Source organism: Streptomyces ferrugineus (assembly GCF_015160855.1).
Lineage (GTDB): Bacteria > Actinomycetota > Actinomycetes > Streptomycetales > Streptomycetaceae > Streptomyces > Streptomyces ferrugineus.
On the sequence record NZ_CP063373.1, the window covers coordinates 7244742 to 7360084 of the forward strand.

Sequence of the window (115343 nt, forward strand, 5' to 3'; positions counted from 1 at the left end):
TCACCGCCGGCGACGGGCTGTACGTGTACGACATGAACCGCGTCCAGCGCACCACCGTCGACAGCGCCGCGGTGGGCCGCGTCGGCAAGGGCTGGTCGGCCCACGGCTACCGCTTCGTGCTGCCGGCCGTCGGCTCGTACCGGCTGGCCGGCGGGAGTGCCGCTCCCCGCGTCGGGGGCATCTCCCTCGACCGCAGCACGGCGCCCGACAGCCTGGTCGCGAGCGAGTGGACGGCCGCCGACAGCGACCGGCCCGCCCGCCTGTGGCGCTACGACTTCGACAGGGACCCGGCCCGCCCCGGCCTGCTGGCCACGGGCGCCACCGGGGTCGCGCCCGTGGTCGAGGCGTACGAGACGGAGGCCTCCGGCATCCGGGGCGTCCTGTCGCACCGGGCGGGCGGCACGGACCGCGCCGACTGGTACGTGGGCCGTGCCCCGGGCAGCACCGACCGGCAGGGCAGCCTGTGGCGCCAGGACACCGACGGCGCCGAGGCGACCCGCTGCGGCGAACAGAACGCCCCCAGGTGCTGGGGCACCCGGGTCGGCCCCCTGTCGTACTGGGAGGCGACCGGTGAGGTCTGGTCGCAGTCGGGCCGGACGCTGTTCGCCCTGCCGTTGGGTTCGATCGATGCGGCGCTCGGCTGAGCGCTGGGACGCGATCGACAGATCGGCCATCCGGATGGTTCCCTGACCGACATGCCCAACATCGTCGTAACCACCTGGTCGCTGGAACAGACCGCACCCACCGACCTCCTCCCAGCGCAAGCCCCGCAGGGCGACGTGACGATCGTCCGCTCCGAGGTGCCCTCGCCCGAGTTCAGCCGCTTCCTGTACACCTCGGTGGGCGGGGACGTCCACTGGACCGACCTGCTCGGCTGGACATACGCGCAGTGGCGGGAGCATCTGGAGCGGCCGGGCGTGGAGACCTGGGTGGCGTACGACCGGGGCACCCCCGCGGGATACGTGGAGCTGGAGCCGCAGGACGACGGGGTCGTGGAGATCCTCCACTTCGGGCTGCTCCCGGCCTTCCGGGGGCGGCGGATCGGCGGGCACCTGCTGTCGTACGGCACCGCCCGCGCCTGGGATCTCGCGGAGCGCTGGCCGGGGCTGGCCCAGACGAAGCGGGTGTGGCTGCACACCTGCAGCAAGGATGGCGAGCACGCGATGGCCAACTACCAGCGCCGTGGCTTCCAGCTCTTCGACACCAAGGTCGAGGAAGAAGCGGAGGCGCCCGCATCGGGCCCCTGGCCTGGGGCCTATCCGGCCTGACCTGCGGGAACAAGCCTCCTGGCGGGCTCTGTGACCCACGACACCCTTGTCTCACTCTCCGGGACAAGGGTGTCCGCATGATGGACGAAGCTGGACTGTGTCCAGATCGCCGTGACACGCTTCCGTCATGTCTGGAACTGGAATTGCCTTGGTGAGTCGGCGGCACGTCGACCTCGGCCGCATGTCCAGCGCCATCTGTCCGGCGCGCTGACCGTCCCGCAGCGCCCGACATCTCCCCCTTTCTGCTTCATTTCCCGCGCAACGACGCGCACTTATGCCCATGCGCCCGTATGCGCAGGTCAGAGCCGCTTTCCGCCTGTCCCGAAGGACGTATCCACCATGGCCGCCACCCCGCAGAAGCCTGCCGCCGCGACTCCCCGCCGCAAGGTGAGCCGTCACCGCGGTGAGGGTCAGTGGGCCGCGGGGCACTTCACCCCGCTCAACGGCAACGAACAGTTCAAGAAGGACGATGACGGTCTCAATGTGCGGACACGCATTGAGACGATCTACTCCAAGCGCGGCTTCGACTCCATCGACCCCAACGATCTTCGCGGCCGGATGCGCTGGTGGGGGCTCTACACCCAGCGCAAGCCCGGGATCGACGGCGGCAAGACCGCCATCCTGGAGCCGGAGGAGCTGGACGACTCCTACTTCATGCTGCGGGTGCGCATCGACGGCGGCCGGCTGACCACGCGGCAGCTGAGGGTGATCGGCGAGATCTCGCAGGAGTTCGCGCGCGGCACCGCCGACATCACCGACCGGCAGAACGTCCAGTACCACTGGATCCGGATCGAGGACGTGCCGGAGATCTGGGAGCGGTTGGAGGCCGTCGGCCTGTCCACCACCGAGGCCTGCGGTGACACGCCCCGCGTCGTCCTCGGCTCGCCGGTCGCCGGGATCGCCGCGGACGAGATCATCGACGGCACCCCGGCCATCGAGGAGATCCAGCGCCGGATCGTCGGCAACAAGGCCTTCTCCAACCTGCCCCGCAAGTTCAAGTCCGCGATCTCCGGCTCGCCGCTCCTGGACGTGGCGCACGAGATCAACGACGTCGCGTTCGTCGGCGTGAACCACCCCGAGCACGGCCCCGGCTTCGACCTGTGGGTCGGCGGCGGCCTGTCCACGAACCCCAAGATCGGCGTCCGACTCGGCACCTGGGTGCCACTGGACGAGGTCCCGGACGTCTACGAGGGCGTCATCTCGATCTTCCGCGACTACGGCTACCGCCGTCTTCGCACCCGCGCCCGCCTGAAGTTCCTCGTCGCCGACTGGGGCGCGGAGAAGTTCCGGCAGGTCCTCGAGGACGAGTACCTGGGACGCAAGCTCCTCGACGGCCCCGCGCCGGCCCAGCCCGTGGAGCGCTGGCGCGACCACGTGGGTGTGCACCGGCAGCAGGACGGCCGCTTCTACGTCGGGTTCGCCCCGCGCGTCGGCCGTGTGGACGGCACCACCCTGACGAAGATCGCCGAGCTGGCGGAGGCGCACGGCTCGGGCCGCGTCCGTACCACCGTCGAGCAGAAGATGATCATCCTCGACGTCGAGGAAGCGCAGGTCGAGTCCCTGTCCGAGGCCCTGGAGGCCCTGGACCTGACCACGAAGCCCTCCCCCTTCCGGCGCGGCACCATGGCCTGCACCGGCATCGAGTACTGCAAGCTCGCCATCGTCGAGACCAAGGCACGCGGCTCCCAGCTGATCGACGAGCTGGAGCGCCGTATCCCCGACTTCGACGAGCCGATCACCATCAACATCAACGGCTGCCCGAACGCCTGCGCCCGTATCCAGGTGGCGGACATCGGTCTCAAGGGCCAGCTGGTCCTCAACGACCAGGGCGAGCAGGTCGAGGGCTTCCAGGTGCACCTGGGCGGCGCGCTCGGTCTGGAGGCCGGGTTCGGGCGCAAGGTGCGTGGTCTGAAGGTCACCTCCGAGGAGCTGCCCGACTACGTCGAGCGCGTTCTGAAGCGGTTCCAGGCCGAGCGCGAGGACGGCGAGCGGTTCGCCACCTGGGCGGCGCGCGCATCCGAGGAGGCCCTCTCATGAGCGAGCGGGCCGCCCCCTTCTACTGCCCCTACTGCGGCGACGAGGACCTCCGGCCGAGCGAGCAGGGTCATGGCGCATGGGAATGCGCGGCATGCAACCGCGCATTCCAGTTGAAGTTCCTCGGGCTGCTCGCCCGGGGTCTTCAGCCCAACGACGCACGGGGAGACGGGATATGACCGCGATTCAGGAAGAGCGCACGACCGAGGATCTCAAGGCGCTCGCCGAGCAGGCGGGCCGTGACCTGGAGGACGCCTCCGCGCTGGAGATCCTCCAGTGGGCGGTCGACACCTTCGGCAAGCGCTTCTGCGTGACCTCGTCGATGGAGGACGCGGTGGTCGCCCACCTCGCCTCCCGCGCGATGCCCGGCGTCGACGTCGTGTTCCTGGACACCGGCTACCACTTCGAGGAGACCATCGGCACCCGCGACGCGGTCGAGGCGGTGATGGACGTCAACGTCATCACGCTGACCCCGCTCCAGACGGTCGCCGAGCAGGACGCCCAGTACGGCCCCAGGCTGCACGACCGCGACCCCGACCTGTGCTGCAGGCTGCGCAAGGTCGAGCCGCTGGAACGCGGACTCAAGAGCTATGTGGCCTGGGCGACCGGCCTGCGCCGCGACGAGTCCCCGACCCGGGCGAACACCCCGGTCGTCGGCTGGGACGAGAAGCGGCAGAAGGTGAAGATCTCCCCGATCGCCCGCTGGACCCAGGACGACGTGGACGCCTACGTCGCCGAGCACGGCGTACTGACCAACCCGCTCCTGATGGACGGCTACGCCTCCGTCGGCTGCGCCCCCTGCACCCGCCGCGTCCTCGAGGGCGAGGACGCGCGCGCCGGCCGCTGGGCCGGCCGCGCCAAGACCGAGTGCGGGCTGCACGGCTGACATGAACGATTCCTCTGCGACCTTGGAGAACCACGTGACGAGCGGAGCCACCGTCTGGCTCACGGGTCTGCCGAGCGCCGGCAAGACCACCATCGCCTACGAGCTGGCCGACCGGCTCCGCGACGAGGGCCACCGCGTCGAGGTGCTCGACGGCGACGAGATCCGCGAGTTCATCTCGGCGGGCCTCGGCTTCAGCCGCGAGGACCGGCACACCAATGTGCAGCGCATCGGCTTCCTGGCCGAACTGCTCGCCCGCAACGGCGTCAAGGCGCTCGTCCCGGTGATCGCGCCCTACTCCGACAGCCGTGACGCGGTCCGCAAGCGTCACCAGGAGAGCGGGGCGCCGTACCTGGAGATCCACGTGGCCACGCCGGTCGAGGTGTGCTCCGTCCGCGATGTGAAGGGTCTGTACGCCAAGCAGGCCGCGGGCGAGCTGACCGGACTGACCGGGGTCGACGACCCGTACGAGGCCCCCGAGTCGCCCGATCTTCGGATCGAGTCCCAGAACCAGACCGTGCAGGAGTCCGCGGCGTCCGTGTACGCCCTGCTCACCGAAAGGGGACTGGCATGACGACCGTCGCCGCGCTGGAGGAGGGCACGGACTCCCCGTACGCCCTCTCGCACCTGGACGCGCTGGAGTCCGAGGCGGTGCACATCTTCCGTGAGGTGGCGGGCGAGTTCGAGCGGCCGGTGATCCTGTTCTCCGGCGGCAAGGACTCCATCGTCATGCTGCACCTCGCGCTGAAGGCGTTCGCCCCCGCGGCGATCCCCTTCTCGCTGCTGCACGTGGACACCGGGCACAACTTCCCCGAGGTCATCGAGTACCGGGACCGCACGGTCGACAAGCACGGCCTGCGGCTGCATGTCGCCTCCGTGCAGGACTACATCGACCGCGGGGTGCTCAAGGAGCGCCCGGACGGCACCCGTAACCCGCTGCAGACGCTGCCGCTGACCGAGAAGATCCAGAGCGAGAAGTTCGACGCGGTCTTCGGCGGCGGTCGGCGCGACGAGGAGAAGGCGCGGGCCAAGGAGCGGGTGTTCAGCCTGCGGGACGAGTTCTCCCAGTGGGACCCGCGCCGGCAGCGGCCCGAGCTGTGGAACCTGTACAACGGCCGGCACGCGCCCGGGGAGCACGTGCGTGTCTTCCCGCTGTCCAACTGGACCGAGCTGGACGTGTGGCAGTACATCGACCGCGAGGACATCGAGCTGCCGCAGATCTACTTCGCGCACGAGCGCGAGGTGTTCAAGCGCAGCGGCATGTGGCTGACCGCCGGTGAGTGGGGCGGCCCGAAGGACGGCGAGACCGTGGAGAAGCGGCTCGTGCGCTACCGGACCGTCGGCGACATGTCCTGCACCGGTGCCGTGGACTCGGACGCCGTGACGCTGGATCAGGTCATCACCGAGATCGCCGCGTCCCGGCTCACCGAGCGCGGCGCCACCCGCGCCGACGACAAGCTCTCCGAGGCCGCGATGGAAGACCGCAAGCGCGAGGGGTACTTCTAAGCATGAGCACGACCACGACCGAGGAGCTCTCGGCCACCACCCTGCTGCGGTTCGCCACCGCCGGCTCCGTCGACGACGGCAAGTCCACCCTGGTGGGCCGGCTGCTGCACGACTCCAAGTCGGTCCTCGCCGACCAGCTGGAGGCCGTGGAGCGCGCGTCGGCCTCGCGCGGGCAGGACGCCCCGGACCTCGCGCTGCTGACCGACGGTCTGCGGGCCGAGCGGGAGCAGGGCATCACGATCGACGTGGCCTACCGCTACTTCGCCACGCCCCGGCGCCGGTTCATCCTCGCCGACACCCCGGGCCATGTGCAGTACACCCGCAACATGGTCACCGGCGCCTCGACGGCCGAACTGACGGTGATCCTGGTCGACGCCCGCAACGGCGTCGTCGAGCAGACCCGCCGGCACGCCGCGATCGCCGCGCTGCTGCGGGTGCCGCACGTCGTCCTGGCCGTGAACAAGATGGACCTGGTGGACTACCAGGAGTCCGTCTTCGCCGCGATCGCCGAGGAGTTCACGGCCTACGCGCTCGAACTGGGCGTCCCGGAGATCACCGCGATCCCGATCTCGGCGCTGGCCGGCGACAACGTGGTGGACCCGTCCGCCAACATGGACTGGTACGGCGGCCCGACCTTCCTGGAGCACCTGGAGACGGTCCCGGTCAGCCACGACCTGAGCCACTGCCACGCCCGGCTGCCCGTGCAGTACGTGATCCGGCCGCAGACCGCCGAGCACCGGGACTACCGCGGTTACGCCGGCCAGATCGCCGCCGGCTCGTTCCGCGTCGGCGAGTCGGTGACGGTGCTGCCCTCGGGCCGTACCTCGACGATCTCCGGCATCGACCTGCTGGGCGAGCCGGTCGACATCGCCTGGACCACCCAGTCGGTGACCCTCCTGCTCGAGGACGACATCGACATCTCGCGCGGTGACCTGATCGTGCCGACCAAGGACGCGCCCGCGACCACGCAGGACATCGAGGCCACGGTCTGCCATGTCGCCGACGCCCCGCTGACCGTCGGCCACCGCGTGCTGCTCAAGCACGGCACCCGCACGGTCAAGGCGATCGTCAAGGACATCCCGTCCCGGCTCACGCTCGACGACCTGTCCCTGCACCCGCACCCGGGGCAGCTCGTCGCCAACGACATCGGCCGGGTGAAGGTGCGCACCGCCGAGCCGCTGCCGGTCGACTCCTACGCCGACTCGCGCCGCACCGGATCGTTCATCCTGATCGACCCCAGCGACGGCACCACGCTCACCGCGGGCATGGTCGGCGAGTCGTTCGCCTCGCCGGAGCCGGTCAAGGACGAGGCCGAGGACGACGGGTGGGACTTCTGACATGAGGCCCCACGACATCTACTCCACGTTCGCCAAGGAGGGCGGCCGCGTCGGCAGCGGCGCCCTCGGCAGCGGGCAGGGCGGAGTGGCGCGATGTGTGCGCTGACCCACCCTTCGTCCATCTGCCGTTCCCCCGGCCGCGCCTGAACAGGGCGTGAGTGCCGGGCCACCGAGAGGAACCCTCCCGTGCCTGCCACCCCCGCCCCGCGACGGCTGCTCGCCGCCCTGGCCGCGCTGCCGCTGCTGGCCCTCGCGGCCTGCGGCTACGGCTCCCAGGCGGTGGAGAACAAGGAGCAGGCCATCGCGGGGGCGGCCAAGGTCGACGGCCTGGACTCGGTGAAGATCGGCTACTTCGGGAACATCACCCACGCCACCGCGCTGGTCGGCCGGCACGAAAAGCTGTTCCAGAAGGAGCTGGGGGGCACGCTGGCGAAGTACGCCACGTTCAACGCCGGTCCGTCGGCGATCGAGGCGCTCAACTCCGGGTCCGTCGACATCGCCTGGATCGGGCCCTCGCCCGCGGTCAACGGCTACACCAAGGCCGGTGGCGACAATCTGCGGATCATCTCCGGTTCGGCGTCGGGCGGCGTGAAGCTGGTCGTGAACCCGGAGAAGATCAAGTCCCTGAAGGACGTCAAGGGCAAGAGGATCGCCACGCCGCAGCTCGGCAACACCCAGGACGTGGCGTTCCTCAACTGGGTCGCCGGGCAGGGCTGGAAGGTCGACGCGGAGAGCGGCAAGGGGGATGTCTCCGTCGTCCGCACCGACAACAAGATCACCCCGGACGCCTACAGGTCCGGTTCGATCGACGGCGCCTGGGTGCCCGAGCCGACCGCGTCGAAGCTGGTCGCCGAGGGCGCGAAGGTACTGCTCGACGAGGCCGACCTGTGGCCGGACAAGAAGTTCGTGATCACGAACGTCGTGGTGTCGCAGAGCTTCCTCAAGGAGCACCCGCAGGCCGTGGAGGCCGTGCTGCGCGCCTCGGTGAAGACCAACCAGTGGATCGAGGCCCACCCGGAGCAGGCGAAGGCCGCGGCGAACGCGCAGCTCAAGGCCGACACCGGCAAGCCGCTGCCCGCCGATGTCATCGACCCGGCCTGGACGTCGGTCCAGGTCACCGACGACCCGCTGGCGGCCACGCTGCGCACCGAGGCCGAGCACGCCGTGCAGGTCGGGCTGCTGCAGCAGCCCGACCTCAAGGGCATCTACGACCTGACCCCGCTGAACAAGGTCCTCAAGGCCGAGGGCGAACCCGCGGTCGACGACGCCCACCTCGGCGTCGAATAAGCCCCGTTCCCACAGTTCTCAGGAGGTGACGACCATGGCAACCGCCCTCGCCAAGGCCGCGGACACGGACGTGTCCGCCGCGCACGCCGCCCGCATCGACCACGTGTCGAAGTCCTTCACCGGCCCCGCCGGCAAGCAGCTCGTCCTCGACGACATCACCCTCGACGTCGCACCCGGCGAGTTCGTCACCCTCCTGGGAGCCTCCGGCTGCGGCAAGTCCACCCTGCTGAACCTGGTGGCCGGCCTCGACCGGCCCAGCACCGGCACCATCACCACCGACGGCCGCCCGGCCCTGATGTTCCAGGAACACGCCCTGTTCCCCTGGCTGACCGCCGGCAAGAACATCGAACTCGCCCTCAAACTGCGCGGCATCGCCAAGACCGAACGCCGCGAGCGGGCCGAGGAACTCCTCGAACTGGTCCGCCTCAAGGGCGCCCACGGCAAGCGGGTGCACGAACTGTCCGGCGGCATGCGCCAGCGCGTGGCCATGGCCCGCGCCCTGGCCCAGGACAGCAAGCTGCTGCTGATGGACGAACCCTTCGCCGCACTCGACGCCATCACCCGGGACGTGCTGCACGACGAACTCACCCGCATCTGGCGCGAGACCCAGCTGTCGGTGCTGTTCGTCACCCACAACGTCCGCGAAGCCGTCCGCCTGGCCCAGCGCGTGGTACTGCTGTCCTCCCGGCCCGGCCGGGTGGCCCGCCAGTGGACGGTCGCCATCCCCCAGCCCCGCCGCATCGAGGACGCCGACGTGGCGGAACTGTCCCGGGAGATCACCGAAGAACTGCGTGGGGAGATCCGCCGCCATGGCCAGCACTGACACCACCGCCAAGGACGCAGGCGATCTCGACGGACTCGAAGCGGGCCTGGACGCCCTGGAGACCGTCCACACCAGCCGCACGCCGCTGCGCAGCACGCTGACCCAGAAGATCCTGCCGCCGGCCGTCGCCGTCGCCCTGGTCGTGGGCCTGTGGCAGCTCCTGGTGTCGACCGGGGCGGCCGGCGACCCGACCAAGCTGCCCGCGCCGTCCGACGTGTGGGGCGAACTGCGCGCGTCCTGGCTGCAGGGCACCCTGCACGAGTACATCTGGACCTCCGTCTCCCGCGGCCTGCTCGGCTTCCTGCTCGCCCTGGCCATCGGCACCCCCCTGGGCCTGCTCGTGGCCCGCGTGAAACTCGTACGCGCGGCCATCGGACCGATCCTGTCCGGCCTGCAGTCCCTGCCCTCGGTCGCCTGGGTACCCCCCGCCGTCATCTGGCTGGGCCTGAACGACCGCATGATGTTCGCCGTGATCCTGCTCGGCGCCGTCCCCTCCATCGCCAACGGACTGGTCTCCGGCGTCGACCAGGTACCACCCCTGTTCCTGCGCGCCGGCCGCACCCTCGGCGCCACCGGCCTGAAGGGCACCTGGCACATCGTGATGCCCGCCGCACTGCCCGGCTACCTGGGCGGCCTGAAACAGGGCTGGGCCTTCTCCTGGCGCTCACTCATGGCAGCCGAGATCATCGCCTCCTCCCCCGACCTCGGCGTCGGCCTCGGACAGCTGCTGGAGAACGGCCGCAACACCAGCAGCATGTCCATGGTGTTCTTCGCCATCATGCTCATCCTGATCGTCGGCATCGCCATCGACCTGCTGATCTTCAGCCCGCTGGAACGGCGGGTACTGCGCAGCCGCGGTCTGCTGGCAAGGAGCTGAGGTCCTGTGATCACCCAGCCGGTTCTTCTCGTCATCGCCCACGGCAGCCGCGACCCTCGGCATGCCGCGACGGTGCACGCCCTCGTACGGCGGGTCCGGTCGCTGCGCCCGGACGTGCGGGTGGAGACCGGCTTCCTGGACTTCAACGTCCCGTCCGTGCAGGGAGTCCTGGAGTCGCTGGCCGCACAGGGCGTCCAGGACGTCGTGGCGCTCCCCCTGCTGCTGACCCGCGCCTTCCACGCGAAGGCCGACATCCCGGCGGTCCTGCGGGACGCCCCGCCGCAACTGCGGATCCGGCAGGCGGAGGTGCTGGGCCCGTCGCCGCTGCTGCTGTCGGCCCTGGAACGCCGGCTGTACGAGGCGGGCCTGACGCCCGCCGACAAGTCCTCGACCGGGGTCGTGCTGGCCTCGGCGGGGTCCACCGACCCGGAGGCGATCGCAGTGATCGCAGAAATCGCGCGGGAGTGGCGGCACACCGGTTGGTGCGCCGTGCGGCCTGCGTTCGCCTCCGCCGGCTCTCCCGCGGGGTTCCCCCGTACCGAGGACGCGGTGCGCGAGCTGCGGGCACTCGGCTGCCAACGGGTGGCCGTGGCGCCGTACGTCCTGGCTCCCGGCTTCCTCCCGGACCGCATCGCGCGGGGCGCGGCCGAGGCGGACGTGCTGGCGGACGTGCTGGGGCCGGCGCCCGAGGTGGCACGGGTGCTGCTGGAGCGCTACGACGCAGCGCGGGTGCCGGTGCTGGCGGCGGTCGGGGCCTGAGGGCCCGCCCGCGCCGCGCCCGGTGTCACACGTCGAGGACGCGGGCGATCTCCTGGACCAGGGCCAGGCTGCCGCTGCCCGCCGGCACACCGGTGCCGATGGCCTCCAGAGCGAAGCGGATACGCCCTCGGTTGGCGGGCAGGCCGTCCTGTGCGGCATGGCCCAGCTCGGTGTGGATGATCTCCCCCTGTGGAACGAGCGCCGGGTTCTCGAAGCTCAGCCTCTCGACGAGCCGCTCCGCGAGGATCAGCATCGCCGCGGGGTCGGCGCCGTCCTGGCCCGACCCGTTGTTGTCGGGGCTGTTGTAGCCGCTCACTGTCCCGCCTCCTGTGACACCGCCGTCCTGGCGCCGATCACCCTAGAGACAACGACCGCCTTTTGTCCTGCGGTTGGGTCCACAGGCCGCGAGATCAACCCCGTGTGTTGACAACCGCCCCCTCGGCCAGTCGCACCAGCTCCCCCACCGGCATCGACCCCGCCGCCCGGCGCTCGCGCGCGAAGGTGCCGGCGAGGTGCTGGAGCAGCTCGTTCAGCGGGGTCGGTACGCCGTGCAGCCGGCCCAGCAGGGCGATCTCGCCGTTGAGGTAGTCGGCCTCGATGGTGCCGGTGCCACGGGTCAGGGACTGCCAGGAGGAGCCGCCGCCGCGCGGGGCGCCGTCGAGGGGGACGAGGGTGACCTTGTCGCCCCGTACCCCCCGCTGTTCCTCGGCGCTCGTGTACGGGATCCGGGCGGCGTCCAGCACGGCCGCGCCCTCGGCCCGCACCCGCCGGAACAGCTCGGCGGCCTCCTCGCTGTCGACGGGGCCGGTCACCGCCTCCAGGGCGTTGCCGAGGTTGGCCAGCAGCTTGGCGTACTGCCAGCGCGCCACGTCCGCCACGACCGGCGCCTCGAAGTGCGACTTCTCCAGGTCGGCGGCGATGAGACGGGCGGTCTCGTCGGTGCCGTGCGGATAGCGGCCGAGGTGCAGGATCCCGGTGAGCGGGCGGCCGGCGGCGGAGACTACGCCGGGTTCGACGTACGTGGACGGCAGCCAGACGCAGACGCCGTAGACCTGCCGGAAGAGCCGCAGGGCGAGGCGCTGGCCCTCGACCCCGTTCTGCGCGCAGACCAGCGGGAGCCGCTCGGCGGCCGTACCGCCACCCGCCACCGGGGCGGGACCCCAGGTCTGCAGCGCGGCCACGCTGTCCTGTGTCTTCACGGCGAGGACGAGGACGTCGTCGGGCCGCAGCTCGCCGAGGGCGGCCGGGCCGTCGACGGCCGGCAGCCGGTGGGTCAGCTCGCCCTCCGGCACCCTGAGCCGCAGGCCGTGGTCCCGTAGGGCATCGAGATGGGCGCCCCGGGCGACCAGCACGACCTCGTGTCCGGAGCCCGCGAGCCGGCCGCCGATGACGCCGCCGACCGCTCCGGCGCCGATGATGACGTAGCGCACGGTCACTCCCCCTCAGGGGTGAACGGGGTCCCCTGATGGAAGTACATCTGCCAGCCGTCGTCGGTACGTCGCCACAGTGAACTGCGGTGTGCGTGCCTGCCGTTGTACACCGTGTCGAAGGTGAGGTGCAGGCGGTTCACGGTCGACGCCTTGTCCCAGCGCCGTCCCGACGCCCCGAACTCGTGGAACTCGGGGTGCAGCAGCGACCCGAGCAGTTCGGGCGAGCGGCGCACCTCGGGGTCGAGCAGCCTCAGTTCGCCCTCGATGGCGGCCTTCACGGCGGGTTCGTGCTCAGTCACCGGTCATCTCCACGAGTTTCACGACGGTGTTCCAGTTGCGGCTGGTGGCGATCAAACCCTTGTTGAGCCGGGGGCGCGAGAGGATTTCGGCGAGCTTGGAGCGGCCCAGGCCGTTCGGGGCGTACAGGTACAGCGCCCGGTCGCCGAGCCGGAACTCCTCCGGCAGGTACGTGTCCTGGTCGATCTCCGCGAAGCGCTCGGCGTCGACCGGGGCGGAGAAGTAGGTGACATGGAGTTGCTTGGGCTCCAACTCGGCTGCGGGGAAGGGGCAGTCGTCGGCGATCGCCTCAAGGTAGGCGTGGTCGCGCACGATGACGTCCACGGCGAAGCCGAACTGCTTCTCGATCGCCGACGCCAGCTCCGCGGCGAGGGACTCCTCGTCGCCGTGGTCGGCGGTGAAGACGGCCTGGCCGCTCTGGAGGTAGGTGCGCACGCCGTCGTGGCCGAGGCCGCTCATCAGGGTGCGCAGCTCGGCCATCGGGAGCTTTCTGCTGCCGCCCACGTTGATTCCGCGCAGCAGTGCCGCATACGTCGTCGTCATCCGGCCACCTTAGAGCGCGCCTGTGACAACGGTCCGGCCGTCGTGCCCCGTGGGGGTGGGCACGACGGCCGGACCCGTAAGTTACTTACCGGTCAGCATGAAGCACAAGCTCTTCCGCTCGATCCGCAGCTCACGGCCCTGACCCCGGCCCCCGATCCGGCCGGATAGATGTAGGGGACCGCTGTCCTCCCCAGTGGGGAGGGCCCGGGGGCCGAAGGGAGGAGTTCCGGCCGCCGCACTTCACCGGGCAGCACGACGAGACGGCTTTATCCGGCCCATACCTTCGAAACGAAAGGTGACGGCAGGGGGCCGGCACCGCAATACAAGGGGGCAAGCCCGTCATGGGGAACGGAGATTCGCGGGTCCGGGGCCTCGCCGCCCGGGCCGGCGGCTGGAGCGCCCGGCATCGATGGGCCGCCGTCGGCATCTGGGTGCTGTTCGTCGTCCTGGCGATGGGACTCGGTTCGGCGGCGGGCCGGGTCGACGTCAAGGACAGTGATCAGCTCAAGGGCGAGACGCACACCGCGGCCAAGATCATCGAGGATGCCGGGATCGAGGAGCCCGCCAGTGAGACCGTCCTGATCCAGGCCAGGGACGGCTCGCTCAAGGCCACCGACAACGCGTTCCGGTCCGCCGTCACCGCGGTCGTCGACGCCGTCGAGGGCACCGGCGAGGTTACGGACGTGACATCGCCGTACGACACGCAGACGATCTCCAAGGACGGCCGCAGCGCGCTGGTGCAGTTCGACATGCGCGGTGACTCCGACACCGCGGGTGAGCGCGTGGAGCCGGTGCTGAAGGCCGTCGAGAACGTCCAGAAGGACCATGAGTCGCTGCGGATCGAGGAGATCGGCGGCGCGAGCATGATGAAGACGTTCGACGACGCGTTCGGGGACGACTTCCAGAAGGCCGAGTACTCCGCGGTGCCGGTGGCCCTCGGCATTCTGCTGATCGCCTTCGGCGCGCTGGTGGCGGCCCTGCTGCCGGTGCTGCTGGCGATCACCGCGATCATGGCGACGATGGGCCTGATGGGCGTCGTCAGCCATGTCATGCCGATGAGCGACACCGCGAGCTCGGTGATGCTGCTGGTCGGCCTCGCCGTCGGCGTCGACTACTGCCTGTTCTATCTGCGTCGGGAGCGCGAGGAGCGCCAGGCCGGGCGCGACCCGCAGACCGCGCTGCGGGTCGCCGCCGCCACCAGTGGCCGCGCGATCATCGTCTCCGGTGTCACGGTGTGCGTGGCGATGGCGGGCATGCTGTTCACCGGTCTCGCCGAGTTCGAGGCGATGGGCCTCGCGTCGCTGATGGTTGTGGCGGTCGCCATGGTCGGGTCGGTGACGGTGCTGCCGGCGCTGCTGTCGCTGCTGGGCGAGCGGGTCGAGAAGGGCAAGATCCCGTTCCTGCACCCGGAGAGCAGGCTGCGCCGCAAGCGGGGCGCCGCCGCAAACCGCGAGAGCCGGTTCTGGACGGCCGTGCTCAAGGGCGTGCTCGCGCGGCCGGTGATCTCGGTCGTGGTCGCGGCCGGTGCGCTGCTGGCCATCGCGGCTCCCGCGCTCGGCATGAAGACCGAGCAGCTCACGCTGGACAAGGAGTTCGGCGACTCGCTGCCCATCGTGCAGACGTACAACCGGCTCAACGAGGCCTTCCCGGGCGGTTCCGAACCGGCCGAGGTGGTCGTCAGGGCGAACGACATCAACGCTCCCGAGGTGAAGTCCGCGCTCGCCGACTTCCGTGAGCGGGCGGTCAGTTCGGGCGCCTCGCGCGGCCCGGTCGAGATCAAGCTGCACGACGAGCAGAACATCGCCTTCGTGTACGTCCCGCTGGTCGGCGGCTCCGACCTCGACAAGGCGGGCACGAGCCTGGACAAGCTGCGCGACGACGTGCGCCCGGCCACGCTGGGCAAGGTGGACGGCGTCGAGGCGCCGATCACCGGGCAGGTCGCCGGCTCCAAGGACTTCAACGACCAGCTCGCCGGCGCCGTCGTGCCGATCTTCGCCTTCGTGGTGGTCTTCGCCTTCGGGCTGATGCTGCTGTCGTTCCGCTCGCTGACGATCGCCATCACGTCGATCGTGCTGAACCTGCTGTCGGTGGGCGCGGCGTACGGCATCCTCGTCGCCGTCTTCCAGCACGGCTGGGGCGCGTCCCTGGTGGGCGCGGAGGGCGTCGGCGCCATCATCACCTGGCTGCCGCTGTTCCTCTTCGTGATCCTGTTCGGCCTGTCGATGGACTACCACGTGTTCGTGGTGTCCCGGATCCGCGAGGCGCGGCTGAAGGGCCGTACGACGAACGACGCGATCCAGCACGGTGTGGTCACCACGGCCGGTGTCGTCACCAGCGCCGCGGTCATCATGGTCGCCGTGTTCGCGATCTTCGGCACGCTGTCCATGCAGTCCATGAAGCAGATGGGTGTCGGCCTCGCGGCCGCGGTCCTCATCGACGCCACGATCATCCGGGGCGTGCTGCTCCCGGCGGTCATGGCCCTGCTGGGCGAGCGCAACTGGTACCTGCCGAAGTGGCTGCACCGCCTGCCCGACCTGACGCACGACGAGGCGCCGGAGGCGGTGACACGGGGGGCCGCCCGGGACAACGAGGGCGAGCGGGTGCCCGTCTGACCCGACCCGTGGTCGCTGAGGGCCCGTTGGTTCCGGGGGGAACCAACGGGCCCTCCGCATGCCCTCATGCCCTCATGCCCTGGCGGCCCTGAGCTCGGCCTCGACGAGGTCGGCCGCTCGCCGGGTGCCGCCCTCCCCGGCCATCCCGGCCTGGATGTCCTTCAGGCGCGCGGCGACCTCGGGGTCGTCGACGAGGGCGAGGGCCGTCTCGCGCAGCGTCTCGGCGGTGGCCTCCTCCGTGGCCAGGTGCCGGGCGACGCCGAGGGCCTGGAGCATGTCGGCGTTGCCGAACTGGTCCGCGGCCTGCGGTACGGCGATCATCGGGGTGGCCGTGGCCAGGCCCTCCTGGCTGCCGCCGGCGCCCGCGTGGGTGACGAACAGGTCGGCCTGCTTGAGGATCGCCAACTGCGGGACCCAGGAACGCACTTCGACGTCGGCGGGTACGTCGCCCAGATCGGCGGGGTCGACATGCCTGCCGATCTGGAGCACCAGGTGCCAGCCGGGCAGGTCGCCGAAGGCGCGCACGCACTCCCGGTAGAAGGCCGGCTGCTTGGTGAACGCCGATCCGAGGGAGACGAGCACGACCTTCTCGGCGTCCGCCGGCCGCTGCCAGTCGCCCTCACCCGTGCGGTCGGCCTGGCAGGCGCCGACGAACGAGTGGACGGACTCGTCCACCCGGTCGGCGTTCGGCTGGAGCGCCTTCGGGATCAGGACGAGGGAGCGGTCGGGCCGGCCGACGAACGGGTCCGGGTGCTGGGTGATGCCGTTCTCCGCCAGCCAGGCATGGAAGCGCTCGTAGTAGGCCCGGCCGCGCTCGGTCTTCTTCGGCTCCTCCCACATCGGCTCGGCGACCTCCTGCTCGTACCCCTCCCAGGCGACCATGCACGGCGAGAGGGAGATCGCGGGCACCCCCCAGCGGTGGGCGAGGACGCGGGCCGGGTACGAGGCGATGTCGTGCAGGACGAGGTCCGGCTCGTCCCCCTGGTACGCCTCGGTCAGCTGCGGGAGGGCCTGGACGGCGTCGGCCAGGAACGGCTCCACGTTGTCCAGCAGGGTGCTCCCCCAGGCCTCCGGGTCGGCGTCGGGACCCGGCAGTGTGGAGTTCCAGAGCTTCGGCTCCGCACCGGCGGCGGCGACCTTCTCCGCGAAGGCCGGCGGGATCGCGTACGTGACCCGGTGCCCGCGTGCCACGAGCTCGCGGATCACTTCGAGGCTGGGGTTCACGTGACCGTGGGCGGCGATGGAGAACATGGCGATGTGAGCTGGGGTCGTCATGACATCGAAGCTAACCGAGACGATACGTCTCGTGCAACTCATTTCAGGTCACCCTCACGACCTCAGCGCCTCGTGCAGCCTCAGCCACGCCCCCGGCGGCACCTCGCCGACGAGGGCCCTCGCGTCCAGCCGGGCCGCCCGGAACGCCGCGTCGACCCGCCGCCTCCCGTGGGCCCGGCACAGCGACGCGTGCAGCGAGCCGCCCACGCCGGAGAAGCCCAGCGCGACGAGCTGCCGCCAGCTCTCGTACGCGCCGGCGTCCAGCAGCGGGGTGCGGCGCCGCTCGATCCGCACGATCCCGGCGTCCACCCGCGGCACCGGCCGGAAGCTGTCGCGCCCGACCCGGCCGGCCAGCCGCCATTCGTGGCGGGGCCAGGTCAGGACCGTCAGCCGGGTCCAGCTGCCGTAGTCGCCCGTGCGCTTGCGGGCGTACTCGAGCTGGGTGAGGAGCGTGGCGTCGGTGAGGGCCGGGGCCCGCAGACACCAGTCGACGATGGCGGCGGTGCGGGAGAAGGGCACGTTGCCGGCGACGGAGAACGGCGTGCGCGGGGGTCGTGCGGCGAGGAAGTCACCGGCGGCCACCCGGACGTGGGGCAGGCCGGAGAAGCGGGCGCGCAGCCCGGGGACGAGCCGGGGATCGATCTCGTACGCGATCAGCTCGCGGCAGCGCGGAGCGAGCCTCTGCGTCAACGCGCCTTTGCCCGCGCCGACTTCGAGGAGCAGGGGGTGGTGTCGCCGGTTCGGTACGGCGAGCCGGGCGAAGCGTTCCGCGGCGGCTCGGTCGGCGAGGAAGTTCTGGGAGAGCGCGCGGGATACGCGGGTGGGGCGGGCCATGGCCTGCGGTCCTTGTCTTCCGTGGAGTGGGAGAGGGCAGACGAAGGCCCTGACCGGAAGACAGGAGAGAGAAGGAGGAGGAGCGGACTCGCGCGCAGTCAGCGGGCGGCGTGGCTCCCCGGGCCGGTCAGGGCTCCGGGGCCGCGGCGCATCCGTACGGAGTGCGCGTAGCCCCGGCCGTGACCGGTGTTGCAGATCGCGTTGTTCGCTGCCACGGACGCCACGTTAGGCGTGCCGGGTGACGCGGACAACCGAGTTACGTCAGCGCTGATAGCGGGCCAGCACCAGGTTCCCGTCCTCCTCCAGGCGCTCGCGCAGTTCGTCGAGGCCGATGGCGCCGCTGTAGTACTCCTGGAGGGCGGGTGTGGCGACCTTGTCCTTCCACTCCGGGTAGCCGCGCACCGACTGCGCGGGCGCCGAGCGCAGGTGTTCGGCGAGGGCGGTGCCGGTGGCCCAGTCGTTCTCGGTGGTGTGCAGGGCCGGGTCCTTCAGCGCCTGGGTTCCGGTGGGCAGCATCCAGTCGCCCAGCGCCAGCCGCACCATGTTCTCGGGCCGGAGCAGGAAGTCGATGAACTCGGCCGCCTCCCGCTGGTGCGGGCTGTCCTCGGCGATGGACAGGGTCTGCGGGCTGACGCCCTGGGTGAGCCCGTCGGCGCCCGCCGGGGCCGGCAGCACCTGCCAGTCGAAGCCCTTCGGCGCCTGCTGCACGATCTGCTGGCGGTAGGAGAAGCCGAGCGGGACCATCGCGTACCGGCCGCCGAAGAAGCCGGGCAGGGTGTCGGAACCGCCGCTGCCGAGGGTCGTGGGCGAGGCGCTGCGATCGGTGTTGGCCTGGTCGTGGACGGTGCGCGGCATGACCTCGTCGGCGGCCTCGAAACGGATGGTGACCTTGTCGTCGGCGCCCCGGTGGAAGAGCTGTCCGCCGGACGACAGCGACAGGTTGAGGGTGGCGGAGACGGGCTCCTTGAGCGGCCAGGCGACGCCGTACCTGCCGTCCCCGCTGAGCTGTGCGGTGATGCTTCTGAACTCGGGCCAGCTCCATGGGCGTTCGGGGGTCGGGATGCGTACGCCGGCCTCCTTGAGCCACTTCGCGTTGGCGACGATCACCCGTGGCTCCTGGAGGAACGGCACACCGTAGATCCCGCCCCCGAAGGTCGTCGTCTCCCAACTGCGCTGCGGGATGTCGGACTTGAGCCGTTCGGGCAGCAGGCCGGTCAGATCGGCGAGGTAGCCGCCGTACGCGAAGTCCGCGAGGTCGTCGGAGGCGTCATGGATGATGTCCGGGGCCTCGCCGCCCTCGAAGGAGGTGAGCAGCTGGTCGTGGACGCTGTCCCAACTGCCCTGGACGTACTCGACCTCGACGTCCGGATGGGTGGCGTTCCACTCCTTGACCAGTTCCCTGTTGATCTCGACGGACTCCGCCTGCCAGGCCAGGGACTGGAAGCGCAGGGTGATCCGGCCGCCGGCGCCGTCACCGTCGCCGCCGCCGCACCCGGCGAGCAGCAGGACCAGCACCAGGCAGCCCAACAGCACTCTGGTACGCATCAGTTCTTCACCGCCCCGGCGAGCATGCCGCCCGTGATCCGTCGCTGGATGACCGCGAACACCACCAGCGAGGGCAGCGTCGCGAGGAACGCGGCGGCGGCCAGCGGGCCGAGGTCCGCGACGCCCTCCGCGCCGATGAAGTGGGTGAGGACGACCGGCAGCGTCTGCCGCTCCGGGGACTTCAGCAGCACGAGCGCGAAGAAGAACTCGTTCCACGCCGTGACGAACGCGAACAGCCCCGTCGCCGCGATGCCCGGCGCCAGCAGCGGCGCGGTCACCGACACCAGGGTGCGCAGCCGCCCGGCCCCGTCGACCGCCGCCGCCTCCTCCAACTCGGGCGGCACGGCACGGACGTACCCGACGAGCATCCACAGCGCGAACGGCAGCGCCCACACCACGTACACCATGATCAGCCCCGGCATCGAGTTGATCAGCCGCAGGTTCTTCAGCACCAGGAACAGCGGGATGATCACCAGCACGAGGGGGAACGCCTGGCTGACGACGACCCAGCCGGTCGCGGCCCGCGCGAGCCGGGTGCGGTGGCGGGCCATGACGTAGGCCATCGGGGTCGCGAGGAGTACGGCGATCAGGCCGGCGCCGAGCGCGGCGGTCAGGGAGTTGAGGGCGGCGTGCAGCAGGGGCTGCTCGTCGAAGGCCTGGCGGAAGTTGGCGAGGGTGGGGTCCTTCGGGATCCAGGTGGGGTGCAGGCTGCCGAGCTCGCGGGGCGGCTTGAAGGCGGTGGAGATCAGCCAGAGGAAGGGGAGGGCGAGGAAGAGGAGGTAGGCGAGCAGGGCGAGGTACTGCCCGGCGCGGCCGGTCCGGCTGGTCCTCATGCCTGATCACCTCCCCTGAGCCGGCCGGCGAGGAAGACGGCGAGGAGTACCGAGATCACCGCGACCATGAGGCATCCCATCGCCGCCGCGTAGCCGAACTGCCCGTAGCGGAAGGCCTCTTCGTACGCGAAGAGCATGGGCAGCCGGGTGCGGCCGCCGGGACCGCCGCTGGTGAGCACGTAGACCAGGGCGAAGGAGTTGAAGTTCCAGATCAGGTTGAGCGCGGTGATGGACAGGGCGACGGGTCTGAGGGCGGGCCAGGTGACGGTGCGGAAGCGGCGCCAGGCGCCGGCGCCGTCCACCGCCGCCGCCTCGTGCAGTTCGCGCGGGGTGCTCTGCAGGCCGGCGAGCAGGGCGACCGTCGTGGTCGGCATCCCCGCCCAGATACCGACGACGATGACGGCGGGCAGGGCGGTGCCGAGCCCGCTGAGCCAGTCGCGGCCGCCGCCGAGGCCGAGGTCGCGGAGTGTCTCGTTGAGGATGCCGGCGTCGGGGTTGTAGACCAGCCGCCACATGACGCCGACGACGACCTCGGGCATGGCCCACGGCACGATCGCGAGGGCCCGGGCCAGCCAGCGCAGCCGCAGGTCCTGGTTGAGGAGGAGGGCGAGGCCGAGCGCGAGCAGGAACTGCGGCACGGTGACGCCGACCGCCCAGACCAGGCCGATCCGGAACGACTCCCAGAACAGCGTGTCGTGCAGCAGATCCCGGAAGTTGAGGCCGCCGATCCACTGGGTGGCCCGGGTGCGCCCGGACTGGGCGTCGGTGAAGGACAGCAGGATGCCGTAGAGCAGTGGTCCGACGCTCAGGATCAGGATGGGGATCAGCGCGGGGAGCACCAGGAACCAGGCGCCGCGATCCAGGACCCGCCGCTGCCCTCGCGTCCCGGGCGCGGCTCTCACCGGCCGCTGCGCCTCGGTCACCGATGTCACGGGATCCCCCTTTGCCGCGGCCGCCCTCGGACGAGCCCCGTCATGGTCGTGAAGGCGCCGTACCCCGTCAAGGCCGCGCGCACGCGGTCCGACCTGTGCAAATGCGAGACTGGGCACGGATGGCGGGAATCCGACGCCATCCGTGCAGGCGTACGACCGGACGGAGGCGGACGATGGACGAGGCACGGGCGCGGGACGTACTGGCCGCGGCGGAGGTGCTGCCCGGCACAGCGCGGGACGCGCGGCTGCTCGCCCTCGGTGAGAACGCGGTGTTCGCCCTCGGTGACCTGGTCGTCAAGGTGGGCCGCGACGCCGAACTCCTCGACCGGGCGCGGCGCGAACTGGACGTGGCGGTGTGGCTGGAGGAGACGGGCGTGCCGGCGGTACGGGCCGCCGAGCCGAAGGCACTGCTGGTGGAGAGGCACCCGGTGACCGTGTGGCACCGGCTGCCGGATCCGGTACGGCCCGCCGAGCCACGGGATTTGGCCGAACTGCTGCGGGTCGTGCACGCCCTGCCCGCCCCCTCCTTCGAACTGCCGCCGCGTGAGTTGCTGGGCGGGGTGGAGCGCTGGCTGCGCCTTGCGGGCGACGCGATCGATCCGGCGGACGCCGCGTATCTGCGGGAGCGGCGGGACGGTTTCGCCACCGCGGCGGCCGGGCTGACGCCCCGTCTGACGCCGGGCCCGATCCATGGGGACGCCCTGCCGCGCAATGTGCATGTGGGCCCGGACGGCCCGGTGCTGGTCGACCTGGAGACGTTCTCGGCCGATCTGCGCGAGCACGACCTGGTGGTCATGGCCCTCTCCCGGGACCGGTACGGACTGCCCGCGGCGGCTTACGAATCGTTCGTCGAGGCGTACGGCTGGGATGTACGGGAGTGGGAGGGGTGCGCGGTGCTGCGCGGCGCGCGGGAGACGGCGAGCTGCGCCTGGGTGGCCCAGCACGCGCCGGGCAATCCGAAGGCCCGGGACGAGTTCGAGCGGCGGGTGGCTTCGCTGCGGCAGGGGGATGCGACGGTGCGGTGGCATCCGTTCTGAGGTGGTATCCGTTCTGAGCGGAGTGACGCTCGTTCGGGATCAGCCGGCCGCCTGCGGCGGTTCTCTCTGGATGTCGCGCGCGGCGCGGCGTAGTTCGCTCAGGACGGTGCGCACCGCGGACCTGGCCGTGCGCTCCGGGCGGTACAGGGCGTCGATGTGGCGTCGCGCCTGGACGCCGCTCAGCGGGCGCAGGACGAGGGCGGGGTGCGGGCGTACCGTCCAGCGCGGCATCAGGGCGATGCCGCCGCCGGCCGCCACGACCTCGGCCACCACCGCGAACTCGTTGATGCGATGGGCCAGATCGAGGCGGCGGCCGGCGGCTGCGGCGATGGCTTCGACGACCGCGAGGACCGGGAAGCCGTCGTGCACGGTGATCCACGGCTCGTCGGCCACGTCGCGCGGGGTGACACGGCGTTGGGCGGCCAGGGGATGGCTGGCGGGCATCGCCACGTCCAGTGGCTCGCGCAGCAGTGTCGTCGCGGCCACCGTGTGCGGCCACGGCGAGGCGTGGTCGAGGCGGTGGGCGAGGACGATGTCGTACTCGCGGGTGAGTCGGGGGAAGTCCTCCTGGGGCACGTCCTCGTCGGCGAGCCTCGGCACCGGTCTGCCCGGTCCGGCCAGCGCGCCGACGAGCAGCGGGAAGAACGCGGCGCCCGCGCTGTGGAACGCCGCCACCGACACCTCCCCGTCCGGCCGCTCGACGAACTCCTCGACGGCGTGCCGGGCGCGTGCCAGCGCCGTCTCCACCTCGACGGCCGCGCCCGCCAGCGCCTGCCCGGCGTCGGTGAGCACCAGGCGCCGGCCCCGACGCTCGGTGAGCGGCACCGGGATCGCCCGCTGCAGCAGCCGTAGCTGCTGGGAGATGGCCGACGGCGTCACCAGCAGTGCCTCGGCGACCGCCGTGACACTGCCCAGTTCGCCGAGCTCCCGCAGGATCCGCAGCTGCCGTTCGTCCATCGCCCCAGTGTAGGGATGATGTAGCTCCGCTAAATGATCGTTTTAGAAGGTGGTACTGGGCTTCAGGGTCACCTTCGGTACACCGTAGGGGCGTGTCCGACGTCCGCCGTACCGATGCGGTACTCCTCCTTGTCGCGATCGTCTGGGGCTCCAGCTATCTGTCCGCCCAGACGGCCACCGCCGCGCTCCCCGTCCTGCTCGTGCTGTTCGCCCGCTACGCCCTGTCCGCCGTCGCCTGTCTCGGCCTGGTCGCCTCCCGGCGGCGCGGGCCGCGCGGTTCGCGCCGGTGGACGCGCGCCGAGCTGCGGGCCGGGGTGCCCCTGGGCCTGACGCAGGCCGCGGTCCTGGTCGTGGAGACGTACGGCGTCGCGCACACCACCGCCGCCAACGCCGGCCTCATCATCAGCCTGACCATCGTCCTCACCCCGCTCCTCGACCGCGGCGGCCGCCGCGGCGCACTGCCTCTGTCGTTCTTCGCCGCGACCGGTGTCTGCGTCCTGGCCGTGGCGCTGCTCATGTCCGGCAACGGCTTCCACGCGCCCCGTCTCGGCGATCTGCTGATGCTCGGTGCCGCGCTGGTCCGGGCCGTGCATGTCGCGCTGGTCGGCCGCTTCACCGCCGGGCGGGCGATCCGCCCGCTGCATCTGACGACCGTGCAGACCCTCGTGGGCACGGCCCTGTTCCTGCCGATGGCGGCCCAGGACCTGCCCACCCTGGTCCGCGCGGACCCCGCGATCTGGGCCCAGCTCGTCCATCTCGCCCTGTTCTGCAGCGTGTTCGCCTTCCTCGCGCAGACCTGGGCCGTACAGCGCACCTCGGCCAGCCGGGCCAGCCTGCTGCTGGGCACCGAGCCGGTGTGGGCGGTCGCGGTGGGCGTGGCCCTCGGCGGCGAGCACCTCACCGCGCTCACCGGCCTCGGGGCGGCCCTGATGGTCGCCGGCACCTACTGGGGGCAGGCGGTCGAGCGTGCGCACCGAAGCACACCGGAACTCCGGCTCCCCTCGGCCCGGACCTCGGGCCACTCCCCCGGAACGCACCTCGACAAGGACTCCGCATGCCCGAGCACACCCACCACGACCTCCCCCACCACGACACTTACGAGCACCTGATCTCCCTGCTCGACTCCTCCCACATCGACTACCGCCTCCTCGACCACGAACCCGAGGGCGCCACCGAGGCCGTCTGCGCCCTGCGCGGCCACCCGGCCTCCGAGGCCGCGAAGTGCATCGTGCTGCGGGTCAAGGTGGACCGCCGCACCACCCGTCACGTCCTGGCGGTCGTCCCGGGGGACCGTCGGGTGGACCTGGACGCCGTCCGGGCGCTGTTCGACGCGCGCTACGTCGGCTTCAGCGACCCGGAGACCGCCGAGCGGCTGGCCCGTGCCGTGCCCGGCACCGTCCTGCCGTTCAGCTTCGACCCCGGCCTCGAAGTCGTCGCCGACCCGGACGTCGTCGCCCAGCCGAAGCTGTACTTCAACGCTGCCCGGCTCGACCGCTCGCTCTGCATCTCGGGCGCCGACTACGAGCGGCTCGCCGAGCCGCGCGTCGAGCGCGTCGCGGCGGCGGCCTCGGCAGCGGTGTGACGGAGGGGCCGGCGGCCGTCGGGGCCACATCCCGAGCCAGGGTTGCGGCCCGACGGTGGGGAAGCTCGGAGGCGCTCGAGGACCGACGGCGGCGCGCGGGCCTTAGCGGCGACCGAGAACGAGCTCAGGCTGACCGCCGGCGCCAGCCACCGAAGGCGCGGGGCCGCGCGGGCGCACCCTCGGAAAGGACGCGGCCGTCGCCGGGGGCCTCAGACCGTCTCGCCCGCCGGCTCCCGCAGCGGCCACGTCCCGTCGACCACCGCCGTCGCGTCGCCCTTGCGACGCAGGAAGCTCTGGAAGTCCGCCGCCCACTGCGCGTACCACTCGATCTGGCGGCGGTGCAGCTCCGCCGGGCCGAGCGCCGCGATCTTGGGGTGGCGGTCGGCTATCGCGCCGGCCAGTCGGGCCGCGGCGAGGGCGTCGGCGGAGGCGTCGTGGGCGGAGTCCAGGGCGATGCCGTACTCCCGGCAGACCGCTTCGAGGTTGCGCTTGCCGCGGCGGTAGCGGTCGGCCCAGCGGTCGATGGTGTACGGGTCGATGACGGGGGCGGGGTCGATGCCGCCCAGGCGGTCGCGCAGGGACGGCAGTCCGTACCGCCGCAGTTCGGCGGAGAGCAGGCTCAGGTCGAAGGCCGCGTTGTAGGCGACGACCGGCACACCCGTCTTCCAGTAGGTGGCCAGTACGTCCGCGATGGCGTCCGCCACCTGGTCGGCCGGGCGGCCCTCGGCGGCCGCGCGCTCATTGCTGATGCCGTGGACCGCGACCGCGTCGGCCGGGATCTCCACGCCCGGATCCGCCAGCCACTCCTTGTGCCCTATGGGCTGCCCGTCCCTGACCTCGATCACGGCCCCGGTGACGATGCGCGCCTCGCGCGGATCCGTACCGGTCGTCTCCAGGTCGAAGCCGATCAGCAGCTCACGGTGCCAGCCCATGGGCGGTCCCCCTTCTTGGTGGTGCGTTCCCCCAGTGGTCTCCACCTTCCCATGTGCCACTGACAATCAGAGGACCGCATTCCGCTTCCGTGTCGGGACGGCACCGCGTCGGCCGGACAGTTCAGGACACTGGCCGCGAATCCGCCCACATCAGTTCGAACTCCTCGCGGTACGTGGGGAAGAGCCCGCTCTCGTCGATCTCGTCCGACTTGACCACCCTGCTGCCGTTGCGCAGCACCAGCACCGGCGCCTCCAGCCCGCGCGTCCGCCGCAGATAGCTCTGTACGACCGCGATGCCGTCGGAGCCGTCGCCGTCCACGAGGTACGCCGTGAAGCGGGGCGTCTCGTCGAAGACCTGGATCTCGAAGGCGCCCGGGTCGCGCAGCCGGGAGCGCACCCGGCGCATGTGCAGGATGTTCATCTCGACGGCGCGGCTCAGCTCGCCCCGTTTGAGGCCCAGTTCGCGCTCGCGCCGCTTGACCGCGCTGGAGGCCGGGTTCAGGAACAGCAGCCGCACCCGGCACCCGGACTCGGCGAGGCGCACCAGACGGCGCCCGGAGAAGTTCTGCACAAGCAGGTTGAGGCCGATGCCGATGGCGTCGACCCGGCGGGCGCCGCCGAAGATGTCCTCGGCCGGGAACCGGCGCAGCAGCCGCACCCGGTCGGGGTGCACCGCGACCACGTCGGCGTAGCGGTCGCCGACCAGGTCCTCGACCGCGTCGATGGGCAGCCGGCGCGCCGACGGCACGTCGCCGCTCGAGCCGAGGATCTCCAACAGTCGCGCGGAGGCCCGCTCGGCCTGGTTGAGGACCGCCTCGGACAGGGCCCGGTTGCGCGAGACGACGTTCCGGGTCACCTCCAGCTCGTCCAGGGCGAGTTCCACGTCCCGGCGGTCGTCGACGTAGGGCTCGAAGCACGGCCAGTGCTGCACCATCAGCTCGCGCAGCTGCGGCAGCGTCAGGAAGCTGAGGACGTTGTCGTCGGCCGGGTCCAGCAAGTAGCCCTTGCGGCGGCTGACCTCCCGTACGGCCACCGCGCGCTGCACCCACTCCTGGCCGGCCGGACCGGCGGCCGCGACCACCCAGTCGTCGCCGTGGACGGGTTCGTAGATGGGGCGCAGAACAGCGGCCACGACCGCGCGCAGCCGCTGTTCGACGAGGTTCAGCCAGATGTAGGCCCGGCCAGCCCGCCGGGCGCGCGTACGCACCTCGCGCCAGGCGTCGGTGCCCCAGTCCAGCTCCGGGCCGATGGAGCTGGTCTCCATCGGCCGGGCCAGGGACACCGTGCCGGGTGGGACGTCTGTGGAGTTCCCCTCGTGACCCTCGTCACCAGGGGGCAGCTCCAGCCCTCCCGAGCCCACCCGCGCACCGCCTTCCGCTCCCCCGAGCACTCCCCGTCTCAACGATCAAGGAAGGGTACTCCGGGAGCGGTGGGCGGTGCAGCCGGATGGACAGGGTCGTTTCTCAACCGCGAGGCCGCCAGTGGCCGTTCTGCCAGGCGAGCTCGCTCGGAGTGAGCGGATTCATAGCCGTCACGTCCCGCGGGACGATGGAGAACCCCTGCCAGTGGACCGGCATGGGCTGCTGGTCCTCGTCCCGGGCGATGTGGTGGAAGCCCACGTTCATCCAGGCGATCGGGTGGGTGAGGTTCTGGCCACCGACCCACTTGTCGACGCTCTTGGGGTGGCCGTTGCCGCAACCGGGGTTGTGCGTGGCGAACTTCTCGCACTTCTTGTACTGGGTGAAGTACATGTCGTGCTTGGTGTAGCTGCGGCCCGGGTACTTGGTGCCGACGCCGGGCACGATCTCGTACGAGCGCCGGTGGCCGTCCTTGTTCTTTCCGGTCGCGCTGACCACACGCCACCAGCGGTAGGCCTTGGCGTCGCCGGCGAGTTCCTTGGTGACCTTGGTGCGGGTGGTCTTGATCTTCGCGGCCGGGTCGCCGGCACCGGGCGCGGTCACGGTGGAGTCGTACTGCTCGATCCGGTTCTTGGTGGAGCCGTCCAGGGCGAAGTCGAGGCGCCAGAAGACGTTGTGGCTGTGGCTGGTGGCCTTGGCCCGGTTGCCCTTGCCGATGGGCCAGCCGCGGCCGTCGCCGGCGTCGTAGTCGTCGAACGACAGGCTTCCGGTGGCGCCGACGTTCATGGTGACCGTGCCGTCGTCCTGGAAGCGCCACTCGGTCATGTACTCGTACCAGCCGACCTGGTTGACCGTGTAGACGAGCAGGTCCTTGCTCTGCGCCTGGTAGACCTTGTTGGCCGTGTCGCCCTGCATGCGGTAGGCGTGCCCACGCGCGCGCGTGGTGGTGCACAGGCCCTTGACGTTCTCGTTCTGCGGGTCCCAGGCCTCCGGGACCTTGACGGTCTTGATGGTGCCGCCGGGGCACTCGCCGGGGGCGAGGTTCATCAGGCCCTGGGCGAAGCCGAAGCCCGTCAGGTCGTCGTACTCGACGCTTCCGTCGTCGTACGGGACGTGGATCTGGCCGAGCCTCGCGCTGTTGAGGACCTTGATCGGCTTGGGCTCGCCCTTGGGCTGGTAGGAGATGTCCTCCAGGACCAGCCCGGCCTTGCTGTCGTAGCGCCAGCACATCCGCCAGGTCGTGCCGCCGGTGAGCTTGTGCTCGATGCGGTAGGCCGCGCTGCACTCGGCGGCCGGCGCCGGGGCGGCCTTCGGCTGGGCGGAGGCGGGGCCCGCTCCGGTCGTCGCGCCGGCGGCCAGCGCGGCCACGGACAGACCGACGGCGGCGCCCTTGCGGGCGCGGCTCATTCTGTTGACGCGCATGAAGAAGTGACTCCTTTACAGGAGGTGCAGGTACGTGAGGTGCACGTACGCGAGAGGCAGGTACGTGAAGTGCGAGTTGGAAAAGTGAACCGAGTGCGGCTCAGCGCAGGTCGAGCTTGGCGACCTTGCGGGCGCTCAGGTCGACCACGAAGGACCGGGCGTCGATCCAGGGTCCGTTCTTGACCTTCGGGAACAGCCGTACGCACCGGTGTTCGCCGCACTTGTCGAGTACGGCGGGCTGGGCGCCCGGAGTGGCCCGGTACACGGCGCCGTTGAGCAGGAGTTGGTCCGGAGAGGTCAGCTCCTTGTCCGTGGCGTCCTTGAAGTCCGCCTTCATGCCCGCGCCCAGCGGGTCGGCGATCAGGAGCTCGGCCGCCTCGGCGTACTCGGCGCGGCTCAGCGGCGGCTGGACGCCGTGCTCGGTGGTGGTCTGCTCGACCTTCCCGGTGTCGAGGTTGACGGTCCGGGTGATCAGCGCGTCGGCCTTGTAGTCGTAGAACGTCACCTCGGCCCGGCGCGCCGCGCCCGCCCTGGCCGCCTCGTCGGCCTCCGGCTCGGCGAGGTCGACGCCGATGCGCTGCGGGCCGCGGTCGCCGTCCACGTCCTCGCCGGCGTTGCGCAACTGCGGGTTCGCCGCAAGCTGGGCGGCCCGGTCCATCTCGTCGTCGGTCAGCGGGTCGTCGCCCGCGCCCTTGTCGCCCTCGGTCGGGGCCTGTTCGACGACGCCCGGCGGCACCGCGGCCCCGGCTTCCTGCCCCTGGGCCGCCTGCTGGGCGGACGGATTACCGGCATTCCCTCCCGTGTCGTCGGCCCCCGCCGTCCCCGGCAGGGTGATCCCGACCATGACGGCTGTTCCGGCCACCGCGATGGCCGCACCTGCCACCACCTTGCCCAGATGGCGGTGCACTATCTTGCGCACATCTTCCCCCCTACTCCCCGCATGTCTCCGGGAGTACGTGTCGGGTCCCACTGGTACGCCCCTGGCTGGCATTCAACTGGCATACCTGGGTCTGCACTGGTCGCCGGGTAAGAGGGACGTAAGTCATAGGTGGTTCCATCACTTTCGGGGAGACTCGACGCCAAGGCGCCCCCCGCGGCGCGCTCGAGCTGAAAGAGTCGTGTCCATGCAGGTCTGGCCTGGAGAGGCATATCCACTCGGTGCCACCTACGACGGCGCCGGCACCAATTTCGCGGTCTTCACGGAGGCCGCGGACCGAGTAGAGCTGTGTCTGCTGCACGACGACGGCTCGGAGACGGCGGTGGAACTGCGCGAGAGCGACGCCTTCGTGCGGCACGCGTACCTGCCGGGCGTCATGCCGGGGCAGCGGTACGGCTTCCGGGTGCACGGCCCGTACGCCCCGGAGCGCGGGCTGCGCTGCAACTCCGCGAAGCTGCTGCTCGACCCGTACGCCAAGGCGATCAGCGGCTCGATCCGCTGGGGCGAGGAGGTGTACGGCTACCACTTCGACGAACCCGGCCGGCGCAACGACCTCGACTCGGCGCCGCACACCATGTCGTCGGTCGTGGTCAACCCGTACTTCGACTGGGGCGACGACCGCCGTCCGCGCACCGAGTACCACCACACCGTGATCTACGAGGCCCATGTGAAGGGCCTGACCATGCTGCACCCGGGGCTCCCGGAGGAGCTGCGCGGCACCTACGCCGCCCTCGCGCACCCGGCGGTCATCGAGCACCTCACCGAGCTGGGCGTGACGGCGCTGGAGCTGATGCCGGTGCACCAGTTCGTCAACGACCACCGCCTGGTCGACATGGGCCTGAACAACTACTGGGGCTACAACACGATCGGCTTCTTCTCCCCGCACAACGCCTACGCCTCCTGGGGCGACCGCGGCCAGCAGGTGCTGGAGTTCAAGTCGGCGGTGCGGGCGCTGCACGAGGCCGGCATCGAGGTCATCCTCGACGTGGTCTACAACCACACCGCCGAGGGCAACCACCTGGGCCCCACGCTGTCCTTCAAGGGCCTGGACAACTCGCGGTACTACCGGCTGATGGACGACCGGCGCTACTACATGGACACCACCGGGACCGGGAACTCGCTGCTCATGCGGTCCCCGCACGTCCTGCAACTGATCATGGACTCGCTGCGCTACTGGGTCACCGAGATGCATGTCGACGGCTTCCGCTTCGACCTCGCGGCCACTCTGGCGAGGCAGTTCCACGAGGTGGACCGGCTGTCGTCGTTCTTCGACCTGGTGCAGCAGGACCCGGTGGTCTCCCAGGTGAAGCTGATCGCCGAGCCGTGGGACGTCGGGGAGGGCGGCTACCAGGTGGGCAACTTCCCGCCGCTGTGGACCGAGTGGAACGGCAAGTACCGCGACACCGTGCGGGACCTGTGGCGGGGCGAGCCGCGGGCGCTCGCGGAGTTCGCGGGGCGGCTGACGGGCTCGTCCGACCTGTACCAGGACGACGGTCGGCGCCCGCTGGCCTCCATCAACTTCGTGACCTGCCACGACGGGTTCACACTGCACGACCTGGTGTCGTACAACGACAAGCACAACCACGCCAACGGCGAGGACAACCGCGATGGCGAGAGCCACAACCGGTCCTGGAACTGCGGCGTGGAGGGCGAGAGCGACGATCCGGCCGTCCTGGAGCTGCGCGCCCGCCAGATGCGGAACTTCATCGCCACGCTGATGCTGTCCCAGGGCGTGCCGATGATCAGCCACGGCGACGAGTTCGCGCGCACGCAGCGCGGCAACAACAACGCGTACTGCCAGGACAACGAGCTCGCCTGGGTGAACTGGTCGGCCTCCGAAGAGGACGACAGCGGTCTCGCGGCCTTCACGCGCGCGATGGTGTGGCTGCGCAAGGACCACCCCGTCTTCCGCAGACGCCGCTTCTTCCACGGCCGGCCCGTGGAGGGCACCCACGACGACCTCTCCGACATCGCCTGGTTCACTCCGGAGGGCCGGGAGATGACCCAGCAGGACTGGGACTCGGCGCGGGCGTCGGCGCTGACCGTGTTCCTCAACGGCAACGCGATCTCCGAGCCCGGCATGCGCGGGGAGCGGATCACCGACGACTCGTTCCTGCTGATGTTCAACGCCTCGCCGCGGACGCTGGACTTCGTGGTGCCGGTGAACCACGGCCGGCGCTGGCAGGTCGTGGTCGACACCGCCCACACGGACGGCGTACCGCCGGGTGAGGGCCCGAAGGTGACGGCCGGCGAGCGACTGACACTGCTGGACCGGAGCCTGACGGTGCTGCAACGGCCGGTTTAGGCGGTGCTCGGCCGGGGCGGAGGGGTGTGCGCGTGGCCGGTTCGTCGGGCACGCGCGCGTGGAGGTCGCTTTCGGTGGTGCGTCCGGTGTACGGCTCCGGGCGCGCCGTCAGCGCGACACGAGACCCGCCTCTGGTCCGGCTGTCCGAGGCGCTCGGTGAGGGCGATGATCCCGGCCTGGCCCGGCCTGGCAGGGGCCGAACATGGCGCCCTGGAGGGCGAGGGCGGCTCGGAGGGGGTGGACGGAGCGGGGGATGCGGTGAGGGAGAGGGCTGGCTCGGCCCTCTACCCCCAGCCCACGCCGGACTGTACCGGGCCGTCGCCCCACCCGCGCACCGACCGCACCGCCCCCGTCGCCCCGCCGTCCGATGCAGCGCGAATCCGGTGCCGCACGACGCGACCAGCACCGCCGCCCCGCCCAGCGCGTACCCCGGATGTGCCGTCACGGCCGCCAGGCCGACCGGGGCCGGGCCCAGGACGAAGGAGATCTCGTCCAGGGTGCTCTCGAAGGAGAGCGCGGCGTCCACCGTCGTGTCGCGTGCCTCGGCCCGGCGGGCGAGAGCGACGAGGCGGGCGCGGGCCGTGGGCCCGTTCTGCGGCACCGTCGCCCCGGCGAGGGCCCCGAGCGCGGCCGTAGGCAGCCCCGCGAGCGCCCCGGCCACCAACCCGGCGATCGCCAGGGCGTTGGCGAGGGAGGAGACGAGCACGACGGCCCGCTGGCCGAGCCGGTCGGCGGGCCGGCCCAGCAAGGGGGCCACAGGCCACCTGCCCGAGGGCCGGCGCACCACCGGTCGGCCCGATCACCTCGCGGTAGGCCGCCGACGCGCCACGCCCTGATATGCGCTCCCCCCCGCTTCCGCATCGCTCGAACCCAGGCGCGCGCGTGGGCCCACGTGGCGGGGACGATGACACGAAGGGCGGCAGGGCGGGTACGTAGGTTTCCATGACACCTGAGCGACCTGACCCGATGGTGCCGACCGCCACCTACCGGCTGCAGCTCCAGCCCGCGTTCCCGTTCGGGGCCGCGGCGGCGGCCGTGCCGTACCTGGCCTCGCTCGGCGTCTCGCATCTGCATCTGTCCCCCGTCCTGGAGGCGGTCCCGGGTTCGGGGCACGGTTACGACGTCGTCGACCACGCGCGCGTGCGCGAGGAACTGGGCGGCGAGGAGGGGCTGCGCGCGTTGGCGCGTACCGCGCGGGAGCACGGTCTCGGCCTGGTGGTGGACATCGTCCCGAACCACATGGCCATGGCCCCGCGCCACAATCGCGCCCTGTGGGAGGTGCTGCGCGAGGGCGCCAAGTCGCCGTACGCGCGATGGTTCGACATCGACTGGGAGGCGCAGGGCGGCCAGGTGCTGCTGCCGGTGCTGGGACACCCTCTGGGCGACGAGCTCGACCGGCTGGAGGTGGACGGCGACGTCCTGCGCTACTACGACCATGTGTTCCCGCTGCGCGAGGGCACCGGGGAACTGCCCTTGCCACAGCTGCTGGACGCGCAGTGGTACCGCCCCGTGTGGTGGCGGCTGGCCCGTACGGAGCTCAACTACCGGCGGTTCTTCAGCATCTCGGAGCTGATCGGCGTACGGGTCGAGGACCCGGAGGTGTTCGAGGCCACGCACGCCAAGATCCTCCAGCTGCTCCACGAGGGCGTGATCGACGGGCTGCGCGTCGACCATCCCGACGGCCTCGCCGACCCCGACGGCTATCTCCGCAACCTGCACGAGGCGACCGGCGGACGCTGGACGGTGGTGGAGAAGATCCTGTCGGACGGGGAGCGGCTGCCGGCCTCCTGGCCCGTCGCCGGCACCACCGGCTACGACGCCCTGCGCCATGTCGACGGCCTGTTCACCGACCCGGCCGGGTTCGGGGAACTCCTCGGCCAGTACCGGCGGTTCGCGGCCCCGCAGACGGACCGGGGCGGCGACTGGGACGCGACGGTGCGGCGGGCGGCGTACAAGGTGCTCACGCACGAGCTGGCCACGGAGATCGACCGGCTGACCCGGGCGGCGAGCCGGGTGTGCGCCACCTCCCCGGAGCCCGCGCTGCGCGACCGCGCGCCCTGGGCGCTGCGCATCGCCCTCCAGGAACTCCTCGTCCGGCTGGAGGTCTACCGGCCGTACGCCTCCGAGGACGCGGCCCGGGTGGTCACCGAGGAGGCCGCGGCCGAGGCCCGGCTCGCCTTCGTCGTGCCCGAGGAGGCCGGCGCGGTCGACGTCGTACGCGATCTGGTGCTCGGGCGGGCCGGTGGCGGACCGGCGCTCGGTGAGTTCCGGACGCGGTTCGCGCAGACGGCGTCCGCGCTGCGGGCCAAGTCCGTGGAGGACACGGCGTTCTACCGCTATGTGCCGCTGCTGTCGGCGACCGAGGTGGGCGGGAACCCGGGCAGCCCGGCCGTCTCCGCCGACGGCTTCCACGCGTACTGCGCGCGCGTGCAGCGCGACTGGCCGGTGACCGGGACGGTCGCCTCGACGCACGACACCAAGCGCAGCGCCGACGTGCGGGCCGCGCTCGCCGTGCTCACCGAGTGCCCGGAGCGCTGGGCCGACGTCCTGACCGAGGTGACCCACGACGGCGAGGGCGTACCGGACGCGCAACTGGCGTGGGCCGCCTGGCAGACGGTGTTCGGGCTGGGCGAGACGGATGTCGAGCGGGTTCAGGGGGCGCTGCTGAAGCATGTGCGCGAGGCCGGTCTGTTCACGAGCTGGACCGAGCAGGAGCCGCCGTACGAGGAGGCGGTGGCCGCGTTCGTCGCCGCGGGGCCGTGCGGGGTGCCGGGCGAGCGCGTGACGGCCTTCCGGAGCGCCCTGGAGCCGCACATCCGGGCTAACGTGCTGGGCATGGCCCTGACCCAGCTCACGATGCCGGGCGTGCCGGACGTCTATCAGGGCACGGAGGGGGAGTACCGGGCACTGGTGGACCCGGACAACCGCCGGGCCGTGGCGTTCCCGCACGAGGACCCGGGCGAGAAGGCGGCCTTGACGGAAGCGGCGCTGCGGCTGCGCAGGCGCCGCCCGGAGGTGTTCGGTGACTCGGCGTCGTACGCACCCCTCACCGCCGAGGGTCCCGCGGCCGCCCACTGTGTGGCCTTCGCACGGTCCGGTGCGGTGGTCACCGCCGTGACCCGGCTGTCGCTGCGGCTGGCGGGGGCGGGTGGCTGGCGCGGGACGCTGCTGGCGCTGCCACCGGGGCGGTGGGCGGATGTGCTGGCTCCGGAGCGGGAGTTCAGCGGGCACGCGCGCGTGGAGGAGCTCTTCGCCCGGCTGCCGGTGGCGCTGCTGGAGCGGGTGGGCGGGGAGGAGACGACGTGAGCCGGGAGCGCGCTGTCGACGCGTACGGCTTCGTCGCGCGCCGCGGGGTCGCGCCCGCGCCCGGCTCGGGCCCGCGCGCACTCCGGGGAGTCGGGTACGGCGACCGGCGCGATGTGAGGCGCTATGGCTCCCGGTCACGCCCCGCGCTCCCGGTGGCCGTCCGGGCAGGCCAACGGTGTGCGGCGCCCCGGCGGGACGGCCCACCGCTGCCGCCGGGGCCGACCGCCCGGGCCTGTCGGCGGTGAATGCATCGGGGCGCCCCCGGGAGCCTCCCCCATGAGGTCCTTGACACGTCAACGAGACCGTGCGGTACTGCGGATTGCGACGCCGGGCGGACGTGACGGGGGTGAGTCTCCTGCCGGAGCTGCGCTACCCCACGCTTGCCGAACTGGAGCTGTCCGCCCGCGCACTGGCCGCCCACCGACCCGGTCTGTGCTCGCTGAGACAGGTGGGGGCCTCGCGCGCGGGCAGACCCCTTCACCTGCTGTCCATCGGCCACGCCAGACGCGCCGTGCTGGTGGTCGCGGGCGCGCACTGCAACGAGCCGACGGGCGGCCGCACCCTTCTCGCCGTCGCCGAACGGGTGCTGCGCGACCGGGAGTTGCGAACCGACGTCTCCTGGCACTTCCTGCTGTGCGCGGACCCGGACGGGGCGAGCCTGCACGTCACGCCGGCGCCCCGCAGTCTGCTCGACTACCACCGCGGCTTCTTCCGGCCGGCCGCCTCCGAGCAGCCCGAGTGGGCGCCGGCCACGCTGCCCCCGGGCCGGCTGCCGCCCGAGACCCGCACGCTGACCCGGGTCATCGACGAGCTGCGGCCCTACCTCCAGGTGACCCTGCACGGCACCGACCTGGGCGGCAGTTGGGTGCAGTTGACGAAGGACGTCCCCGGCCTCGCCGAGCCGTTCGCGAAGTCCGCGGCGGAGCTGCACATCCCGGTGGAGACCGGCGCCTCGGACGCGGCGGGCTGGCCCGCGGCCGGACCCGGCGTGCATGTGATGCCGGCGCCGGGCGCGGGCGCGGCGTATCCGAGCATGCCGGACGACGCGCGCAGCAGCACCTGGCACCACGTGCACCGCTACGGCGGGCTGACCGCGGTCGTCGAGGTGCCGATGTGGGCGAGCGACCTGGTGGACGACCCGGCGCCGCATCCGGACCCGGCCGGGGCGATGCGGCGGCTGGGCGGCCGGCTGCTGCGGGACGCGCTGGAGGTGGAGCGGGTGCTGACCGAGACGCTGCCCCGTCTGCACGGTGTCGACGGGCCGCTGCTGCGGTCCGCGAAGTGGGCGCTGGAGCTGGTGCCGGGGCTGGCCGCCGACTGGATGCGCACGCCGCCCGCCGACGACACCATGGCGTACGTCGGCAGCGTGGACGCCTTCGGGCGCCGGCTGCCGCTGCGGGCGGCGGCCATGCTGCTGCGCGTGCTGCAGGAGGCCGACGACCGCGAGGCACCACGTCTCGAACGCCTCGTGGCGACCTGGAGCGACGCCTTCGCCGAGCGCTTCCGCGCCCGCTGGGTGCCTCTGGAGCACCAGGTCGAGCACCAGTCCCGCACGGTCGTCGCGGCGGCGCTGCACGCGCGCGAGGGGGCGGCCTGAGGAGGTCACCGCACGCGCGCGAGCGGGCGGCCCAAGCCGGGTCAGCGCACGCGCGCGTGCCGCCGGTGCCGCGCGCCGTGTCGCGTCAGCGGTCGACCGCGAACACCGCCCCCGTCCGCGCCGCCATCCCGCACCCGTTCGAGAACGTCTCCCGGTACTCGACCGGGTGCCCGTTCCACTCCCCGCGCGCGTGGGCGGTCACCGGCGCGTAGATCATCGGGCAGAAGGCGTCCTTCTGCCGGAGTCGGCTGATGTCGCCGCCCACCCTGTCGAGGTCGGCACAGGCCTCGGCCGCCCTCGCGTGGCCGCGCGGCGGATCGCACAGCAGCAGGGTGCCGGGCGTCCCACCGTGGCGGTCGTCGCCGCGGGTGACGGTGACCAAGAGCCAGTTGCCGGGGTCCTGGGCGGCGGCCGGGGGCATGGCCGCGCCGAGGGCGAGGGCTGCGGCCGTCGCGAGCAGGCCGCCTCGTACCGCTGTGATGCGTCGCGTCATTCCCGGTGTATCGGCACGGCGGCCCCGGTATTCCAGCCCGACTCACCCGAACGGGAGCATGCGGGCGCGTGCCGCCCGGCGAGCTCGAACGCGGCCAGCACCACCCGCGACTGGTACTCGACCTGGCGCGCGACCGGTATCCAGCGCGCCCCGCAGCCGTCGCGGTAGTCGTCGCACCACTGGTCGACGAGCCGGTCCAGCTCCGGCAGCACCCCGGCCGGATCGCACCCGGCGGCGGCCACGAGCTGGTGCAGCAGCCCGGCGGTCCGCAGGGCGAGGCGCCGTCCGGCGATGCGCAGGGCGGCCAGATGGGCGGTGCTGAGCGAGGGAAGGGGATGGGCGCCGACGGGGTCCTCCAGGTCGGGGTCCCAGGTGTCGGCGAGTCCCGGACAGACCAGTAAATAGTCGTCCACCGGGGCGAGCAGCCGGGCCGTCTCGGGTCCGGCGGGAAGGTGCGGCCGCAGCCGCTCCAGCAGGCGTTCCAGCAGGCGGGTGTCGTGGCGCAGGGTGTGGCTCACCCTGCGCAGGACCGTTTCCTCATCGGCGGGCGGCGCCCCGTCCTCCACTGCGGCCACACCCCACATGGGGGCCTCGACGACCGCCGTGACCGTGCCGTGCCGGTGCGGATGGAACCAGGTCGACTCCACGGCCGCCTCGGTGATGGCGGCCGCCAGATCGCCCCGGCGCGGCCGGGGGATGCGGTAGACGGCGGGTCCCAGCTCCGGCCAGTACAGGGTGTCGTAGGGGCCGAGTTCGCGCGGGATGCCGAGGCGGGCGGCGCCTTGTGCGACGCGCTGGGCGAGGCCGGGCAGGTCGTGGGTCAGCTCGACGAAGCCGCCGCCGACGTCGACGCCGTGCAGGGAGCACTGCAGAAAGGGCCGCAGTTCGTCCTGGAGGTCGAGCAGGGCGCGGGTCTCGGGCAGGGTGGCGGCGTCGGCGCCGTCGGGCAGCCATTCGGGCTGTTCCAGGAAGCCGGGGCGGAAGAACTGCCGGAAGTAGGCGCCGAGGTGGTAGGGGCCGCGCAGCCAGCCCTCGTTGCGGCGCAGGCCGTCGGGGTCGAGGCAGAGCAGCAGGTTCCAGGTGGCGTCGGCGCCCTCGTGCAGACGGGGGTCGGCGAGCACCCGTTCGGCCAGTCGCAGTACGGTGCCGCCGCCCACGGGCTCGTTGGCGTGCGGGCCGGCCACGACCAGGGCCTGGCGGCTGCCGTGGCCGACGGACAGCAGCCACAGCGGCGTGCCCTCGCGGGACGTCCCGACGCGGCGCAGCCGGGTGTCACGGGGGCGGCGGGAGACGAGCGCGGCCGCCCGGGCGCCCAGCTCGTCCACGGTCGGGTAGCGGAGGAGTGGCGGCAGGGCACACCTCCACAATGTGGTGCCGTCGGTTCACCTGATGTGCATGGTGTACGCACAGTCAGTCACGAGTTGACGACTACGTCAACACCGCAAAAGGCAAAGGGAATTGCCTTGAGGCGTCACCCGGGGCCCACGCGCGGGTCGGGGTTCGGCTCAGTCCGCGGCGAGCCGGAACGACATCCGGCCGAAGCCGACCTGGTCGCCCTCGCGGACCACTACGGCGCCGATGACGCGTCGGCCGTTCACCGTGGTGCCGTTGGTGGAGCCGAGGTCGCGCAGGACCCACAGGCCGCCCTGGTGGCTGAGCTCGGCGTGCACGCGGGACACCGTCTCGTGGGTGAGCCGCAGCCCGTTGGCGGGGTCACGCCCTATGCGCAGCGGATGCCCGGACGCGGGGTGCGGCAGCAGCAGCTTGGGCAGCCGCTCGGACTGCCATGCCCTGCGCAGCCGTACGGTGAAGCCGGAGACCGCCTCGACGGTGCCGAACACCAGCCGCGACAGCCGGCTATCGGAGGGCAGGTCCGCGGTGAGCACGGCGAGCTCGTCGGCGCGGCGGGCGGCGAGGGCCAGCTCCATGCGGCGTACGAAGGTGTCGTGCGACAGCCGGCCCATGGCGACGCCGTCACGCAGCACCTTCAGCGCCTTGTCGCGCTCCACGTCGGAGAGCCGCGCGGGGTACGTGTTGAACTCGAAAGACGACGTCACGGTGCTGATTGTCGGTCAGTGAACCCCGGGTGTCCAGAAAACGGGGAAACGGCCGTCCCGCGCGCGTGATCCACGGAACCCGCCGCGACACCTGCCGCAAAACGGATGATTCAAAGGCGGATTGATCTCGTTTGAAGCACCATGGACGGGCTACATCACGGTGAGCAGACGAAGGGGAACCGTCCGTGCAGTTCGAGGTGTGGGCACCGCAGGCCGACCGTGTGACGCTCCATTGCGAGGGCGTCACGCGCGCGTTGGAGCGCGATCCCGTTCGCGCGGGATGGTGGTGGGGGGAGGCGGACGCGCGGGACGGGACACGGTACGGCTTCGCGCTGGACGACGGCCCCGTGCGGCCGGATCCGCGCTCGCGCCGGCAGCCGGACGGCCCGGACGGACTGAGCGCGGTCGTCGACCACGGCAGCTACGCGTGGCGTACGAAGTGGGCGGGCAGGCCGCTGCCCGGCGCCGTCCTGTACGAGCTGCACATCGGCACGTACACGCGTGAGGGCACCCTCGACGCGGCCGCCGAGCGGCTCGGGCATCTCGCGGAACTGGGGGTCACGCACGTCGAGTTGATGCCCCTGAACCCCTTCCCCGGGCGGCATGGCTGGGGGTACGAGGGGGTCTCGCTGTGGGCGGTGCACGAGCCGTACGGCGGGCCCGATGCACTGAAACGCTTCGTCGACCGGGCGCACGAACTGGGCCTGGGCGTGGTCCTCGACGTGGTGCACAACCACTTCGGCCCGTCCGGGAACTACCTGCCGCTCTTCGGCCCCTACCTCACGGACACCCATCAGACGCCCTGGGGTGCCGCGGTCAACCTGGACGCGCCCGGCTCGGACGAGGTGCGCGCGTACCTCGTGCAGAGCGCGCTGGCCTGGCTGCGGGACTACCGGATCGACGGGCTGCGCCTGGACGCGGTGCACGCGCTGAAGGACACGCGCGCGTGCCACTTCCTGGAGGAGCTGTCCACGGCCGTCGACGCCCTCTCCGCCGACCTCGGCCGGCCGCTGTCCCTGATCGCCGAGTCGGACCTGAACGACCCCCGGCTCATCACCGCGCGCGAGGAGGGCGGCCTCGGTCTGCACGCGCAGTGGAACGACGACTTCCACCACACCCTGCACACCGCGCTGACCGGCGAGTCCCAGGGCTACTACGCCGACTTCGCGCGCGCCCCCTTGGCGGGCCTCGCCAAGACGCTGACCGGCGGCTACTTCCACGACGGCACGTACTCGAGCTTCCGGGGCCGCGGCCACGGGCGGCCCCTGGACCGTACGCGCGTGGCGGCGCACCGCCTGCTCGGCTACAGCCAGACCCACGACCAGGTCGGCAACCGGGCCCAGGGCGACCGGCTCGCGGCCACCCTCTCCCCCGGCCTGCTGGCCTGCGCGGCGACCCTGACGCTGACCGCGCCCTTCACGCCGATGCTGTTCATGGGCGAGGAGTGGGCGGCGAGCACGCCCTGGCAGTTCTTCACCGACCACACCGATCCGGAGCTGGCCGACGCGGTACGGCGCGGCAGACGGCGGGAGTTCGCGGCGCACGGCTGGGCCGAGGAGGACGTGCCCGACCCGCAGGACCCGGCGACCCGGGAGCGCTCCTGCCTCGACTGGTCGGAGCTCGACGGCGAGCCCCACGCGCGCGTGCTCGCCTGGTACCGGCGGCTGATCGCCCTGCGCCACGAGCAGCCCGACCTGACCGACCCGGACCTCGCCGACACCAAGGTGGCCTTCGACGAGCGGCAGCGCTGGCTCGCGTTCCGCCGGGGCGACGTACGGGTGGCCGTCAACCTCGCCAAGGAGCCGGCGGCGATCCCGCTGGGGCCGCGCAAGGCGGCCGTACTGGCGGCGTGGGAGCCCGTGGAGGCGCCGGGGGCGGACGGGGTGCTGCAGGTGCCCGGGGAGTCGGGTGTGGTGCTGCTGCAGGCGTGAGCGGGAGGGAGGGGACCTGCGGGGAGGTTCTAGAGCTCTTCCTCCCCGCCGTCCTCCCTCAGCTCCGTCACGCGCTCCAGCAGGATCGCCTCCCAGGCGTGCCGGAGCTGTCCCCTGAGCAGCGGGAGGGGAGCCTCGCCCTTGCCGTCTAGACGGTCCGCGAGGTGGACGACCGCGTCGCAGCGGGCCAGCCAGAGGCCGCGCAGGCAGGGCCGGGCGCCGTAGCCGGCGAGGGTGGCGGCGCGGACGGCGGCCGGGGAGCCGACGGTGAGGGCGAGGCCGGCGATGTCCTCCGCCGGGTCGCCGAGGACGGTGTCGGCCCAGCCGAGGATGCCCCGAACCCGGCCGTCGGCACTGACGACCAGGTGGTCGCCGGTGAGGCCGTGGTGGACGAGGACGGCGGTGCCGGGCTGGGCGGCGAGCTGGACGGCGGCCGGCTGGGTGAGCTGGCGCAGCCGGGCGGCGTCGAACTCGTCGGCGTCGGCCAGGCGCGCGGCGGCGCGTTCGGCGGCTCGGCGCAGGGCCTCCAGGGAGCGCGGCGCGGCGCGCGGCACGCCGAATGTCTCGGCCTGCCGCACCGGGACCTCGCGCAGCCCCGTGAGCACCCCGGCCAGATCGGCCTCGCCGACCGCGGAGACGTCGTGCTGGGCGCCTGATCCGCCGGGAACCTTGGTGTCGAGGGTGTAGGTCAGCCCGGGCGCCCACTCGCCGTGGGCGACGCTCGTCGGCAGCGCGACCGGGACGTGCGGGCGGACGAGGTCGCGCAGACGCAGTTCGCGGCGCTGGCGGGCGGCGGCCTCGCGGTCGGGGGCGAGGCGCAGCACATGGCGGGTGCCGACCCACCAGGTGGCGGGTTCGGCGCCCGGGGCGGCGGGGCGGACCTCGGGTCCGGCCGAGTCGTCCACGCCGTCCTTGAGCAGGGAACGGACCAGCCGGCGGACGGTGTCCGCGGTGGGTGTCGGTGCCTGGGTCATGGTCGCGCCGTTGTCGCTCGAGGGTCTACGGGGGCTCCTTGCGCCGGGTCCGGTCGCCGGTCAGTCGACTATGACCAGCTCGCGGGTCGTGTCGTTGAGGCGCCGGCCGCCGTCCTCGGTGACGGTGACGATGTCCTCGATGCGCACTCCGAAGCGGCCGGGCAGATAGACGCCGGGCTCCACGGAGAAACACATGCCGGGCACGAGGGGCTGCTCCTCGCCCTCGATCATGTACGGCGGCTCGTGCGTGGTGACCCCGATGCCGTGCCCGGTGCGGTGGATGAAGTACTCGCCGTATCCGGCGTCCGCGATGACCGCGCGGGCGGCCCGGTCGACCTCCTGGCAGGCGACGCCGGGCCGTACGGCGCTGAATCCCGCCTGCTGGGCCGCGCGGACCAGGTCGTGGACGCGGCGCTCCTCGTCGATGGGTTCGCCGACGTGGACCGTGCGGGAGGTGTCGGAGCCGTAGCCGTCCTTCAGGCCGCCGAAGTCGAGGACGACCATGTCGCCGCGTTCGATCAGCCGGTCGCCCACCTCGTGGTGCGGATTGGCGCCGTTGGGGCCGGAGGCGACGATGGTGAAGTCGACCTGGGAGTGACCGAAGCGGCGCAGCAGGTCGGCGAGGTCGGCGGCGACCTCGGACTCGCGCCGGCCGCCGAAGGGAACCTTCCGGATCTCCTCGAACGTCGCGTCCGCGGCCGCACCCGCGGCCGCCAACAGCTCCAGCTCGGCGGCGTCCTTGACGGCGCGCAGCATGGGCAGGGCGTCGCTGAGGGCGGCGTACGAGGTGCCGGGCAGCGCGCGCTGCAGGGCCAGCAGGTGCAGGGCCCAGGCGTTGTCACTGATGCCGAACCGGCCGAGCGGCTCAGCTTCGAGGAGGGCGGCGGTGGCGGCGTAGGGGTCCTTGCCGTCGGTCCAGTCGCGCAGGGTCAGGCCGGGGGCGCCGGAGGCCTTCGCGGCGTCCGGGGCCTCCAGGGCGGGGACGACGAGGACGGGGTCCCGACCGGGGACGAGGACCAGCAGGGTGAGCCGCTCCGTCTCGGCGGGGGGCGCGTAGCCGGTGAGCCACACCAGGTCGGGGCCGGGTGCCACCAGGAGCCCGGTCAGGCCCGCGTCGGCGGCCGCCCGCGCGGCACGCTCCATACGGGCCCGGTAGTCGTCGGCGGTGAAGGGCGCGGGTGCGGTGCCGGTCATCCGGGCCTCCCTGGGCGCGTGAAGGGACTACGGGCAGCATCCTGCCCGGCCGAAGGGGGCGGCGCGAGCCGATCGGCGGGTCTTTCGGACGACTGCTCCGGCACGGCTCAGCCCTCCAGTGCCATACGGACGCCGAGGAGGAGCAGCACGCCTCCGGAGACCTGTTCCAGGCGCCGGCGCACGCCCGCGCGGGACAGCACGGACTTCAGCCGGCCCACGAACCAGACGTACAGGCCGTAGTAGCCGACCTCGTAGACCGCCCAGAGCGCGGCGAGGCCGACCATGGTCGGCAGGTGCGGGGCGCCCTGCGGCACGAACTGCGGCAGGAAGGACATGGCGAAGACGGCCGCCTTGGGGTTGGCGAGGTTGAGCAGCAGCCCGCCCCGGTAGGAGGCCCAGCCGCTCTTGCGCGTGCCCTCCCAGGTGCCGTCCTCGGCGCCCTTGGCGCGGCGGGCCTGCCGCAGTGCCTGGACGCCGAAGCCGACGAGCACGACCGCGCCGACGACGCGGATCACGTCGTACGCCACCTCGGAGGCCGTCAGCAGCGCGGTCAGGCCGAACGCGGCGACGACTCCCCAGACGAAGACGCCGGTCTCGTTGCCCAGCACCGTCAGGAAGCCGGAGCGCCTGCTCTGCAGCGACTGCTTGATGATCAGCACGGTGCTCGGGCCGGGCGAGGCGGCGACGAGGGTGCAGGCGCCCAGAAAGGCGATGAGGGTGGTGGGCATGGGGCCATCGTGGCCTCGTCGGCCGAACGCCACCAGTGGTTTTCCGGGACGCTGCGCGAGGTGCCGCGCCCGGTGCTCAGGTGACGACGCCCGGGACCACCGTCAGCTGCTGGTAGCCGCCGCTGCGGTGGCGCACCGTCAGGGTGACCTCGCGGCCCGGGCGGGACCCGGCGACGGCGCGGGCGAGGTCGGCGGCGGAGTCGATACGGGTCCTGCCGAACGCGAGGAGCAGGTCGCCCCGGATCAGACCGGCCGTGTACCCCGGCCCGGGGACGTGGACGCCGACGACCAGGGCGCCCGGCCTGTCGGCGTCCACGGCCTCCACGCCGAGGGTCGCGACGACGGCCGGGGGCGGTGTGTGGGTTGGGGCCGGGGACGCCGCAGGTGCCGACGTCTGCGGGCTTCCCGGTGCGCCGTGCACCGTCTGTCGCTGAAGCTCGGCGAGCCGGCTCATGCCGATCACCGTGGCGCCCAGGCCGCCGAGTCCGACCCCGCACAGGATCAGGACCAGCCCGGCCAGCAGGGCGCACCACAGGGTCGTGAGCCGTCGGCCCCGGCGCCGGGGTGCGGCGTGCGGGCGCCGTGCGCCGGGGTCGGACGGGACGCCTTCGCCGGGCCCCTGACCAGGCATGGGCTTGGGTCGCAACGCAGTCTGTTCCATCGGATCGCCTCCGGCTGGTGACTACCCTGCGCACCGGCGCACAACGAGCCACGAACGAGTGAGACTGACCGGTGGACCACTACGGCGCCGATGACGCGTCGGCCGTTCACCGTGCTGTACGGGCCGGTGAACGGGCGGCGCGGGTTTCGGAAACGGCATCCGGAGGCGGGAAGTCCGTTGTCAGTGGTGGCTGTTACGTTCTGTGACATGACCGATCACGCGCTGCGGCTGCTCCGAGAGAACCCGCGTCTGGCCGAACTGACGGCGTTCCCCTTCGGCTTCGACATCGCCCGGGCCGCCCATGGCCATGTCGAGGAGGTCCGCCTGGCCTCGGGCGGACCGCTCGAGGTGGTGGCCGGGGACGACACGGGCGGCACGTACTTCGTGTGCGCGGACGGCTCGGTGCTGTACGCCGACTCGGAGGGCTCGGCCGGGATCATCGGCTCCAGCGTCGACGAGGCGCTGGAGATCAGGATCGGTCTGGCGGAAGTCGAGGACGACGAGGACGACGGCGAGGAGGAGCCCGGTCAGCGGCGTGAACTCGCTCGTGCGCGGGCCGAACTGCGCGCCGCGTTCGGCTTTCCGGAGCGCTCTGCCGCGGAGCTCGAAGCGATGCTCCGGGCCGCGCTCCTGCGCACCGAGCCCGACTTCGTCCTGCTGAACGATCTGGAGCACAACGCCTACCAATTGCTCGACAGCCACCCGCGCCCGCCTCTGTGGGAGCCGGTGCTCGCCAGCGGCCACGCCGACCTCGCCCTGCTGCGGGCCGGCGACCGCACGACGTGGGAGGAACTGGCCGAGGATGCCGTACGGCGCCGACTCGCCCTGCGGGCCGCGCAGTTCGACCGTGCCGAGGGCGATCTGGAGCTGTTGCGGCATCTGCTGCGCCACGAGACGAAGTCCTCGATGACGGACGAACTGCGCCTGGCCGCCGTGCTGGTGGGGTTGCGCGGCGACCCGGAGGACCTGCCCCTGCTGCACGAGGTGCGGGAGACGGACTTCGACACCGCGTGCGGCCTCAGTGAAATACCGGAACCCGGCGCGAGCGCGGAGGAGTTGCTGGAGTGGGCGCGAGGGCTCGACGACTCGCTGTTCGGCACGGACCCCTCGGACGAGCCGGTCAGCACCTGGACCGACCTGGCCCGCGACCAGGGCATGACCGAGCTGGCCCGGGTGACGCTGATCCGCGAACTCGACGAGATCGTCATGGACCGGAGCGGACTGCGCCGCCCCGACGCGCCGCACGCGCTGACCACGGCCCCCTTGGGTGCTCTCGCCCGTGACTTCGAGGAACTCGGCGACCTGCCGCAGGCGCTGCGCGCCCAGCGGCTGTACGCCGCGCTGCAGGAGATGGCGTGGGACCGGGCCTCGGCCATGTACACCCAGGCCGGTCTGGAGCGAGGGGCGGGCCTGCTGTCCGAGGCCGTGAGAAGCCTGGCCGCCGTACGGGACGCCCTGACCACCCCGGGAGACGACTCGCTGCGCCACTGGCAGAACGTGAACCTGGGCCGCTTCATCGCCGAGGAGCACTACCGCCTCACCCGTGCCTTGGCCGACGCGGACCTGGCCGACGAGGCCCGCACGCTCCTGACGGCCGCCGACGCGATACTCGGCGAACTCTCGGAGAACGCCGCGCGGGGCGTCCGGGAGCTCGCCGAGGAGACCGCGGCGCGGGTGCGGGAGGTCAGCTGAGGGCGGGCACGGCGGGCGCCCGGTCCGGCAGGAAGCCGTGGGCGCGGCGGGCCAGGTACCCGGCCTTGTAGCGGTCGACCTTCTGGTGCCAGTTCAGGATGGCCGCCATCCAGTTCTGCAGATCGAGCACATAGTTCCGCATGCCCTCCCTGCCCTCGTCCGTCAGTCCGAAGTCCTCGTACACGATGGGCAGTTCGTGCGCGGCGACATGTTCGAACTGCTGCATGCGCTGGGTCATCAGATCGTGGACCACGTCGAGCGCGGTGGGGTAGTCGACGCCGAAGAAGTTCTGCACGACGAGGATCGCGTTGTGGATCTCGCCCTCGTACTCGATCTCCTTCTGGTACGAGAAGACGTCGTTGAGGAGGCACGCGTAGTCGATGGCGGCGTTCTCCAGTGAGCGGACGGGCCCGCTGCGGTACACCTCCGGGGGTACGGCGGGGCCGTGGCCCATGCGGCACAGGCTGAGGGTGAGGTCGGAGCCGAAGGTGGCGCGGCGCATCTCCAGGTAGTCGACCGGGTCGGGGATGCGGTTCTGGAGCTGGTTGGACAGCTCCCACACCCAGCTCTCGGTCATGACGTCCACCGCGTCCTTCAGGGTGCGCCGCTCCTCCGCGGTCATCGCGGCCGTCGTGCGCGCCCACAGGTCGATCAGGCCGCGTTCCATGCCGTTGACGGGGATCAGTGCCGGCTCGCCGTCGAGGGGCATGCAGTCCGACAGGCGCTGGGTGGTGAGCCGGGCGGCAGCCAGGTCGCGGCGGTGGCCGAAGACGAGGGGGTAGTAGTCGTCGCCGTAGGTGCCCCAGGCGAGCCACTGGGCGCTGAGGTCCAGGGCCTCGGGAGTCGCGTCGGGGTCCAGGCCCGCCGAGCACAGCGCAAGGTCGTAGGCGGCGAGTTTGTCCTCGTCCCAGACGCCCTCCTGGAGCATGCCCATGCGGTGCGTCCACTCGGTCAGGTGCCCCCGGGTGGCGGCGAGGTGCGGGCACAGCTCGACCTCGAAGGGCATGTGGAAGTCGGGGAGCAGGGACGGGCCGACCTTCTGGTACGGCACGTGCGTGTAGGCGCGCAGGCGTTCGGCGCCGGCCGCGGCGAGCAGTGCGCCGACGTCGGCGGCGGAGGTGCCGGCTCCGGAGGGGCCTCGCCAGGGCGTGGTGGGCTCGGCGCGCTCGTTCATGTACCGGCTGGAGCGCATGTGCCACTCGTGGCCGCCGGACTGCCAGTCCTGCAGCCCCTGGGTGTACGCGGCGACCGCCTTGACCTCCGCCGGGGTGAGCCCCTGCTCCAGCGCCACGGCGGGGACTTCGGTGAGGGCGGTGTGCTCGAACTGGTGGAGCCGGGAGGTGAGGACGTCGTTGACGGTGTCGGCGGCCTCCTGGGTGGTGCAGCCGAAGAACTTCTCCAGCACCAGGACGCCGTTGCTGAGTTCGCCCTCGTCCTCGACCTCGCGCTGGTAGGAGAACAGGTCGTTGCGCAGGTGCACGGCGTCGGAGAACGTCTCCATCAGCACCCGGAGCGGCCTGGACTCGGCGACGGACGCGGGGACCTCGGCGGTCGCGTACTCCACGAGGCCCGACGACCAGGGGGCGCCGCCCACCTTGCGGCGCATCTCGATGTACTCGACGGGGTTGGCGACGCGGCCCTCGTTGATGTTGGACAGTTCCCACAGGGACTCGTTGAGGAGATGCTCGGTCGCCACGGCGAAGCGGCGGCGCCAGTCGGCGGACATCGTGGGCACGGTGCGCGTCCACAGGTCGGCGAGGCCCGCCTCGACCGGGTTCTGCGGCTGAGGCATCGGCGTCGACAGGTCCATCGGCATGAACAGCGGCAGCCGGTCGAGATAGGCCTTGCCGCCGGCGCGGTCCTGGGTGCGCTTGAAGGTCTCCAGGAAGTGGTCGTCGAAGAAGAAGACCCACACGTACCAGTCGGTGATCAGGGAGAGGGCGGGGCCGTCGCACTCGGGGTGGGTGTAGGCGCAGAGCAGGCCGTAGTCATGCGCGTCCAGGTCGGCCTGCTCCCAGATCCCGGATCCCTCCAGCATGCCCATCTCGCGCGCCCACTCGGTCGAATGGGCGCGGGCCTCGTCGACATGTGGGTTCAGCCGCGCGGGATACGGCATGTAGAAGTGCGGGAGTTCGAAGGGCTGCTGCGTCATGGCCGGGCCCTACCCCCGGCCCTCGACCGGCATCCGCGGTGCGGGACATGATCACACCATCGCGTGAATGAGGGGTGAATCCGGGAGTTCTCGCGGGGCCTTGTGGCGTTCACCTCTACGCGCGCAGACTCTTTTCGGCTCGGCGTTCCCCTCTCCCCCTCTCCCTCCCGCCCCGGAGTCGCGATGAACCACACCGGATCCCTCTCCCGTCGCACGGCGCTCGCCTCCCTCGCCGGGGCGGCGCTGGCCACGACCGCGGCGTTCCCGGCCTCGGCGACCGAGCGGCACGGCCGCCGGTCCGTCCGGTTCGCCACCTTCAACGCCTCCCTGAACCGGTCCACCCAGGGCGCGCTGATCACCGACCTGTCCACTCCGGACAACGTCCAGGCGCGCAATGTCGCCGAGACCATCCAGCGGGTCGACCCGGACGTCCTGCTGATCAACGAGTTCGACTACGACGAGCGGGGCAGAGCGGTCCGCCTGTTCCTGCGCAACTACCTGGCCGTCGGGCACAACGGAGCCGAGCCGGTGCGCTTCCCGTACCACTTCACCGGCCCGGTGAACACGGGCGTCGCCACCGGCGTGGACCTCGACGGCAGGAACGGGGCGGTCACGACGCCCGGTTCGGACGCGTACGGCCAGGACGCGTACGGCTACGGCTGGTTCCCGGGGCAGTACGGCATGGTCGTGCTGTCGAAGTACCCGATCGACACGCGCGCGGTGCGCACCTTCCAGCGCTTCCTGTGGAAGGACATGCCGGGCCACCTCATGCCGCCGGGCTACTACAGCGACGAAGCCCGCGCGATCCTGCGGCTGTCCTCGAAGAGCCATTGGGACGTGCCGGTGTGCATCGGGCACGACATCGTGCACTTCCTGGTCTCGCATCCGACGCCGCCCACCTTCGACGGCGCCGAGGACCGCAATGGGCGGCGCAACCATGACGAGATCCGGCTGTGGGCCGACTACGTCGGTGGGCGCCGACGTGGCTCGTACCTCTACGACGACAGGGGGCGGCGGGGTGGGCTGCGGGCCGGGGCGCGGTTTGTGATCGCGGGCGACAACAACGCGGATCCGTACGACGGTGACAGCTACGATCACGCGATTCTGCAGTTGCTCGACCATCCGGCGGTCAACGCTCCGGCCGTTCCGCCGGCGAGTGCGGGTGGGGTGGAGGCGGCGAGGATCCAGGGCGGGGCCAATGCCTCGCACCTCGGGGACCCGGCGTACGACACCTCCGACTTCGGCGATACCGCGCCCGGGAATCTGCGGGTCGACTACGTGCTGCCGTCCAAGGGACTGATGCCGGGCGCGAACGGTGTCTTCTGGCCGACGTCCGGGGATCCGCTGTATCGGCTGGTGGGGGGCGGGGCGACGGTGCCGACGTCCGACCATCGGTTGGTGTGGCAGGACGTGTGGGTGGGCTGAGGGGTGGGGTGACGGCATGGGGCGTGCGGTTTCTCGCCCCCGCCGCCCCTACCCGTCCCATCCCCAGGGGCGCCGCCCCTACGACCCCGGGCGCCTCTGGGGGCTGCGCCCCCAGACCCCCGCTCCGGCCCTTAAGGGGCCTTGTCCTCAAACGCCGGACGGGCTGACTGATGCGGGCCGGCGCTGGAAGGTGCGCCCCCCTGCGGGTGGGTGGGGGCTGGGGACGGCGTGACCTTGCCCCCGAACACCGGACGGGCTGAGCGGTACGGGTCGACGTTCCGGGCGGGCTGGTTGATGTCGGCCCGGTCCGTGCTATCTGTTGCGCACCGCCCGTCCCACCTCCGACCTCAGCGCGACGAACTCCGACAGGCCCCGGGTCGTGATCTGGTCCCGGGTGGCGGGGAGTTCTACCGGCAGGTCCAGGACGACCTTGGCACCTGGTCCTGCAGAGAGGACAACGATGCGGTCGCCCAGGTACACGCTCTCGTCGATGTCGTGGGTGACGAAGACGATCGTCGCGCCGTCCGTGCGGTGGACCTCGAGGAGGAGGTCCTCCAGGTCCTCGCGGGTCTGGGCGTCGAGGGAGCCGAAGGGCTCGTCCATGAGGAGCAGGGAGGGGCGGCAGACCAGGGCGCGGGCGATCGCAACACGTTGCTGCATCCCGCCGGAGAGCTGCCAGGGGTGGCGGCGGGCCGTGTCGGTGAGGCCGACGCGGGCCAGGATGCGGTCGGCCTCGGCCCGGCGCTCCGCTCGCGGCAGGCCCCTGCGGCGCAGCGGGAGGGCCACGTTCTCGCGGACCGTGAGCCAGGGGTAGAGGGAGCGGGCGTAGTCCTGGAAGACCACGGCCAGGTTGTCGGGGACGCCCCGTACGGGGGTGTCGTCCAGCGTGATCGTGCCGTCGTACACGGGCAGCAGTCCGGCGATGGTGCGCAGGAGCGTGGACTTGCCGCAGCCGGACGGGCCCACGACACACAGGAGTTGGCCGTCCGGCACGGTGAGGGTGACGTCGTGCAGGACCTGGTGGTCGCCGTAGTGCTGGCCGACCGCGGCTAGGCGGAGCATGGCTGTCCCTGGGCGGAGGTGATAGGGGGCGTACGGGGTGTGGGGGTCATACGGTCGTCGTCCTCTCCTTGCCGACCAGTCGCTTCTCGACCGCCAGCAGGGCCGTGTTGAGGAGGTGGCCGAGGGCGCCCAGCAGGACCAGTGCCGCCCAGACGGTGAGCAGGTCGGAGCGGGACTGGGCGTCGGTGAGCGTGAAGCCGATGCCGTTGGCGCTGCCCGGGAGCAGTTCCGAGAACACCATGAGGATGAGGGAGAGGGACAGGCTCAGGCGCAGGCCGGCGAAGATGCGGGGCAGCGCGGACGGGAGGATCAGGAAGCGGAGCCGTTCGGCGGGAGTGAGGCGCAGGACGGCGGCGACCTCGATCCGCAGGGGGGCGGTGTCGCGGGCGCCCTCGGCCGTGTTGATCAGCACCGGCCAGACGGCGCTGAAGACGATCGACGCGATCTGCATCGGCGTACCGAAGTCGAAGATCACGACGAAGACGGGGACCAGCGCGGGCGGCGGCACGGCGCGGGCGAACTGCAGTACCGGGTCGCACAGGGCGTACACCCGCCGCGAGCGGCCGATGGCGACACCGAGCGCGATCCCGGCGACGGCGGCGATCCCGAACCCCGCGGCCATGCGGCCGAGGCTGGGCAGGATGTCGGCGACGGCCGCCTCGGTGAGGAAGACGTGCCGGGCGGGGCCCGAGAACCAGAGATCGACGGCGTGCCGCGCGATCTCGGCAGGCGGCGGGAAGTACACGCTGCCATGGGCACCGGCGACCAACTGCCATACAGCCACGGCGAGAGCGAGCACGAGCCAGCGGAGCAGAGCGTGGCGTACGACGGCGCGGGTGGGAATGGGTATGGGTATGGAGGTGGGGATGGGGATGGGGATGAAGGCCAGGGTGCGGGGGCGGTGCGTGGCCTGGCCGCTCCGGTTCGCGACAGGCGTTCCTTGGGCGGGGGACTCGTCGGCCGCGTCAGGCCGGTTCATCAGCCCTCCTCACCGCGCCACGCCCCGCCGCCCCGGCGTCCACGGGAACAACCTCCGCTCCCCCCACACCAGCACCCCGTTGATGACCAGCCCGAGAGCCCCCGCCCACACCACCCCCGCCAGCACGTCCCGCGTGCCGTCGGTCGCCAGGCCCGCCTGGGCGATGAAGATGCCCAGGCCCTCGCCGAAGCCGGAGAGGATCTCCGTGGCGACGGCCAGGATGAGGGCGACCGCGGCCGAGATGCGGATGCCGGTCGCGATGAAGGGGGCCGTGCCCGGGAGTTCGACGCGCAGCAGTACGGAGAGGCGGCCGAAGCCGAAGGCGCGGAGGGTGTCCTTGGCCAGGGGATCGGTCTCGCCGAGGCCGTAGACGGTGTTGAAGAGGATCGGCCAGACCGACGCGTACGTCACGAGGGCCACCTTGGTCTCGGTGCCCGAGCCGAGCAGCAGTGAGACCAGGGGGATCAGGGCGACGGACGGCAACGGGCGCAGGAACTCGACGATCGCCCGTACGGCGGCGTCGACGACCGGCACGCTCCCGAGGACCAGGCCGATCGGTACGGCGATGGCGATGGCCAGGCCGAGACCGAGCGCCCAGGCGCGCAGCGTGGCGGCGATGCCGTCCAGGAAGACGGAGTCGCCCGCCAGTTCCGCGGCTCGCGCGAGGACGTCCGACGCGGGCGGAAGATGGCTGCGCCGTACGAACCCGGCGCGGGAGACCGCCTCGCAGGCGCCGACGGCCAGCAGTACTCCCAGAGCTCCCAGTGCGAGTTGTTCCTGGCGGGCCTTCACGTCCGCACGCCGCCGTGTCACTTGACGATCAGCGTCGCGGGGTCGATCGGCTTCTTCAGCATCCCCTGTTTCTTCATGAGGTCGGTGAGCCGGGTGAGCTGCGCGGCGTCCACGGTGGGTGGGAAGACGGGCAGGTCGATCGACTCGGCCTGTTCCTCGGTCACCTTGGTGTACGTCGGCAGCATGCCGCGGACTGCGGACGCGTCCTTCTCGGCGATCTCCACGGCCGCCTTGAGAGCCCGCCGGAACGCGGCCAGGGTCTTGCCGTTGCCGTCCACGTACTTGCTCGTGCTGACGTAGCCGCTCAGCGGGATCGACTCCACCGGCGGGGACGAGCCGTCGATGAGGACCCGGGCCTTCAAGTCGTCCTGAATGGCGTTGTCGTAGGGCTCGACCGCGTGCACGGCGTCGACCTGCCCCTTGTCCAGCGCCGCGCCCATCTGCGGGAAGGGGATCGCCCGGTAGACGGGCCGGTCGACGCCCTGCCTCTCCAGGATCTCGTTGAAGGTGAGCGACTGGACGTTGTTCAGCACGTTGACGGCGAGCTTCTTGCCCGCGAGGTCGGCGATGCTCTTGATGTCCGAGTCCTCGGACACCAGCACATCCATCATGCGCGGCGCCGCCCTGATCGCCTCGGCGACGATCCGGATGTCGAGGGTGCCCTTCTCATGGGCCTGGAGATAGGTCACGTAGTTCGCACTGGCGACCATGTCGATCTGGCCCTTGGCCAGGGCGGGCAGCGCCTGGAGGCTCTGCTGGATCTGCTGGATGCGGACGTCGAGCCCCTCCTTCTCGAACAGGCCCCGGTCCTGCGCGATGTAGAGGGCGGCACAGTCGATCAGGGGCAGGGCCGCCACCCGTACGGTCTCCCGGCCGTCGGCCCCGGACGAGGAGTCCCCGTCGTCGCCGCAGGCCGTGACCGCCACCAGCATGAGGGTGGCGGCGGCCGCAGCGGTCCTCGTTCCCGAGCGCGATTGACGTAACGGCATGCCGCCATGACTAGCAAGAATTTGTCATGATCACCACATACAGCACTGCATCCGGCACGTCCGCACCAGCCCTCAGCGCATCAGCCCGACGCGCCGATCTGTCGGTCTTCACCGATATACGCCACGTTGGTTCACATGACCTCCTCCCCCACCGTTCACGACGCTTCCCCCGTCCCCGATGTCTTCGACCCCCGGCAGTACGCCACCGGCGTGCCCCACGACGCCTACCGCGTCCTGCGCGATCACCATCCCGTGGCCCGGCAGGACGAGCACGAGGTGCTGGGCTGGCCGGCCGGGCCGGGATTCTGGGCGGTGACCCGGCACGCGGACGTCGTGCGGGTGCTCAAGGACTCGGCGACGTACTCCTCGCACATCGGCGCGACCCAGATCCGCGACCCCGACCCGGACGATCTGCCGTTCATCCGCCGCATGATGCTCAATCAGGACCCGCCGGGGCACGGTCGGTTGCGGCGACTGGTCAGCCGGGCCTTCACTCCCGGACGCGTCGACCGTTTCGCCGGGCTCGCGCAGGCGCGGGCGCATACGCTCCTCGCGCACGCCCTGGACGCGGCCCGCGCGCAGGACGGCACCGTGGACCTGGTCACCGCCGTGACCGACGACTACGCCCTGCTCAACCTCGCCGACCTGCTCGGCGTGCCGGAGGCCGACCGCGGGCTGCTGCTGCACTGGACGCAGCGGGTCATCGGCTACCAGGACCCCGACGAGTCCGGTCCCCAGGTGCGGGACGCGGAGGGCCGGCCGGTCAATCCGCGCTCGCCCGCGATGCTGCGGGACATGTTCGACTACGCCCGCCAACTGGCCGCCCACAAGCGGCGCTACCCGGCCGACGACGTGATGACCACTCTCGCCCACGACGCCGAACTCGCCGGCCCGGAGCTGGAGATGTTCTTCTTCCTGCTCACCGTCGCGGGCAACGACACCGTCCGCAGCGCGGCGCCGGGCGGGCTGCTGGCGCTGGCCGAGCACCCGGAGGCGTACGCGTGCCTGCGCGAAGGCCGCGTCCAACTCGACTCCGCCGTCGATGAGTTGCTGCGCTGGCATCCTCCCGTCCTCACCTTCCGCCGCACCGCCGCCGAGGACACGGAGCTGGCCGGGCGGCGTATCCGCGCGGGTGACAAGGTCGTCGTCTTCCACGCCTCCGCCAACCGCGACGAACGCGTCTTCACCGCCCCGGACCGGCTGGACCTGTCCCGCTCGCCCAATCCGCATGTGTCCTTCGGCGACGGCCCGCACGTCTGTCTGGGCGCGCACTTCGCTCGGTTGCAGTTGCGGGTGCTCTACCGGGAGACCTTGCGGATGCTGCCGGCCCTGCGCGCGGCGGGGCCGCCCAAGCGGCTGGTGTCGAACTTCATCAACGGGCTCAAGTCGCTGCCGATGCGGATCACTTGAGCCCGGCCGACGGGGTCACCTGCGCACCTGGATCAGCGCATGCGTCCCGCCGGTCCGCCACTTCTGGTCCTCCGCCGCCACCAGCGCCGCCTCCGTGCCGGCGTCCAGGCCGGTGATCACGTCGGACTTCAGGGTGCGCAGGGCGGCGACCGGGCCGGGGAAGTGCGTGGTGACTTCGGTGAACGGCGTGGTCGCCGGCCAGAGTCGGTCTCCGACGAGGCGGCGGTAGTTGAGATCGCCCTTGACGATGGTCAGGGTGGCGGCGGCCGGCTCCGCGCGGAGGTCGGCGGGCATGGCCGCGTACGGCAGCGGGGCGGCGGCGAAGGGGTGCGCGCGGACGGTGAGGCGGCCGTCCGTCATCGCCGACCAGAGCGTGTGACCGTACCTCGCGGCGGCGCCCGGTGCCGTCGTCAGCCTGCGCAGGGCGTCGAGGACGTCGGCGTGGGTGGCGTCGGAGACGTAGTACGGATACGGCTTGATGTGCAGGACGGCCCGTGCGATGCGCCCCTGGGTGAGGAGGTGGGCGATGAGGAGCAGGTCGGGGACGAGTTCGCGGCCCGCGTTGTCGGCGATCAGGCACAGGGTGGCCGAGCCGGTGGGCGGGAGCAGGGACCAGAGGGTCTCGCTGTCGTCGGCCACCAGGGGCGGGGTGTCCGAGGAGGTCTCGTCGTGTGCGGCGGACAGCCGGAAGCCGAGGTCCGCGCGGTTGCCCCAGAGCGAGCCGTGCAGCAGCGCCCGGTCCTGCTCGGGGACGGGCCGGTCGGTGAGGGCGTCGAGGGCGGACAGCTCCTCGTCCGTCTCCTGGGCGTCGAGTTCGGCCAGCTTGGAGGGGCGGAAGGGGTCGATGCCCTGCCAGGGGCCCGGGGTGAAGTAGCCGACGGCTTGGAGGAGTTGGCGGTAGAAGTAGCTCTCCGACCACAGCCACGGTACGTCGAACCAGGAGCGGCCGGTGTACTTCTCGGCGCCCCACGCCGTCCAGCGGTCCCGGTCGTGCGCGTCGGCGGGGAGCGGCTCGATCACGCCCTCGGTGCAGCTCGCGAGGAGCGCGTCCAGGGCGCGGTGCCGGTCGGGGTCGTACGGGAAGGCCTCCCGCACCTGTCGGATGATCGCGGGATGCCGTTCGGCGAGCACGCTGTGCGGGAACGAGCCGGGTTCGTTCCCGAGGAGCACGGGCGCGGGCGGGGTGTCGGACCTCTCGGGCATGCGCCTCACCGTACCGCCCGTGTCATGCGGCCTTGATCTCCCGCTCCAGCTGTGTCGCGAGCGCGAGATAGCGGGCCCGGCGGGGCACGGGGACCAGGCCGCGGATCATGAGGTGCCACATCTCGGCGACCCTGCGGGGCTGGCGGGCGACGGGTTCGAGGGAGCGGCCGACGACCCGGGTGCCGACGAAGAAGCAGACGAGGGCGTGGGCCGCGGCGTCGGCGTCGACGTCCGGGTGGATGTCGGACTCCTTGGCGGCGCCGTGGAGTTTGCGGGTGGAGATGTCCAGCAGCTCGGTGAAGGGGTGCCGCAGGGGCGGTCGTATCACCACTCCCCCGGTGGCCAGGCGCAGGCCGGCCCGGGTGACCGGGCCCTCGACGGCGAGGCGGGTGATGCCGAACGTCGTGCGTATCAGCGTCTCCAGTGCGGTGTGGCCCCGTGCGTCCATCTCGCTCGCCACCTGCCGGGAGGCTCTGGACTGCAGTTCCATGATCGCCTGCGCCAGGTCCTCCTTCGCGGCGAAGTGGAAGTACAGCGCCCCCTTGGTGACCTGTGCGTGCTCGACGATGTCGCTGAGGCTGGTCGATTCATAGCCGTGACGGTCGAACAGCTCGGCTGCGGCCGTGAGGATCGTGGTGCGGGTCTGTTCCGCGCGTAACTGCCTCGCCATCGGCTGGATCTCCTGAGGACGGGAAAAGAACGGGTCATGCCGTTTGTTTCTTACTCCCTGTACACGATAACTCACCGGGCCACAGTGCCCACCTCGCACTCGAACACCGTCGACTCCCCCTGCCGTCCCACGACTTGTACGTCATACCGGTCGTCGGCGTTCGCGTCCGCCTTGTCGGCCGCCTCTATCCAGGTGGGCAGGTCGAGTTCGGCGTAGCGGTGGAAGACGGCGTGGAAGGAGGCGGGAGTTCGCCCGCCGCTCCCCCGCTGGACGCGTGTCGCCTGACGGGCGGCCTCCAGCAGGAGCATCCCGGGCACATGGTCCAGCGGATGGTCGAAGAAAACAGCATGCGCGGTATCGACTCGGAGCTGCCAGCGTTCGAGGGGCCCGGCCGGGGCCAGGACGACGTCCGCGGGCAGGGCGCGGTCCACGGCGGCGGGCGGCAGGCCGAGCGGAACCGGCCCCGGGGACACGGTGGCTGCGGTGCGGCCACCCCGCAGCCGGCGGTAGACAGCCGCGCTCGTCCAGGTCACACCCAGGTGCGCGGTCGCGACGCGCTCGCCGTCGAGCCATACGTCGGTCTCGTAGCGGAATCCGGCCGGGCGGCCGCCTCGGTGGTCGATGTCGGTGACGGTGATCCGCAGCACCGGTTCAGCGGGGGCCGTGCCGACGGCCAGCAGTTCGGGGCGGGTGGTGAACCGCAGCTCCCTGAGCACGAACTGATGGCCCAGCGGGACTTCGTAGGCGGTGTGCGCGAGAAGCGCTCCGGCCTGACGGACGGTTTCCGCGACGAGCAGGGGTTCGTACGCCGACCGGTCCGGCGACACGTGTAACTGATGAGCGCGCGGCCACTCGGCGAAGACGGTGAACCGGTCGGTGTCGACGCTGGTGACACCAGTGAGAAACGTTTCCGCCAGCGAGGCCCGGTGAACCAGCTGGCGCGGTACGGTGGCCGTCAGGCCGTACGGCGTCTCGGGGGTGTCGGCGAGCGGAGCGGTGGCGAGCCGGCGCGGATCAGACATGTGCCCTCCTTGGGTCCCCCGTATGTGCGTTGACAGACGGCGAGGTGCCCGTGCCGCGAGCGTTAGAGTACGAGCCGACCGGTTTGTTTTCAATGCGGCCTGGGGTCGCCCGGCCCTGCCCGAACCGCTCCGGCGTACGCCGGGCGCGCAGGTTTCGACTCGGCGCGGCCGGAACAACACGGAGGGGCTGTTATGGCGAGGCAGGAGCGCGCCATCAGAACGCGGAGGCTGATCCTGGAGGCCGCGGGCGCGGTCTTCGACGAGCACGGTTACACCGCGACGACCATCTCGATGGTCCTGGAGCGGGCCGATGTGACCAAGGGCGCCCTGTATTTCCACTTCTCCTCGAAGGAATCCCTCGCCCAGGCCGTGCTGGACGAGCAACTCTCCCTGGGAGCCGTGCCGCCGCAGCCGTGCAAGCTGCAGGAGATCGTCGACGTCACCTTCGTGTTCGGGCAGCGGCTGCTGAGCAACTCGCTGCTCAAGGGCAGCGTGCGGCTGGCGGTGGACCAGTGCGCGCCGCCCGGCGTCGACCACTCCGGCCCGTTCCGGCAGTGGGCGGACCATCTGGTCGTCGTTCTCGAACAGGCCCGTGCGCAGGGCGAGTTGCTGCCCACCGTGGAGCCGAGGCAGACGGTGGAGCTGCTGGTCGGCGCCTTCGCCGGCATTCAGCTGATGTCCCGGGCGCTGACCGACCGGGACGATCTGGCGGAGCGGATCTCGGTTCTGTGGGGTCACATCCTGCCGAGCATCGCGGTGCCGGGACTGCTCACCGCCATCGACCGCGGTCCCGACCGGGGGCTGCGCGTGCTGGCCACCATCGACGAGGCGGACGCGGAGCGGGCGGAGCTGGACCTGTCCCGTCGCTGAGTGTGCACGGCGCAGACCGGAGTGTCGGTTTCCAGGGGGTCCAGGGCAGGGCGGGCGCCGAACCGCCGCCCGGCAGTACATGACGGCGGGCCGGCCGATGCCCCATCCGCATCGGCCGGCCCGCCCGCTTGTGGTGCGCGTCCGCTCAGAAGGTCAGCTTCCAGCTGTTGAGCCGACCCGTGTCCTGGGCCGCGACGTCCTGGACACGCAGCTTCCAGGTGCCGTTGGCGACCTCGCCGGAGGCGTTCACCGTGTAGGTGGCGCTGACGTCGTCCGCGGAGTCCGAGGAGCTGGCGGACTTCAGACGGTACGTCGAACCGTCCGGAGCGACGAGGTCGATGACCAGGTCACCGCGCCAGGTGTGGGTGATGTCCACGCCGACCTGGAGGGCCGAGGGGGCGTTGCCGCCGCGGCCGCTGACGGCGATCGGGGACTCGATCGCGGAGCCGTTGTCCGGGATGGAGACCGCGGAGGTGCTGGTGAAGGTGGTGCCCCCCGTGGAGCCGCCCGAGCCGCTCACCGCCTGCACCGTCTTGGCCGCGTCCGCCAGGCCCGCGCCACAGCCGCCCGAGCAGGAGCCGGAGAGAGTACGCGAGTTGGTCTTGATCGCGGACTCGATCTGGGCCGGGGTCAGCGAGGAGTTCGCCGACTTCATCAGCGCGGCGAGGCCCGCGATGTGCGGGGCGGCCATGCTGGTGCCCTGGTAGTGCTTGTAGTTCTCGCCCGACGGGCCCTGGGTGCCGCTGTTCAGCGTGGACAGGATGCCGTTGGCCGTGACGGAGTTCGTCTCCCCGCCCGGAGCGGCGATGTCGACGACCGAGCCGAAGTTGGAGTAGTAGGAGCGGTTCCCCTGGCGGTCGGTGGCCGCCACGCTGATCACGTTGTTGCAGCCGGCCGGCGAGTAGTTGGCCGCGTTGGCGTTGCTGTTGCCCGCCGCGACGACGACCGTGGTGCCGCGGTTGACGGCGGCGTTGATCGCGCTCTGGGTGGCGCTGGTGCAGGAGCCGCCACCGCCGAGGCTCATGTTGATGACCTTGGCGACGTTGGTGTTGGCCGGGACACCGGAGACCGTGCCGCCGGACGCCCAGGTGATGGCGTCGATGATGTCGGAGTCGTAGCCGCCGCACTTGCCGAGCACGCGCACCGGGGAGACCTTCGCGCCGTGCGCGATGCCCGCGACGCCCTTGCTGTTGTCGGTGACGGCGGCGATGGTGCCGGCGACGTGGGTGCCGTGCCAGGAGGAGCCCTGCCCCGTGGCCTGGCCGCACTCGCCCGCGGCGTACCAGTCGCCCGGGTCGGCCGGGTTGCTGTCACGGCCGCCTCCGTCGACGGCGACCGCCGCGTCGGAGATGAAGTCGTAGCCCGCGACGATGTTGGCACCGAGGTCGGAGTGGGTGACGTAGCCGGTGTCGATGACGGCGACGGTCACGCCGCTGCCGGTGGCGACGTCCCAGGCCGCGGGCACGTTCATGCCGGCGGTGGACTCGAACAGGTCCCACTGCTTGCTGTACTCGGTGTCGTTGGGCGTGGCCAGCGGCTTGTTCAGCCGGTCCGGCACGACGTAGGCGACCTGCGGGTCGGCCTGGTACTCGGCGACGACGTCGGCGACGTCCGCCTTGGTGAGCTTCGCGCCCAGGTCGACGAGGGCGGCGCCGGAGCCGAGGCGGCGCTGGAAGTCGACGTTCTCGCCGGCCTTCTCGCCCTTGGCGGCGGCGTCGGCCTCGGCGGCCTTGTTCGACCTGGCCTCGGCGGCGCCGGACTTGTAGCCGACGATGAGGCGCTCGGCCGGGGTGCCGGGGGCGGCCTCGGTCTGCGCCGTCGGGACGGCGGCCTCCTGGGTGGGGGCGTCCTGGGCCACGGCGACCGAGGTGGTGGCGGCCGTGAAGAGCGCGGCGGAGACCGCGGCGACGGATATCAGGTTCCGTCTGAGGGATGTGGAGATACGCAAGGGGAGTGCCTTTCGTGGACCGGCCGTACTCCGGGCAGCGCGGAGCGGCGGACGATTTCGCTTCGTCCTCGAAGCGGCGGGGGGTGTGTCGAAAGTGCGGGGGTGCGAGAGCCGGCCTGGCACGAGCGACGACCCGTTCGGGGTTACCTGTGGGTCGGCTGTGGTCGAACGATAGGCAAAGAAAAGGTCATCGGGATACAGGGGAAACCCTCGATCCGGCTGGAACACCCCCCTCTGTGTCGGGCGGTTGACCGGTAATGACGGTCTCTGCCCGCTTTATCGGGCAGTGAACGCGCCGCGTCCGTCCCCCGTACTGGACGAGGACCGTTCCCGCGCCGGCCGAGGAGACGTTCCGGATGTCCCGGATGCCCTGGAAGAGATCGCATCGCTTCGCCCTGGCGGCCGCCGCCGTCACGCCGTTGCTGCTCACGGTGGGGACGGCGGGTCCGGCGCATGCGCACGGAGCGCCGACGGATCCGACGAGCAGGGTGTACGCGTGCTCCCCCGAGGGCGGCGGCGCTTCGGGGTCGGCGGCGTGCCGGGCCGCCGTCGCGTCGAACGGTGCGCCCTTCACGGCCTGGGACAATCTGCGGATCGCGCAGGTGAACGGCCGGGACCGGCAGGTCGTCCCCGACGGGAAGCTGTGCAGCGGCGGGCTGCCCGCCTACCGGGGCCTCGATCTCGCCCGCGCCGACTGGCCGTCGACCCGGCTGACCCCGGGTGCCCCCCTGACCATGCGGTACGTCTCGACGATCCCGCACACCGGCACCTTCCGGCTCTATCTCACCAAGCCCGGCTACGACCCGACGAAGCCGCTGACCTGGTCCGACCTTCCCGAGAAGCCGTTCGCCGCGGTGACGGACCCGGCGCTGACGGACGGGGCGTACCGGATCCGGGCGAAGCTGCCGTCGGATCGTTCCGGGCGGCATGTGCTGTTCACGATCTGGCAGAACAGCAGCACGCCGGACACGTACTACTCGTGCTCGGACGTGGTGTTCCCGGCAGGCACGAGCGCCGGGAACGCAGGCGGCGGGAGCGCGGCGTCGCCCACCGCGGATCGCGACGGCGACCGTACGGCCGCCGCTCCTTCGCCGACGACCGAGCCGCGCGCGAGCGAGCGGCGCACGGCCGACGCCTCACCCCCGGCCGCCACGCCCGCCGGCGCCGGGACCCCGCGCGCCCAGGGCGACAGCACCCCGGTGGCATCCACCGGGGCCGCGGACACCGGGCCGTCGACGCCGCTGCTGGCGGGCGGCGCCGCCGCGGTGCTGGTGCTCACCGGGGGCGCCGCCCTGGCGCTGCGGTTGCGCCGGAGGTGAACTCCGGTGCGGGGGGCGTCAGTTGACGTAGACCGTCTCGCCGCCGCTGGTCACCGGGGCGTACTTCGCGGTGAAGTAGCCGTTGGCGAAGCAGAGGCCCGAGCCGGAGACCTTGGTGAACTGTGCGCTGCTGAAGTTGATGGTGTTGTCGTCGTTGCTCGCCGTGCCGGACAGGCTGGGCGCCTGGTAGACGCAGTTGATGCTGCCCAGCAGGGTCCGCAGGACCACCGTGGTCTGGATGGTGGAGCCCTCGGCCGGGGTGACGGTGACGGTGCCGTCGGAGGCCACCGCCGCGCTGTAGGGCAGGTTGTTGACCGTGATGCTGGTGACGCCGAGCACGCCGAGCACGTTGGTGGTGCAGCTCGCGGCGTCGAAGGTGTGCGCGGAGACCGACTCCGTCGCGGTCCCGGGCGCGCCGGGGTTGTCCGTCACGGTGGCCGTGAACTGCGACGACGTGCAGGAGATACCGCTCGTCCCGGTCGCGCTGGAGTAGAAGGTGGCGGCGGTGCCGCTCGCCAGCGGCGCGGTGAGGACCTCGCCGGCCGCGACGGCCGTACCGCCGACGGAGCCGGTGGTGAGGACGGTGCCGTCGGCCGCGGACGCGGGGCCGGCCAGGGGGAGGGTGAGGGCGGCGACGGTGCCGGCGAGGGTGAGGAGGGTGCGAGTGCGCATGCGGGTGTACCTCGTCTTTCGTTGCATGGGGTGTGCCCTGAGGGTCTTGGGGCTCAGGGGGCTGTGGAGTGGGGGGTGGGGGTGCTGGAGTGTCTCGAGTCCGTGTGCGCCGTTGCCGACCCGTGACGCCTTCTCCGTACGTCACGGACCGGCAACGGCGGGGTACCGCCGACACGGGCCGAGGGGGGAAGCGACCGTGACGGCGCTGTGGAGTGAACTCGCGGAAATGTGAAGGACATCAGTCCGGGAACGCGGGCAGAGGCCGCGCGGCGGCGGATCCGGCGCCACGGATCCAGGGGGGAGCCAGGGGAAGTTGTAGACCTGAGGGTCAGTCAACGTCAAGGTTTCTCAGGCGAGTTGATACGGCGAATCGGGCTTTCCGAGGTCTCCGGGTACACGCGCCCCACAGGCGGAACACAATCAACACTCTTTTTACACAACTGCCTTGACCCTCGACTGTAACCACCGGTAACTTCCCGGCTTGGCTACTGCGGAGTACGAGAAAGCCCTTGCGGTCTCCGGGAGTCGCAAGGAGGCGTACGCCGTGGGCGCTGTCCGCGCCAGGACAACGTGCCGCTGAAGCCCTACCCGCACTTTCTGCACATGGGAGCAGTTTTATGGCCTTGTCCGAGAACCCGGAAAGCGGTTCCGCGTCCGAAGTGTCCGAAACCCCCGAAGTCCCCGCCAGACGCGGGCGGGTCCGGGCGCGCCGCGCCGCCGTGATGGCGGTGCCGGCCACCCTGGTCGCCGCCACGCTCGCGGTCCTCACCGCCGAGGGCGCGCTGGGCGTTCAGTTCGCCATCTCCGGCATGCCCTTCACGGTCACCGCGAGCGAGCTCAAAGGCGAGGGCTTCGAGCAGTACGGCGGCCTCGACCACATGGCGCCGGGCAGCCCCAACGAGGGCGACACCGGCGGCCAGGTGCTGGTCGTCACCTCCGTGATCAAGAAGGCAACGCTCACGAAGCTGTGTCAGAGCGTCGATCTCGGCGGCACGAACCTGCTCATCACCGCGGGTGGCGGGGAGAAGAAGGTCAGCGCGACCGATCTGACCACCGACTCGACCGAGCTGTCGGGTGACGCGGCGTTCCGCAACATCGAGATCGGCAACGACGCGAGCACCCTGACCAAGGCCGGGGACAACGCGCCCAAGGGACCCATCGGGGTCTTCAGCCAGCAGTCGGACACCGTACGCATCGCCAATCTGCGGCAGACCAACTACGCCACGACGGCCGCGGTGTTCAAGCTTCCCGGTCTGAAGCTCCGCTTCAGCAGCTCGGGTTGCCCGTGAGCGGGCCGACGGGTTTCCGGTCGGCCTTCCGTCGCTGGCGGGCCGACCGGCCGTTCTGGGGCGGGCTGCTGCTCGCCCTGGGCGGGGCATGGATTCTGCTCACCATGATGGCGTCGCTGAAGGTCGTCCTGCACGTCGGCATGCAGGGCGTGGCCGGGTATCTGCTGCCGGGGCTGATGGTGTTGCTGGGTTTGCTGGTGCTGTTCAACCCGGCGCAGCGGCTGTTCTATTCGATCACCGGCGTCCTGATCGCGCTCGGCACCTGGGTCACATCGAATATGGGCGGGTTCTTCCTGGGCCTCTTGCTGGGTGTGGTCGGGAGCTGTCTGACGTTCGGGTGGCTGCCGGATCAGGAGCCCCGGCGCAGCCGACGGCAGCGGAGGAAGGAAGCCGCGGTCGCTCCGTAGGAGTTCTTCACCGGTCTGGACCTTATGGAGCCGGGGCGGGAGCGGGGCCGTCGCGCGCGAACCGAGTTGACCAGGTTTGCGGGCGCAAGCGGTACGGCGGACCTCGTTCCGGTTCGCCGTCCCGCCAGCGGTTCATCACGATGTGGCAGCGACGACTTACGCGGTGTGGTTGCACACTTGACTACCCATGGTCACACGCGATTGGCTCCGCCACAGCGAGAGTTCATCGCGTCGGCGAACTCCCCGTTCGGGTCGGCCGTGCTCTCGTTCGTTCCCGGCTCGGCCGCACAGCGAGGTGCCGCACCCTCATGAAGACTCCACCCCCCTCCCCCGTCCCCACCCGTGTCGCGGCCCTGACGGCCGCCGCCTGTCTGCTGCTGGCCGGCTGCTCCGCCGTCGGCGGTGCCGACGAGGCGTCCGGCGCGGACGCGGCGGGCGGCGCACGGATGAAGGTCGCCCTGATCACCCACGGCGGTGAGGGGGACGCCTTCTGGGAGCTGGTGCGCAAGGGGGCGCAGGTGGCGGCCGCCAAGGACGGCGTCGAGCTGAGCTACGCCGATGACAACGACCCGGCGGGCCAGGCCGGGCTGGTGCGGGACGCGATCCGGCAGAAGGTCGACGGCATCGCGGTGACCCTGGCCAAGCCGGCCGCGATGGCGGGTCCCGTCGCCGAGGCCCGGGCGGCCGGCATACCCGTGGTCGGCCTCAACTCAGGTATAGACGAATGGAAGTCCGCGGGCCTGCTGGAGTACTTCGGCCAGGACGAGAGCGTCGCGGGCCGCGCCGTCGGCGACAAGCTGGACGACCTCAAGGCCAAGCGCGCGCTGTGCGTCATCCACGAGCGCGGCAACGTCGCCCTGGAGGCACGCTGCGCCGGCGTGAAGAAGGCGTTCGACGGCGAGACCGAGAACCTGTACGTGGACGGCACCGACATGGACGCGGTGACCGCGACCGTCGAGGCCCGGCTGGCGCAGGACCGGGGCATCGACGAAGTGGTCACCAACGGCGCGCAGTTCGCGCTGGCCGCGGTGAAGTCGGCCGACCGGGCCCGCTCCAAGGCACGCATCGCGACGTTCGATCTCAACCCGGATCTGGTCAAGGCGGTCCAGGACGGCGACGTGCAGTTCGCCGTGGACCAGCAGCCGTACCTCCAGGGATATCTCGCGGTGGACTCGCTGTGGCTGTACCGCAAGAACGGCAACACCCTCGGCGGCGGCGAGGCACCCGTGCTCACCGGCCCCGCGTTCGTCACGAAGGCGAACATCGCCTCGGTCGCGAAGTACGCGGCCAACGGAACCCGCTGACCGGACAGTTCCCACGCCGGTGTCGCCAAAGATTCGGTCACGTATGACACGTACGCTCACTTGTACGGATAACATCCTGCGCACCCCCTGTGACGTGCCGGACCCGCACACACCCCTGGCGCTCGTCCCGCCGTCCCCTTCCGCCTCCGCGCTGTCCCCGCCCGCCCTCCGCTGATCGCCCTAGGACGACAATGTCTCCACGGACAGGTCCCCGGCGCCGCCTCGGCTCCATCCGTCTCTCCCTGATCCTGCTGGCGCTGGTGCCCAGCGTCACGCTCGCCGCCGTCTGGAGCGTGACGACGATCCAGATGTTCTCGGAGGGTCTGGGGCTGCGCTCGCAGACCGGGCTGAGCAAGTCGACCGGCGCCATGGGCACCGAGGCCACGCTCGCCCTCCAGCGGGAGCGCAGCTTCTCGGCCGTATGGCTCGCCACCCGCCAGGAACCGGCCCGCACCGCGCTGGACGCACAGCGCGCCCAGACCGACAGGGCGGTCGCCAAGCTGCTCTCGCAGTCGGACGAGATCCAGCGGGCCCCCGCCCGGGTCAGGGACCGGATGTACTCGGTCGTCGCGTCGGTGAGCAGCCTGGAGTACTACCGGGCCCAGGTGGACAACCCCACCGACATCCCCGCCGCACAGGCACTGGAGCAGTACACGTCGATCATCGACGACCAGATCCACGCCTTCCAGGAGCTCTCCCAGGTCGACGACGGCGATCTCACCTCGCAGGCCGGTCCGCTGGTCTCCCTGGAGCACGCGGCGGAGCTGATGTCCCAGGAGGACGCGCTGCTGACGCTGGCCTCGCCGGAGCGGAAGATGGACGAGAAGGCGTGGACCGACTTCGCGGAGCTGGTGAACACCCGGCGCTGGCTCGTCGAGGACCAGATCCTCCCCTCGCTTTCCGGGAAGGCGAAGACGGAGACCGAGAAGATCCTGCGCAGCCCCGAGTGGCGGACGCTGGAGCGCGTCGAGGACCGGGTGCTCGCGGCGCGGGCGTCGGCGGGTGCCGGCGGCGACATCGCCGTACCGGACGCGCAGCGGGAGTGGCGGAAGGCGCTGGTCCAGGTCTCGGACGAGTACGGGGTGCTGATCCGGCAGCAGACGGCCGCGCTGCTGCAGCGCAGCGGTGACGAGGCGCGCGCCCTGCTGATCAAGGCCGCGTCGCTGAGCGCGGGCGGTCTGCTCGCGCTGCTGCTGTGCGTCGGGATGTCCTGGCGGATCACCCGCTCGCTGTCCCGGCGGCTGCGCGGACTGCGGGAGGCCACGCTGGGTCTCGCCCAGGAGCGGCTGCCCGACGTGGTGGCCCGGCTGGACCGGGGCGAGACGGTCGACGTGGAGCTGGCCACCCCGCCGCTGGACTACGGGCACGACGAACTCGGTCAGGTGGCCAAGGCGTTCAACACCGCGCAGCGCACCGCCGTGCACACCGCCGTCGAACTCGCCGACACCCGGCGCGGCTTCCAGAAGGTCATCCTGGGCATCGCCCGGCAGAGCCAGAACCTGGTCAACCTCCAGCTCACCAAGCTGGACGCGCTGGAACGCGCACACCAGGACCCCGAGGTGCTCAAGGGCCTGTACGAACTGGACTCCACCGCCAGCCAGCTGCGCCGCTACGAGGAGAACCTCGTCATCATCAGCGGTGAGCGCCCCGGCCGCAGTTGGAGCGAGCCGGTCGCGCTGATCGACATCCTGCGCAGTGCCGTGGGCGAGGTCGCCGAGTACCAGCGGGTGGAGGTGCACACCGAGGAGGAGGTGCACCTGGCGCCGCCCGCGGTGGCCGACGTCATCCATCTGCTGGCCGAGCTCATCGAGAACGCCACGCTGTACTCGCCCGCTCCGGCGCCGGTCGGGGTGCGGGCCGCGATGGTGGCCAAGGGGCTGGCCGTGGAGGTCGAGGACCGCGGTCTCGGCATGTCGGAGGAGGACTACGCCTCGTTCAACGCCCAGTTGTCCGAGCCCCCGCAGTTCGACGTGGTGGCGCTCGCCGACGACCTCAGGCTCGGCATGTTCGTGATCGCCCAGCTCGCCAGGCGGCACGGCATCGCGGTCACGCTGCGCTCCTCGCCGTACGGCGGCACGACGGCGATCGTGCTGATCCCGCACGACGTCGTGGTGCGGGACGTGCCGGCGCCGGAGCGCGACGACGTGGAGCACGCCGGGGCGCCCGAACCGGAGGAGCCGGTACGGGAGTCCCGCCCGGTCGCCCCGGCCCGCAGCGCGCCCGCCACCGAACCGCGCCTGGACGGCCTGTCCCCGCTCCCCCGGCGGGTGCCGCAGACCAGCCTGGCCGCCGAGCTGCGCGAGGAGGCCCAGCCCGCCGAAGAGGACGGCGACACCGACGACTTCACCGCGGAGCGCGCCGCCTCCTCCCTCGCCTGCTTCCAGCGGGGGACGCTCCAGGCCCGCGACGCCGACGACGAGGACCCCGACGCGCCCGAGGCCCCGGACCTGAGGGTCCCGGCCGGTCGGCGGGCGCATGACGACGCCGTCCACGAGGAGCCGCCCACGGCCGCCCCCGCCCCGTCCGCCGCCTCTCCCACGTCCTCCACTCCGCCCGCCGACCGCTCATGAAGGACATCGCCATGACACGCCCCACCCCCGCCACGGACACCCAGCTCGACCAGTTGCTCACCGGACTCGTGGAGCGGGTCGCCGACGTCAACCACGCCGTGGTGCTCTCCGAGGACGGCCTGGTGGTGAGCAAGTCCACCGGGTTCCTGCGCGACGACGCCGAGCGGTTGGCGGCGACCGCGTCCGGACTGATGAGCCTCAGCAAGGGCGTCAGCATGGACTTCCGGGGCGGACCGGTGCGCCAGGCGCTGATCGAGATGGCCAACAGCTATCTGATCCTCACCTCCGCCGGACCCGGCGCCCACCTCGTCGTCCTCACCAATCAGGGCGCGGACGTCGGCGTGGTGGCGTACCAGATGAACATGCTGGTGAAGAAGATCGGCGAGCACCTGTCGGCGGCACCGCGGGCGCATGTCGGCCCTGGCGCGTGAGGTGGGCGGAGACGATTCGGCGGGCCGGCTGGTCCGTCCCTTCACGCTGACCGGGGGACGGACCCGGCCGAGCCGCAGCGACTTCACCCTGATCACCACCGTGACGGCGGTGGACCCGCCGCCGGAGCGGGCACCGCGGCCGCAGCCCGAGCAGCTGCGGATCCTGCGGCGCTGTGCCCGGCCGATCGCCGTGGCGGAGCTCGCGGCCCATCTCGACCTGCCGGTGAGCGTGGTCGCCATCATGCTCTGCGATCTGCTGGAGGCGGGCCTGATCACCGTCCACCCGCCGCACCCCGTCACCCCCCGCACCCCGGACCTGGACCTGTTGCAGAAAGTGAGGGACGGCCTTGGCCGGCTCTGACACCACCGTGGCCGCGGCAGCGCCGCCCGACACGGTCAAGATCCTGATAGCCGGCGGCTTCGGTGTCGGCAAGACCACCATGGTCGGGTCGGTCAGCGAGATCGCCCCGCTGCGCACCGAGGAACCCCTGACCGCCGCGGGCCTCGGCGTCGACGACCTCGACGGCATCGAGCACAAGCGCGCCACGACCGTGGCGTTGGACTTCGGCCGGATCACCATCAGCCGGGAGCTGGTGCTGTACCTGTTCGGTACGCCCGGACAGCAGCGGTTCTGGTTCATGTGGAACGACCTCGCGATCGGCGCGCTCGGCGCCGTCGTCCTGGTCGACGTGCGCCGGCCGGAGTCCAGCTTCGCGGCCATCGACTTCTTCGAGCGCCGGGAGATTCCCTTCGTCGTCGGCGTCAACGGCTTCTACGGCGAACACCCCTACCCGGCCGAGGACATCAGGGACGCCCTCGCGCTGCCGGAGCATGTGCGGGTGCTGCTGTGCGACGCGCGGGAGCGCGAGTCGTGCCGGGATGTGCTGATCGCCCTGATCGACCAGCTCATCGCGGACGCCCGCAAGGCGGGTTGAGGCGGAGCCCGCGCCGGATGGCGGGAATCCGCCAAGGACGGCCATGTGATTGACGCGCCACCCGCGCTCTCCTACTTTCTGGTCGATTCACCGAACTACGTTCGAGATATCGACCCACCATCTCCGCCCCCACCCCCTGGAGAGCCGCATGTCGAACCCCTCGCGCAGACACTTCCTCGGCATGGCCGCGACCGTCCCGCTCGCCGCGACCGGTGCCCTCACCCTCGGCACGGGAACCGCCCACGCCGCCGACTCGGCGTACGCGATGGTCTACTTCACCGAGTCCACCACCATGCTGGAGGCCGACTACAACCTCCATCTGGCCGTCAGCACCGACGGCCTGCGCTGGACGCCGCTCAACCAGAACAACCCCGTCGCCACCCCCACCCTCGGCGCCAAGGGCCTGCGCGACCCGTTCCTGCTGCGCAAGCAGGACGGCACGTTCGTCGTCATCGCGACCGACCTGAGCGGCACCGACTGGACCCGCACCAGCGTCCACATCCACGTCTGGGACTCCGCCGACCTGCGCACCTTCACCGGCTACCGGCTGCTGAAGCTGCACGACATGACCACCACGCACAGCTGGGCGCCGGAGGCCTTCTGGGACGCCTCACGCGGCCAGTACGGCATCCTCTACTCGTCGGTGAACAGCAGCGGCCACAACGTCATCATGGTCAGCTACACGACCGACTTCCGTACGACGACCAGCCCCCAGGTCTTCTTCGACCCCGGCTACGACGTCATCGACGGCAACCTCACCGTCGGCGTGAACGGCGTCAACTACCTGTACTTCAAGCGGAACGGCACCCTGGTCGGCGCCCGCTCGACGAGCCTGGCCCCCGGCAGCTTCACCCCGTTCAGCACGGCGGTGAACCACGGCGGCACCGAGGCGCCCACCGTGGTCAAGTCACTGACCGGCAACACCTGGTACCTCTGGGGAGACACCTACACGCCGAACGGTGTGTTCTACGTCTGGCAGACGAGCAACCTGGCCGCCGGCACCTGGACGGCCCTGGACCAGAGGCTCTACACCCAGCCGCTCAACTCCAAGCACTGCGGCATCCACCCGATCACGTCGACCGAGTACGACAACCTCGTCGCCAGGTGGGGCGCCCCGGCCTGGAACCGGCTCAAGTCCTACAACTACCCGGCGCGCTACGTCCGGCACAGCGGCTTCGCCGGCCGGATCGACGCGTACCCCTTCGACCCGTTCCCCGACTCGCAGTGGAAGCTGGTGCCGGGGCTCGCCGACTCCTCCGGCGTCTCGTTCCAGTCGGTCAACTACCCGGCCCGGTACCTGCGGCACTACAGCTACGCCCTGCGCCTCGACGAGAACGACGGCACGTCGACGTTCGCCGGGGACGCCACCTTCTACCGCACGGCCGGGCTCGCGGACGCCTCCTGGGCCTCGTTCCGCTCGTACAACAACCCGACGCGCTACATCAGGCACTACGACTACGCCCTGCGCATCGATCCGGTCTCCACGACCACCGAGCGCCAGGACGCCACCTTCCAGGTCGGCTACTGAGCGGCAGGTCAGCCCAGACCGGCCGACTTCAGCCAGGCCTTGGCCACGTCGAGCGGGTCCTTGTTCTCCAGCTGGACCTGGGAGTCCAGGTCGAGGAGCGTCTTGGTGTCCAGCTTGGCCGAGACCGCGTTGAGCGCGTCGACGCCCTCCTCGTCGAGGCCGCTCTTGTAGACCAGCGGGGTCACGTTGGCGAAGCCGAACAGGTTCTTCGGGTCCTTCAGGACGACGAAGCCCTCCTTGGCGATGGTCGGGTCGGTGGTGAAGATGTCCGCCGCCTGCACGGTGTTCTTCGTCAGCGCCGCCTGGGTCAGCGGGCCGCCCGCGTCCAGCGCCTTGAACGACTTGAACTTCAGGCCGTACTCGGACTCCAGGCCCTTCAGGCCCTGGTGCCGGGTCTGGAACTCGGGTGAGCCGCCGAGCACCAGGTCCGGGGCGATGTCCTTGAGGTCCTCGAGGCCGGAGTCGGCGGTCAGGCCGTGCTCCTTCGCCGTCTCGGCGTTGATGCTGACGGAGTCCTTGTTCTCGGCCGGCGAGGACTCCAGCAGCGTCAGCTTCGAGTCCAGCTTGCCCTTGACCGCCTCGTTCACGGCGTCGGCCGACTCCTGCCGCGCCTTGGGGTCGAGGTAGGCGAGCAGCGAGCCGTTGTACTCCGGCAGGACGGTGATGGAGCCGTTCCTGAGCAGGCCGTACGTCGTCTCACGGCTGCCGATGTTGGGCTTGTAGGTGACCTTGATGCCCTTGGCCTTGAGGGCCTCGCCGTAGATGTCGGCGAGCAGGATGGACTCGGCGAAGTTGTTCGAGCCGACGACGACGGTGTCGCCGCTCGCCCCGTCCCCGGCGAGCGGGTCGGACTTGTCGTCGGAGGAGGAACATCCCGCCAGCAGCGCCGCCGTGGCGGCGAGCGCGACGGCGGCCGCGCCGGGATGGTTCCTGAGGGACCTGCTGCGTGAAGCGGTGGAAGTCACGGTTCCCGTTCCGGATTCAGGGGGTTGGGAGAACTCTTCCACTGATCCAATCCAGCCGGTTCTCGGTCAGTCAAGAGTGGTCAGGTCACGATTGACTTCAAAAATCGGAAGGTAATGGGCAGTTGTGCCGCGATGTGCAGGCGGGACGGTTGGGGTGCAGGCGGCCGTAACGGATTCTTGACGTACAGTTCCGGTCACGGCGATCGAAGGGCAGTACTGTCCTTGAGCACAGCCGATCTCTATTCAGACAGCATCGGACAACAGCGGTCACGCGGAGGCGACTCGGTGTCCACGAACGAGGAGGGCGCACCTCGCCCCCGTCGGATACGCGGCTTCGCCGAACGCTGGCCCTTCCGGCGCAAGCTCAACCTCCTCGTCGGGGTGCCGCTCGCCCTGGTCGCCGTCCTGCTCGCCTACCTCATCGCCGACCAGACCGCGCAGTCGCGCGACGCGGCCGACGCCGCGCGACTGGTCCGGGAGAGCGCCGAGGTCGCCACGCTCGTCGACCGGCTGGCCGCCGAACACCAGCAGGCCGTCCTGCTCTCCGTACGGCACGAGGCCGCCGACGGCGACGAGCCCCCGACCGCCGCCTACCGCACCGCCCAGTCCAGGGTGGACTCCCAGGTCGACCGGGTGCGCGACGCCTTCGGGGACCGGCTGCCCGAGACCGAGGCGCAGGCGCTCAAGGGCGTCGAGGGCCTGAGCAGCCTGCGTGACACCGTCGAGCAGGGCTATCTGCCCGCCAGCAACATCGACCCGGCCTACACCCACGCCGCCCAGGGTCTGATCGACGGCCTGGGCCTGGACCGCAACCCCGATCTCGCGACCACCTTCACCGGCAACCTGCTCGACTCGCTGCTGCGCGCCGGCGCCGCGCACAGCGCCTTCGAGACCGGTGTGTTCTCCGCCTCGACCGGTGACTCCAACGCGCTCATCGAGTTCATCGGCGCGATCGGCTCCTACGACGAGTACACCCACCAGGCCGAACGCTTCTCCCGGTTCGCCACCGAGGCACAGTCCGCGCAGCTCGACGGGATCAAGTACACCGCCGCACAGGCCGTCATCAGCCGGCAGTACGCCGACCTCCAGATCGACCCCGGCGCCGTGCAGGCCGGCTCGCCCGCCGAGATCCGCACCTCGCTCGCGGCGGCGCTCGACTCCTACGGCGCCTACCGCGACCAGGCCAGGACACGGCTGGCGATCACCACCTCGCTCATCGACCAGATCGCCGACCAGGCCGACAGCACGTCCGACACGGCGGCGTGGCGGGCGGTCCTGCTGCTGGGACTGGCTCTGCTGGGCTTCGCCGTGTGGCTGGCCCTGGCGATGCTGGTGCGCCGCTCGGTGGTCCGCCCGGTGCAGGCCCTCACGGACGCGGCACGACAGGTCGCCGACGTCGCCGAGCGGGAGCTGGCGCGGGTGGCCGACGACGACGCCGAGGACGACGGCCCGCCGCGGCTGCGCGAGATGCCGGTGACGGCGCGCGACGAGATCGGTGACCTCGCCGAGGCGTTCAACCAGGTGCAGACCACGGCGGCCGCGCTGCTGGAGCGGCAGGTGCTCAGCCGGCGCAACGTCGCCGAGATGTTCGGCAACGTGGGCCGCCGGGTCAGCAACCTCACGACACGTCAGCTCGCGTTGATCGACACGGTGGAGCGGGGCGAGACGGATCCCGCGCTGCTGGAGCGTCTGTACTCGATCGACCACATCGCGGTCCGGCTGCGCCGCAACGCCGACAGCCTGATGCTGCTCGCCGGCATCCACGAGGCGGACCTCGACGTCGGCCCCACCTCGCTCACCAACGTCGTACGCGCCGCGCTCGGCCAGATCGAGGGCTATCAGCGGGTGGAGCTGCGCGCGCGGACCGAGGCCGTGGTGGAGCCGGAGGTCATCGGCGACCTGACGCTGATGGTGGCCGAACTCCTGGAGAACGCGGTGTCGTTCTCGCCGCAGGGCAGCCCGGTCGAGGTGGCGGTGTCGGCGGCCGGCGACGACGCGGTGATCGTCGTCCGCGACCACGGCCTGGGCATGAGCCCCGAGCGCCTCGACGAGGAGAACGCCCGGCTGATCCGCCGCGAGCGCCTGGACCTCGTGCCGACGAAGGTGCTGGGCCTGTTCGTGGTCGGCACGCTGGCCCGCCGCTGGGAGATCGCGGTCACGCTCTCGCGCACCCCGGGCGGCGGTGTGACGGCCGAGGTGACGGTGCCGGCGGCGCTGCTGGTGACGGGGAGCACGACGGGGTCGCTGGCCACGGCGGCGCTGGCGGCGGTCGCGGAGGGCGGGACGCCGCAGCGGCCGGGCGCCCGTGCCGATGCGGTCACCGGCCCCGTGCCGTCGCCCACGGCGCGGGAGGACGCCGTACCCGCCGACGACGGGTCGCGGCCGCTCCCCCGCCGGGTCTCGCAGCGCGCGAAGCCGCGGATCCCCGACGAGGAGCGTGCCGAGGAAACCGCCGCGGAGGACCGGTCGCCCCGGCCCGACCCGAAGCCCGCCGGCGAAGCCCCCGCCGCACGCCCGCTGCGCCGCCGCGTGCGCGGTGCGACCCTGCGTACGGCCGCGGATTCCGCCGAGCGACCGGCGGTGGTCCCCCGGCAGACCCCGCCGGACCTCGACGCGGAGGCGGTGCGTGCCGCGCTGGACGAGTTCGAGGCGGCGGTGGAGCGTGCGCACCGCGACAGCCGACGCGACGGCGACCACGCACAGCACGTCTCCCCCACGACCCCCCACTCGCACCACCAGAACGACCTCCCGGAAGGAGCGCAGCAGTGAGCACGTCGACAGGTGGCACCCCGGCTCAAGCCGTCACGCCGGCCGAACTCAAGGCCGCCGCAGCCGACTTCACCTGGCTGCTGAACCGCTTCGCGACCGAGACGGCCGGCGTCGTGGACGCCATCGCCGTCTCGTCCGACGGTCTGCTCATCGCCGTGTCCGAGCTGCGGGAGCCGGCCGACTCCGAGCGGCTCGCCGCGATCGTCTCCGGCATCACGAGCCTGGCCGCCGGCGCCTCCGGCAACTACGGTCTCGGCGGCCTGAACAAGGTCATCATCGACCTGGAGGGCGGCCACGTCCTGGTCTCCGCGATCGGCAGCGGCGCCGTGCTCGGCGTGGTCACCGACAAGGAGGCCAAGCTGGGCAACATCGCCTACGAGATGACGGTGTTCGCCAACCGTGCCGGTGCCGCGCTCAGCCCGCAGCTGGTGCTGGAGCTGAAGAACAGCGTCGGCGCTTCGTCGGCCCGCTGACCCGAGAACGGACGACCCCATGGCGGACGGCACCCCACCGCCGGAGCCCGACGGCCCGGACCCGGTCGGCCCCGCCTCCGCCGTGCGGCCGTTCCTGCTCACCGCCGGCCGGGTGGCGGACGGGACCGACGGACGGTCGATGCCCGTGGAGACCCAGGTGGTGGCCACCCCCGAGGGGCTCGACGCGCTCGACCGGCTCTCTTTCGAGCAGCACGACATCGTCGCCGTGTGCCGGCTGCCGCAGTCCATCGCGGAGATCGCGGCCCGGCTGCGGCTGCACCTGAACGTGGTGCGGGTCCTCGCCGAGGACCTGCGCGCCGAGGGGCGGTTGACGGTGCACGTACCCGACTCCGGCGTCGTCCACGACGCATCCGTCCTGCGCAGGGTCATCGACGGCCTGCGCGCCATCCCCGACGCACGAGGGGTCCTCAGTGACAGCGACTGAACCGGCCACCGTACGACCGCCGTTGCCGGTCAAGATGGTGATCTCGGGTGGGTTCGGCGTGGGCAAGACCACCGCCGTGGGCTCGATATCCGAGATCGAGCCGCTGACCACGGAGGCCGCCATCACCGAGGTCGCGGCCGGCGTGGACGACCTGACGCACACCCCGCGCAAGACCACGACCACCGTGGCCATGGACTTCGGCTGCCTCACCATCGACCCGACGCTGAAGCTGTACCTGTTCGGCACGCCCGGCCAGGAGCGGTTCGGGTTCATGTGGGACGACATCGTTCAGGGCGCGGTCGGCGGCCTGGTCATCGTCGACACCCGGCGCCTGGACGACTGCTACGCCGCCGTCGACTACTTCGAGCACAAGGGAATCCCGTTCGCGGTGGCCGCCAACGCCTTCGACGGCCACGTCGAGCACACCCTGGAGGAGATCCGCTGGGCCCTCGACGTCACCGACGGCGTCCCGGTCGTCGTCTTCGACGCCCGGGAGCGCGGCTCGGTGCGGGACGCCCTGCTGGTCGTACTGGAACTGGCGCTGTCGCGCACGCAGGGCTGACGTCGCCCACGGAATGCCCGCGCCCCGACCCCGTTCGGCTACAGCCACGCCGTGTCCGCGCCCGGTGAACCCGTCTTCGTCGGCGGCCAGTACGCCTCCGACGCCACCGGCGCTCCGGTACCCGGCGACTTCGCGGCCCAGGTCGACCTGGCCTTCGACCGGCTGCGTTCGGCCCTGGAGGCCCTCGGCCGGGCGCCGCACGCCCTCCCCCACTCTCGGCGTCGCTCGCGCTGCCGGGGATGCCCTTCGAGGTCGACGCGGTCGCGATGCGGCCGTCCCCGCGCGGTCAGCCGTGCCTGCGCACCCCCGGCGAAACCGCGAACCGCCCCAGGGCCCAGAACACCGCGAGGGTCGCCAGGGCCATCGCGGCGACCAGGGTGGCGCCGCCCACGACCTTCTCGTAGTCGCGCTGGTAGAGGCCGTCGATGATGTAGCGGCCGAGGCCGCCGAGGCTGACGTAGGCCGCGATGGTGGCCGTGGAGACGATCTGGATGGCGCCCGAGCGCAGGCCGCTGAGGATCAGCGGGAGCGCGGCCGGGAGTTCGACCTGGAACAGGACGCCGGCCTCGCTCATGCCCATGCCCCGCGCGGCGTCCACCGGCGAGGGGTCGACGGAGCGCATCGCCTCGTAGGTGGTGACGAGGATCGGTGGGACGGCGAGGATCACCAGCGGGGTCATCACGTTGACCATGCCGAAGCCCACCATCAGGGTCATCAGCACCAGCAGGCCGAAGGTGGGCAGGGCCCGCCCGGCGACGGCGATGAACGCGAGGGCGTTGCCGCCGCGCCCGTAGTGGCCGGTGACCAGGCCGACGGGCAGGGCGATCAGGGCGGCGATGCCGAGCGCCTGGAGGGTGTACTGGACGTGCTCGCCCACGCGCGTGGGGATGCCGTCGTAGCCCTGCCAGTGCGCGCCGTCGCGGAAGAAGTCACTGATGAAGTGGAACAGGTTCACCGGGCTGCGTCCTCCAGGGCTGCGGCGGCCGCGTCGGGCCGGTCGGCCTTCGGTGTCGTGCGTGCCCGGCGTGGCATCCACGGCGTCAGCAGCATGCGTACGACGACCAGCAGACCGTCGGCGAGGATCGCCAGGACGGCCATGGTGAGCACTGCGTTCAGCGCGAGCTCGGGCCGGTTGTAGATGTTGGCGTCGTTGATCAGGTTGCCGAGCGCGCCCTGGTTGCCGATCAGCGCGCCGACGCTGACGAGGCTGATGCTGGACACGGTCGCCACCCGCAGCCCGGCGATGATCGCGGGCACGGCGATCGGCAACTGCACCTGGACGTAGCGGCGTACGGGTCCGAAGCCCATGGCCTTGGCGGCGGCGAGGGTCTCCTGCGGGACCGAGCGCACGCCGTCGACGATCGCCGGGACCAGCACGACGAGGCTGTAGACGGTGAGCGGGATCATCACCGTGAGCTCGGTCTGGCCGGTGTAGTCGATGAGCAGGACGAAGAAGGCCAGGGAGGGGATGGCGTACAGGACGGTGGTCACCCAGAGGACCGGCGGGTACAGCCAGCGGAAGCGCACGCACAGCTGGGCCAGCGGCAGCGAGATCACCAGTCCGGCCAGCACCGGCAGCAGGGCCTCGCGCAGATGCAGCCCGATCAGTCCGAGCCAGCTGTGCTGGAGGTCGCTGGGGATGTCGAAGAAGCGGTCCCAGTTCATCCGGCGACCTTCGCGGCCGTGTCGCTGTCGGCCGTGCCGTCCGCGCGTCCCTCGGCGTGGGCGCCGCGGATCGCCTCGGCGATGGTCTGCTGCGAGACGACGCCGGTGGCGTGGCCGTCGGTGTCCACGGCGACGGCCCAGCCGGTGGGCGAGAGCACGGCGCAGTCCAGCGCGGCGCGCAGCGAGTCGGTGCCGGGGACGAACGGCCGCCCGTGCGGCAGGAGTTCCTCCGGTGCGATGCTTCCGGCGGTCAGGTGTTGCGGCTCGCTCCAGCCGAGGGGCCTGCCGTCCGCGTCGGTGACGAGGAGGTAGGGGGCGTCGGCCGGGTCGTGCGCGGCGATCTGCTCGGCGGTGGCGTCGATCGGCAGGACGGGCGCGGTGAGCAACTCCAGTCCGGCGGCGGGGAAGAAGGACAGCCGCCGGATGCCGCGGTCGGCGCCGAGGAAGTCCTCGACGAACGCGTCGGCGGGGTGCGAGAGCAGCTCGGCGGGCGGGGCGAACTGGGCGAGCTTGCCGCCGGTGCGCATCACGGCGACCATCGTGCCGAGCTTGACGGCCTCGTCGATGTCGTGGGTGACGAAGACGATGGTCTTGCCCAGCTCCTCCTGAATGCGCAGGAGTTCGTCCTGGAGCCCTTTGCGCACCACGGGGTCCACGGCCGAGAACGGCTCGTCCATCAGCAGTACCGGCGGGTCCGCCGCGAGCGCCCGGGCCACGCCGACGCGCTGCTGCTGGCCGCCGGAGAGCTGGTACGGGTACCGCTTGGCGAGGGTTGCGTCGAGGCCGACCCGCTCCATCAGTTCCCGCGCCCGTGCCCGGGACTTCTCCTTGCCCCAGCCGAGCACCCGGGGCACGGTGGCGATGTTGTCGAGGATCGTGCGGTGCTGGAAGAGGCCGGCGTTCTGGATGACGTATCCCATGGACCGGCGCAGGGTGTTGACGGGCTGCTGCCGGCTGTCGACGCCGTCGATGAGGATGGTGCCCTCGCTGGGTTCGACCATCCGGTTGATCATGCGCAGCGTGGTCGTCTTCCCGCAGCCCGACGGCCCCACCAGAACGGTGATCGAGCGGTCGGGTATCTCCAACGAGAGCCCGTCGACCGCCACCGTGCCGTCCGGGTACCGCTTGGTGACTGAATCTATCCGTATCAAAGCGCCGAATACCCCTCGGGTTTGGCAGAAGTCGCCCGCTTTTGACCACGGGCTCCGGGCCGTTGGGGCTTGAGTCTAGACGTCCCTCCCGACCGCCAGCGGAATCGTCACCGTGAACACCGTGGCCCCCGGCTCGCTGGTCAGGTCGATCCGGCCGCCGTGGGCGCGCACCAGGGACTGGGCGACCGCCAGTCCCAGGCCGCTGCCGCCCCGGTCCCGGCTGCGGGCCTTGTCGACGCGGTAGAAGCGGTCGAAGACCCGTTCCCGGTCGGCGGGCGGGATGCCGGGGCCGGCGTCGGCGATGCGGACCACCGCCGCACCGGACGCGATCGACACCGCCACGGACACCTGGGTCCCGGGCGGGGTGTGCATCGCCGCGTTGGTGAGCAGGTTGTCCAGGACCTGGCGGATGCGCTGGGGGTCCAGGCGCAGTTTCAGGGAATCGGGTCCCGGGGTCACCGTCAGCGGGTGGTCGGCGTGGGTGACGCGGAACGCGTCCGCCGCCTGCTCGACCAGTTCCACCAGGTCCGCCTCCTGCGGGCGCAGCGGTGTCTCGACCTCGGCGGCGTCCAGGCGGGCGAGCAGCAGCAGGTCGTCCAGCAGGAAGCCCATGCGGGCGGCCTCGGCGCGCAGGCGTGCCAGGTGCCTGTCCCGCTCCTCGGGGGCGTTGGCGGCGGCGTACTGGAACAGGTCGGCGTATCCGCGCACCGACATCAGCGGCGTGCGCAGCTCGTGCGAGGCGTCCGCCACGAAGCGGCGCAGGCGCTGTTCCGCCTCCGCGCGGACCACGAGGGAGTCGTCGATGTGCTCCAGCATGGTGTTGAACGCGGTGCGCAGCTCCTCCACCTCGGGCCCGCCGCCGCGCGCGTCGTGCCGCACCGGCAGCCGGCCCGAGTCGGTCAGGTCGTGCGAGGTGATGTCGCGGGCGGTGTGCGCCATGTCGCTCAGCGGCTTCAGGCCCCGCCGCAGCATGCCCCGCCCGAGCACCACGAGGGCCAGCAGCGCGAGCCCGAAGGTGACGGCCTGGATGGTGATCAACTGGCCGACGGTGTCCTCGATGTCCGCCATGGGCGCGGCGCTGACCAGCACCACGCCCGGCTCGACCTCGCAGGCGCGCAGCCGGTACACGCCCTCGCCCCTGACGTGCTCGGTGCGCAGGAGCTCCGTGTGCGCGGTGGACTGGGCCCGGGCCAGGGAGGTGAAGTCGTCGACGTCCTCGGGCAGGTCGCCGGGGGCCTCCGGGCGGCGCAGCACGGGCGTGCCGCCGTCCACGTCGTACACGGCGTAGTACCAGCTGTAGTACTTCTTGCCGGAGAGCGTGCCGTAGTCCGCGATGGACTTGGCCTGGGCGACCTGGCCCTGCGCCAGCGTGGTGTCGAGCTGGGCGGAGAGGTAGTCGCGCATGTATGTCGTGAGGGCGGTGCCGACGACCGCGAACACCACCAGGGACAGCGCCCCGAGCCCCAGCGCCAGCCGGGTGCCGAGCCGCATCGCGCGACAAGCCCGCCGCAGCCGCCCGATCACTCGGCCGCCTGCCGGATCACGTACCCGAAGCCGCGCACGGTGTGGATCAGCGGTGCCGTGCCGTCGTCGGCCTCGTCGAGCTTGCGGCGCAGCCTGCTGACGACCAGCTCGACGACGTTGGAGCGGCCGCCGAAGCCGTACTCCCACACATGGTCGAGGATCTGCGCCTTGGTGAGCACGGTCGGCGATTTGCGCATCAGATAGCGCAGCACCTCGTACTCGGTCGGCGTGAGCGTGAGCAGCTTGTCGCCGCGGCGCACCTCGCGGGTGTCCTCGTCCATCGTCAGGTCCGCGACCCGCAGGACGGAGCGCTGGAAGCCGGGGCCCGCGCTGCGCCGCAGCACGGTCCGCAGCCGGGCCATCAGCTCCTCCACGGCGAACGGCTTGACCAGGTAGTCGTCGCCGCCCCGGGTCAGCCCGGCCACTCGGTCGGCGACCCCGTCGCGGGCGGTGAGGAACACCACGGGCACCATGGCCCCGGCGGCCCGCAGCCGGTCCAGGACGCCGAATCCGTCCACGTCGGGCAGCATCAGGTCCAGCACCACGATGTCCGGGCGGAAGTCCGCGGCGAGCCGCAGCGCCTCCTCACCGGAGTTCGCGGTGACCGCCTCCCAGCCCTCGTAGCGGGCGACCGTCGCGACGAGGTCGGCGATGGGCGGGTCGTCGTCCACGACCAGCAGGCGTACTTTCTCCACCCGTTCATAGTGCGGTACCCGTCGCCGGTCGTCGGGGGCGGGTGGGGGGCCGCGACCACATCGATAGATACTTGAAAGATCTACGACAGCTTTTCGACAGCTCCCGCGGGACAAGCTCGGTATCCCAGACGAGATCAAGGAGCTGTCGCCGTGACGACGACCGTCCAATCACCCCCTGCGCCCCCCGCGGCGATACGCCCCAGGGTGGTGGCCCGCACGGGCCTGTACGCCGTGCTGGCCGCGAACGTGGCCGCGGTGCTCTACTTCTTCTTCGCCGCCGGCTTCGCCTCGAACGCGCTCATCGTGGTGGGCCGCCTCACCGGCCTGTTCGGCGCGCTGCTCATGGCCTTCCAGTTGCTGCTGGTGGCCCGGCTGCCGTGGCTGGACCGCCGGATCGGCATGGACCGGCTGACCTCCTGGCACCGCTGGACCGGCTTCAGCGTGCTGTGGGCCCTGCTCGCGCACGCCGTGTTCATCACCTTCGGCTACGCCGAGTCGTCCTTCCTCGACCCGGTGAACCAGCTGATCGACCTCGCCGAGACGGTCGAGGGCGTGCTGCGCGCGGTCGTCGCGCTGGGGATCATCATCGTGATCGGCGTGGTCTCGGCGCGCTTCGCGCGGCGCAGGCTCGCGTACGAGACGTGGCACTTCATCCACCTGTACACCTACGTCGCGGTGGTGCTGGCGTTCACGCACCAGGTCGCGGTCGGTACGTCCTTCACCTCGTCGTCCGCCGCCACGGCGTACTGGTACGCGGTGTGGGGCGTCGCGCTGGGCGCGGTGTTCGTCGGCCGGCTGGTGCTGCCGCTGTGGCGGAACTGGCGCCACCAGTTCCGTGTCTCGGCCGTGGTCCCCGAGTCCGACAACGTCGTCTCGATCTACGTCACCGGCCGTGACCTGGACAAGCTGCCCGCTCGGGCCGGTCAGTTCTTCCTGTGGCGGTTCCTGACGAAGGACCGCTGGTGGCAGGCCAACCCCTTCTCCCTGTCGGCGGCCCCCGACGGCAACCAGCTGCGCCTCACCGCGAAGGCGGCCGGCGACGGCTCGGCGGCCCTCCGGCACATGAAGGTCGGCACGCGCGTCTTCGCCGAGGGCCCCTACGGCGCCTTCACGGCGATGCACCGCACCCGGCCGGAGGCCGTGCTCATCGCGGGCGGCGTCGGCGTCACGCCCATCCGGGCGCTGCTGGAGGAGCTGCACGGCCACGCGGTCGTGATCTACCGGGTCGCCTCGGACCGGGACGCGGTCCTGTACGGCGAGCTGGTGGAGCTGGCCCACGCCAAGGGCGCCGAGCTGCACCTGGTGACCGGCCCGGTCACGCCGGACAAGCTGGCCCCCGCCGAGCTGGCGCGGCTGGTTCCGGACATCACCGGCCGGGACGTCTTCCTGTGCGGCCCGCCGCCCATGATGAACGCGGTGATCGGCAGCCTGCGCGAGCTGGGCGTGCCCAAGGAGCAGGTCCACTTCGAGCGTTTCAGCCTGGCGGGCTGAGAGGGACAAGGAAGACATCGTGAAGCGAGCAATACCCGTCCTGGTCCTGAGCGTCGCGGGCCTGGTCCCGGTCTGGCTCTACGAGCCGTCCCTCGGCACGACCACCACGGAGACCGCCGCTCCGGCCTCGACGCCCTCGGCGTCGTCCTCGGCGGCGTCCGACTCCGGGAACACGGTCGTGAAGGGCTCGACCGTGCAGACCGAGAAGGGCCCCGTGCAGGTCCAGGTGACCTTCCAGGGCACCAAGATCTCGGCCGTGAAGATGCTCCAGCAGCCCAACCACCCCCAGACGACAGCGGCGGTGCCCAAGCTCATCGCCGAAACCCTCGAAGCCCAGAGCGCCGACATCGACACCGTCTCCGGCGCCACCATCACCAGCGACGGCTACCGGGAATCCCTCCAGGCCGCCATCGACGCGAAGGCCGCCTGACGTGCACCGCGTCGAGCATGTGATGGGGTTCCCGGTCTCGCTCCGGGTCGATGACGAGCACGTGGGCGAGGACGTGGCGGACGCCGTGTTCGCGTGGCTGCGTGAGGTCGACGCCCGGTTCAGCCCGTTCAAGGCGGACAGCGAGGTCTGCCGCCTGGACCGGGGTGAGATCGCGCGCGGGGACGTCAGCGCGGACCTCGACGAGGTGCTGGGGCTGTGCGAGGAGTACCGGGTCGCCACGGGCGGCGCCTTCGACGTACGGCTGCCCGGGCGCGGGCTGGATCCGTGCGCGGTGGTGAAGGGCTGGTCCGTGCAGCGGGCGGCCGAGCTGCTGAGAGCGGCGGGTGCGCGGCGCTTCGTCCTCAACGCCGGGGGTGACGTGGTCGCCTCCGGCGGGCCGTGGCGGGTGGGGGTACGGCACCCCGAGCACGCCGAGAAGGTGTGCACGGTGGCCGAGCTCACCGACGGGGCGATCGCGACGTCCGCGCGCTACGAGCGCGGCGACCACATCGTCGACGGCCGCACGGGGCGTCCGGCGACCGGGCTGCTGTCATTGAGTGTGGTGGCGTCCTCCCTGACCGTCGCGGACACGGTGGCGACCGCCGCGTTCGCGATGGGCGCGGAGGGCGTCGAGTGGGCCGCCGCGAGGAAGGGCTGCGAGGTGTTCGCGGTGGACGCCGAGCGCAGGGTCCTGCGGACGGAGGGCTTTCCGCGACCGCCCGGCGCCGGGTCGGCCGCGTAGGCGTCAGTGTGCGCCGGCCGCCCGCTTCGCCTCGCGGCGCCGGCGCACCACGAACACCACGGCCGACCCCCCGAAGAGCACGGCCGTGATCAGCAGCCAGCGGGCCGCGAAACCGTCCGCGTTCAGGCCGGTGCCGGAGGCGTAGCGGTCCGCCACACGCCCGGTGATCAGGGGGAACCAGACCAGCAGGAGCAGCAACGACAACGCGGCCGGGACGCGGACGTACGGCATCCAGCGGCGGCTGTCGACCGCCTCGAAGCCCCGTAGCAGCGCACGGTCCGCCGCCCCGTACAGCGGCACCAGCACGAGGTCGTGCACGACGGCCGCTCCCACGAACCACAGCGTGACCTCGAACCAGTCGCCCTCCAGCAGCCGCACTCCCGCGTATCCGGCGAGCGCGAACGAGCAGGCGAGCAGGAGGATCTGGAGGGGACTGCCGACGGGGATGGGCTTGGGTCGTCGCATCACAGGTCTCCGAAGGTCATCCGCGCCACCCACTTGGTGTTCAGCACACCGGGCGCGGCCGGCACGATGATCCGCGCCGGGTAGCCGTGGTCGGGGGTCAGGTCCTCGCCGTTGACGAACAGGGCGAGCAGGGAGCGGGAGTCGGCGACCTGGTTGGCGCGCAGGGCCGCCCGGCGGAAGGCGCCGCGCCGCTGCAGGGACTCGACCAGCACGTCCGGCGGATCGCCGGCGTGGCCGACCAGAGCCGCGAGGTCGCGGAGCCGTACGCCGCGCCACCACTGGTCGGACGTCGACCAGCCCTCCACGCAGGCGATGGGCAGCGCCGCGCTGTGCAGCGGCAGTTCGAGCAGGTCGGTGCGGCTGAGGCGGACGGTCCGCCCGTCCCGGCCCACGACCACCAGCCGCCACGCCTCCTCGTTCGTCTCGGCGTCGCGGATCCCGGCGTACTCGGCCGTCTTGTTGATCTGGAAGGCGCCGGGCCCGCTGCCCGGTTCGGCGCCGCCGTGCGGGGCGAGGAGGGCGGTCCGGCGCAGGGCGCCGTCGAAGTTCTGCCCGACGGTGGTGAGGAACAGCAGCAGTGAGCCGCCGCCGACGAACCACAGGGCGCCGCGGCGGGAGACGGTCGGCTCGGCGGGGTCCGCGGCGACCAGGTCGTTCTCCTCCTCCTTCTCCTCGCGCAGCCGGCGCAGATTGCGCCAGGCCATGGGTGTCTTCAGCGCCACATGCGCGACGAACGCGGCGAAGAACACCCACGCCCCGTAGAAGTGCAGGGTGTAGAAGGAGCCGGGGAAGATGTAGTCGAGCTGGATGTTGAGCACGCCCGTCACGAACTCGAACAGCGCGCCGCCGACCAGGAGCAGCAGCGAGATCCGCTCCAGGGCGTGCGCGAGCGAGCGGGCCGGCGGCAGGGTGAAGAGCCTCGGCACGACCGACCACAGCTTGGCCAGCAGGACCGGGATCAGGGTGATGCCGAGCGTGACGTGGACGCCCTGGTTGAGCCGGTACAGCCAGTGCGGGTCGGTCGGCCAGGAGAAGAGGTAGAAGCCGAGGACGCCCTTGTCCGGGGTCTTGTCGTTCACCGGCGCCAGGTTGGGGTTGTAGGCGGCGTAGGACACCAGCCCCGTCACGAACAGCACGGTGATCCCGCCGAGCAGCACGACGCCCAGGACCGAGGTCAGCCAGGGGCCGCGCAGCGGGCTGCGCCAGAAGGAGGGAGAGAAGGGAGACCTTGCCATGGGGCGACCGTAGGCCGGGGCAGGGCCGCTAGTGCCGCCGTGAACCATGACGAATCTCTGACGTCCGCGCCTGTCAGCCGTACGGGGGAAGCCGTTCGCCCTAACGTTCTGGCGTGTATCGCGATCTCCCCGACACCCGTGACCGAGAACTCCGCCGCGACCTGTACACGGCCGCGGCCGCCGCGCTGCTCTTCGCGGTCGCCGCGGTCGTCGGCACCGTCATCCAGAACCGGCACGGGACGCTCCATGTCGACTTCGCCCCGTTGCTGGCCGAGTGGGCGCCGCATCTGGGGCCCGGCACACCGGCCGCGCTCACCGTGGCGGTGGCCGTGGTGGTGCACGGCCCCTCGCTCGCCGCCCGGCTGCCGTGGCGCTCCCTGCTCGCCGTCACCTGGATCACCGGCATGGCCTGGACCTGGTCGCTCGCCCTGGTCGACGGCTGGCACCGGGGCATCGCGGTCCAGCTGACGACGCCGCACGAGTACCTGCGGGTCATCGACCGCTTCCACGACATCCCCGCCACCCTCCGGGACTTCTCCGGCCACATCCTCCTCGAAGCACCGGACAACTGGCCCGCGCATGTGGCCGGGCATCCCCCGGGCGCCACGCTCACCTTCGTCCTCCTCGACCGGATCGGCCTGGGCGGTGGCGGCTGGGCGGGAGCCTGGTGCATCACCGTCGGTACGACGGCGGCGGTCGCGGTGCTGGTCGCCGTGCGCGCCCTGTCCGAGGAGCGGCTGGCCCGCCGTGCCGCGCCCTTCCTGGTCCTCGCCCCCGGGGCGGTGTGGGTGGGCACCTCGGCCGACGGCTACTTCGCGGCCGTCGCCGCGTGGGCGGTCGCGCTCCTCGCGCTGTCGGTGACGGGGCGCCGTCCGGGGTGGACGGGCCTGGCCTCGGGCCTGCTGTTCGGCTGGGCGGTCTACCTCTCGTACGGCCTGACCCTCCTCGCCGTGATCGCGGCCGCCGTCCTGCTGCTGGGCTCGCGACGCGCCCGCCCGCTGCTCTTCGCGTCGGCCGGATTCCTGGTCGTGCCCGTCGTGTTCACCGTCCTGGGCTTCGACTGGTGGGAGGCGTACCGCCTGCTGGTCACCCGCTACCACCAGGGCGTCGGCGGTGAGCGGCCGTACGGCTACTGGGTGTGGGCCAACTTCGCCTGCACGGTCGTGATCGTGGGCCCGGCGGCGGTGGCGGGGCTGCGGCGGGCGGGTGCGGCGCTGGTCCGGCGCACCGAGCGGGCCCCGGTCCGCCTGGCGATTCTGGTGCTCGGCGCGCTCGTCGCGCTCCTCGTCGCCGATCTGTCCGGGATGAGCAAGGCGGAGACCGAGCGGATCTGGCTGCCGTTCGCGCTGTGGCTGCTGCCGGCCTGTGCGTTCCTGACCGGGCCGCGCGCCTGGCTCGCGGGGCAGGCCGGGCTCGCGCTGCTCGTCAATCACCTTCTGCTGACGGGCTGGTGAACACGGAAGGAGGATGTAAGGTTAGGCTTACCTAAGTCGAACCGACGTGCTCGAAAGGTTCCCATGTGTGCTGCCTCCTGCCCTGAGCCGACGCCCGCCGAGCGTGCCCGCTCGGTGCTGGCGGCAGCCGGTTCGCTCACCGTCACCACGCAGGGCCATCGCGTCGAGCTGATCGGCCTGCACACCGTCGACGCCGCCGCCCGGCTGCTGCTGCACAACCCGCCGGACGGCCATCTGGCCGCCGAGCTCGCGGTGGCGCCGCACGGTGATCTGGCCGCCCTGGCGGAGTTCACCGACATCGCTCCCGTCGCCGTACGCGAACGGGTGCGCGCCCGGCTGACGCTGGGCGGCTGGCTCAGCGCCCTCGGCCCGAAGACCCTGGTGTTCAACCCGGCCCGGGCCGTCCTCGCGGAGGGCGACGGCACGGCCGTCGTCGGCCTCGACGAACTGGCCCTCGCCTCCCCCGACCCCCAGGCCACCCACGAGGCGGAGATGCTGGCCCGGCTGGACGCGACCCACGCCGACACCGTGGCCCCGCTCGCCCGGCTGCTGCCGGCCCGGGAGCAGCTCGGCGCGACCGTCGTACGGCCGCTGCGGCTCGACCGGCACGGTCTGGTGCTCCGGTCGGAGACACCGGACTCCCACCACGACACCCGGCTGCCCTTCGACACCTCGGCCACCCATCCGGGCGAGGCGGTCCGCCAGATCCACGTCCTGCTCGCCCGGGCGACCGCCCGCCCGCGCCACCGACGCCTGCCGACCAGCTCGTAGCCGACGGCGAGCCCCACAGCCGCCGACCTCCGGGCCACTCGCCGAGGCCTTCCCGTCTCCTCGGCGACAACGCCCGGAGGTCGGTGCACCATCGGATTCCCGCCCCTGTTCGACCACGTCTCTCCACTTCGAGAAGTGCTGCCGGAATCCCCCAGGGTCGGCCCGGACTTCCGGCTACGGCAACGGCTGCTCCGTCCAGATGATCTTGCCGTGGGGTGTGTAGCGCGTGCCCCAGCGCTCGGTGAGCTGGGCGACGAGGAACAGGCCGCGGCCGCCCTCGTCCGTGCTGCGGGCACGGCGCAGGCGGGGTGAGGTGCCGGCGCCGTCGGAGACCTCGCAGATCAGGGCGCGGTCGCGGAGCAGACGGAGCTGGACGGGGCCGGTCGCGTGGCGGATGGCGTTGGTGACCAGCTCGCTGACGATCAGCTCGGTGGCGAAGGCCAGGTCGTCGAGGTCCCAGGCGGCGAGTTGGCCGGTGACCGCCACGCGTGCGCGGGAGACGACCGCCGGGTCGCTGGGCAGGTCCCACTGGGCCACGCGGTCGTCGTCCAGGGCGTGGGTGCGGGCCACGAGCAGCGCCACGTCGTCGCCGGGGCGGGCCGGGAGCAAGGCGTCGAGGACGGCCTCGCAGGTCTCCTCGGGCGGCAGGTCGACGCGGGACAGCACGGCGCGGAGCTGCTCCAGGCCCGCGTCGATGTCGCGGTGCCGGTCCTCGACCAGACCGTCGGTGTAGAGCACCAGTTGGCTGCCCTCGGCCAGCTCCAGCTCGACCGTCTCGAAGGGCATGCCGCCCAGGCCGAGGGGCTGGCCGGAGGGCAGGTCGACGAACTCCACGGTGCCGTCGGGGGCGACGACCGCGGGGAGGGGGTGCCCGGCGCGGGTGAGGGTGCAGCGCCGGGACACCGGATCGTAGACGGCGTACAGACAAGTGGCTCCGACGATGCCGGAGTCGGGGCTGTTCTCCGAGGCCCAGCCCTCACCCCGGTCGAGCCGGCCGACCAGGTCGTCGAGGTGGGTGAGGAGGTCTTCGGGCGACAGGTCCAGGGAGCAGAAGTTGTGGACGGCGGTGCGCAGCCGGCCCATCGTGGCGGCGGCGTGCAGACCGTGCCCGACCACGTCGCCCACCACCAGCGCGACGCGGGCGCCGGACAGCGGGATGACGTCGAACCAGTCGCCGCCTACGCCGGCCTGCGCGGGCAGATAGCGGTAGGCGACCTCGACGGCGCTCTGCTCGGGGCGGCCCCGCGGCAGCAGGCTGCGCTGCAGGGCGAGGGCGGTGTTGTGCTCGCGGGTGTAGCGGCGGGCGTTGTCGATGCAGATCGCCGCGCGGCCGACCAGTTCCTGGGCCAGGGACAGGTCGTCGTCCTCGAAGGAGGCGGGCTGCACCGAGCGGTAGAAGCTGACCACGCCGAGGGTCGTGCCGCGGGCCCGCAGCGGTACGGCGATCAGCGAGTGGATGCCTGCGGCGAGCACCCGGCCCAGCCGCTCCGGATCCTGCGCGATCCACCCGGCCGCCTCGGTCAGCACCGGCTCCATGACGGACTGCCTGGTCTCCAGGGCGCGGGCCTGCGGCGTGGACGGGACGTACTCGACGAGGTCGCCCACGTCGTAGAGATTGTGCGGCTGCCTGCGTACGGCGCGGATGGCCACCCGGCGCAGCCCGGTCCGGCCGCCGAGCGCCTCCGGTTCCTCGCCGCGCAGCACCGAGTCGGGCAGGTCGACGGCGACGAAGTCGGCGAACCGGGGGACGGTCACCTCGGCGAGCTCCTCCGCGGTGCGGGTGACGTCGAGGGTGGTGCCGATCCGCACGCTCGCGTCGTGCAGCAACTCCAGCCGCCGCCGCGCGAGGACGGCCAGCCGGCCGACACCGGGCTCACCGACGAGCAGCAGCCAGCCGTCGGTGGCGGGGGATTCGCCGTCCGGGAAGGTCTCGGTGGGCGCGGGGCGTGGTGGGGGTGCGGCGGGCGAGGTCACCGCGACGCTCGGGGTCTGCGTGGTGGTCACGGTGTGGGCGGTCAGGGGATTCGCCACCGTGGTGCGCGACATCGCCGATCCCACCGGCCCCTGTGCGGCCGATCCGGCCGGCTCCCCCGCGCCCGGCGCTCCCCGGCCCTGCGCCACCGCCACCGCCGCCGCGGAGGGCGCCAGTCCGACATGCCGCAGCCGCGGTCCTCCGACCACACGCGCCTCGACGGCGACCCCGGTCTCCCCCGCCGCGCCCTTGACCTGGTGGCGCAGCAGGGTGGCCGTCCGGCCGCTGGGCAGGGTGATCTCGTCGAGGGTGTGGTGCGGTGAGGCGATGAGTTCCTCCGCCTTCTCGCGGAGCACGGCCATGTCGATCCGGCTGAGGGCGGCTTCGGCACGGTCGGACCGCGGTTCCCCGGGCTGCTTCGGCCAGCCGTGCGCCTGGTCGCCGGCCCGCCGGTACGCGGCGAGCAGTGCGCGCTCGCGCCGGCTGGCCTGCTCCAGCAGCCGGGCCTCGATGTCCCGGGCGGCTTCGCGGACCATCCGCACCATGGCCGGATCGCCCTGGTCGCGCAGGCAGGTGAGGTCGAGGACGGCCTCGATGCGCCCGCTGAGCGGGTTCCGGACGGGCGCGCCCGCGCAGGCGAAGGGCTGGAGGCAGTCGGCGAAGTGCTCGCGGCCCACGATGTAGACGGGGCCGCGTTCGGCGAGGGCGGTGCCGACGCCGTTGGTGCCCACTACCGGCTCCGAGGCGTCGAACCCGGGGGCGAACCGCACCTCGTCGAGGCGCTCGCAGAGCCGGCGGCCACCGCCGATGCGCTCCACCATGCGGCCCTGCCCGTCGCAGACCGCGATCGTCATGCTCACCTCGGTCAGGGACGCGGACAGGTCGTGCAGCACCGGGTGGGCGGCGCGCAGGAACTGCTCGCCCAGGGTCACGTCCTCGGTGTAGGAGACCAGCAGCCGGTGCGGCTCGAGACCGACGGAGCGGCATCGCTTCCAGGAGTCGAGCACCGAGTCCCGGACGTCCGACTCGACCAGTGAGCCGGCGAGGAATCGTTCGTGGGCATCGACGAGACCGCCGATGTCGTCCCAGGCGACGGACAACGGGATCACTTCCCTCACCCGAAGCCGACCCGGTCGCGCACCGCCACTCGACCCGCGGCCCGGGGGCTTCGCCAAGCGCTACCACCGTAGCCCTCTCGTGACGTGCATCACAATTACTTGCCTTGGCCGCCACCGCCCTCCCGCCGACGCACAGCGCCAACCGCACCGTTTCGCGCGATACTCGACGCCATGCGGTCACCGCGTGGCCTCCCTCGTCTCGCCGCCGGCCTGGCACTGGTGGCCGCCCTCGGCTGCACCAGCGGCAACGGCGACAACGGCGACAACACGGCCCCCACGCACTCCCCGTCGGCGTCGGCGTCGGCCCGGGCCGAGAGCACCCCGCCGACCCCCACCCCCGCCGACCCGGTCTCGCTCCCGGCCCTGATGCGGCGCGAGCACCGCGGTTCCGACCTCCGTCTCGGTGCCGTACGCGTCCGTACCGACGCCTACACCCAGTACGCCGTCACCTACCGGTCCAACGGCCTGACGATCTCGGGGATCATGAACGTCCCCCGGGGCGAGGGCCCGTTCCCGGCGCTGGTCCTGGCGCACGGCTACATCGACCCGGACGTCTACACCACCGGCCGTGGCATGCCCCGGGAGCAGGACCTCCTCGCCCGCAACGGCTATGTCGTCCTGCACACCGACTACCGCAACCACGCGGGCTCCGACGACGACCCCGACAACGACGTCAATCTGCGGCTCGGCTACACCGAGGACGTCATCAACGCCGTACACGCCCTGCGCTCCGCCGGCCGGCCGGACGTCGACGACGGGCGGATCGGGCTGCTGGGGCGGTCGATGGGCGGTGGGGTGGTGTACAACGCGCTGGTCGTGGCGCCTGGACTGGTCGACGCCGCCGTCGTCTTCGCGCCGGTCAGCTCGCGCCCGCAGGAGAACATCGACCAGTTCCAGCGGCCCGAGGGCGACCCGCTCGTCGCGGAGATCGAGGCCGCGCACGGCACGCCCGAGGAGAACCCCGAGTTCTGGCGGCAGGTCTCGCCCCTCACCTATGTCGACCGGGTCACCGAGCCCCTGCTGATCCACCACGGCACCGCCGACGACACCTGCCCACTGGCCTGGACGCGGGCGACCGTCGCCGCGTTCGAGGCGGCGGGCAAGGACGTGGAGCTGCGGACGTACCGGGGCGAGGGACACACCTTCGGGCCGCGGTGGCCGGACTCGATGGACACCACCATGGCGTTCTTCGAACGCCGTCTGCGCTGATCGACCAAGGTCCGTGATGAACGGCGCACAGCCGGCCGCAAGTTTTTCCCCGCGGCGATGATTGTTTCGCGCGTTCCATCCGTACCTCAGGGTGCACCGAGCCGTTCATGTCAGGAGTCACGATGCCCGTCTCGCGCCGCATGGTAGGCACCGTCTTCGTGGGAGGCGCCCTCGTCCTCACTCTGTCCGCCCTCGCCTACCCCGCCATGCTGGGAATGGAGAACGCCTCCGGCAACCAGGACCGCATCATCGCCAACACCCCCTACGGCCCGCTGACCGAGGCCGACCGGGACTTCGTCGTCAAGGTCCGCGCGGCGGGTCTGTGGGAGCACCCGCTCGGCATGGCCGCGATGCAGAAGGGCACCACCGCGGCCATGAAGGAGGCCGGCGAGCACCTGGTCGTCGGGCACGGCCGACTCGACGAGGCCTGCCGCAAGATCGCTCCCGAGCTGCAGATCACCCTGCCCAACCAGGCCAGCCCGCAGCAGCAGCAGTTCGTCGCGACCGTGAACTCCAAGACGGGCAAGGAGTTCGACGCCACCGGTGTCGCGATCATGCGCGTGACGCACGGGCAGATCTTCCCGACCATCGCGAAGATCCGGGCCACCACGCAGAACACCCTGGTCCGTCAGCTCGCCGACCTGGCGAACGACACGGTGCTCGACCACATCACGGTCCTGGAGAAGACCGGCCTGGTGAACTTCGACGCGAACAACTTCCAGCAGACCACGCCGCCGAAGCTCCCCAAGGAGCAGCTCACCCCGCCCCCGCCGCAGCCGGGCACCCCGGTCCTGACGCTGCCCATCCCGAAGGAACTGCAGGACCTCAACACCGCGTCCCCCGCCCCGGCTCCGAGTCCGTCGGCCGGCTGACCCCCGGGAGTCCGCGACCCGGCATCCGCCGCCCGCCGCCACAGCTCGACCCGGCCGGGCGGCAGGTGCCGTGTCACCCCGTCTTCCAGCCCCAGGGCGTGTCCAGCCGCTCCCACTCCGCGGCCCACTGATCCAGGCGCCGCCGTTCCATCGCCAGCCGTACCACCCAGGCGAACCCCAGCGCCAGGCTCGCGGTGGCCGCGCCGGCCAGGATGCCGCCGGCGACCGAGTGCATCAGGATCTCGGCCTCGGACAGCGGAGCCTTGGGGAGTATGCCGTTGCGGTCCGCCCACACCTCGACCTTGCCGCCCGCCTTCGTCTTGGGCGGCACCCGCGCCTCGTCCGTGCGGACCGAGCCGTCCGGGTCGGTCCAGCGCACGGTGGCCCACACCAGATGGTCGGTGGTCACCCGCGCGGGCCCCGAATCCTCGGCGTCCTTCACCAGTACGGCCGTGACCTGGTGGCTCTGGGCCCGTTGCTGCTCCGCCGAGCGCACCACCGCGTCCGCCGCCGTCAGACCGGCGAACACGGCGCCCACCAGCGCGAGCAGCCAGCCGCACAGCACGACCCAGGCCTCGACGACGTCGCTTCGCCGCCTGAGCGGATTGCGCCGCCACCGCCACAGCCGCACCTTCGCGCACTGGGACGCAGCCATGCCGACACCCCCTTGAGCACCGACAGCTCTCTTCCAGTGTGCGCCCGATGCCGTCGGCGCGTACGTTCACGCCCCATTGAATGAAGCATTCAGCATCTCTAGCATCACCCGGTGGATACATTCACCCCTCGGCCTTCCCCCCAGGAGAACTCGTGCCAGGAGGACTTGTGGTTCCATCCGCGCGTGACAGACGTCCACGGCGCCCGGCCCGGTCCGCCACCGCCGCCCTGTTACTGACCCTCGGCCTCGCCGCACCACCCGCGGCCGCCGCCGTGCCCGAGCCCGGCACCCGGGCGGAGCAGGTGTGGCCGACGCCGAAGAGCGTGCGTCAGGGCCCGGGCCGGCTCACCGTCCCGGACCGCGTCGTCGAGGTCGTCGGCCCGGGCACCGACCCCTCCGCCCGACGCCTGCTCGACAAGGTGCTGCGCGAGGCCGGCGCCGAGCACATCGTCACCGTCAAGGCGGGTGAACGGCCGCCCGCCGCCCGTCTGACCGTGTACGTCGGCGGTCCCGGCGAGAACACCGCCACCGGGCCTGCGCTGAAGCGGCTCGGCGCCAAGTCCCCGGCCGGCCTGCCCTCCGGCGGCTACACCCTGGCCACCGGCCGGCCCCACGGCCGCGCCCTGGTCGCCCTCTCCGGCGTCGACACCGCCGGCACCTTCTACGCGGTCCAGACCCTGCGCCAGCTCGTCACCGGCAGCCGCCTGCCCGTCATGACCGTCCGAGACTGGCCCACGGCCGCCCTGCGCGGAGTCATCGAGGGCTTCTACGGCACCCCCTGGTCGCACGCCGAGCGCCTCGCGCAGCTCGACTTCTACGGCCGCACGAAACAGAACGTCTACGTCTACTCGCCCAAGGACGACGCCTACCTGCGCGCACGCTGGCGCGACCCGTACCCGCCCGCCGACCTGACCAGGCTGCGGGAACTGGTCGACCGGGCCCGCGCCAACCACGTCCGCTTCACCTACGCCCTCTCCCCCGGGCTCTCCGTCTGCTACTCCTCGGACGCCGACGTCAAGGCGCTCACCGCCAAGTTCGACTCGCTGTACGACATCGGGGTGCGGTCCTTCGCGATCCCGCTCGACGACATCAGCTACACCAAGTGGAACTGCCCCGCCGACGAGCGGGAGTTCGGGACGGGCGGGGGTGCGGCGGGCGCCGCACAGGCCCGTCTGCTCAACACCGTGTGGCGGGAGTTCACCGCCGGGCACACCGGCCTGAAGCCCCTGGAGATGGTCCCCACCGAGTACTCCGACCTCGCCGACTCCCCGTACAAGAAGGCGCTGCGGGAGAAGCTCGATCCGTCCGTGGTCGTCGAGTGGACCGGCGTCGGCGTGATCGCGCCGACGATCACCGCCGAGCAGGTGAGACAGGCCCGCGAGGTGTACGGCCATCCGATCCTCGTCTGGGACAACTACCCGGTCAACGACTACGTCACCAGCCGCCTCCTGCTCGGCCCCTACACAGGCCGAGAGCCCGGCGTGGCCGAGGAGGTCACCGGGGTCACCGCCAACCCGATGGTCCAGGGCGAGGCGAGCAGGATCGCCCTGTTCACCTCGGCCGCCTACCTCTGGAACCCGGACGCCTACGATCCCCGGGCGGCCTTCCTCGCCTCCGTACGGGATCTCGCGGGGCCCGGCGCGGCAGAATGGCTGCGGATCCTCGCCGAGAACAACTACTCCTCCCTGCTGGATCCGACCGAGTCCCCGACCCTCACCGAGCTCATCGCGGCCTTCCGCAAGGCGTACGAGGAGGACAGCGGGCTCGACCGAGCGGCAGCCCGGCTCACGTCCTACTTCGCCGACATGGCCGCCACCCCGGACCGGTTGCGTGCCCGCCTCGACAACCCCGGGTTCCTGGCGGAGACCTCCGCCTGGCTCGACAAACTCGGCCGTTACGGCACGGCGGGCAGGACGGCCGTGGAGCTGCTGCTGGCCGACAGGCGCGGTGACACGGACGCGGTCGCGACCCACTGGGCCCGGCTGCGCGCGGAGCGCAAGGAGTTGGACGCCGTTCCCCAGCAGGTCTCCCCGGGTGTGATGGACCAGTTCCTCTACACGACGATGCTGGAGACCGCACCAGACCCGGGCGTCGACGCCGTCTTCTCGCCCGGCTCGCTGTCGCTGAAGCCCGGGGCCTCCGCCACGGTCACCCTCGACCTGTCCGACGCACAGACCAAGACCGTCGACTGGCGGCTCCATGTACCCGACGGCGTCACCGCCACGCCCGCCGAGGGCACGGTGACCACCCCGGCGTCGGTCACCGTCACCCTCACCGGCGTCACCGAAGGCGTCCACTCCGTCGTCGTGTCGGGGGAGGGACTCCTCGACCGCGCGCTCCCCGTCCAGGTCAGCGACGGCACCGGCACGCCCCGCGCGCTGACCGCCGACTTCAGTGGTGCGTCGGTGACCTCCCTCGACCTCTCCAGCGGGACGAGCAGGAACATCGCGGTCGGCGACAACCCCGGCGAGGTCGTCGTCGGCGCGGACGGCCGGACCGCGTACGCCGCCAACCAGGGCTCGGACACGATCAGCGTGATCGACGTGGCGAAGGGCACCGTCACCGCCACGGTCCCCGTGGGCAAGGTCCCCGCCGGGCTCGCCCTCACCCCGGACGGCCGTACGCTCTGGGTCGCCAACTACACGGACGGCACGGTGCAGCCGATCGACACCGGCACGCTGAAGGCGGGAGCACCCGTCGCGGTCGGCTCGGGCCCCGAGAACATGGCGATCACGCCCGACGGCGGGACCCTGTACGTGGCCAACATCCACGACGACACGGTGAGCCCCGTCGACCTCGCCACCGCTGACGCGGGGAAGCCCATCCCCGTCGGCCCGCGCCCGTTCAACGTGGTCGCCGCGCCGGACGGCAGGACGGTGTACGTGTCCAACTCCGGCGGCTCGACGGTGACGCCGATCGACACGGCGACGAACGACACCGAGCCGACGCTCCTGGTCACCGGCCAGGCCTACGGGCTCGGCCTGTCGCCGGACGGCCGGACCCTGTGGATCAGCCCCAGCAACGGGGACCACGTCACGCCCGTCGACACGGTGACCGGCGCCCCCGGCGCCAGGGTCACGGTCGGGCGGTCCGCCTTCGACGTCGGTCTGGACTGGAACGGCGGCACGGCCTACGTGACGACCGCGGACGGGAACGCCCTGGTGCCGGTCGACACGGCGACGGGCGCCGTGAAGGAGCCGCTCGGCACCGGCGCCTATCCGCTGGCCGTCGCGCTGACACCGGTACCGGTGGAGTGATCAGCTCGCGGTGCGCCGGATCCGTCCGGCGTACCGCTTCTCCAGCTCCAGATTGCCCTCGAAGCCGCCCGGCACATTGGCCGAGACGTACACCGGCGGGCGCTCCCCGGCGGCGAGCAGCAGGGCGGAGGCCTCCGCCACGGCCATCTGGACCAGCAGCACGCCGGTCAGCGTGGACAGCGCGCACACCGCGCCGCCGCCGGGCAGCTCCAGCAGCGCGTCGCCGCGCGGGGCGGCGTTGTCGAGGACGACGTCCGCGAGGTCGGCGAGCTTGCGGCCGCTCGGGTGCCCGGCGGGGACGGCGCGGGTGTGGGAGAGGGAGGTGATGGCGAGGACGCGGTGGCCGTGCTCCTTGGCGTGCAGCGCCATCTCCACGATGACGTTGTTGACGCCGGAGTTGGAGATCACGACGAAGAGGTCCTGGGGGCGCGGGGCGGCCAGGTCGTAGAGCCGGGCGGCGACCCCGGCCCGGCGCTCCAGGAGCGGGTCGTCCAGGACGCTCGGGGGCTCGCCGCCGTACAGGACGAGGTCGGCGATGCTCAGCCGGTTGGTCGGCACAAGGCCGCCGGCCCGCCCGGCCAGTTCGAGGACGATGGCCTGGGAGTGGCCGGTGCCGAAGGCCTGGATCACGCCGTCGGTGCGTACGCAGTCGGCGATGAGTCCGGCGGCCCGGGCCACGTCGTCGCGGGCGGACTCGGTCAGGCGGTCGAGGACGGCCATGCTTTCGTGCGCGAAGCGCCGGGCGCTCACGGACTCGTCGGACACGCGTCACTCCCCACTGATGGATGTGAACCAATGATGGATTGAACCACCCTGCATGACTTCATCGGTGAATCAATAAATCACAGACCGAGCGGCACGGGCAACGAGCCGTCCGCAGGCCCGCTCCGACCGGTCCTGGTATTCAAGTCGTGCGATATAGGGTGGCTGATACCTTCTTTCCATGCCCCCGACGGACGTCACCACACTGATCCGCACCGAGCTGCCCCGGCTGGCCGGCTCCCTGCGGAAGGTCGGCGAGCTGATCCTGGAGGATCCGGCCGCCGTCACCCACTGTTCGGCCGCCGAGCTGGGCCGCCGCACCGGCACCTCCCAGGCGACGGTGACCCGCTTCTGCCGCGCCATCGGCCTCGACTCCTATCAGCATCTGCTGATCGAGCTGGCCCAGGAGCGCGGCCGCGGCCAGGCCTCCGACTGGGGCACCGCCGAGATCGGCCCGGACATCTCCCCCGACGACTCGCTGGAGCGGGTCGTGCAGGTCGTGGGCAACACGGATCTGCGCGCGGTGCAGCAGACCATCGACCGGATCGACCTCGACGCGATCGAGCGGGCCGCGCAGGCGGCGGCGCGGGCCCGCCGTATCGACGTCTACGGCGTCGGGGGCAGCGGGGCCGTGGCGCAGGAGACCGAGACGCGGCTGTTCCGCATCGGCTGTGCGGTGCGCGGCTGGACCGAGGTGCACGCGGCCGCCACCTCCGCCGCGCTGCTCACCCCGGCGGACGTGGCCCTCGGCATCTCGCACTCCGGGGCGACCCGGGAGACCGTGGAGCCGCTGGAGCTGGCCAAGGAGCGCGGGGCCACGACGGTGGCGATCACCTCCGACCCGCGCTCGCCGCTGGCCAGGGCCGCCGACATCCGGCTGATCTCGACCGCCTCGGAGACCAACTTCCTCACCGGCATCGGCGGCCGGCACTCGGTCCTGGTGCTGGTCGACTGCCTCTACGTCCGGGTCGCCCAGCTCTCCTACCAGCGCGCGAGCGCCTCGCTGGCGCTGACCGACCACATCATGCCGCAGCACTCGGTGAAATCCCGGCGCGGCCGCTGAGCCTTCCGGTCTGCATGGATGAACCACCGAGAAATGACACGCATGGTTGTTTGAACCATCCGCCGCTGCCAGGATGGGCTCCCCGAGCACTCGTAGTCTCGTAGGAGCCCCATGCGCGTCATCTCTGTCGAGTCGACCGAGCTCTTCGCCGGCACCGCGCACGCCCCACAGCAGGTGCTGGCCGTCGAGATCCGCCATGCCCCCGGCCGGGCCGTCCATCTCACGGCGGAGGGGCCGGGTGTCCGCGGCAGCGCCGAGGCGATGACGGGGGACGACGGCGCCGTACGCGCCGAGATACCGGTGACGGCCGACCACGCGCCGGGCGACCGTACGCAGGTCAGGGTCATGGTGCAGGACGCCGACGATCCGGCTCTCACCGCGGAGCACGCCGCCGAGTTCACCGCCGCCGAACCCGGCTGGACCATGTTCATGGTCAGTCACTTCCACTACGACCCGGTCTGGTGGAACACCCAGGGCGCCTACACCGAGACCTGGGACGTCGCCGACGACCCCGCCACCACCGGCCTCGCGGCCCGCACCTTCGACTCGCGCGGCCAGTCCGGCATGAGCCTCGTCCGCGCCCACTGCGATCTGGCCCGGCGCGACCCGGCGTACACCTTCGTGCTCGCCGAGGTCGACTACCTCAAGCCCTACTGGGACGCCTTCCCGGAGGAGCGCGCCTTCCTGCGCCAGCTCATCCGCACCGGCCGCGTCGAGATCATGGGCGGCACCTACAACGAGCCGAACACCAACCTCACCGGCGCCGAGGCGACCGTACGCAACGCCCTGTACGGCGACGGCTTCCAGCGCGGCATCATCGGGGCGTCGCCTCAGACGGCCTGGCAGCTCGACGCGTTCGGGCACGATCCGCAGTTCCCCGGGCTGATGGCGGACGCGGGGGTCAGCTCCAGCTCATGGGCGCGCGGGCCCTTCCACCAGTGGGGGCCGACGCTCTCGGTGTTCGGCGAGGAGCCCCGCGACCCGAAGCGGATGCAGTTCCCGGCGGAGTTCGACTGGATCGCCCCGTCCGGGCGCGGGCTGCTGACCGCGTACATGGTCAACCACTACGGCGCCGGCTGGGCGATCGACAACGCGGCCACGCTCCCCGAGGCGGAGGCCGCCGCGTTCAAGCTGTTCCGGGGGCTGAAGCAGGTCGCGCTCACCCGCAACGTGCTGCTCCCGGTCGGCGGTGACTACGCGCCGCCGTGCCGCTGGGTGATGGACATCCACCGGGACTGGAACGCCCGTTACGTCTGGCCGCGCTTCATCAGCGGCACCCCGAAGGACTTCTTCGCCGCCGTCCGCGCGGAGTTGGCCGCGGAGGGCCGAAAGGCGTCACCGCAGACCCGCGACATGAACCCCATCTACACCGGCAAGGACGTCTCCTACATCGACACCAAGCAGGCCCAGCGGCACGGCGAGACGCTGCTCGCCGACGCGGAGGCCTGGGCGACGCTCGCCTCGCTGGTGGCCGGGCACCCGTATCCGGACGCGGCGCTCGACAAGGCGTGGCGGCAGCTCGTCTACGGCGCCCATCACGACGCCATCACCGGCTCGGAGTCCGACCAGGTCTACATCGATCTGCTCACCGGCTGGCGGGAACTGCACGACCTGGCCGAGACGGTCCACGCCGACGCGACCGACGCCATCGCCCGAAGGGTCGCCCAACTGCCGGGCGCCACCCCGGACTTGGTGGTCTTCAACGCGGCGACCTGGGAGCGGCGCGACGTGCTGTCACTCGACGACCCGGGCCTCGTCCCGCTCGACGACACCGGCCTGCCCCTGCCCGCCGTACGGGAGGACGGCCGACTCCACGTCGTCGTACCGGAGGTGCCCGGCATGGGCCTCAAGGCACTCCCGCTCGCCGAGGGGACCGTCCCGGCGTGGACGCCCGGCGAGGGCGTCACCATCCGCAACGAGTTCTACGAAGTGACGGTCGACCCCGCACGCGGCGGCGCCGTCAGCGGTCTGCGCGCCCTGGCCGAGGGCGGCCGGGAACTGCTGCGCCCCGGCGACATCGGCAACGAACTCGTCGTCCAGGAGGAGTATCCGAGGCACCCGCGCTTCGGCGAGGGCCCCTGGCACCTCACGCCGACCGGCACCACGACCGCCCGCAGCCGGGACGTCACGGCGGACATCGATGTCGAGCACTCGCCCGCCGGATCCCGGATCACCGTCCGCGCCGACCTCGGTCTCTTCCGCTGCACCCAGCGCCTCACGCTCTGGAAGGGCGTCGACCGCCTCGACCTCACCACCACCCTCGACGGCTACGACGGCGCCGACCGGCTCATCCGGGTCCGCTGGCCCTCCGACGTGCGCGGCGGGCTGCCGGTGCACGAGGTCGCCGACGCGGTGATCGGGCGCGGGTTCGGGTTCGTGGAGGTGGACAGCGAGCGGTTCCCGTGGACGCTGGACAACCCGGCCAACACCTGGTTCGGGCTCGGCTCCACTGCCCGGGTCGAGGTGACCGACGGCTCCGGCCGTCCGCTCGGCGAACGGTCCATCGGAGTCGCCGAGTTGGTGTACGCCTCCTGGGACGACGCCGGTGAGCTGGGCGCCGCGCTCGCGGCGGCCCTGGTGCGCGTCGGCGTGACGGCCACCTCGACGATCGCCGGGGGCCCGCGCTACGGCGACCTGGAGGTCGACTCCAACCTGCCCGACATCCGCATCGCGGTCGGCGCGCCCGAGCGCAACACACTGGTCGCCGAAGCCCTCGGCTGGGACCCGGCGGCCGGGCGGGAGCTGCGCCGGCAGCTCGCCGAGCAGGGGGTGGCGGCCGTCTGGGTGGCGCCGCGCGCCTCGCTGCGCGAGGAGTGGGTGCCCGGCGCCGACCTGCGCGACCTGGAGCGGCTGCCGCTGCTCGTGGTGGCGGGCGCCCGGCCCGAGGACGACGCCAAGGCCGTGGACGCGCTGATCGCCGACCTGGACGACGCGGTCGTACGGGCCACGGCGGCGGGCGGCGGAGAGGCGCTGCCGCCCGGGGACGCCTGGGACGGGCGCAGCTTCGCGGTGCTCAACCGGGGCACGCCCGGGTGCGTGGTGACGTCGTCGGGCGACCTGTACATGTCCCTGATGCGCTCCTGCACCGGCTGGCCCTCCGGCATCTGGGTCGACCCGCCCCGGCGCACGACGCCCGACGGCTCCGCCTTCCAACTCCAGCGCTGGTCCCACACGTTCGAGTACGCGGTGGTCGCGGGCGCGGGCGACTGGCGGGAGCTGCGGCTGCCGCAGGCCGGGCACGCCTTCAACCATCCGCTGACGGCCCGGCTGAGGCGGACGGCCGCCGAGGACGCCGTACTGCCCAGGAAGGCCGTGCTGTTGGGGCTCGAGCCGGCCGGGGAGGTGCTGCTCGACGCGCTCAAGCCGGCCGGGTCGCCGCTGGCGCGGGGCAGCGTGGCGCCGGCCGATCCCGGGCGTGGGGTCGTGGTACGGATGCACGAGGTGAACGGGCGGCCGGTGCGGGCGCGGGTGAGCGGGCCTCGGGAGTGGACGGAGGGTGCGCGGGCGGACGTGCTGGAGCGGCGGGGAGAGCCGCTGACGGCCGACGGCCAGGGGGCGCTCGCGGCCGACCTGACCGGGTTCGAGGTGGCCACGCTGCTCGCCACCGCCGACGCGGGAACCGCGCCCGGCCCCGGAGTCGCCGCCCACGAGCCCGCCCAGCCCGTCCCGACCCGCTACTGGCTCCACAACTCCGGCCCCGCCCCACGCGGCAACATGCCGGTCACGGTGTACGTCTCGCCGACCACGCTCACCGCCTCCGACGGCCCCGTCACGGCGACGGTCCGGGTCGCCTCGGAGCTGACCGACGCGCCGGTGTCGGGCACGGTGACGCTGCACGTCCCGCCCGGCTGGTCCGTCACCCCGGCCGAACTGCCGTACGCCCTGGCGCCCGGCGGGTTCACGGTCGCCGAGGTCACGGTGGCCCCACCGCCCGACCCCGGGCCCGGGCGGCACTGGCTCGCGGCCCGGCTGTCGTACGGCGGGCAGACGTACGAGGACGTCGTGGCGCTGGACGTGGCGGACGGGCACCGGGGCCCGACTCTGGTGACGGAGCTGGGGGTCGAGCGGGTCAGTGTTCGCCGGGGTGAACGGGTCCAAGTCCCCGTGACCCTGCGCAACCGGACCCGGGGGCCGATCAGCGGCACCCTGTGGGCGGTGTCGTCGTGGGGGACGTGGGCGGGTGTGACGCCGGGCTGCCAGGGCTTCACCGTGGCCGGCGGGGAGCGGGCCGAGTACGTGATCGAGGTGGACGGCGGGGCGGTGGCTCCGGGGTCGTACTGGTTGATGGCGAAGGCCGGTTGGCACGGCTGCGTGGCGTACACGGCGGCGGTCGAGCTGGTGGTGACGCGATGACGGGGGACTATGCGGCTCGCGTGCACGGTGAGGAAGTCCCCAAGGAACGCGTGGACGCCTTCTTGAGAGGCGGTTCGGCAACGTCCCCCAGGGGCGCGGGGAACTGCGCGACCAGCCACAACAGACCCGCAGCCGAACGACAACGACGCCGATGGGCAACCCAGGTAGTCCTGATAGACGAACTGGCCCGCCGCACCTGCGCGAAGCGCGGCCTGCCACCCCCACCGGAGATGCAGCCGCCCGCCACCGTGCCGGAGGCGGACGTCGCCGACCTCGGCAGCATCATCGCCACGGCCCTCGCCCACTCCCCCGCCGCCCGCGCACTCCTCGCCGCGCTGGAGACCGAGCAGCGCATCCCCGAGGAAGCCGTACGCGACTACTACGACCGCAACCGCGACCGCTACCTCACCCCGGACGCGCTCAGGCGCGGCGTCGATCCCTACGCCCCGGCAGCCGTGCCGACGGACTTCCTGCCGTACGGACACACCCGCGACGGCATCGAACGCGAACTGCGCCAGGCGGCCGGCCGCGTCGCGTTCTTCGGCTGGCTGGACCACGCGCGGACCGGTGTGGAGTACGCCCCGGGACACGAGCACCCGGGCGACCCGTCCCACCAGGACCACGAGCACCGGCACTGAACGGAACGCAAAAGCAACACGGCAACCCATTGACCTCCGATGAATTCTGGTCCACCTTTTCATCAATCGGAGCCAAACTTGGTTAATTGAACCAGCCCTGGCTGGTTCCAGGAGGGCACCCATGCGCGCAAGCAGACTCCCCGGATCCCTGGCATGTTTCCTCGCCCTGGCGCTCACGGCCGCCGGCTGCGGCCTCTCCGGCGGCTCCGACGAGGGGGAGGCCACGGCCGGCGGATGCAAGGTCGACAAGGCGAACGTCGGGTCCGGCGCTCTCTCCGGCGACGTCAAGGGCGACATCACCTTCCAGACGACCAACTTGAAGAAGGACTTCGGCGACTACTTCAACGGTGTCATCGCCGCCTTCGAGAAGGAGCACCCGGGCACGCAGGTGAAGTGGATCGACGACCCGGGCGACGCCACCTTCACCCAGCGCCTGGTCGCCGACGCACAGGGCTGCACGCTGCCGGACGTGGTCAACATCAACGTCAACACGGCGATCGCGCTGACCAAGAACGGCTATCTCCTCAACCTCGACCAGAAGGCGCCGGACGCGGGCAAGCCGTTCACCGCCGCCATGTGGAAGTCGAGCACCTACGCCGAGGCCGACGGCACCAAGGTGCACAGCGTGCTGCCGTGGTACTCCGGCGGCATCGTGCAGACCTTCAACACCGACCTGTTGAAGGAGGCGGGCCTGGATCCGGCCAAACCTCCGACGACCGTCCTGGGGCTGTTCGACGACGCCGAGAAGATAGCCAAGGCCTCCGACGGCAAGTACTTCGCCTTTCTCGCCAACCCCCAACACCGCATCCCCGCCGACTGGCAGCAGATGGACATCAAGGTGCTGTCCGAGGACGGCAAGAAGTTCACCTTCGCCGACGACCCGAAGACCGTGCAGTGGGTCGAGGGCATGACGAGGCTCTACAAGGCGGGGGCGATGCCGAAGGACTCCCTGTCCTCCACCCAGGACCCGGCCAACGTCTACGGACAGGGCAAGCTGGCCTACGGCCCGACCAACCCCAACTTCCTGCGCTTCATCCAGCAGAACAACCCGACCGTCTACGAGAAGACGGGCGTGGCCCCCTTCACGCTGGACGCCCTCGGCCACACCGTCGGCGCCCCGCAGTACATCGGCGTGGCGTCCACCAGCAAGAACGCGGTGACCGCGCTGGCCTTCGCGCGGTTCCTGACCAACGCCGAGAACCAGCTGGCGTGGGCGAAGGACCCGAACGTCGTCATCTTCCCCTCCACCACCGCCTCGCTGGACGACCCGTTCTTCCAGTCGGTCAAGGGCACCGATCCGTTCGCCGAGGCCCGCAAGATCGTCGCCAGTGACCGCAAGACCGCGACCGCCGACGAGATCGCCCTCACGCCGGGCGAGCTGAACGCGATCGTCGCCCAGATCCAGCTGGCCATGCAGGGCAAGAAGAGCGCCCAGGACGCGCTGGACGAAGCCCAGGCCAAGGCCAACAAGCTGATCGAGCAGGCCGGCTGACGATGGCTCAGCACACCGCATCGGACAAGGCGCCCGTCCCCGCTCCCCCGGGGGCGGGCGCCCCGCGCCCCGGCGCTTCCCCCACACCGCCTCCGCCGGGGCTGCTGCGCCGCACCCTGCGCGCCGTCACGCCCGGCCCGGCGCCGGACGCGGGGGGCGCGGCGCTGTATCGCCGCTGGTGGCTGCCCTGGCTGTGGATGCTCCCGGCGATCGTCGGCACCACCGTCTTCGGGGTGTTCCCGTTCCTCAACACGATCCTGGTGTCCTTCACCGACGCCAAGCCGCTCGGCGGCGCGTACGACGTGGTGGGTCTGGACAACTACACCCGGATGCTGGGGGATGCGGACTTCTGGCTGGCCACCCGCAACAGCCTGCTGTACGCCCTGATCGTCGTCCCGCTGATGGTGCTGCTGCCGCTGCTGCTCGCGGTCCTGGTGGAGAAGAACCTCCCGGGCATCGGCTTCTTCCGCTCCGCGTTCTACACCCCGGTCCTCGCCTCCTCCGTGGTCGTGGGCCTGAGCTGGCAGTGGCTGCTGAGCGACCAGGGCCTGGTCAACACCTGGCTGCAGAAGGCGCACATCATCCGCGACGCCATCCCCTTCCTGTCCGACTCGTGGCTGATCCTGCTGTCGGCGATGGGCCTGACGCTGTGGAAGGGCCTCGGCTGGTACATGATCTTCTACCTGGCCGCGCTCGGGAACGTGCCCAGGGAACTGCACGAGGCGGCGGCGGTGGACGGCGCGGGCGCGGTGCGCCGTTTCTGGCATGTCACGGTCCCCGGCGTCCGCACCTCGATGATGCTGGTCGGCACCCTCACCGGCATCGGCTCGCTGCGCGTGTTCACCGAGATCTACATGCTCGGCGGCGCCACCGGCGGCCCCGGCGGTGCCGACCGCACGCTCCCCTTCTACATCCGGGACGTCGGCCTCGACCCGCTCACCGGCAACGCCGGCTACGGCGCGGCGGTCAGCGTCGCCCTGTTCGCCCTGACCCTGGGCCTCACGCTGCTCGCGCAGCGCCTGACCAAGGAGGACGAGGCATGATGCCCCGCTGGCGCGACTACGGCCGCCCTCGCGAACTCGCCCTGCGCTACCTGCTGTTGATATTCGTCCTGTTCATCACGGTCGGCCCCCTCCTCTGGCAGGTGCTGTCCTCCCTCAAGGGCCCCACCGAGGACGTCTTCGGCTCGGGCGCCTCCCTGATCCCACACCACCCCACGCTGCGGGCCTACCGCGAGGTCTTCGCCCAGGTCCCCGTGGGGACGTACATCAGGAACAGCCTGTTCGTCGCGGCCCTCTCCATCACCAGCCAGCTCGTCTTCTCCACCATGGCCGGCTACATGCTCTCCAAGCCCGCCTGGAAGGGCCGGGGGCTGGTCTGGGTGCTGCTGATGGCGTCCATGATGTTCCCGTTCGAGTCGATCATGGTGTCGCTGTTCCTGAGCATCCGGGACATGGGCCTGGTCGACCATCTCGTCGGCGTCTGGCTGCCCGGGTTCGTCGCCGCGATCAACGTCCTGATCATGCGGGCCGCGTTCCTCGCCGTCCCGCGCGAGATCGAGGACGCGGCGATGCTGGACGGGGCCGGCGAGTGGAAGAGATTCCGGCACCTCTACCTGCCCTCCGCCTACGGCGCGATCCTGGTCGTCACCATCAACACCTTCATCAGCGCCTGGGACGACTTCCTCTGGCCGCTGATCGTGCTGCGCTCGGAGGAGCAGTTCACGCTGACGCTGGGTCTGGCCCGGCTGCAGACGTCGTCCTTCGGGTACGACCAGCGGCTGGTGATGGCGGGGTCGGTGATCTCGGTGATTCCGGTGCTGGTGCTGTTCGTGATCACGCAGCGGTGGTTCTACAAGGGGGTCTCGTCGGGGGCCGTGAAGATCTGAGTCGGTACGGCGGTCAGCGCCGCCCGCGCCGACTCGGCGACGCGGAACTCGACCGCGGTGCCGGGCGGGACGGCGCCGGCCGGGAAGGTGACCGTGCGGGTCTCGCCCGGCGCCAGGTCCACGGCCCGGAACCCGCACAGCTCCAGCGTGCGCGGCCACACGGGGGTCCGCAGCCGGCGCAGATAGAGCTGGGCGACGCAACGGCCCTGACGACGGCCGGTGTTGGTGACGTCGGCCTCGACGGTGCTCCCGGACAGCCGCGGTGGGCCGTAGGCGAAGCCCGTGTACGACAGGCCCTGTCCGAAGGCGTACGACGGCTCGGCGCTCTCGTCGACATAGCCGCCGTACTCGGTGTCCTTGTGGTTGTAGTGGACGGGGAGCTGGGCGGCGGAGCGCGGGACGGAGAGCGGGAGGCGTCCGACGGGTTCGGCGATCCCTAGCAGCACCTCGGCGATCGCCTCGCCGCCCCACGGGCCGGGGTACCAGGCGGTGAGCAGGGCGCCCGCCGTGTCGGGCACCACATGCGGGCGGCCCTGGATCAGCACCACCGCCGTCGGCGTGCCCGTCGCGACCACGGCGTCCAGCAGCGCGTACTGGGCGCGGCCCAGCCCCAGCCCGGCCAGGTCGGCGCCCTCGCCGCAGGTCAGATGTGACACGGCCCTCCGCGCGGCCCCGTTGGCGTCGAACTCCGTCTCGGGCGTACGGGCGCTGCTGCCGCCCAGCACGAGCACGGCCAGGTCGGACGCGGCGGCCGCGGCGACGGCCTCGGGGATGCCGGAGAGATCGTCGCCGGTCAGGGCGCAGCCGCGGGCGTACCGGATGTCGACGCCGGGCGGGGCGAGGGTGTGCAGGGCGTCGAGGAGGCCGGTGCCCGTGCCGGGGCGCTGTGGGGCCGTGTAGTCGCCCGACTGGTGGGCGGTGGTGGCCGCCTGGGGTCCCAGGACGGCGATACGGGAGACGGCGGCCGGGGCCGGGAGGACGCCGTCGTTGCGCAGCAGTGTGACGGCCGCGCGGGCGAGGGCGCGGCTGACCTCGCTGCCGTCGGCCGGCGGTGGGGGCGTGCCGTGCAGCCGGTCGAAGAGCCCGAGCCGGAACTTGAGCCGCAGTACGCGTGCGACGGCGGCATCGAGGGTCCGCTCGCTCACCAGCCCCCGCTCGACCGCCTCTTCCAGATGGGTGAAGCCCTCGTCCCAGAGGCTCAGATCGACACCGGCGTCGAGCGCGAGCGCGCCCGCGGACACCTTGTCGCCGGTGATGCGGGCCAGCCGGTCCACGGCGAGCCCGTCCGCCATGACCAGCCCGTCGAAGCCCCACCGCTCCCGGAGGAGCCCGGTGAGCAGGGCCCTGTTTCCGGCACAGGGCATGCCGTCGACCTCGTTGTACGCGGCCATGACGGCTGCGGCGCCGGCCCGGATCCCGGCGTGGGCGGCGGGGAGGTGGATCTCGTGCAGTTCGCGGAGCCCCAGTTCGGACTCGGCGGAGTTGCGGCCGCCGACGGTGGCGCCCTGTCCGGCGAAGTGCTTGAGGACGACGGGGGCCTTGTCGGCGGCGAAGTACTCGCCGGGCTCGCCCTGCATGCCGCGGACGGCGGCCTCCGTGAAGCGGGCCGCCAGATACGGGTCCTCGCCGAAGCACTCCTCGGTGCGGCCCCAGCGCGGGTCGCGGGCGATGTCGAGGGCCGGGACCAGGGCGACATGACCGCCCCTCGCCCGCAGTTCGGCGGCGGCGTGGGCGGCGGCGCGCTCGTAGAGCTCTGGGTCCCAGGTGGCGCCGACGGCCAGGTTGACCGGGAGGACGGTGCCGTCGAGGGCCATCAGCCCGTGCGGCACCTCCTCGACGAACAGCGCGGGGACACCGAGCCGGCTGCGCTCGACGACATGCCGCTGCACGAGGTCGGCGAGGGCCGCGGCGTCCTCGGCGCCGGGACCGCTCGTGTGGTCGACACCGGACCAGGCGTCGGCGCGCTGAAGCCCGTAGAGGGCGCCGAGCCCCTCGAAGCGGTCGGTCTCGGCGTACAGGGCATCGGTGAGTTCGAAGCCGCCGTCGGGGGTGCGGCGGTAGGCGTCCCAGCCGTACATGCGCTGGTTGAGCTGGCCCACCTTCTCGCGCGGGGTCATCCGGGCGAGGAGGTCGCCGACGCGGGCGTCGACGGGGGCGGTGGGGTCGCGGTAGAGCGGGGTGTGCCGCCGCGCTGCGACGCCGCTCATCCGCCGTGTCCCAGACGGGCGAGGGCGACGGCGCCCAGGCAGCCGTCCGCCACCCGGTCGAGGGCGAGTCCGAGCGGCCGGAGCCGGGCGGTGAGGAGGTCGGTGAGCGGCCCGTCGGGGCCGAGCAGCCCGCCGGTGGCGACGATCCGCTCGCCGGGGCGGGGGGCGAGAGCGCGGACGGTGTCGGTGAGGTGGTCGGCGGCCGTGGCGAGGATCCCCTCGGCGACGGGGTCGTTGTGCCGGGCGGCCTCGGCGACCAGCGGTGCGAGCCGCGCCAGTCGGACCGGTGGGCGGTCCATGACGGCGGGGAGCAGGCGCATGCGGTAGGCCTCGCGCCGGGCCCGGGTCCAGGAGGCCGTGTCGTACGGGCCCGGGGCACCCGGCGGCCGGACGTCCTCCGGCACTCCCAGGGTCCGCCCCACCGCCTCCCCCAGCGCCGTGGGCCCGCCCCGTCCGTCCGCCATGCGCAGCGCCACCCGTGCCGCCTCCCGACCGATCCAGAAGCCGCTGCCGTCGTCGCCGAGCAGCCAGCCGTCCCCGCCGGCGGTCTCGGCGCACTCGCGTCCGGCGATGCGCACCGCCACCGCGCCGGTGCCGGCCACCAGGGCCAGCCCGTCGGCGGGGTGGCCGGGCGCGGAGGCGAACGCGGCCTCGATGTCGCTGTGGATCTCGACCGATCCGGCGCTGATGCCCAGCCGGCCCAGCGCGACGGTGAGGGCGGCGTGCGCCTTGACGCGGCCCGGCTCGTCCGGTGCCGTGCGCGAGGCGCCCGCGAACCCGCCCGCCACGGCCACCACATGGCGGCGCAGCTCGTCCGGCACGGCTCGCGCGAGGGCCTCGGCGAGATGCTCGACGAGCTGCGGTCCGGGGACGGTCAGCGCGTTGCCGGGCCCGGAGACGCCCTCGCCCTCGGGGGCTCCCTCGATCACGGGCGCCAGGACGGCGCGCGTGCGGGTGCCGCCGGCGTCGAGGCCGACGACGTACGCCGGAGCCCGACCGGGCGAGGTTTGGTTCAAATCACTATTCATTGTCGTCCATGGTGGTTGATACATTCGCGACGAACAAGAGCCGAGCCCGAGGAGGATCCCATCCGTACGCTCCGCTTCGGCGTCAACTACACGCCCCGCCACGGCTGGTTCCACTCCTGGCACGACTTCGACCCGGCACGCGCGCGCGGCGACCTCGACGCGATCGCCGCCCTCGGCTTCGACCACGTCCGCGTCTTCCACCTCTGGCCGCTGCTCCAGCCCAACCGCACCCTGATCCGCACCGCCGCCGTCGACCGGCTCGCGCACCTCGTCGACCTGGCCGGCGAGGCAGGACTCGACGTCATGGTGGACGGCGTGCAGGGCCATCTGTCGAGCTTCGACTTCTACCCGGAGTGGACCCGCGGCTGGCACCACCGCAACGTGTTCACCGACCCGGAGGCCATCGAGGCCCAGGCCGCCCTCCTGCGCACCCTCGGCCGCGCCCTGGCCGGCCGCCCCCACCTCCTCGGCCTCCAGCTCGGCAACGAGCTCAACAACCTGGTCGAGCACAACCCGGTGACGGCCGACGAGGTCGACCACTACCTCGACACCCTGCTGGCCGCGGCCCGCGACGGACTCGGCACCGCCGGCGGCCTGGTCACCCACTCCGCCTACGACGCCGCCTGGTACGGCGACGACCACCCCTTCACCCCCGAGGCCTCGGCCCGCAAGGGCGATCTGACGACCGTTCACCCCTGGGTGTTCTCCGCCGACTGCGCCCGTCGCTACGGCCCCCGTTCACCACAGGTCCGGCACCTGGCGGAGTACGGCGTCGAGCTGGCCAAGGCGTACGCCACCGACCCGGCACGCCCGGTCTGGGTCCAGGAGACCGGCGCCCCCGAACCGCACATCCCGGCCGCCGACGCCCCCGACTTCGCGCGCGCCACCGTACGCAACGCGGCCGAGTGCGCGGGGCTGTGGGGCGTGACCTGGTGGTGCTCGCACGACGTGGACCGGTCGCTGGCCGACTTCCCGGAGCTGGAGTACACGCTGGGCCTGTTCGACTCGACGGGCCGCGCGAAGCCGATCGCCGAGGCGCTGGCCGAGACCGTCGCCGACCTGCGCGCACGGCCCCGCTCGCCCGAGCCCCGCGACACCGCCCTGCTCCTGGACTGCACGCCGGGCACCCGGTCGGTGTCGGGTCCCGGCGGCGCCTACTTCGAGGCGTGGACGCGGCTGCGGACGGAAGGGAGCCGACCGGCGGTGGTCCTGGCCGACCGGGCGCAGGACGCGGAGCACTTGGCGGCGCGCGGGATCGAGGAGGTCGTACGGCCGGCCTGAGCGCCGCCCGGCTCAGACGCCGGCCAGCACCTCGGCCACCGCCCGCAGATTGACCCGCCCCCGCCCGTACGAGCACAGCGCGCCGCCCTCCGGCAGCCCCGTGTCCACCCGCACCGCGTCCGGCCGCCGCCCCAGCAGGGCGTCCCGCAGCAGCACCTGCCAGGGGTGCAGCCCGGCGTCGCAGGTGGCCACGACCAGCGGGGCGGCCCCGCAGCGCCGCACGATCCCCTCGACGAGGGCGTCCGGGTCCGCGCACTCCCCCGTCACCGCCGTACCCGTCGCCGTGGGGTCGACCGCCCGCACCTCGGTGAGCAGGTCCTCGCCGCCCCAGTTGAGCGCGGGGTGCGGCGGTGGGAACAGGTCGACGACATGCGCCCCGCGCACGGCGGACGGCACGCCCCGGCCGCGTACGGCGCGGCGAGCGGCTTCGAGCCCGGCGCCGGTGTCCCGGTCGGCGGTGTCCCGGTCGGCGGCGTCCGCGGTGGGGGGCGTCGCATACCGTTCGGCCAGCCGCCGCACCCGCCCGGCCGCCTCCTCGATCCGCTCCTGCGGCAGCACCCCGCTCCGCAGCGCGTCGAGCACGGCGTCCCGGCAGTCGACGGTGACGCTCAGGTCCCCCACGGCGACGATCACCTGATCCGCGCCGGCGGCGAGCGCGATGCGCGCCCCGGCCGCCTCGCCGTACTGCTCGGCGATGGCCTTCATCTCCAGCGCGTCGCTGACCAGGACACCGTCGAAGCCGAGGTCGTGGCGCAGCAGATCCCGCAGGATGCGGCGGCTGAGTGTGGCGGGACGGTTGGGGTCCAGCGCCGGATACACCACATGAGCACTCATCAGCATCGGCACACCCGCGGCGATGGCGGCGCGGAAGGGTTCGAGATCGACGAGGAGTTCGTCGTACGGCCGTGGGTCGATCGCGATGCCGTGGTGACTGTCGGTGACGGTTCCGCCGTGGCCCGGGAAGTGCTTGGCGCAGGACGCGATGGAGCGGGCCTCGGTCGCCGTGATCCAGGCGCGCAGATGGCGGGCGGCGAGCGCGGGGTCGGCGCCGAAGGAGCGGGTGCGCACGATCGGGTTGTCCGGCCGGTGCTGGAGGTCGGCGACGGGGGCGTAGGAGGCGGTGATGCCGAGGCCGGCGAGGTGGGCGGCCAGCGCGTCGGCGCAGCGGGCGGTGAGGTTCGGGTCGTCGACGACGCCGAGGGAGTAGGAGCCGGGGACCTCCGGGGCGCCGGCGGCGACCAGGTGCCCGATGCCGCCGCCCTCGTTGTCGACGGCGACGAGGAGGTCGGGGCGTATCGCGCGCAGCTCGTCCGTGAGACGGCGCACCTGGGCCGCGTCGCGTATGTTGCGCGTGAAGAGGATGACCCCGCCGAGGCCGCGGTCGACGAGCTCCTTGAGCGTGTCCGGCACGCTCGTGGCACCGTCGAAGCCGGCGACGAGGCAGCGGTGGGCGGCTTCGTCCAGGTCGAGCGGGAGTGCGGCCGACCGGGGGGACGTGTGCTCGAAGTGGCTCACCCCGGCAATGCTCTGGCTCGATCAGCCGAAAGTCAACCTCCCGGTGGATGGCTGATTCAGAGGGCGCGATGCCAGCCGTCTCGGCCCGGTCGCGTCGCTCGCCCGCCGACGTGCCTTCGGCTCCCGGACACCACCTCGTCATGCCGACCGGGCACGTTTCCGTCGTCCCCCTCCTGTCCTCGCCCTCTAGCAGTGCGCCCCGCGTCCGCGCGGTGCGACGCGGAAGGACGACCGCGCCGTGTCCTCGCTCCCGCTCAGCGATGTCCCCGGACCACTGTCCACCTGCCCCGCCCCCGCCGCTCCCACCCGCTCCCCCTTCTCCCCGGCCCGCCTCGCCCGTCACGCGCTGACCCTGCTTCCGCTCCTGCTGATCGGCGCGTGGGCGGTGGCCGACTGGCACACCGTGCGCGACGGCGCGGCGCGGCTCGGCTCCGCCGACCCCTGGTGGCTGCTGTCCGGCCTGTTCTTCACCTGCATGGGCTGGGTCGTCGCCGCGCTGGTGCGCCAGGGGGCGCTACCGGACCGGCTTCCGCCGGGCCTGCTGCTCGCGTCGCAGTTCGCGGCCGGCGCCGCCAACCACGTGCTGCCGGCGAGCATCGGCGCCCACGCCGTCACCCTGCGCTTCCTGCAGGGCCAGGGCATCCCGCTGGCCCGGGGCACCGCCTCGCTCGCCCTGTACTCGCTGGTCAAGCCGATCGCGAAGACGGCGGTGCTGCTCGGCTTCCTCATCGCCTTCCCCGAGCTGCTGCACCTGGGCGAGCTGGTCCCGGACCGGCGGACGCTGCTCCTGGTGGCCGCGGGAGTGGTGACGGCTCTCGGGGCGACGGCCGTACTCGTGACGACCGTACGGCCGCTGCGCCGCCCCCTCCTCCGCTTCGTGCGCGCCGCCCTGACCGACGCCCGGATCCTGCACACCCGGCCCAGCCGGGTCCTCGCCCTGTGGGGCGGGGCCGCCGCCACCCCGCTGCTCCAGGCGGGCGTGATCGCCTCGGTCGGCTTCGCGCTCGGCCTGCCGCTGTCCTGGACGCAGGTGACGCTGGCACTCCTCCTCGCCAGCACCGCCGTGGGCGCCGTCCCCGCGCCCGGCGGCATCGGCCCGGTCGACGCGGCCCTGGTGTTCACGATGGTCACCTTCGGCGCCCCGATGGGCCTGGCCGCGGCCACCGTCATCGGCTACCGCGTCCTGACGGTCTGGGTCCCCCTGCTGCCCGGCGCGCTGGTGCTCTCGATCATGGTCCAGCGCAGGATCCTGTGACCGGCGCCGCCAGAGTGACCGGCGCCGCCAGGAGGAGCGCTCCCGCTACTCCTCCCCGAGCCGCACCACCGCCACCGTGATGTTGTCGGGCCCGCCCGCCTCGATCGCGGCCCGCCACAGTTCGAAGGCCGCCCGGCCGTCGTCGTGCTCGCCGAGGATCCCGTCGAGCACGTCCGTGGTCAGCGGGTCCGTCAGGCCGTCCGAGCAGACGACGTAGCGCTCGCCCGGCGTGAGCGGCTCGGTCGTGACATGAGGACTGACCGCGCGGTAGGTGGGCGAGCCGCCCAGGCACTGGGTGACGAGGGTGGTGGCGCGGCCCGGCGGGTGGGGTGGGCTGTCGTCGACGCTGAGCTGGCGCAGTCCCTCGGCGGAGGCGGCGAGGACCTGGCTGTCGCCGACGTTGAACACCAGCAGCGCGTCGGGCTGGACGACGACTCCGGCGATCGTCGTGCCCATCGCGCTGAGCTCACCGGCCTCGTCGCCGCCGGCCGCCTGGTACACGGCCCGGTTGCAGGCGTTCAGCACCTCACGGACGGCGGCCTCGCTGCTCATGGCCGGACCTAGGGTCGCCATCCGGCGGGCGACCAGGGCGCTGGCCACATCGCCGCCGGGATGCCCGCCGAGCCCGTCGGCCACGGCGACGACGAGGGGTGTGCCGAGCGGGAAGACCAGGGTCTGCGGGCTCTCGGTCACGGTGGCGCACAGCGTCCACGGCCCGATGACCAG

At 72.0% G+C, this 115343-nt stretch carries 100 protein-coding genes and 2 pseudogenes (2 of these 102 cut by a window edge); 56 read left to right on the forward strand and 46 right to left on the reverse strand.

Translation table 11 applies throughout. From position 1 onward, the window contains the following. The 13 genes from IM697_RS32420 to IM697_RS32475 all read left to right on the forward strand — a co-directional run. On the forward strand, positions 1-644 hold the 3' portion of the coding sequence (locus tag IM697_RS32420) for a hypothetical protein (RefSeq protein WP_194039643.1). It extends 646 nt beyond the left edge of the window; 644 of the gene's 1290 nt are visible here — the last part of the coding sequence; its start codon lies off the left edge, out of view; the stop codon is at positions 642-644. Between the two features lie 51 nt (positions 645-695). Continuing rightward, entirely contained in the window at positions 696-1268 is a 573-nt protein-coding gene (locus tag IM697_RS32425; protein ID WP_194039644.1) for a GNAT family N-acetyltransferase, read from the forward strand. Between the two features lie 127 nt (positions 1269-1395). Beyond that, a complete protein-coding gene (locus tag IM697_RS45780; protein WP_310591794.1) occupies positions 1396-1479 on the forward strand; it encodes a putative leader peptide in 84 nt (27 codons plus the stop codon). 128 nt (positions 1480-1607) lie between these two features. Beyond that, on the forward strand, positions 1608-3305 hold the full coding sequence (locus IM697_RS32430) for a nitrite/sulfite reductase (protein ID WP_194039645.1): 1698 nt from the start codon (positions 1608-1610) through the stop codon (positions 3303-3305). Then, a complete protein-coding gene (locus tag IM697_RS45145; protein WP_228044267.1) occupies positions 3302-3481 on the forward strand; it encodes a hypothetical protein in 180 nt (59 codons plus the stop codon). Before IM697_RS32430 ends, IM697_RS45145 begins: the two co-directional genes overlap by 4 nt. Then, on the forward strand, positions 3478-4188 hold the full coding sequence (locus tag IM697_RS32435) for a phosphoadenylyl-sulfate reductase (protein WP_194039646.1): 711 nt from the start codon (positions 3478-3480) through the stop codon (positions 4186-4188). Before IM697_RS45145 ends, IM697_RS32435 begins: the two co-directional genes overlap by 4 nt. A gap of 1 nt (position 4189) precedes the next feature. Next, positions 4190-4759 (forward strand): adenylyl-sulfate kinase, encoded by a 570-nt coding sequence (gene cysC / locus IM697_RS32440; RefSeq protein ID WP_194039647.1) that lies wholly within the window; start codon positions 4190-4192, stop codon positions 4757-4759. Further along, positions 4756-5691, forward strand: a complete 936-nt coding sequence (gene cysD, locus IM697_RS32445) for a sulfate adenylyltransferase subunit CysD (RefSeq protein WP_194039648.1) — start codon at positions 4756-4758, stop codon at positions 5689-5691. Before cysC ends, cysD begins: the two co-directional genes overlap by 4 nt. A 2-nt stretch (positions 5692-5693) precedes the next feature. Continuing rightward, positions 5694-7028, forward strand: coding sequence for a sulfate adenylyltransferase subunit 1 (locus tag IM697_RS32450; protein WP_194039649.1), 1335 nt, complete (start codon positions 5694-5696; stop codon positions 7026-7028). Positions 7029-7214: 186 nt separating this feature from the next. After that, the gene (locus IM697_RS32460) at positions 7215-8315 is read left to right on the forward strand and encodes an aliphatic sulfonate ABC transporter substrate-binding protein (protein WP_194039651.1); all 1101 of its coding nucleotides are present in this window, start codon (positions 7215-7217) and stop codon (positions 8313-8315) included. A 34-nt stretch (positions 8316-8349) separates the two neighbouring features. Continuing rightward, on the forward strand, positions 8350-9138 hold the full coding sequence (locus IM697_RS32465) for an ABC transporter ATP-binding protein (RefSeq protein ID WP_194039652.1): 789 nt from the start codon (positions 8350-8352) through the stop codon (positions 9136-9138). After that, positions 9125-10015: an ABC transporter permease gene (locus IM697_RS32470; RefSeq protein WP_194039653.1), complete on the forward strand. Its 891-nt coding sequence runs from the start codon at positions 9125-9127 to the stop codon at positions 10013-10015. Before IM697_RS32465 ends, IM697_RS32470 begins: the two co-directional genes overlap by 14 nt. Before the next feature lie 6 nt (positions 10016-10021). Then, complete coding sequence (locus tag IM697_RS32475; protein WP_194039654.1) at positions 10022-10774, forward strand: sirohydrochlorin chelatase; 753 nt, start codon at positions 10022-10024, stop codon at positions 10772-10774. Positions 10775-10799: 25 nt separating this feature from the next. Here the strand turns inward: IM697_RS32475 and IM697_RS32480 are convergent, their stop codons facing one another. From IM697_RS32480 to IM697_RS32495, 4 genes are all read right to left on the reverse strand, one after another. Continuing rightward, positions 10800-11090, reverse strand: a complete 291-nt coding sequence (locus IM697_RS32480; protein ID WP_194039655.1) for a hypothetical protein — start codon at positions 11088-11090, stop codon at positions 10800-10802. A 94-nt stretch (positions 11091-11184) separates the two neighbouring features. Further along, positions 11185-12204, reverse strand: a complete 1020-nt coding sequence (locus IM697_RS32485; RefSeq protein ID WP_194039656.1) for a ketopantoate reductase family protein — start codon at positions 12202-12204, stop codon at positions 11185-11187. 2 nt (positions 12205-12206) lie between these two features. Beyond that, positions 12207-12503: a nuclear transport factor 2 family protein gene (locus IM697_RS32490; RefSeq protein ID WP_194039657.1), complete on the reverse strand. Its 297-nt coding sequence runs from the start codon at positions 12501-12503 to the stop codon at positions 12207-12209. Then, positions 12496-13044 carry a DUF1697 domain-containing protein gene (locus IM697_RS32495; RefSeq protein ID WP_194039658.1) on the reverse strand — a complete coding sequence of 183 codons (549 nt, stop codon included), beginning with the start codon at positions 13042-13044 and terminating at the stop codon, positions 12496-12498. The genes IM697_RS32490 and IM697_RS32495 overlap by 8 nt, the downstream gene beginning before the upstream one ends. Before the next feature lie 341 nt (positions 13045-13385). Between IM697_RS32495 and IM697_RS32500 the strand changes: the two genes are divergently transcribed. Further along, positions 13386-15656, forward strand: a complete 2271-nt coding sequence (locus IM697_RS32500; protein ID WP_194039659.1) for an MMPL family transporter — start codon at positions 13386-13388, stop codon at positions 15654-15656. A gap of 72 nt (positions 15657-15728) precedes the next feature. Here IM697_RS32500 and IM697_RS32505 read toward each other — a convergent pair. From IM697_RS32505 to IM697_RS32525, 5 genes and pseudogenes are all read right to left on the reverse strand, one after another. Further along, a pseudogene (locus tag IM697_RS32505) lies at positions 15729-16968 on the reverse strand (glycosyltransferase). 17 nt (positions 16969-16985) lie between these two features. Next, a complete protein-coding gene (gene erm / locus IM697_RS32510) occupies positions 16986-17765 on the reverse strand; it encodes an ErmE/ErmH/ErmO/ErmR family 23S rRNA (adenine(2058)-N(6))-methyltransferase (protein WP_194039661.1) in 780 nt (259 codons plus the stop codon). 261 nt (positions 17766-18026) lie between these two features. Further along, positions 18027-19310, reverse strand: a complete 1284-nt coding sequence (locus IM697_RS32515) for an ABC transporter substrate-binding protein (RefSeq protein ID WP_194039662.1) — start codon at positions 19308-19310, stop codon at positions 18027-18029. After that, entirely contained in the window at positions 19310-20143 is an 834-nt protein-coding gene (locus IM697_RS32520) for a carbohydrate ABC transporter permease (RefSeq protein ID WP_194039663.1), read from the reverse strand. The genes IM697_RS32515 and IM697_RS32520 overlap by 1 nt, the downstream gene beginning before the upstream one ends. Further along, positions 20140-21075: a carbohydrate ABC transporter permease gene (locus IM697_RS32525; protein WP_194039664.1), complete on the reverse strand. Its 936-nt coding sequence runs from the start codon at positions 21073-21075 to the stop codon at positions 20140-20142. The genes IM697_RS32520 and IM697_RS32525 overlap by 4 nt, the downstream gene beginning before the upstream one ends. Before the next feature lie 173 nt (positions 21076-21248). Between IM697_RS32525 and IM697_RS32530 the strand changes: the two genes are divergently transcribed. Then, a complete protein-coding gene (locus tag IM697_RS32530; RefSeq protein WP_194039665.1) occupies positions 21249-22112 on the forward strand; it encodes a phosphotransferase enzyme family protein in 864 nt (287 codons plus the stop codon). Positions 22113-22151: 39 nt separating this feature from the next. Here the strand turns inward: IM697_RS32530 and IM697_RS32535 are convergent, their stop codons facing one another. After that, complete coding sequence (locus IM697_RS32535) at positions 22152-23069, reverse strand: LysR family transcriptional regulator (RefSeq protein ID WP_194039666.1); 918 nt, start codon at positions 23067-23069, stop codon at positions 22152-22154. A 92-nt stretch (positions 23070-23161) separates the two neighbouring features. Between IM697_RS32535 and IM697_RS32540 the strand changes: the two genes are divergently transcribed. Together IM697_RS32540 and IM697_RS32545 are read left to right on the forward strand one after the other, a co-directional pair. After that, a complete protein-coding gene (locus IM697_RS32540; RefSeq protein WP_194039667.1) occupies positions 23162-24178 on the forward strand; it encodes a DMT family transporter in 1017 nt (338 codons plus the stop codon). Continuing rightward, the gene (locus IM697_RS32545; protein WP_194039668.1) at positions 24124-24651 is read left to right on the forward strand and encodes a YbaK/EbsC family protein; all 528 of its coding nucleotides are present in this window, start codon (positions 24124-24126) and stop codon (positions 24649-24651) included. The genes IM697_RS32540 and IM697_RS32545 overlap by 55 nt, the downstream gene beginning before the upstream one ends. Positions 24652-24860: 209 nt before the next feature. On the opposite strand, the gene IM697_RS32550 is transcribed toward IM697_RS32545, so the two are convergent. From IM697_RS32550 to IM697_RS32565, 4 genes are all read right to left on the reverse strand, one after another. After that, positions 24861-25583, reverse strand: a complete 723-nt coding sequence (locus IM697_RS32550; protein WP_194039669.1) for a 3'-5' exonuclease — start codon at positions 25581-25583, stop codon at positions 24861-24863. Between the two features lie 121 nt (positions 25584-25704). Further along, on the reverse strand, positions 25705-26973 hold the full coding sequence (locus tag IM697_RS32555) for an SAV2148 family HEPN domain-containing protein (RefSeq protein ID WP_194049977.1): 1269 nt from the start codon (positions 26971-26973) through the stop codon (positions 25705-25707). A gap of 73 nt (positions 26974-27046) precedes the next feature. Further along, positions 27047-28363 carry a copper amine oxidase gene (locus tag IM697_RS32560; protein ID WP_194039670.1) on the reverse strand — a complete coding sequence of 439 codons (1317 nt, stop codon included), beginning with the start codon at positions 28361-28363 and terminating at the stop codon, positions 27047-27049. A 100-nt stretch (positions 28364-28463) separates the two neighbouring features. Then, a complete protein-coding gene (locus IM697_RS32565; protein ID WP_194039671.1) occupies positions 28464-29282 on the reverse strand; it encodes a Tat pathway signal sequence domain protein in 819 nt (272 codons plus the stop codon). A 205-nt stretch (positions 29283-29487) separates the two neighbouring features. Between IM697_RS32565 and glgX the strand changes: the two genes are divergently transcribed. The 4 genes from glgX (at position 29488) to IM697_RS32585 (ending at position 36508) form a co-directional block, all read left to right on the forward strand. Continuing rightward, positions 29488-31605: a glycogen debranching protein GlgX gene (gene glgX / locus IM697_RS32570; protein WP_194039672.1), complete on the forward strand. Its 2118-nt coding sequence runs from the start codon at positions 29488-29490 to the stop codon at positions 31603-31605. A gap of 497 nt (positions 31606-32102) precedes the next feature. Further along, positions 32103-32441 carry a hypothetical protein gene (locus IM697_RS32575; RefSeq protein WP_194039673.1) on the forward strand — a complete coding sequence of 113 codons (339 nt, stop codon included), beginning with the start codon at positions 32103-32105 and terminating at the stop codon, positions 32439-32441. A gap of 106 nt (positions 32442-32547) precedes the next feature. Beyond that, positions 32548-34911, forward strand: a complete 2364-nt coding sequence (treY, locus tag IM697_RS32580; RefSeq protein ID WP_194039674.1) for a malto-oligosyltrehalose synthase — start codon at positions 32548-32550, stop codon at positions 34909-34911. A 346-nt stretch (positions 34912-35257) separates the two neighbouring features. Next, positions 35258-36508 carry a M14 family zinc carboxypeptidase gene (locus IM697_RS32585; protein WP_194039675.1) on the forward strand — a complete coding sequence of 417 codons (1251 nt, stop codon included), beginning with the start codon at positions 35258-35260 and terminating at the stop codon, positions 36506-36508. A gap of 85 nt (positions 36509-36593) precedes the next feature. Here IM697_RS32585 and IM697_RS32590 read toward each other — a convergent pair whose 3' ends face one another. The 3 genes from IM697_RS32590 to IM697_RS32600 form a co-directional block, all read right to left on the reverse strand. Next, entirely contained in the window at positions 36594-37001 is a 408-nt protein-coding gene (locus tag IM697_RS32590; RefSeq protein ID WP_194039676.1) for an SSI family serine proteinase inhibitor, read from the reverse strand. Then, positions 36998-38326, reverse strand: coding sequence for a M14 family zinc carboxypeptidase (locus IM697_RS32595; protein ID WP_228044268.1), 1329 nt, complete (start codon positions 38324-38326; stop codon positions 36998-37000). The genes IM697_RS32590 and IM697_RS32595 overlap by 4 nt, the downstream gene beginning before the upstream one ends. 180 nt (positions 38327-38506) lie before the next feature. Then, a complete protein-coding gene (locus IM697_RS32600) occupies positions 38507-39058 on the reverse strand; it encodes an FHA domain-containing protein (RefSeq protein WP_194039678.1) in 552 nt (183 codons plus the stop codon). Positions 39059-39243: 185 nt separating this feature from the next. Between IM697_RS32600 and treZ the strand changes: the two genes are divergently transcribed. Continuing rightward, positions 39244-40989, forward strand: a complete 1746-nt coding sequence (gene treZ / locus IM697_RS32605; protein ID WP_194039679.1) for a malto-oligosyltrehalose trehalohydrolase — start codon at positions 39244-39246, stop codon at positions 40987-40989. 29 nt (positions 40990-41018) lie between these two features. On the opposite strand, the gene IM697_RS32610 is transcribed toward treZ, so the two are convergent. From IM697_RS32610 to IM697_RS32625, 4 genes are all read right to left on the reverse strand, one after another. Beyond that, entirely contained in the window at positions 41019-41963 is a 945-nt protein-coding gene (locus IM697_RS32610; RefSeq protein WP_194039680.1) for an aminoglycoside phosphotransferase family protein, read from the reverse strand. Positions 41964-42023: 60 nt separating this feature from the next. Next, the gene (locus tag IM697_RS32615; protein ID WP_194039681.1) at positions 42024-43157 is read right to left on the reverse strand and encodes an aminopeptidase P family protein; all 1134 of its coding nucleotides are present in this window, start codon (positions 43155-43157) and stop codon (positions 42024-42026) included. Between the two features lie 107 nt (positions 43158-43264). Next, positions 43265-43885, reverse strand: a complete 621-nt coding sequence (locus tag IM697_RS32620) for a LysE family translocator (protein WP_194039682.1) — start codon at positions 43883-43885, stop codon at positions 43265-43267. Between the two features lie 76 nt (positions 43886-43961). Further along, positions 43962-44546 (reverse strand): PDZ domain-containing protein, encoded by a 585-nt coding sequence (locus IM697_RS32625; RefSeq protein WP_194039683.1) that lies wholly within the window; start codon positions 44544-44546, stop codon positions 43962-43964. Positions 44547-44753: 207 nt separating this feature from the next. Between IM697_RS32625 and IM697_RS32630 the strand changes: the two genes are divergently transcribed. Further along, positions 44754-46238: a hypothetical protein gene (locus tag IM697_RS32630; RefSeq protein ID WP_194039684.1), complete on the forward strand. Its 1485-nt coding sequence runs from the start codon at positions 44754-44756 to the stop codon at positions 46236-46238. On the opposite strand, the gene cyc2 is transcribed toward IM697_RS32630, so the two are convergent. Beyond that, on the reverse strand, positions 46231-48390 hold the full coding sequence (gene cyc2 / locus IM697_RS32635; protein ID WP_194039685.1) for a germacradienol/geosmin synthase Cyc2: 2160 nt from the start codon (positions 48388-48390) through the stop codon (positions 46231-46233). The two genes, IM697_RS32630 and cyc2, sit on opposite strands and share 8 nt — an antisense overlap. A gap of 183 nt (positions 48391-48573) precedes the next feature. Here cyc2 and IM697_RS32640 point away from each other — a divergent pair, with 183 nt between their 5' ends. Next, a complete protein-coding gene (locus tag IM697_RS32640; protein ID WP_194039686.1) occupies positions 48574-49815 on the forward strand; it encodes an endonuclease/exonuclease/phosphatase family protein in 1242 nt (413 codons plus the stop codon). Positions 49816-50127: 312 nt separating this feature from the next. Here IM697_RS32640 and IM697_RS32645 read toward each other — a convergent pair whose 3' ends face one another. The 4 genes from IM697_RS32645 to IM697_RS32660 are packed head-to-tail and all read right to left on the reverse strand — an operon-like array spanning position 50128 to position 53580. Further along, complete coding sequence (locus tag IM697_RS32645; RefSeq protein ID WP_194039687.1) at positions 50128-50877, reverse strand: ABC transporter ATP-binding protein; 750 nt, start codon at positions 50875-50877, stop codon at positions 50128-50130. 46 nt (positions 50878-50923) lie between these two features. Next, complete coding sequence (locus tag IM697_RS32650) at positions 50924-51856, reverse strand: ABC transporter permease (protein ID WP_194039688.1); 933 nt, start codon at positions 51854-51856, stop codon at positions 50924-50926. A 9-nt stretch (positions 51857-51865) separates the two neighbouring features. After that, a complete protein-coding gene (locus tag IM697_RS32655; RefSeq protein ID WP_228044269.1) occupies positions 51866-52669 on the reverse strand; it encodes an ABC transporter permease in 804 nt (267 codons plus the stop codon). Then, a complete protein-coding gene (locus tag IM697_RS32660) occupies positions 52666-53580 on the reverse strand; it encodes an ABC transporter substrate-binding protein (protein WP_228045053.1) in 915 nt (304 codons plus the stop codon). The genes IM697_RS32655 and IM697_RS32660 overlap by 4 nt, the downstream gene beginning before the upstream one ends. Before the next feature lie 192 nt (positions 53581-53772). Here IM697_RS32660 and IM697_RS32665 point away from each other — a divergent pair, with 192 nt between their 5' ends. Continuing rightward, complete coding sequence (locus IM697_RS32665) at positions 53773-55047, forward strand: cytochrome P450 (protein WP_194039690.1); 1275 nt, start codon at positions 53773-53775, stop codon at positions 55045-55047. Between the two features lie 15 nt (positions 55048-55062). Here IM697_RS32665 and IM697_RS32670 read toward each other — a convergent pair whose 3' ends face one another. From IM697_RS32670 to IM697_RS32680, 3 genes are all read right to left on the reverse strand, one after another. Beyond that, positions 55063-56250 carry a damage-control phosphatase ARMT1 family protein gene (locus IM697_RS32670; protein ID WP_194039691.1) on the reverse strand — a complete coding sequence of 396 codons (1188 nt, stop codon included), beginning with the start codon at positions 56248-56250 and terminating at the stop codon, positions 55063-55065. 22 nt (positions 56251-56272) lie between these two features. Beyond that, positions 56273-56920 (reverse strand): ScbR family autoregulator-binding transcription factor, encoded by a 648-nt coding sequence (locus IM697_RS32675; protein ID WP_194039692.1) that lies wholly within the window; start codon positions 56918-56920, stop codon positions 56273-56275. 71 nt (positions 56921-56991) lie between these two features. Beyond that, positions 56992-57942, reverse strand: a complete 951-nt coding sequence (locus IM697_RS32680; protein WP_194039693.1) for a ScbA/BarX family gamma-butyrolactone biosynthesis protein — start codon at positions 57940-57942, stop codon at positions 56992-56994. A 192-nt stretch (positions 57943-58134) separates the two neighbouring features. On the opposite strand from IM697_RS32680, the gene IM697_RS32685 reads away from it, so the two are divergent. Next, on the forward strand, positions 58135-58812 hold the full coding sequence (locus tag IM697_RS32685) for a ScbR family autoregulator-binding transcription factor (protein ID WP_194039694.1): 678 nt from the start codon (positions 58135-58137) through the stop codon (positions 58810-58812). Between the two features lie 145 nt (positions 58813-58957). On the opposite strand, the gene IM697_RS32690 is transcribed toward IM697_RS32685, so the two are convergent. Next, entirely contained in the window at positions 58958-60760 is a 1803-nt protein-coding gene (locus IM697_RS32690; protein ID WP_194039695.1) for a S8 family peptidase, read from the reverse strand. A gap of 365 nt (positions 60761-61125) precedes the next feature. Here IM697_RS32690 and IM697_RS32695 point away from each other — a divergent pair, with 365 nt between their 5' ends. Next, the gene (locus IM697_RS32695) at positions 61126-62079 is read left to right on the forward strand and encodes a lytic polysaccharide monooxygenase auxiliary activity family 9 protein (protein WP_194049979.1); all 954 of its coding nucleotides are present in this window, start codon (positions 61126-61128) and stop codon (positions 62077-62079) included. Positions 62080-62097: 18 nt separating this feature from the next. Here the strand turns inward: IM697_RS32695 and IM697_RS32700 are convergent, their stop codons facing one another. Continuing rightward, positions 62098-62751, reverse strand: a complete 654-nt coding sequence (locus IM697_RS32700) for a Tat pathway signal sequence domain protein (protein ID WP_194039696.1) — start codon at positions 62749-62751, stop codon at positions 62098-62100. A gap of 617 nt (positions 62752-63368) precedes the next feature. Between IM697_RS32700 and IM697_RS32705 the strand changes: the two genes are divergently transcribed. The 8 genes from IM697_RS32705 to IM697_RS32740 all read left to right on the forward strand — a co-directional run bounded on the left by IM697_RS32705 (position 63369) and on the right by IM697_RS32740 (position 71215). Further along, positions 63369-64040, forward strand: a complete 672-nt coding sequence (locus IM697_RS32705) for a DUF6230 family protein (RefSeq protein WP_194039697.1) — start codon at positions 63369-63371, stop codon at positions 64038-64040. Beyond that, positions 64037-64447, forward strand: a complete 411-nt coding sequence (locus tag IM697_RS32710) for a DUF6114 domain-containing protein (protein WP_407699560.1) — start codon at positions 64037-64039, stop codon at positions 64445-64447. Before IM697_RS32705 ends, IM697_RS32710 begins: the two co-directional genes overlap by 4 nt. Before the next feature lie 308 nt (positions 64448-64755). Continuing rightward, positions 64756-65751 (forward strand): substrate-binding domain-containing protein, encoded by a 996-nt coding sequence (locus tag IM697_RS32715; protein WP_194039699.1) that lies wholly within the window; start codon positions 64756-64758, stop codon positions 65749-65751. Positions 65752-65942: 191 nt separating this feature from the next. After that, positions 65943-68321, forward strand: coding sequence for a sensor histidine kinase (locus IM697_RS32720; protein ID WP_194039700.1), 2379 nt, complete (start codon positions 65943-65945; stop codon positions 68319-68321). An 11-nt stretch (positions 68322-68332) separates the two neighbouring features. Continuing rightward, on the forward strand, positions 68333-68752 hold the full coding sequence (locus IM697_RS32725; protein WP_147997842.1) for a roadblock/LC7 domain-containing protein: 420 nt from the start codon (positions 68333-68335) through the stop codon (positions 68750-68752). Further along, the gene (locus tag IM697_RS32730) at positions 68733-69113 is read left to right on the forward strand and encodes a DUF742 domain-containing protein (protein WP_407699561.1); all 381 of its coding nucleotides are present in this window, start codon (positions 68733-68735) and stop codon (positions 69111-69113) included. Before IM697_RS32725 ends, IM697_RS32730 begins: the two co-directional genes overlap by 20 nt. Further along, positions 69100-69687 (forward strand): GTP-binding protein, encoded by a 588-nt coding sequence (locus IM697_RS32735; protein ID WP_194039701.1) that lies wholly within the window; start codon positions 69100-69102, stop codon positions 69685-69687. Before IM697_RS32730 ends, IM697_RS32735 begins: the two co-directional genes overlap by 14 nt. Positions 69688-69835: 148 nt before the next feature. After that, on the forward strand, positions 69836-71215 hold the full coding sequence (locus IM697_RS32740; protein WP_194039702.1) for a glycoside hydrolase family 43 protein: 1380 nt from the start codon (positions 69836-69838) through the stop codon (positions 71213-71215). An 8-nt stretch (positions 71216-71223) separates the two neighbouring features. On the opposite strand, the gene IM697_RS32745 is transcribed toward IM697_RS32740, so the two are convergent. Further along, positions 71224-72180, reverse strand: a complete 957-nt coding sequence (locus tag IM697_RS32745) for an ABC transporter substrate-binding protein (protein WP_194039703.1) — start codon at positions 72178-72180, stop codon at positions 71224-71226. A gap of 285 nt (positions 72181-72465) precedes the next feature. Here IM697_RS32745 and IM697_RS32750 point away from each other — a divergent pair, with 285 nt between their 5' ends. The 5 genes and pseudogenes from IM697_RS32750 to IM697_RS45150 all read left to right on the forward strand — a co-directional run. After that, complete coding sequence (locus IM697_RS32750; protein WP_228044271.1) at positions 72466-74949, forward strand: sensor histidine kinase; 2484 nt, start codon at positions 72466-72468, stop codon at positions 74947-74949. Then, positions 74946-75422, forward strand: coding sequence for a roadblock/LC7 domain-containing protein (locus tag IM697_RS32755; protein ID WP_194039705.1), 477 nt, complete (start codon positions 74946-74948; stop codon positions 75420-75422). The genes IM697_RS32750 and IM697_RS32755 overlap by 4 nt, the downstream gene beginning before the upstream one ends. Positions 75423-75441: 19 nt before the next feature. Then, positions 75442-75867 carry a DUF742 domain-containing protein gene (locus tag IM697_RS32760; RefSeq protein ID WP_194039706.1) on the forward strand — a complete coding sequence of 142 codons (426 nt, stop codon included), beginning with the start codon at positions 75442-75444 and terminating at the stop codon, positions 75865-75867. Positions 75868-75901: 34 nt separating this feature from the next. Next, positions 75902-76429 carry a GTP-binding protein gene (locus tag IM697_RS32765; protein WP_228045056.1) on the forward strand — a complete coding sequence of 176 codons (528 nt, stop codon included), beginning with the start codon at positions 75902-75904 and terminating at the stop codon, positions 76427-76429. A gap of 6 nt (positions 76430-76435) precedes the next feature. Continuing rightward, positions 76436-76704, forward strand: a pseudogene (locus IM697_RS45150) (RidA family protein); the annotation flags it as partial. 11 nt (positions 76705-76715) lie between these two features. Here the strand turns inward: IM697_RS45150 and IM697_RS32775 are convergent. The 5 genes from IM697_RS32775 to IM697_RS32795 form a co-directional block, all read right to left on the reverse strand. Further along, positions 76716-77384, reverse strand: a complete 669-nt coding sequence (locus IM697_RS32775) for an ABC transporter permease (protein WP_194039708.1) — start codon at positions 77382-77384, stop codon at positions 76716-76718. Then, positions 77381-78094 carry an ABC transporter permease gene (locus IM697_RS32780; protein ID WP_194039709.1) on the reverse strand — a complete coding sequence of 238 codons (714 nt, stop codon included), beginning with the start codon at positions 78092-78094 and terminating at the stop codon, positions 77381-77383. The genes IM697_RS32775 and IM697_RS32780 overlap by 4 nt, the downstream gene beginning before the upstream one ends. Then, positions 78091-79245, reverse strand: coding sequence for an ABC transporter ATP-binding protein (locus IM697_RS32785; RefSeq protein ID WP_194039710.1), 1155 nt, complete (start codon positions 79243-79245; stop codon positions 78091-78093). Before IM697_RS32785 ends, IM697_RS32780 begins: the two co-directional genes overlap by 4 nt. 75 nt (positions 79246-79320) lie before the next feature. Further along, a complete protein-coding gene (locus IM697_RS32790; RefSeq protein WP_194039711.1) occupies positions 79321-80769 on the reverse strand; it encodes a sensor histidine kinase in 1449 nt (482 codons plus the stop codon). Beyond that, positions 80766-81464 carry a response regulator transcription factor gene (locus tag IM697_RS32795; RefSeq protein WP_194039712.1) on the reverse strand — a complete coding sequence of 233 codons (699 nt, stop codon included), beginning with the start codon at positions 81462-81464 and terminating at the stop codon, positions 80766-80768. The genes IM697_RS32790 and IM697_RS32795 overlap by 4 nt, the downstream gene beginning before the upstream one ends. Positions 81465-81668: 204 nt before the next feature. Between IM697_RS32795 and IM697_RS32800 the strand changes: the two genes are divergently transcribed. The 3 genes from IM697_RS32800 to IM697_RS32810 are packed head-to-tail and all read left to right on the forward strand — an operon-like array spanning position 81669 to position 84127. Then, a complete protein-coding gene (locus IM697_RS32800; RefSeq protein ID WP_194049981.1) occupies positions 81669-82955 on the forward strand; it encodes a ferredoxin reductase family protein in 1287 nt (428 codons plus the stop codon). A gap of 19 nt (positions 82956-82974) precedes the next feature. Continuing rightward, a complete protein-coding gene (locus IM697_RS32805) occupies positions 82975-83385 on the forward strand; it encodes an FMN-binding protein (RefSeq protein WP_194039713.1) in 411 nt (136 codons plus the stop codon). A 22-nt stretch (positions 83386-83407) separates the two neighbouring features. Beyond that, the gene (locus tag IM697_RS32810; protein ID WP_194049982.1) at positions 83408-84127 is read left to right on the forward strand and encodes an FAD:protein FMN transferase; all 720 of its coding nucleotides are present in this window, start codon (positions 83408-83410) and stop codon (positions 84125-84127) included. A gap of 3 nt (positions 84128-84130) precedes the next feature. Here the strand turns inward: IM697_RS32810 and IM697_RS32815 are convergent, their stop codons facing one another. Together IM697_RS32815 and IM697_RS32820 are read right to left on the reverse strand one after the other, a co-directional pair. After that, positions 84131-84592: a hypothetical protein gene (locus tag IM697_RS32815; protein WP_194039714.1), complete on the reverse strand. Its 462-nt coding sequence runs from the start codon at positions 84590-84592 to the stop codon at positions 84131-84133. Further along, entirely contained in the window at positions 84592-85827 is a 1236-nt protein-coding gene (locus IM697_RS32820; RefSeq protein WP_194039715.1) for a molybdopterin-dependent oxidoreductase, read from the reverse strand. The genes IM697_RS32815 and IM697_RS32820 overlap by 1 nt, the downstream gene beginning before the upstream one ends. Positions 85828-85940: 113 nt before the next feature. Between IM697_RS32820 and IM697_RS32825 the strand changes: the two genes are divergently transcribed. Then, a complete protein-coding gene (locus IM697_RS32825; RefSeq protein ID WP_194039716.1) occupies positions 85941-87281 on the forward strand; it encodes a hypothetical protein in 1341 nt (446 codons plus the stop codon). A gap of 63 nt (positions 87282-87344) precedes the next feature. Further along, positions 87345-88052, forward strand: a complete 708-nt coding sequence (locus IM697_RS32830) for a DUF2470 domain-containing protein (RefSeq protein ID WP_194039717.1) — start codon at positions 87345-87347, stop codon at positions 88050-88052. Between the two features lie 174 nt (positions 88053-88226). Here IM697_RS32830 and IM697_RS32835 read toward each other — a convergent pair whose 3' ends face one another. Next, the gene (locus IM697_RS32835) at positions 88227-91133 is read right to left on the reverse strand and encodes a SpoIIE family protein phosphatase (protein WP_194039718.1); all 2907 of its coding nucleotides are present in this window, start codon (positions 91131-91133) and stop codon (positions 88227-88229) included. A gap of 180 nt (positions 91134-91313) precedes the next feature. On the opposite strand from IM697_RS32835, the gene IM697_RS32840 reads away from it, so the two are divergent. Both IM697_RS32840 and IM697_RS32845 read left to right on the forward strand, forming a co-directional pair. After that, a complete protein-coding gene (locus tag IM697_RS32840; protein ID WP_228044272.1) occupies positions 91314-92351 on the forward strand; it encodes an alpha/beta hydrolase family protein in 1038 nt (345 codons plus the stop codon). 122 nt (positions 92352-92473) lie between these two features. Further along, positions 92474-93223 (forward strand): DUF4142 domain-containing protein, encoded by a 750-nt coding sequence (locus IM697_RS32845; protein ID WP_194039719.1) that lies wholly within the window; start codon positions 92474-92476, stop codon positions 93221-93223. A 73-nt stretch (positions 93224-93296) separates the two neighbouring features. On the opposite strand, the gene IM697_RS32850 is transcribed toward IM697_RS32845, so the two are convergent. Beyond that, positions 93297-93878 carry an Rv1733c family protein gene (locus IM697_RS32850; RefSeq protein ID WP_194039720.1) on the reverse strand — a complete coding sequence of 194 codons (582 nt, stop codon included), beginning with the start codon at positions 93876-93878 and terminating at the stop codon, positions 93297-93299. Positions 93879-94045: 167 nt separating this feature from the next. Here IM697_RS32850 and IM697_RS32855 point away from each other — a divergent pair, with 167 nt between their 5' ends. Next, positions 94046-97135: a beta-N-acetylglucosaminidase domain-containing protein gene (locus IM697_RS32855; protein WP_407699562.1), complete on the forward strand. Its 3090-nt coding sequence runs from the start codon at positions 94046-94048 to the stop codon at positions 97133-97135. On the opposite strand, the gene IM697_RS32860 is transcribed toward IM697_RS32855, so the two are convergent. Continuing rightward, complete coding sequence (locus IM697_RS32860) at positions 97136-97900, reverse strand: sugar isomerase domain-containing protein (protein WP_194039722.1); 765 nt, start codon at positions 97898-97900, stop codon at positions 97136-97138. It abuts the gene before it with no gap. A 178-nt stretch (positions 97901-98078) separates the two neighbouring features. Between IM697_RS32860 and IM697_RS32865 the strand changes: the two genes are divergently transcribed. The 6 genes from IM697_RS32865 (at position 98079) to IM697_RS32890 (ending at position 107331) form a co-directional block, all read left to right on the forward strand. Then, positions 98079-98960, forward strand: a complete 882-nt coding sequence (locus tag IM697_RS32865) for a MurR/RpiR family transcriptional regulator (protein ID WP_194039723.1) — start codon at positions 98079-98081, stop codon at positions 98958-98960. A gap of 111 nt (positions 98961-99071) precedes the next feature. Next, positions 99072-103313 (forward strand): glycoside hydrolase family 38 N-terminal domain-containing protein, encoded by a 4242-nt coding sequence (locus IM697_RS32870; protein ID WP_194039724.1) that lies wholly within the window; start codon positions 99072-99074, stop codon positions 103311-103313. Further along, the gene (locus IM697_RS32875) at positions 103310-103951 is read left to right on the forward strand and encodes a peptidyl-prolyl cis-trans isomerase (protein ID WP_194039725.1); all 642 of its coding nucleotides are present in this window, start codon (positions 103310-103312) and stop codon (positions 103949-103951) included. The genes IM697_RS32870 and IM697_RS32875 overlap by 4 nt, the downstream gene beginning before the upstream one ends. Before the next feature lie 121 nt (positions 103952-104072). Next, on the forward strand, positions 104073-105443 hold the full coding sequence (locus IM697_RS32880) for an extracellular solute-binding protein (RefSeq protein ID WP_194039726.1): 1371 nt from the start codon (positions 104073-104075) through the stop codon (positions 105441-105443). A gap of 2 nt (positions 105444-105445) precedes the next feature. Then, positions 105446-106486 carry a carbohydrate ABC transporter permease gene (locus IM697_RS32885; RefSeq protein WP_228044273.1) on the forward strand — a complete coding sequence of 347 codons (1041 nt, stop codon included), beginning with the start codon at positions 105446-105448 and terminating at the stop codon, positions 106484-106486. Next, a complete protein-coding gene (locus tag IM697_RS32890; RefSeq protein WP_194039727.1) occupies positions 106483-107331 on the forward strand; it encodes a carbohydrate ABC transporter permease in 849 nt (282 codons plus the stop codon). The genes IM697_RS32885 and IM697_RS32890 overlap by 4 nt, the downstream gene beginning before the upstream one ends. On the opposite strand, the gene IM697_RS32895 is transcribed toward IM697_RS32890, so the two are convergent. Both IM697_RS32895 and IM697_RS32900 read right to left on the reverse strand, forming a co-directional pair. Beyond that, positions 107295-109538 (reverse strand): glycoside hydrolase family 3 N-terminal domain-containing protein, encoded by a 2244-nt coding sequence (locus tag IM697_RS32895; protein ID WP_194039728.1) that lies wholly within the window; start codon positions 109536-109538, stop codon positions 107295-107297. The two genes, IM697_RS32890 and IM697_RS32895, sit on opposite strands and share 37 nt — an antisense overlap. After that, complete coding sequence (locus IM697_RS32900) at positions 109535-110566, reverse strand: N-acetylglucosamine kinase (protein ID WP_194039729.1); 1032 nt, start codon at positions 110564-110566, stop codon at positions 109535-109537. Before IM697_RS32900 ends, IM697_RS32895 begins: the two co-directional genes overlap by 4 nt. A 15-nt stretch (positions 110567-110581) precedes the next feature. Between IM697_RS32900 and IM697_RS32905 the strand changes: the two genes are divergently transcribed. Beyond that, positions 110582-111847, forward strand: coding sequence for a glycoside hydrolase 5 family protein (locus tag IM697_RS32905; protein ID WP_194039730.1), 1266 nt, complete (start codon positions 110582-110584; stop codon positions 111845-111847). 12 nt (positions 111848-111859) lie between these two features. Here the strand turns inward: IM697_RS32905 and IM697_RS32910 are convergent, their stop codons facing one another. Beyond that, positions 111860-113362, reverse strand: a complete 1503-nt coding sequence (locus IM697_RS32910; protein ID WP_194039731.1) for a glycoside hydrolase family 3 protein — start codon at positions 113360-113362, stop codon at positions 111860-111862. A 238-nt stretch (positions 113363-113600) separates the two neighbouring features. On the opposite strand from IM697_RS32910, the gene IM697_RS32915 reads away from it, so the two are divergent. Further along, complete coding sequence (locus IM697_RS32915) at positions 113601-114617, forward strand: lysylphosphatidylglycerol synthase transmembrane domain-containing protein (protein WP_194039732.1); 1017 nt, start codon at positions 113601-113603, stop codon at positions 114615-114617. Between the two features lie 45 nt (positions 114618-114662). On the opposite strand, the gene IM697_RS32920 is transcribed toward IM697_RS32915, so the two are convergent. Further along, a protein-coding gene (locus IM697_RS32920; protein WP_194039733.1) for a PP2C family protein-serine/threonine phosphatase crosses the window boundary here: on the reverse strand, positions 114663-115343 show its 3' portion. It continues 66 nt past the right edge of the window; the window shows 681 of its 747 coding nt (coding positions 67-747); its start codon lies beyond the right edge, outside the window; its stop codon occupies positions 114663-114665.

Coding starts and splice junctions, on each gene's coding strand:
- IM697_RS32425 (WP_194039644.1), top strand. CDS start 696: ATGCCCAACATCGTCGTAACCACCTGGTCGCTGGAACAGACCGCACCC.
- IM697_RS45780 (WP_310591794.1), top strand. CDS start 1,396: ATGTCTGGAACTGGAATTGCCTTGGTGAGTCGGCGGCACGTCGACCTC.
- IM697_RS32430 (WP_194039645.1), top strand. CDS start 1,608: ATGGCCGCCACCCCGCAGAAGCCTGCCGCCGCGACTCCCCGCCGCAAG.
- IM697_RS45145 (WP_228044267.1), top strand. CDS start 3,302: ATGAGCGAGCGGGCCGCCCCCTTCTACTGCCCCTACTGCGGCGACGAG.
- IM697_RS32435 (WP_194039646.1), top strand. CDS start 3,478: ATGACCGCGATTCAGGAAGAGCGCACGACCGAGGATCTCAAGGCGCTC.
- cysC (WP_194039647.1), top strand. CDS start 4,190: ATGAACGATTCCTCTGCGACCTTGGAGAACCACGTGACGAGCGGAGCC.
- cysD (WP_194039648.1), top strand. CDS start 4,756: ATGACGACCGTCGCCGCGCTGGAGGAGGGCACGGACTCCCCGTACGCC.
- IM697_RS32450 (WP_194039649.1), top strand. CDS start 5,694: ATGAGCACGACCACGACCGAGGAGCTCTCGGCCACCACCCTGCTGCGG.
- IM697_RS32465 (WP_194039652.1), top strand. CDS start 8,350: ATGGCAACCGCCCTCGCCAAGGCCGCGGACACGGACGTGTCCGCCGCG.
- IM697_RS32470 (WP_194039653.1), top strand. CDS start 9,125: ATGGCCAGCACTGACACCACCGCCAAGGACGCAGGCGATCTCGACGGA.
- IM697_RS32495 (WP_194039658.1), bottom strand. CDS start 13,044: ATGACGACGACGTATGCGGCACTGCTGCGCGGAATCAACGTGGGCGGC.
- IM697_RS32500 (WP_194039659.1), top strand. CDS start 13,386: ATGGGGAACGGAGATTCGCGGGTCCGGGGCCTCGCCGCCCGGGCCGGC.
- erm (WP_194039661.1), bottom strand. CDS start 17,765: ATGGCCCGCCCCACCCGCGTATCCCGCGCGCTCTCCCAGAACTTCCTC.
- IM697_RS32515 (WP_194039662.1), bottom strand. CDS start 19,310: ATGCGTACCAGAGTGCTGTTGGGCTGCCTGGTGCTGGTCCTGCTGCTC.
- IM697_RS32520 (WP_194039663.1), bottom strand. CDS start 20,143: ATGAGGACCAGCCGGACCGGCCGCGCCGGGCAGTACCTCGCCCTGCTC.
- IM697_RS32530 (WP_194039665.1), top strand. CDS start 21,249: ATGGACGAGGCACGGGCGCGGGACGTACTGGCCGCGGCGGAGGTGCTG.
- IM697_RS32535 (WP_194039666.1), bottom strand. CDS start 23,069: ATGGACGAACGGCAGCTGCGGATCCTGCGGGAGCTCGGCGAACTGGGC.
- IM697_RS32545 (WP_194039668.1), top strand. CDS start 24,124: ATGCCCGAGCACACCCACCACGACCTCCCCCACCACGACACTTACGAG.
- IM697_RS32550 (WP_194039669.1), bottom strand. CDS start 25,583: ATGGGCTGGCACCGTGAGCTGCTGATCGGCTTCGACCTGGAGACGACC.
- IM697_RS32560 (WP_194039670.1), bottom strand. CDS start 28,363: ATGCGCGTCAACAGAATGAGCCGCGCCCGCAAGGGCGCCGCCGTCGGT.
- glgX (WP_194039672.1), top strand. CDS start 29,488: ATGCAGGTCTGGCCTGGAGAGGCATATCCACTCGGTGCCACCTACGAC.
- treY (WP_194039674.1), top strand. CDS start 32,548: ATGACACCTGAGCGACCTGACCCGATGGTGCCGACCGCCACCTACCGG.
- IM697_RS32590 (WP_194039676.1), bottom strand. CDS start 37,001: ATGACGCGACGCATCACAGCGGTACGAGGCGGCCTGCTCGCGACGGCC.
- IM697_RS32610 (WP_194039680.1), bottom strand. CDS start 41,963: ATGACCCAGGCACCGACACCCACCGCGGACACCGTCCGCCGGCTGGTC.
- IM697_RS32615 (WP_194039681.1), bottom strand. CDS start 43,157: ATGACCGGCACCGCACCCGCGCCCTTCACCGCCGACGACTACCGGGCC.
- IM697_RS32620 (WP_194039682.1), bottom strand. CDS start 43,885: ATGCCCACCACCCTCATCGCCTTTCTGGGCGCCTGCACCCTCGTCGCC.
- IM697_RS32625 (WP_194039683.1), bottom strand. CDS start 44,546: ATGGAACAGACTGCGTTGCGACCCAAGCCCATGCCTGGTCAGGGGCCC.
- IM697_RS32630 (WP_194039684.1), top strand. CDS start 44,754: ATGACCGATCACGCGCTGCGGCTGCTCCGAGAGAACCCGCGTCTGGCC.
- cyc2 (WP_194039685.1), bottom strand. CDS start 48,390: ATGACGCAGCAGCCCTTCGAACTCCCGCACTTCTACATGCCGTATCCC.
- IM697_RS32640 (WP_194039686.1), top strand. CDS start 48,574: ATGAACCACACCGGATCCCTCTCCCGTCGCACGGCGCTCGCCTCCCTC.
- IM697_RS32645 (WP_194039687.1), bottom strand. CDS start 50,877: ATGCTCCGCCTAGCCGCGGTCGGCCAGCACTACGGCGACCACCAGGTC.
- IM697_RS32650 (WP_194039688.1), bottom strand. CDS start 51,856: ATGAACCGGCCTGACGCGGCCGACGAGTCCCCCGCCCAAGGAACGCCT.
- IM697_RS32660 (WP_228045053.1), bottom strand. CDS start 53,580: ATGCTGGTGGCGGTCACGGCCTGCGGCGACGACGGGGACTCCTCGTCC.
- IM697_RS32665 (WP_194039690.1), top strand. CDS start 53,773: ATGACCTCCTCCCCCACCGTTCACGACGCTTCCCCCGTCCCCGATGTC.
- IM697_RS32670 (WP_194039691.1), bottom strand. CDS start 56,250: ATGCCCGAGAGGTCCGACACCCCGCCCGCGCCCGTGCTCCTCGGGAAC.
- IM697_RS32675 (WP_194039692.1), bottom strand. CDS start 56,920: ATGGCGAGGCAGTTACGCGCGGAACAGACCCGCACCACGATCCTCACG.
- IM697_RS32680 (WP_194039693.1), bottom strand. CDS start 57,942: ATGTCTGATCCGCGCCGGCTCGCCACCGCTCCGCTCGCCGACACCCCC.
- IM697_RS32685 (WP_194039694.1), top strand. CDS start 58,135: ATGGCGAGGCAGGAGCGCGCCATCAGAACGCGGAGGCTGATCCTGGAG.
- IM697_RS32695 (WP_194049979.1), top strand. CDS start 61,126: ATGCCCTGGAAGAGATCGCATCGCTTCGCCCTGGCGGCCGCCGCCGTC.
- IM697_RS32700 (WP_194039696.1), bottom strand. CDS start 62,751: ATGCGCACTCGCACCCTCCTCACCCTCGCCGGCACCGTCGCCGCCCTC.
- IM697_RS32705 (WP_194039697.1), top strand. CDS start 63,369: ATGGCCTTGTCCGAGAACCCGGAAAGCGGTTCCGCGTCCGAAGTGTCC.
- IM697_RS32715 (WP_194039699.1), top strand. CDS start 64,756: ATGAAGACTCCACCCCCCTCCCCCGTCCCCACCCGTGTCGCGGCCCTG.
- IM697_RS32720 (WP_194039700.1), top strand. CDS start 65,943: ATGTCTCCACGGACAGGTCCCCGGCGCCGCCTCGGCTCCATCCGTCTC.
- IM697_RS32725 (WP_147997842.1), top strand. CDS start 68,333: ATGACACGCCCCACCCCCGCCACGGACACCCAGCTCGACCAGTTGCTC.
- IM697_RS32730 (WP_407699561.1), top strand. CDS start 68,733: ATGTCGGCCCTGGCGCGTGAGGTGGGCGGAGACGATTCGGCGGGCCGG.
- IM697_RS32740 (WP_194039702.1), top strand. CDS start 69,836: ATGTCGAACCCCTCGCGCAGACACTTCCTCGGCATGGCCGCGACCGTC.
- IM697_RS32760 (WP_194039706.1), top strand. CDS start 75,442: ATGGCGGACGGCACCCCACCGCCGGAGCCCGACGGCCCGGACCCGGTC.
- IM697_RS32765 (WP_228045056.1), top strand. CDS start 75,902: ATGGTGATCTCGGGTGGGTTCGGCGTGGGCAAGACCACCGCCGTGGGC.
- IM697_RS32780 (WP_194039709.1), bottom strand. CDS start 78,094: ATGAACTGGGACCGCTTCTTCGACATCCCCAGCGACCTCCAGCACAGC.
- IM697_RS32810 (WP_194049982.1), top strand. CDS start 83,408: ATGGGGTTCCCGGTCTCGCTCCGGGTCGATGACGAGCACGTGGGCGAG.
- IM697_RS32815 (WP_194039714.1), bottom strand. CDS start 84,592: ATGCGACGACCCAAGCCCATCCCCGTCGGCAGTCCCCTCCAGATCCTC.
- IM697_RS32820 (WP_194039715.1), bottom strand. CDS start 85,827: ATGGCAAGGTCTCCCTTCTCTCCCTCCTTCTGGCGCAGCCCGCTGCGC.
- IM697_RS32830 (WP_194039717.1), top strand. CDS start 87,345: ATGTGTGCTGCCTCCTGCCCTGAGCCGACGCCCGCCGAGCGTGCCCGC.
- IM697_RS32840 (WP_228044272.1), top strand. CDS start 91,314: ATGCGGTCACCGCGTGGCCTCCCTCGTCTCGCCGCCGGCCTGGCACTG.
- IM697_RS32845 (WP_194039719.1), top strand. CDS start 92,474: ATGCCCGTCTCGCGCCGCATGGTAGGCACCGTCTTCGTGGGAGGCGCC.
- IM697_RS32850 (WP_194039720.1), bottom strand. CDS start 93,878: ATGGCTGCGTCCCAGTGCGCGAAGGTGCGGCTGTGGCGGTGGCGGCGC.
- IM697_RS32865 (WP_194039723.1), top strand. CDS start 98,079: ATGCCCCCGACGGACGTCACCACACTGATCCGCACCGAGCTGCCCCGG.
- IM697_RS32870 (WP_194039724.1), top strand. CDS start 99,072: ATGCGCGTCATCTCTGTCGAGTCGACCGAGCTCTTCGCCGGCACCGCG.
- IM697_RS32875 (WP_194039725.1), top strand. CDS start 103,310: ATGACGGGGGACTATGCGGCTCGCGTGCACGGTGAGGAAGTCCCCAAG.
- IM697_RS32880 (WP_194039726.1), top strand. CDS start 104,073: ATGCGCGCAAGCAGACTCCCCGGATCCCTGGCATGTTTCCTCGCCCTG.
- IM697_RS32885 (WP_228044273.1), top strand. CDS start 105,446: ATGGCTCAGCACACCGCATCGGACAAGGCGCCCGTCCCCGCTCCCCCG.
- IM697_RS32890 (WP_194039727.1), top strand. CDS start 106,483: ATGATGCCCCGCTGGCGCGACTACGGCCGCCCTCGCGAACTCGCCCTG.
- IM697_RS32895 (WP_194039728.1), bottom strand. CDS start 109,538: ATGAGCGGCGTCGCAGCGCGGCGGCACACCCCGCTCTACCGCGACCCC.
- IM697_RS32900 (WP_194039729.1), bottom strand. CDS start 110,566: ATGAATAGTGATTTGAACCAAACCTCGCCCGGTCGGGCTCCGGCGTAC.